89 protein-coding genes and 4 tRNA genes are annotated in these 107,484 nt (G+C 33.3%); 46 read left to right on the top strand and 47 right to left on the bottom strand.

Going from position 1 to position 107,484, the window contains the following annotated elements:
• Positions 1 to 17: 17 nt before the first annotated feature.
• The 5 genes from LBP67_08125 to LBP67_08145 form a co-directional block, all read right to left on the bottom strand.
• Positions 18 to 551, bottom strand: a complete 534-nt coding sequence (locus LBP67_08125; GenBank protein ID MDR2084945.1) for an antirestriction protein ArdA — start codon at positions 549 to 551, stop codon at positions 18 to 20.
• 439 nt (positions 552 to 990) lie between these two features.
• A complete protein-coding gene (locus LBP67_08130; protein MDR2084946.1) occupies positions 991 to 2,427 on the bottom strand; it encodes a site-specific integrase in 1,437 nt (478 codons plus the stop codon).
• Between the two features lie 274 nt (positions 2,428 to 2,701).
• Positions 2,702 to 2,783: transfer RNA gene (locus LBP67_08135), tRNA-Leu, on the bottom strand.
• A gap of 81 nt (positions 2,784 to 2,864) precedes the next feature.
• Positions 2,865 to 3,896, bottom strand: coding sequence for a chorismate synthase (gene aroC, locus LBP67_08140; GenBank protein ID MDR2084947.1), 1,032 nt, complete (start codon positions 3,894 to 3,896; stop codon positions 2,865 to 2,867).
• 2 nt (positions 3,897 to 3,898) lie between these two features.
• On the bottom strand, positions 3,899 to 7,906 hold the full coding sequence (locus tag LBP67_08145; protein MDR2084948.1) for a S8 family serine peptidase: 4,008 nt from the start codon (positions 7,904 to 7,906) through the stop codon (positions 3,899 to 3,901).
• Positions 7,907 to 8,088: 182 nt separating this feature from the next.
• Here LBP67_08145 and LBP67_08150 point away from each other — a divergent pair, with 182 nt between their 5' ends.
• Positions 8,089 to 10,776, top strand: a complete 2,688-nt coding sequence (locus LBP67_08150) for an insulinase family protein (GenBank protein MDR2084949.1) — start codon at positions 8,089 to 8,091, stop codon at positions 10,774 to 10,776.
• A gap of 120 nt (positions 10,777 to 10,896) precedes the next feature.
• Positions 10,897 to 12,708, top strand: a complete 1,812-nt coding sequence (gene typA / locus LBP67_08155) for a translational GTPase TypA (protein MDR2084950.1) — start codon at positions 10,897 to 10,899, stop codon at positions 12,706 to 12,708.
• Positions 12,709 to 12,764: 56 nt separating this feature from the next.
• On the opposite strand, the gene LBP67_08160 is transcribed toward typA, so the two are convergent.
• Positions 12,765 to 13,583, bottom strand: a complete 819-nt coding sequence (locus LBP67_08160) for a purine-nucleoside phosphorylase (GenBank protein MDR2084951.1) — start codon at positions 13,581 to 13,583, stop codon at positions 12,765 to 12,767.
• A gap of 5 nt (positions 13,584 to 13,588) precedes the next feature.
• Entirely contained in the window at positions 13,589 to 14,740 is a 1,152-nt protein-coding gene (locus LBP67_08165; protein MDR2084952.1) for an acyltransferase, read from the bottom strand.
• A gap of 79 nt (positions 14,741 to 14,819) precedes the next feature.
• Between LBP67_08165 and LBP67_08170 the strand changes: the two genes are divergently transcribed.
• Complete coding sequence (locus LBP67_08170; GenBank protein MDR2084953.1) at positions 14,820 to 15,821, top strand: NAD(P)-binding domain-containing protein; 1,002 nt, start codon at positions 14,820 to 14,822, stop codon at positions 15,819 to 15,821.
• Between the two features lie 5 nt (positions 15,822 to 15,826).
• On the opposite strand, the gene LBP67_08175 is transcribed toward LBP67_08170, so the two are convergent.
• The 7 genes from LBP67_08175 to LBP67_08205 form a co-directional block, all read right to left on the bottom strand.
• The gene (locus LBP67_08175) at positions 15,827 to 17,053 is read right to left on the bottom strand and encodes a hypothetical protein (GenBank protein ID MDR2084954.1); all 1,227 of its coding nucleotides are present in this window, start codon (positions 17,051 to 17,053) and stop codon (positions 15,827 to 15,829) included.
• 17 nt (positions 17,054 to 17,070) lie between these two features.
• Complete coding sequence (locus tag LBP67_08180) at positions 17,071 to 18,558, bottom strand: hypothetical protein (GenBank protein ID MDR2084955.1); 1,488 nt, start codon at positions 18,556 to 18,558, stop codon at positions 17,071 to 17,073.
• Between the two features lie 30 nt (positions 18,559 to 18,588).
• Entirely contained in the window at positions 18,589 to 19,758 is a 1,170-nt protein-coding gene (locus LBP67_08185; protein MDR2084956.1) for a hypothetical protein, read from the bottom strand.
• Entirely contained in the window at positions 19,755 to 21,311 is a 1,557-nt protein-coding gene (locus LBP67_08190; protein MDR2084957.1) for a hypothetical protein, read from the bottom strand. Before LBP67_08190 ends, LBP67_08185 begins: the two co-directional genes overlap by 4 nt.
• Positions 21,312 to 21,323: 12 nt before the next feature.
• A complete protein-coding gene (locus LBP67_08195) occupies positions 21,324 to 22,118 on the bottom strand; it encodes a thymidylate synthase (protein ID MDR2084958.1) in 795 nt (264 codons plus the stop codon).
• Between the two features lie 84 nt (positions 22,119 to 22,202).
• Positions 22,203 to 23,753 (bottom strand): Na+ dependent nucleoside transporter, encoded by a 1,551-nt coding sequence (locus LBP67_08200; protein ID MDR2084959.1) that lies wholly within the window; start codon positions 23,751 to 23,753, stop codon positions 22,203 to 22,205.
• Positions 23,750 to 24,373, bottom strand: coding sequence for a bifunctional nuclease family protein (locus LBP67_08205; GenBank protein ID MDR2084960.1), 624 nt, complete (start codon positions 24,371 to 24,373; stop codon positions 23,750 to 23,752). Before LBP67_08205 ends, LBP67_08200 begins: the two co-directional genes overlap by 4 nt.
• A 147-nt stretch (positions 24,374 to 24,520) precedes the next feature.
• On the opposite strand from LBP67_08205, the gene LBP67_08210 reads away from it, so the two are divergent.
• The gene (locus tag LBP67_08210; GenBank protein MDR2084961.1) at positions 24,521 to 26,371 is read left to right on the top strand and encodes a C10 family peptidase; all 1,851 of its coding nucleotides are present in this window, start codon (positions 24,521 to 24,523) and stop codon (positions 26,369 to 26,371) included.
• A gap of 86 nt (positions 26,372 to 26,457) precedes the next feature.
• Here LBP67_08210 and LBP67_08215 read toward each other — a convergent pair whose 3' ends face one another.
• The 6 genes from LBP67_08215 to LBP67_08240 all read right to left on the bottom strand — a co-directional run bounded on the left by LBP67_08215 (position 26,458) and on the right by LBP67_08240 (position 31,231).
• Positions 26,458 to 26,862 (bottom strand): hypothetical protein, encoded by a 405-nt coding sequence (locus tag LBP67_08215; GenBank protein MDR2084962.1) that lies wholly within the window; start codon positions 26,860 to 26,862, stop codon positions 26,458 to 26,460.
• 76 nt (positions 26,863 to 26,938) lie between these two features.
• The gene (locus LBP67_08220; GenBank protein ID MDR2084963.1) at positions 26,939 to 27,331 is read right to left on the bottom strand and encodes a hypothetical protein; all 393 of its coding nucleotides are present in this window, start codon (positions 27,329 to 27,331) and stop codon (positions 26,939 to 26,941) included.
• Between the two features lie 10 nt (positions 27,332 to 27,341).
• Positions 27,342 to 27,650 (bottom strand): hypothetical protein, encoded by a 309-nt coding sequence (locus LBP67_08225; protein MDR2084964.1) that lies wholly within the window; start codon positions 27,648 to 27,650, stop codon positions 27,342 to 27,344.
• An 804-nt stretch (positions 27,651 to 28,454) separates the two neighbouring features.
• The gene (locus LBP67_08230) at positions 28,455 to 28,778 is read right to left on the bottom strand and encodes a hypothetical protein (protein MDR2084965.1); all 324 of its coding nucleotides are present in this window, start codon (positions 28,776 to 28,778) and stop codon (positions 28,455 to 28,457) included.
• A 13-nt stretch (positions 28,779 to 28,791) separates the two neighbouring features.
• Complete coding sequence (locus LBP67_08235) at positions 28,792 to 29,895, bottom strand: hypothetical protein (GenBank protein ID MDR2084966.1); 1,104 nt, start codon at positions 29,893 to 29,895, stop codon at positions 28,792 to 28,794.
• A gap of 25 nt (positions 29,896 to 29,920) precedes the next feature.
• Complete coding sequence (locus LBP67_08240; GenBank protein MDR2084967.1) at positions 29,921 to 31,231, bottom strand: hypothetical protein; 1,311 nt, start codon at positions 31,229 to 31,231, stop codon at positions 29,921 to 29,923.
• Between the two features lie 193 nt (positions 31,232 to 31,424).
• Here LBP67_08240 and LBP67_08245 point away from each other — a divergent pair, with 193 nt between their 5' ends.
• Positions 31,425 to 32,306: a helix-turn-helix domain-containing protein gene (locus LBP67_08245; protein MDR2084968.1), complete on the top strand. Its 882-nt coding sequence runs from the start codon at positions 31,425 to 31,427 to the stop codon at positions 32,304 to 32,306.
• Positions 32,307 to 32,619: 313 nt separating this feature from the next.
• Here the strand turns inward: LBP67_08245 and mnmE are convergent, their stop codons facing one another.
• Together mnmE and LBP67_08255 are read right to left on the bottom strand one after the other, a co-directional pair.
• Positions 32,620 to 34,005: a tRNA uridine-5-carboxymethylaminomethyl(34) synthesis GTPase MnmE gene (mnmE, locus tag LBP67_08250; protein ID MDR2084969.1), complete on the bottom strand. Its 1,386-nt coding sequence runs from the start codon at positions 34,003 to 34,005 to the stop codon at positions 32,620 to 32,622.
• A gap of 10 nt (positions 34,006 to 34,015) precedes the next feature.
• The gene (locus LBP67_08255; GenBank protein MDR2084970.1) at positions 34,016 to 35,479 is read right to left on the bottom strand and encodes a hypothetical protein; all 1,464 of its coding nucleotides are present in this window, start codon (positions 35,477 to 35,479) and stop codon (positions 34,016 to 34,018) included.
• Positions 35,480 to 35,716: 237 nt separating this feature from the next.
• On the opposite strand from LBP67_08255, the gene LBP67_08260 reads away from it, so the two are divergent.
• The 3 genes from LBP67_08260 to LBP67_08270 all read left to right on the top strand — a co-directional run bounded on the left by LBP67_08260 (position 35,717) and on the right by LBP67_08270 (position 37,242).
• Positions 35,717 to 35,791, top strand: a tRNA-Arg gene (locus tag LBP67_08260).
• Positions 35,792 to 35,844: 53 nt separating this feature from the next.
• Positions 35,845 to 36,618: a TIGR02757 family protein gene (locus tag LBP67_08265; GenBank protein ID MDR2084971.1), complete on the top strand. Its 774-nt coding sequence runs from the start codon at positions 35,845 to 35,847 to the stop codon at positions 36,616 to 36,618.
• The gene (locus LBP67_08270; protein MDR2084972.1) at positions 36,619 to 37,242 is read left to right on the top strand and encodes a 4'-phosphopantetheinyl transferase superfamily protein; all 624 of its coding nucleotides are present in this window, start codon (positions 36,619 to 36,621) and stop codon (positions 37,240 to 37,242) included.
• A gap of 111 nt (positions 37,243 to 37,353) precedes the next feature.
• On the opposite strand, the gene LBP67_08275 is transcribed toward LBP67_08270, so the two are convergent.
• Positions 37,354 to 38,565 (bottom strand): PLP-dependent aminotransferase family protein, encoded by a 1,212-nt coding sequence (locus LBP67_08275; protein ID MDR2084973.1) that lies wholly within the window; start codon positions 38,563 to 38,565, stop codon positions 37,354 to 37,356.
• Positions 38,566 to 38,646: 81 nt separating this feature from the next.
• Between LBP67_08275 and LBP67_08280 the strand changes: the two genes are divergently transcribed.
• Both LBP67_08280 and LBP67_08285 read left to right on the top strand, forming a co-directional pair.
• Positions 38,647 to 39,663 (top strand): branched-chain amino acid aminotransferase, encoded by a 1,017-nt coding sequence (locus LBP67_08280; GenBank protein ID MDR2084974.1) that lies wholly within the window; start codon positions 38,647 to 38,649, stop codon positions 39,661 to 39,663.
• 21 nt (positions 39,664 to 39,684) lie between these two features.
• Positions 39,685 to 40,152 carry a hypothetical protein gene (locus LBP67_08285; protein MDR2084975.1) on the top strand — a complete coding sequence of 156 codons (468 nt, stop codon included), beginning with the start codon at positions 39,685 to 39,687 and terminating at the stop codon, positions 40,150 to 40,152.
• A gap of 3 nt (positions 40,153 to 40,155) precedes the next feature.
• On the opposite strand, the gene xerD is transcribed toward LBP67_08285, so the two are convergent.
• The 3 genes from xerD to LBP67_08300 form a co-directional block, all read right to left on the bottom strand.
• The gene (gene xerD / locus LBP67_08290) at positions 40,156 to 41,061 is read right to left on the bottom strand and encodes a site-specific tyrosine recombinase XerD (protein MDR2084976.1); all 906 of its coding nucleotides are present in this window, start codon (positions 41,059 to 41,061) and stop codon (positions 40,156 to 40,158) included.
• Between the two features lie 44 nt (positions 41,062 to 41,105).
• Positions 41,106 to 41,190: transfer RNA gene (locus tag LBP67_08295), tRNA-Leu, on the bottom strand.
• A 44-nt stretch (positions 41,191 to 41,234) separates the two neighbouring features.
• Positions 41,235 to 41,307, bottom strand: a tRNA-Gly gene (locus LBP67_08300).
• 433 nt (positions 41,308 to 41,740) lie between these two features.
• Here LBP67_08300 and gatE point away from each other — a divergent pair.
• From gatE to LBP67_08315, 3 genes are read left to right on the top strand one after another with little or no spacing between them, the layout of a single operon-like run.
• Positions 41,741 to 43,705 (top strand): Glu-tRNA(Gln) amidotransferase subunit GatE, encoded by a 1,965-nt coding sequence (gene gatE / locus LBP67_08305; GenBank protein ID MDR2084977.1) that lies wholly within the window; start codon positions 41,741 to 41,743, stop codon positions 43,703 to 43,705.
• Between the two features lies 1 nt (position 43,706).
• Positions 43,707 to 45,092, top strand: a complete 1,386-nt coding sequence (gene gatD / locus LBP67_08310) for a Glu-tRNA(Gln) amidotransferase subunit GatD (protein MDR2084978.1) — start codon at positions 43,707 to 43,709, stop codon at positions 45,090 to 45,092.
• Between the two features lie 23 nt (positions 45,093 to 45,115).
• Positions 45,116 to 45,868, top strand: coding sequence for a glycosyltransferase family 2 protein (locus tag LBP67_08315; GenBank protein MDR2084979.1), 753 nt, complete (start codon positions 45,116 to 45,118; stop codon positions 45,866 to 45,868).
• 252 nt (positions 45,869 to 46,120) lie between these two features.
• Here the strand turns inward: LBP67_08315 and gyrB are convergent, their stop codons facing one another.
• The 4 genes from gyrB to LBP67_08335 all read right to left on the bottom strand — a co-directional run bounded on the left by gyrB (position 46,121) and on the right by LBP67_08335 (position 54,149).
• On the bottom strand, positions 46,121 to 48,106 hold the full coding sequence (gene gyrB / locus LBP67_08320) for a DNA topoisomerase (ATP-hydrolyzing) subunit B (GenBank protein ID MDR2084980.1): 1,986 nt from the start codon (positions 48,104 to 48,106) through the stop codon (positions 46,121 to 46,123).
• A 92-nt stretch (positions 48,107 to 48,198) separates the two neighbouring features.
• Positions 48,199 to 49,983: a hypothetical protein gene (locus LBP67_08325; protein ID MDR2084981.1), complete on the bottom strand. Its 1,785-nt coding sequence runs from the start codon at positions 49,981 to 49,983 to the stop codon at positions 48,199 to 48,201.
• 23 nt (positions 49,984 to 50,006) lie between these two features.
• Positions 50,007 to 53,003, bottom strand: a complete 2,997-nt coding sequence (locus tag LBP67_08330; protein ID MDR2084982.1) for a tetratricopeptide repeat protein — start codon at positions 53,001 to 53,003, stop codon at positions 50,007 to 50,009.
• Positions 53,004 to 53,267: 264 nt separating this feature from the next.
• The gene (locus tag LBP67_08335) at positions 53,268 to 54,149 is read right to left on the bottom strand and encodes an AraC family transcriptional regulator (protein MDR2084983.1); all 882 of its coding nucleotides are present in this window, start codon (positions 54,147 to 54,149) and stop codon (positions 53,268 to 53,270) included.
• A 189-nt stretch (positions 54,150 to 54,338) separates the two neighbouring features.
• Here LBP67_08335 and LBP67_08340 point away from each other — a divergent pair, with 189 nt between their 5' ends.
• The 12 genes from LBP67_08340 (at position 54,339) to LBP67_08395 (ending at position 67,149) form a co-directional block, all read left to right on the top strand.
• Positions 54,339 to 56,921, top strand: coding sequence for a DUF5686 and carboxypeptidase regulatory-like domain-containing protein (locus tag LBP67_08340; protein ID MDR2084984.1), 2,583 nt, complete (start codon positions 54,339 to 54,341; stop codon positions 56,919 to 56,921).
• Positions 56,922 to 57,180: 259 nt separating this feature from the next.
• A complete protein-coding gene (locus LBP67_08345) occupies positions 57,181 to 57,807 on the top strand; it encodes a TetR/AcrR family transcriptional regulator (GenBank protein ID MDR2084985.1) in 627 nt (208 codons plus the stop codon).
• A 3-nt stretch (positions 57,808 to 57,810) separates the two neighbouring features.
• The gene (locus tag LBP67_08350) at positions 57,811 to 59,085 is read left to right on the top strand and encodes a TolC family protein (GenBank protein MDR2084986.1); all 1,275 of its coding nucleotides are present in this window, start codon (positions 57,811 to 57,813) and stop codon (positions 59,083 to 59,085) included.
• Positions 59,086 to 59,165: 80 nt separating this feature from the next.
• Positions 59,166 to 60,083, top strand: a complete 918-nt coding sequence (locus tag LBP67_08355; GenBank protein MDR2084987.1) for an HlyD family efflux transporter periplasmic adaptor subunit — start codon at positions 59,166 to 59,168, stop codon at positions 60,081 to 60,083.
• An 11-nt stretch (positions 60,084 to 60,094) separates the two neighbouring features.
• Positions 60,095 to 61,012, top strand: coding sequence for an ABC transporter ATP-binding protein (locus tag LBP67_08360; GenBank protein ID MDR2084988.1), 918 nt, complete (start codon positions 60,095 to 60,097; stop codon positions 61,010 to 61,012).
• A 111-nt stretch (positions 61,013 to 61,123) separates the two neighbouring features.
• Entirely contained in the window at positions 61,124 to 61,891 is a 768-nt protein-coding gene (locus LBP67_08365) for an ABC transporter ATP-binding protein (GenBank protein ID MDR2084989.1), read from the top strand.
• A 167-nt stretch (positions 61,892 to 62,058) separates the two neighbouring features.
• The gene (locus tag LBP67_08370) at positions 62,059 to 63,180 is read left to right on the top strand and encodes an ABC transporter permease (protein ID MDR2084990.1); all 1,122 of its coding nucleotides are present in this window, start codon (positions 62,059 to 62,061) and stop codon (positions 63,178 to 63,180) included.
• Between the two features lie 157 nt (positions 63,181 to 63,337).
• Complete coding sequence (locus LBP67_08375) at positions 63,338 to 64,450, top strand: ABC transporter permease (protein ID MDR2084991.1); 1,113 nt, start codon at positions 63,338 to 63,340, stop codon at positions 64,448 to 64,450.
• A gap of 108 nt (positions 64,451 to 64,558) precedes the next feature.
• Positions 64,559 to 65,419 carry an MBL fold metallo-hydrolase gene (locus tag LBP67_08380; GenBank protein ID MDR2084992.1) on the top strand — a complete coding sequence of 287 codons (861 nt, stop codon included), beginning with the start codon at positions 64,559 to 64,561 and terminating at the stop codon, positions 65,417 to 65,419.
• Between the two features lie 75 nt (positions 65,420 to 65,494).
• Positions 65,495 to 65,914, top strand: coding sequence for a DUF2141 domain-containing protein (locus LBP67_08385; GenBank protein MDR2084993.1), 420 nt, complete (start codon positions 65,495 to 65,497; stop codon positions 65,912 to 65,914).
• Between the two features lie 73 nt (positions 65,915 to 65,987).
• A complete protein-coding gene (locus tag LBP67_08390) occupies positions 65,988 to 66,704 on the top strand; it encodes a DUF169 domain-containing protein (GenBank protein MDR2084994.1) in 717 nt (238 codons plus the stop codon).
• On the top strand, positions 66,697 to 67,149 hold the full coding sequence (locus tag LBP67_08395; protein MDR2084995.1) for a MarR family transcriptional regulator: 453 nt from the start codon (positions 66,697 to 66,699) through the stop codon (positions 67,147 to 67,149). Before LBP67_08390 ends, LBP67_08395 begins: the two co-directional genes overlap by 8 nt.
• 102 nt (positions 67,150 to 67,251) lie before the next feature.
• On the opposite strand, the gene LBP67_08400 is transcribed toward LBP67_08395, so the two are convergent.
• Complete coding sequence (locus tag LBP67_08400; protein MDR2084996.1) at positions 67,252 to 68,130, bottom strand: AraC family transcriptional regulator; 879 nt, start codon at positions 68,128 to 68,130, stop codon at positions 67,252 to 67,254.
• Positions 68,131 to 68,404: 274 nt separating this feature from the next.
• On the opposite strand from LBP67_08400, the gene LBP67_08405 reads away from it, so the two are divergent.
• Both LBP67_08405 and LBP67_08410 read left to right on the top strand, forming a co-directional pair.
• Positions 68,405 to 69,523, top strand: coding sequence for a histidine kinase (locus LBP67_08405; protein MDR2084997.1), 1,119 nt, complete (start codon positions 68,405 to 68,407; stop codon positions 69,521 to 69,523).
• 2 nt (positions 69,524 to 69,525) lie between these two features.
• Positions 69,526 to 70,296 carry a LytTR family DNA-binding domain-containing protein gene (locus LBP67_08410; protein ID MDR2084998.1) on the top strand — a complete coding sequence of 257 codons (771 nt, stop codon included), beginning with the start codon at positions 69,526 to 69,528 and terminating at the stop codon, positions 70,294 to 70,296.
• Between the two features lie 6 nt (positions 70,297 to 70,302).
• Here LBP67_08410 and LBP67_08415 read toward each other — a convergent pair whose 3' ends face one another.
• Positions 70,303 to 71,205: a helix-turn-helix domain-containing protein gene (locus LBP67_08415; GenBank protein MDR2084999.1), complete on the bottom strand. Its 903-nt coding sequence runs from the start codon at positions 71,203 to 71,205 to the stop codon at positions 70,303 to 70,305.
• Between the two features lie 222 nt (positions 71,206 to 71,427).
• Between LBP67_08415 and LBP67_08420 the strand changes: the two genes are divergently transcribed.
• The gene (locus LBP67_08420; protein MDR2085000.1) at positions 71,428 to 72,540 is read left to right on the top strand and encodes an efflux RND transporter periplasmic adaptor subunit; all 1,113 of its coding nucleotides are present in this window, start codon (positions 71,428 to 71,430) and stop codon (positions 72,538 to 72,540) included.
• Positions 72,541 to 72,670: 130 nt separating this feature from the next.
• Here LBP67_08420 and LBP67_08425 read toward each other — a convergent pair whose 3' ends face one another.
• Positions 72,671 to 73,027, bottom strand: a complete 357-nt coding sequence (locus LBP67_08425) for a four helix bundle protein (protein MDR2085001.1) — start codon at positions 73,025 to 73,027, stop codon at positions 72,671 to 72,673.
• A gap of 81 nt (positions 73,028 to 73,108) precedes the next feature.
• Between LBP67_08425 and LBP67_08430 the strand changes: the two genes are divergently transcribed.
• From LBP67_08430 to LBP67_08440, 3 genes are all read left to right on the top strand, one after another.
• Entirely contained in the window at positions 73,109 to 76,228 is a 3,120-nt protein-coding gene (locus LBP67_08430; protein ID MDR2085002.1) for an efflux RND transporter permease subunit, read from the top strand.
• 150 nt (positions 76,229 to 76,378) lie between these two features.
• A complete protein-coding gene (locus LBP67_08435) occupies positions 76,379 to 77,734 on the top strand; it encodes an MATE family efflux transporter (GenBank protein ID MDR2085003.1) in 1,356 nt (451 codons plus the stop codon).
• A 104-nt stretch (positions 77,735 to 77,838) separates the two neighbouring features.
• Positions 77,839 to 79,209 carry a TolC family protein gene (locus tag LBP67_08440; protein ID MDR2085004.1) on the top strand — a complete coding sequence of 457 codons (1,371 nt, stop codon included), beginning with the start codon at positions 77,839 to 77,841 and terminating at the stop codon, positions 79,207 to 79,209.
• Positions 79,210 to 79,260: 51 nt separating this feature from the next.
• Here the strand turns inward: LBP67_08440 and LBP67_08445 are convergent, their stop codons facing one another.
• The 8 genes from LBP67_08445 to LBP67_08480 form a co-directional block, all read right to left on the bottom strand.
• Positions 79,261 to 80,286 (bottom strand): OprO/OprP family phosphate-selective porin, encoded by a 1,026-nt coding sequence (locus tag LBP67_08445; protein MDR2085005.1) that lies wholly within the window; start codon positions 80,284 to 80,286, stop codon positions 79,261 to 79,263.
• Between the two features lie 165 nt (positions 80,287 to 80,451).
• Complete coding sequence (locus tag LBP67_08450; protein ID MDR2085006.1) at positions 80,452 to 81,159, bottom strand: phosphoadenylyl-sulfate reductase; 708 nt, start codon at positions 81,157 to 81,159, stop codon at positions 80,452 to 80,454.
• Between the two features lie 2 nt (positions 81,160 to 81,161).
• Positions 81,162 to 82,439, bottom strand: coding sequence for a GTP-binding protein (locus LBP67_08455; GenBank protein MDR2085007.1), 1,278 nt, complete (start codon positions 82,437 to 82,439; stop codon positions 81,162 to 81,164).
• A 123-nt stretch (positions 82,440 to 82,562) separates the two neighbouring features.
• Positions 82,563 to 83,468, bottom strand: a complete 906-nt coding sequence (cysD, locus tag LBP67_08460) for a sulfate adenylyltransferase subunit CysD (GenBank protein ID MDR2085008.1) — start codon at positions 83,466 to 83,468, stop codon at positions 82,563 to 82,565.
• 27 nt (positions 83,469 to 83,495) lie between these two features.
• Positions 83,496 to 84,374: a phosphate ABC transporter ATP-binding protein gene (locus LBP67_08465; protein ID MDR2085009.1), complete on the bottom strand. Its 879-nt coding sequence runs from the start codon at positions 84,372 to 84,374 to the stop codon at positions 83,496 to 83,498.
• Entirely contained in the window at positions 84,371 to 85,213 is an 843-nt protein-coding gene (locus tag LBP67_08470) for an ABC transporter permease subunit (protein MDR2085010.1), read from the bottom strand. The genes LBP67_08465 and LBP67_08470 overlap by 4 nt, the downstream gene beginning before the upstream one ends.
• Positions 85,213 to 86,109, bottom strand: a complete 897-nt coding sequence (gene pstC, locus LBP67_08475; GenBank protein MDR2085011.1) for a phosphate ABC transporter permease subunit PstC — start codon at positions 86,107 to 86,109, stop codon at positions 85,213 to 85,215. Before pstC ends, LBP67_08470 begins: the two co-directional genes overlap by 1 nt.
• A gap of 9 nt (positions 86,110 to 86,118) precedes the next feature.
• Entirely contained in the window at positions 86,119 to 87,084 is a 966-nt protein-coding gene (locus LBP67_08480; GenBank protein MDR2085012.1) for a PstS family phosphate ABC transporter substrate-binding protein, read from the bottom strand.
• A gap of 294 nt (positions 87,085 to 87,378) precedes the next feature.
• Between LBP67_08480 and LBP67_08485 the strand changes: the two genes are divergently transcribed.
• The 8 genes from LBP67_08485 to LBP67_08520 all read left to right on the top strand — a co-directional run bounded on the left by LBP67_08485 (position 87,379) and on the right by LBP67_08520 (position 93,607).
• Complete coding sequence (locus tag LBP67_08485) at positions 87,379 to 88,218, top strand: AraC family transcriptional regulator (GenBank protein MDR2085013.1); 840 nt, start codon at positions 87,379 to 87,381, stop codon at positions 88,216 to 88,218.
• A gap of 141 nt (positions 88,219 to 88,359) precedes the next feature.
• Positions 88,360 to 88,692, top strand: a complete 333-nt coding sequence (locus tag LBP67_08490) for a diguanylate cyclase (protein MDR2085014.1) — start codon at positions 88,360 to 88,362, stop codon at positions 88,690 to 88,692.
• 148 nt (positions 88,693 to 88,840) lie between these two features.
• Positions 88,841 to 89,491, top strand: a complete 651-nt coding sequence (locus LBP67_08495; protein MDR2085015.1) for an NAD(P)-dependent oxidoreductase — start codon at positions 88,841 to 88,843, stop codon at positions 89,489 to 89,491.
• Positions 89,492 to 89,724: 233 nt separating this feature from the next.
• Positions 89,725 to 90,288 (top strand): hypothetical protein, encoded by a 564-nt coding sequence (locus tag LBP67_08500; protein MDR2085016.1) that lies wholly within the window; start codon positions 89,725 to 89,727, stop codon positions 90,286 to 90,288.
• A gap of 298 nt (positions 90,289 to 90,586) precedes the next feature.
• Positions 90,587 to 91,651 carry a winged helix DNA-binding domain-containing protein gene (locus LBP67_08505; GenBank protein ID MDR2085017.1) on the top strand — a complete coding sequence of 355 codons (1,065 nt, stop codon included), beginning with the start codon at positions 90,587 to 90,589 and terminating at the stop codon, positions 91,649 to 91,651.
• Between the two features lie 378 nt (positions 91,652 to 92,029).
• On the top strand, positions 92,030 to 92,656 hold the full coding sequence (locus LBP67_08510; GenBank protein MDR2085018.1) for a nitroreductase family protein: 627 nt from the start codon (positions 92,030 to 92,032) through the stop codon (positions 92,654 to 92,656).
• A gap of 42 nt (positions 92,657 to 92,698) precedes the next feature.
• Positions 92,699 to 93,187, top strand: coding sequence for a glutathione peroxidase (locus LBP67_08515; protein MDR2085019.1), 489 nt, complete (start codon positions 92,699 to 92,701; stop codon positions 93,185 to 93,187).
• Positions 93,188 to 93,298: 111 nt separating this feature from the next.
• The gene (locus tag LBP67_08520) at positions 93,299 to 93,607 is read left to right on the top strand and encodes a DUF4491 family protein (protein MDR2085020.1); all 309 of its coding nucleotides are present in this window, start codon (positions 93,299 to 93,301) and stop codon (positions 93,605 to 93,607) included.
• A 105-nt stretch (positions 93,608 to 93,712) separates the two neighbouring features.
• Here the strand turns inward: LBP67_08520 and LBP67_08525 are convergent, their stop codons facing one another.
• The gene (locus tag LBP67_08525) at positions 93,713 to 94,618 is read right to left on the bottom strand and encodes an SDR family NAD(P)-dependent oxidoreductase (protein MDR2085021.1); all 906 of its coding nucleotides are present in this window, start codon (positions 94,616 to 94,618) and stop codon (positions 93,713 to 93,715) included.
• 105 nt (positions 94,619 to 94,723) lie between these two features.
• Entirely contained in the window at positions 94,724 to 94,978 is a 255-nt protein-coding gene (locus LBP67_08530) for a CrcB family protein (protein ID MDR2085022.1), read from the bottom strand.
• Between the two features lie 231 nt (positions 94,979 to 95,209).
• On the opposite strand from LBP67_08530, the gene ppdK reads away from it, so the two are divergent.
• The 3 genes from ppdK to murD all read left to right on the top strand — a co-directional run bounded on the left by ppdK (position 95,210) and on the right by murD (position 100,765).
• The gene (ppdK, locus tag LBP67_08535; GenBank protein ID MDR2085023.1) at positions 95,210 to 97,936 is read left to right on the top strand and encodes a pyruvate, phosphate dikinase; all 2,727 of its coding nucleotides are present in this window, start codon (positions 95,210 to 95,212) and stop codon (positions 97,934 to 97,936) included.
• Between the two features lie 229 nt (positions 97,937 to 98,165).
• Positions 98,166 to 99,497 (top strand): hypothetical protein, encoded by a 1,332-nt coding sequence (locus LBP67_08540; GenBank protein ID MDR2085024.1) that lies wholly within the window; start codon positions 98,166 to 98,168, stop codon positions 99,495 to 99,497.
• The gene (gene murD / locus LBP67_08545) at positions 99,485 to 100,765 is read left to right on the top strand and encodes a UDP-N-acetylmuramoyl-L-alanine--D-glutamate ligase (GenBank protein MDR2085025.1); all 1,281 of its coding nucleotides are present in this window, start codon (positions 99,485 to 99,487) and stop codon (positions 100,763 to 100,765) included. Before LBP67_08540 ends, murD begins: the two co-directional genes overlap by 13 nt.
• A gap of 48 nt (positions 100,766 to 100,813) precedes the next feature.
• Here the strand turns inward: murD and LBP67_08550 are convergent, their stop codons facing one another.
• The 3 genes from LBP67_08550 to LBP67_08560 form a co-directional block, all read right to left on the bottom strand.
• Positions 100,814 to 100,927, bottom strand: a complete 114-nt coding sequence (locus tag LBP67_08550) for a 30S ribosomal protein THX (GenBank protein MDR2085026.1) — start codon at positions 100,925 to 100,927, stop codon at positions 100,814 to 100,816.
• 151 nt (positions 100,928 to 101,078) lie between these two features.
• The gene (locus LBP67_08555; GenBank protein ID MDR2085027.1) at positions 101,079 to 101,618 is read right to left on the bottom strand and encodes a TlpA family protein disulfide reductase; all 540 of its coding nucleotides are present in this window, start codon (positions 101,616 to 101,618) and stop codon (positions 101,079 to 101,081) included.
• Positions 101,619 to 101,705: 87 nt separating this feature from the next.
• Complete coding sequence (locus LBP67_08560) at positions 101,706 to 101,969, bottom strand: HU family DNA-binding protein (protein ID MDR2085028.1); 264 nt, start codon at positions 101,967 to 101,969, stop codon at positions 101,706 to 101,708.
• A 205-nt stretch (positions 101,970 to 102,174) separates the two neighbouring features.
• Here LBP67_08560 and LBP67_08565 point away from each other — a divergent pair, with 205 nt between their 5' ends.
• Both LBP67_08565 and fmt read left to right on the top strand, forming a co-directional pair.
• Positions 102,175 to 102,855 (top strand): tetratricopeptide repeat protein, encoded by a 681-nt coding sequence (locus tag LBP67_08565; GenBank protein MDR2085029.1) that lies wholly within the window; start codon positions 102,175 to 102,177, stop codon positions 102,853 to 102,855.
• 38 nt (positions 102,856 to 102,893) lie between these two features.
• The gene (gene fmt, locus LBP67_08570; GenBank protein MDR2085030.1) at positions 102,894 to 103,838 is read left to right on the top strand and encodes a methionyl-tRNA formyltransferase; all 945 of its coding nucleotides are present in this window, start codon (positions 102,894 to 102,896) and stop codon (positions 103,836 to 103,838) included.
• On the opposite strand, the gene LBP67_08575 is transcribed toward fmt, so the two are convergent.
• On the bottom strand, positions 103,835 to 105,751 hold the full coding sequence (locus LBP67_08575) for a RecQ family ATP-dependent DNA helicase (protein ID MDR2085031.1): 1,917 nt from the start codon (positions 105,749 to 105,751) through the stop codon (positions 103,835 to 103,837). The two genes, fmt and LBP67_08575, sit on opposite strands and share 4 nt — an antisense overlap.
• Before the next feature lie 180 nt (positions 105,752 to 105,931).
• On the opposite strand from LBP67_08575, the gene LBP67_08580 reads away from it, so the two are divergent.
• Positions 105,932 to 106,633, top strand: coding sequence for a 16S rRNA (uracil(1498)-N(3))-methyltransferase (locus tag LBP67_08580; GenBank protein ID MDR2085032.1), 702 nt, complete (start codon positions 105,932 to 105,934; stop codon positions 106,631 to 106,633).
• A 6-nt stretch (positions 106,634 to 106,639) separates the two neighbouring features.
• Positions 106,640 to 107,293 carry a DUF4159 domain-containing protein gene (locus LBP67_08585; GenBank protein ID MDR2085033.1) on the top strand — a complete coding sequence of 218 codons (654 nt, stop codon included), beginning with the start codon at positions 106,640 to 106,642 and terminating at the stop codon, positions 107,291 to 107,293.
• The last annotated feature ends 191 nt before the right edge of the window (positions 107,294 to 107,484 follow it).

The raw sequence follows: 107,484 nt of genomic DNA on the forward strand, positions 1-107,484 counted from the left end.
TCCGCCCTATTAAAAAATCAAGAGATATGAAATACAAAACCGTCTTCAAACCAATAATCACACATAAAAAGGTCTCTGCCAAATTTCTCGTAATCGAAATAATCCAAAGCGAATTTTGGGAGATTGTAGCATTCTTCTACAATGTGATAGGCGTAATCTTCTTCATCGTCAAATTTACCTTGATAATCATCTTGAAAAGAAGAAATCAACTCGTTAATATCTTTGCTTGAAAGGTTGTGCGAACAATGCGTACACCATATTAAAAAGGCTTCCTGTTCATCATTATTCAAGTTTTCAACTGCTTCTTTTACCTCAAAAAAGTTGTCGGATAACCAACTTTCGCCGATTAGCTCATCGGGTATATTTTCCCAATCTTGGAACATAAATTCGGGGTCTGTTTCGTCCTTGTGGAGTTCCGCACAGGCTGTCATAAAATCGTCTTTGTCCGAAAAATCGGAAAGGTCAAACCATTTGCCGAAAATTGAACCGTTGTTGTATTTTGCGTATGTACCTACGTAAATTCTTGCTTCGTTTAAATCTATTGTCTCCATATCTTGATTTTTTCTTGTTTAATGCGGATTCAGAGGAGAGGGAGTGAGTTTCATATCTTTTATTCCTGTTTCTCGTAAATCCGACTTTTTTTTAATGCGTCTTTCTGTCGGGTCGGTCGTTTCGTTTCATATATGCCGGAAAAGTGTAGGTTTTAGGATTGTCAAGTTTTTGGAGAAAAATACAACCCGAATGGTGTGGAGATTTTTTGAACAAACCGCAGGCTCGAACTTGAAAAGCCGTAGAAACCGGATACTACTTTTGCATATTGAAATGGAAACAAACCGACCTCTAAGACCGCTTATGGGGAGCGATTTACAAAAAGAGAAATGGGAAGAAAAGCGATAAGGAATAAGATAATCGGATAAAAATAAAGAGAGCCAGAATAATTCTAACTCTCTTAAATTTCAAGGTCGAAATTTTCGACTTTGAAAATTCCTCCTAACAAGCAAATTGAGATTCTCTTGTGTTTTTACTTTGATTGGGAACATCGAAAGTATTTGTCCACACGAAATATTTTTCCTCGTCAGTCAGACCGTACCACATTTTTGCTATTCGGTGCATTCTTTCCGGGTCATCAGATAATATTTGTGGGAGATTAAACAAAGACATTTTTTCCTTTAAGGATAGACATTCAAAAGATGTATCTAAGTTTGAGATTGGTTTCATGACTTTCTTGTCCAATTTTTCAGCAAGAATCGCCATATCACTTCCAACTTTTCCGTCTGTAATCCGGGCGTAAATTTGAGTGGTTTTGATATTGGTGTGTCCCAACATTTTTGAAACGGATTCAATAGGAACTCCTTTAGCCAATGTAACCGAAGTTGCGAACGTGTGCCGGGCGAGGTGGAATGTGAGATTCTTGTCTATACCGCATACATCTCCAATTTCTTTCAAATAAGCATTCATCTTTTGATTGGTAAGAATCGGCAATACCTTTCCATCGGGTAAAGTATCGGCATATTTGTCCAAAATCTGTTTTGCTACATCCAGTAAGGGAATATTAGATTGTATGTTCGTTTTCTGCCGTTTAGTCATAATCCAAAGTTTTCCGTCAAAAGAAGTACGGATATTTTTCTCTCTCAAATTACTTACATCAACGTAAGCAAGCCCGGTATAACAGCTGAAAATGAATATATCCCGCACTTGTTCAAGCCGTTTTGTCTTGAATTTTTTCTCCATGATGGTTTCGATTTCCTCCAAGGTTAAATAGCCTCTATCAACTCTATCGAAATGAACTTTGTATTTGGCAAAAGGGTCATCGTAAATGTATTCGTTGTTCCTTGCCAAAATCATAATCGTTTTAAGGCGTTGCATGTGTTTTGCCGTACTGTTTTGAGGATAACGGCAAACCGTCTTCAGATAAATGTCGAAGTCATGTATAAAAAGATAATTCACGTCTTTTAGGGCGATGTCGGATAATTTGTACTTATCTTTAAGAAACTGTTCAACTCGATTTTTTGTGCTTACATACTTTTGATAAGAACTCATGCTTTTTGAAATTCCAATCATACTTTTGAAATCTTCATTGTACTTTGTGAACAATTGCAACAATGTCATTTGATTTTCATCAGTACCGAAGAAAATGTTTTTGATTTTTTCAGGAGTAACATCGGTTTCACGTTCTCGCAAATCTCGATAAATTTTTGTCATTGTAACTCTAATACTATCTAAAATAGCATTAACTTCCTGAATTTCTTTTGTTCTGCCGATTGCTTTTCCTGCTTTTACATTCCATAAGTCAGGATTTACATCAACTTTTGCTGTAAATTGAACGGACTTTCCGTTCACTGTAATTCTGCCATAAATAGGCATGCCTCCGTCTTGTTTCAGACCGTTCCTTTTTAGGTAAAAAAGGATGTTAAATGTACTCTTCATTCGTAACCTGTTTTAGTGATACAAAATTAATATTAATAAGCTTATAATGAAGAATATAGAGATAGCCAAATTTGGACAAAAGTGCGCCAAAAACGGACAAATCGTAACCTATTTGAAATTCGTTCGCGTAGGTTACGATTTAGCGACAGAAATCTGTCTTTTTTTGTCCATTTTTTGTCTTTTTTTGCAGCCAACCGAGAATGAAAAAAGCCTACAAAGTATTGAACTTGTAGGCTTTGTCTTATTTTTGTCGGCTTTTGTCTTCCGACATCAGTGCGGATGAAGGGACTCGAACCCCCACGTCTCTCGACACTAGATCCTAAGTCTAGCGCGGCTACCAATTACGCCACATCCGCAGGTAGCTTTTTAAAGCGAGTGCAAAGATATAAAATAATTAATAATTAACAATTAATTATTAAATTTTTTGCAGATATTTATCAACTCTCTACTAATATATAATCTGCTAAGGTTATTGCCGCCATTGCTTCAACTATAACCGCACCACGAACAGCCGGACAAATATCATGATTTCCATTAATTTGTAATTCACATTCTTCGCCTCTTTTGTTTACTGTTTTTTGAACTTTTTTTATTGAAGAAATCGGTTTGAATGAAACGGTTATTGTAATATCCTCGCCTGAGGTAATTCCGCCCAAGATGCCGCCGGCATCGTTTTTAGCAGGTTTTATTTTATTCTCGGTTTTATCAAAATAGAAAGGGTCATTATGCTCAGAACCTTTCATTAATGAAGATTCCACTCCCCTGCCAATTTCAAAGGCTTTTACTGCCGGAATAGTCATCATTGAATATGCAAAGTGAGCTTGAATCTTATCAAAAGGAGGACATCCCAATCCTGCCGGAATTCCTTTAATTATACAACGAACTTTTCCTCCAATCGAATCACCTTCCTTTCTAATTTCATTCAAATAATAAATAAAATCATCAGACAATACTTCAGAATAATTTGCCTGAATCAAATTTCCAACGGAAAAGGTCCACGATTGAAATTTAATTACATCATTATAATATTTCTTCAAAAACATTTTAGCAAAAGCACCGGCAATAACCCTTAAAACCGTTTCACGCGCGGAAACAATTCCACCACCGGCAGGTAAAGGCTCTCCATATTTAATTTCCCAGGTAAAATCGGCATGAGAAGGACGAAAAACACCATCATAAAACTTATAAGCCGAACTATCACCCTGCTGGTTTTTAACTTTGATTACAATATTTTGTCCGTTAGTTATATTATTTTCAACACCTTGAATAATAATATAATCATCCTGCTCTTGTCGCGGAGTATCGAAATCAAATTTTGGTCGTCGCCTTAATAAATCTTCAGCAATTAAATCATAGTCAACAAGAATTCCTTCGGGCATTCCGTAAATTTCAAGTATTAATTCATTATCATGTGAATTACCAAAACTTTTGATCTTAAATTTTTTCCCAAAAGTATTTCCTAATACCATAATTATTGTTTCACAATTTTAATAGTTTCAGTATAAGAATTATCATACATCACTTTAACAAAGAAAATACCCTTATTTAATCCTCTAACATCTACACTAGCGTAAGAACTATTGACATTAACATTTTTAATTAATTTCCCCGCAAGATCATATAATTCTATTGATTTAATGGTAATACTTTTATTTTCCACATATATTCTATCATCAACCGGATTCGGATATATAATAAGTTTTGAACTATTATTATAATCGTCGATTGATTGGAAATCCAATATTTCCAGCACATTACCAAAATCAGGAATGCCATACCCATAAGCAATATCATGATTAGGATATCTATTCGCAGATTGTTCGACAGCAGCAAGAATTTCAGGCGGAGCAATATTCGAAGCAGCGCCTATAATACATGCCACCATTCCGCAAGTAATCGGGCTTGAAAAAGAAGTACCGGAAGCATAGCCGATATTACCGCCTGATGAAATTACAGACGCATACGACCCGCAGGCAACAACATTAGGTTTAAGATCGCCGGCACCATTAGGTCCGATAGAGCTAAATGAAGCGATTTGTCCGCTAGCATTAACCGCTCCAAGGGTAAGTACTTCAGGCACATCGGAAGGGGTTCCAACCCAAGGCCAGCTTGTTCCATTGGAGTTACCGGCACTGATAGTAACAAAAATACCACGTTCCACAGCCATTTTTGCAGCTATAGAACTAACAGCGGTTTTACCATCCATTTCGGAATACTGATGATCCATGGAAGGATCGTCATAAGTATTGTAACTCAATGAAGAATTAATAATATCTACACCCAGGCTATCTGCCATTTCGGCTCCAATCATCCAGAAATATTCTTCTATCAAATATTCTGTAGGAGCATCTTCAGTCCTGATTAACGCATAAGAAGCGTTTGGAGCAGTACCAACATAACTTCCATCAATATATCCGCCCATACATGATAAAACAGAGGTGCCATGATTATGAATTCCAGTTTCATAGACGTTTCTACCGGGTTCAACAACATCAATAGCTAATAATATTTTTTCAGAATCAAATAAATGAGTAAACCCATCTATAACATCCACATGTTCAAATCCAGAATCCAAAACAGCTATCAATACTCCTTCAGCAGTAAAGCCTTGTTCATGGACAGTAATACCATTTAATTGATTAATTTGAGCAAAAGCAGAACCATAATTATAATTCTCATCTATATTCAAAATAGATTCTATAGTTTTTACATTTTCCCATTTCGGATGAATATCATGCTTAATACATTTACCTTCCGCAGGCTTTACATAAACTATTTTTTCTACAAAATCCAAATTACCAATAGCTTCAATCATTTCATCCTCAGCATAAACAAGAACACTATTAGACCAACGACTGGAAGACCTAACATAAGCACCGGTAGTTTCAACTTCCGATATATAATTCGGATTAACCGGAAAATCATTTTCAGTTAGAGCAATTCCGAATTTATTACGTCTGTCGATTGCTCGTTGAGATAAATATTTTAAGGGTTCATTAATAGTATATGGAGAGTTATTTTTATCTTTAAAATGAACGGCATATTGAGGAGCATGTAAAGGAGGATCCGGCAACTCAATTCCACAATAATTTAGAAAAGTATAAAATTCTCCTGCAGATGGAGCAACGTCAGATTCATATATTATCGGGCCGTCTTCGTATTTAACCACAAACGAACATTCATCATCATGCCACAATCCCGCATGCCAAGAAAGAGCAATATTTGTATTAACAGGGGCCTCGACCGGAATTTCAGCAAAATATCCATCATCAAAAGTAATATACTCTACATAATCATTGTCAAAAAACATAATAATAGCAGCACCATTCCATCCGTCACCATATTCATCAGTAAGTTCAAAAATAATATTGCACTTATCACTATAAACAAAATTGCAATAGCTTATCTTTCCATCTGAATCAGTAAGAGTTAAGGTGAAAGGAATACTAATTGCTCCCGAAGGAGCCGAATTGCTAATACTAACATTAAATTCAGCTTGTTTTACCTGAGAAACAAGAACATCATCCATATTAAAAGTATTGGAATTTATTGTAACATAGGTTGAATTTGAAGACAATACGGCAACAATATTATTAGCTGCCTCATTACCATTATTAATAATATCAACCAAAATATCTGCAGTTTCACCCGGATCAAACATATTATTGGAATTTCCGGAATAGTCAAGTATTTCAAAAGATTGATATTGCAAATGATGTCCGTATGTATTAACAAAAAAGACACAATATATATCATTATCGTCAAATGAAGCTGTTATGCAAAATTTAATACTTGTATTGGCTATGGCATTTTCGCTTAATGTAAAAGTAAAGGCATTGGTAATAGTTTTAGTTTCATTAGGCAAAAAATTTCCAAATTCAACAAGATTATCAATAATATTAATGTCTTCATTATCTGTTGAAAGTGTTGCATTAACATTAGTTAATGCTTCCGATGTTTTATTTTTTGCAGTAATATTTAATGTTACAGTTTCACCAGCATTTAATTTACCGTCATTATTTCCCTGCAAATCGTTAATTTCGACATTTGTTATTTCAATTACATTCATTGAAATAACTGTTTCCAAAGCAGCCGCGAAATCAGGAATACCATATCCGTATGCAATATCATGGTTAGGATATCTATTACCGGTTTCATCAACAATATCACGTAAAACTGTCGGATGAATATAAGGATTAGCCTGGATTAGGCAGGCGTACATTCCACATGTTATCGGACTTGAGAATGAGGTACCCGAAGCACTGCTGATATTTCCGTTATTTGCATTATAAACAGTAGCATTATTACCTTCCGCCAGGGTATTTGGTTTAGGAACCCCTGCCCCATTAGGTCCTATCGAACTAAAATATGTGATTTCGCCTGAACTATTTACAGCACCAATAGTTGCCGCATATACAGCATCCGCCGGAGATGCAACCCAAGGCCAAGTAGTACCATTAGAATTCCCTGCACTTAATGTAACAAAAATACCTTTTTCAACAGCTAACTTTGCGGCGTAAGAAGCTACTGCAGTTTCTCCATCCATTGATGAATATGTATAATCCATTGAAGAATCATTAAAAGTAGAATAACTTAATGACGAATTTATAATATCAGCGCCAATACTATCCGCAGCTTCTGCACCAACTACCCAATTATAACATTCAATAAGATATTCCGTATTTGTATCTTCTGTTCTAATAAGAGCGTAAGAAGCTTTGGGAGCCGTTCCAACAAATTGATTGTCGGAACTTGCAGACATACATGATAAAACATTTGTTCCGTGAGCACTAATACTCGATGAATAAATATTTCCATTCGGAATAACTACGTCCAAATCAAAAACCAATCTATTTTCAGTAATAATATTACTAAATACATTTAAAGAATTAACATTTCTAAATCCACCATCCAAAACAGCAATCAATACTCCATCTCCCGTAAACCCATTCTCATGAACAGGAATACCGTTTATCTGATTAATCTGATTATATCCGGCGCCATAACTATACTCCTCATTAATACTTTTTGAATCAATCGGCTTTAGCACTTCCTCCATATCAAATTTGTTTGAAAAATTGAATTGCAGATCCCCTTCAAGAGATTTGCCACCATACGACTCCGGACTTACATAAATAATTTCACTAACAAAGGATAATTGTTCTATTTGATTAATAGCAGTTTCCGAACAAGAGATCAAAGCACAATTAAGCCATCTACTTGTAAACGGAACTTCAGCTCCAAGGTTCTTTAATTGTTGAACATATTGAGGATTTACAGGCAAATCTTGCTCATTAATAGTTACTTGGTGTCTATTTCGTCTATCAATAGACCTTTGTGATAAAAATTCCTCGGGATTATCAATATTATAGGGAGAATTGCTTTTATCAGCGAAATATACAGCATATTTTTGAGCTGATAAATCAAAAAAAATTGAAAATAAGAGGATGAACAAAGAAAAATTCAAAAATTTTTTCATATAAAAATCAAATTAAATACACATCTAAAGGATTATAATACAATTATTTAAGCATTATCATAAAATTATCTGATTGACAAATTTAATAAGATAATTAGCAAAATTAATGTATTTTTTCAAAATTGTTTATATTTGCACTATATTTTTACAATATTTATTCATTACATTAGAAATTAAACAAAATGAGGAAGAATTATTCTTTTAAAATTCAGTATGAAAAATATCGGTTAAAAAACGGTTTGCAAGTCATACTTCATCAAGATAGATCTACACACACAGTAGCTCTTGCCACATTATATCATGTAGGCTCTGCCAAAGAAAAAGTTGGGAAAACAGGGTTTGCCCATCTATTTGAACATCTGATGTTTCAAGGATCCGAGAATTTAAAACCTAATGAATTTTTTACTAAGATTAATGATTTAGGCGGAAGTTTTAACGGTGGAACATGGGAAGATGGTACTATTTATTACGAAATTGTTCCCAATGATTCTTTAGAGAAGGTTTTATGGATGGAAGCCGATAGAATGGGATATTTTATTAATACCGTAACACAGCGGGGTTTATACAGAGAACTGGATATTGTCATAAACGAAAAGCGACAAGTAATTGACAATAAACCATATGGATACACTAATTCTTTAATAAAGAAAACTTTATATCCCAAAGGACATCCTTATCACAGCACCGTTATAGGTGAAGTTGAAGATTTAAAGTCAATTACCTTAGATGACATTAAAGAATTCTACAAAAAATATTATTCACCTAATAATGCTACGTTGGCTATCTGCGGCAACATCGACATAGAAAAAACAAAAACGTTAGTTGAAAAATATTTCGGAGAAATAAGAAAGCCAAGAATAGCAAAAGATGTTGTCAAAGAAGATTTAACAGCAAAACTTGATAAAAGTTTAAGTTTATACTATGAAGATAAATTCATTAGCATGCCGGAACTCCGCGTTGTTTTTCCCGGTGCGAAACTTTATTCTAAAGATGCTTATGCCTTAGATATTCTATGCGATTTAATAGGTGACGGAAAAAGTTCACCTCTATACAAAGAGATAGTATTAAAAGAAAATTTTGCACCTAGCGTAACCATAAACAATCATTTAAGAGAACATGCCGGTGAAATAATTTTCAAAGTTCGTGCTTATAGTGATATTCCTCTACAAAAGATTTTTAATTCCATTAATAAAACCATTAATGATTTTGAAAATAATAAAATTAATGACGAAGATATTGCAACAGCTAAGAATTTAGCAGAAGCAAGATATTATGACGGATTATCTTCCAATCTATATAAAGCTATAAGTCTTGCGGAATCAACCACTTTCGGCGGTTCTCCAAAAATGATATATAAAGAATTACAAATGATAAAATCCGTAACAAAAGATGATATTATTAATGTTTATAATAAATACTTTAAAAATAAAAATTATATTGCTACTTGTTTTGTTCCATTAGGAAAACAGAATCTTGTTCTTGATAATTCTGTTAAGGCAGATATAACTGATTCCCCTATTGAAGAACCGATATCGAAAAAAACAAGCCATAAAAACCCTGAACATATTATAAAAAAAACACCTTCAAGAATTGATCGTTCCGCTGAACCGAGATTATCTACACTTCATACATTAAAATTACCAAAAGTATGGAGCGTTTATACACGAAATGGTATAAATGTTATGGGAATCGAAGATCAACGTTTACCTATTGTTTATTTCTCAATTGTTATTAAGGCCGGCACTCTCGATGATGATATTAACAAACCCGGTATCGCAAATTTAACGACAAGATTGCTTAGAGAAAGTACATCAAAAATGAATTCTGAAGAATTAGAGAGAGCAATACGAGGAATCGGAGCTAATTTAGTATTTATTGCCAGAAAGGAATGGTGTGTTTTATCAGGGAAATGTGTTAGCAGACATTTTAACAAATTGTTATCAATAGCAGAAGATATAATCACCAAACCATCATGGAATGAAGATGATTTTAAAAGAATTAAAAGAGACATTATATCAAACTTAAGGCAAGACCAATATAATCCTAATAAAATCGCATATAATAAATTTTATGAAACAATCTACGGCAACAATCCTATTGCTCTCCCAAACGAAGGTACAATTGAGTCTATTGAGAAAATAGAATTAAAAGATCTGCAAGAATACTATTCCAAATATTTCTCCCCTACTATAAGTGATTTTATAATAAGCGGTAATATTAAACGGGATACGGTACTTGATTTTATACATGGATTGGAAAATAATTGGAAACCAATTCAAGTAGATAAAATTTCAAAAGCCATTTATAGCCCTAAAAAACATGATAAAACAATTTATATTAACAATCCGAATGCCGAACAGGCAGTACTTTATTTCGGTGAAAAATCTCTTACACGTTTAGATGAAGACTATATTCCTGCAACATTAATAAATTATAAATTAGGTGAAGGCACATCAAGCGAATTATTCAAAATATTAAGACTGGAACACGGCTACACTTACGGAATCTACTCCGAATTTGCAGGAAATAAAACTTTCGGAACTTTCATCGGATGTTCAAATATTAATAACGCCGTAATAGACGAAGCAGTTTCAATTGTCAAGAGAATAATATCCAATTATTCAAAAAATTATACTGCCAAAGATTTAAAAGACAGCAAAAATGCAATTATCAGAAAATTGAATAGCAGTTATGATACATTAGTTGCTTACCATTCCTTACTAACTGAAATTTCAACATACGAACTGCCTTTTAACTTTGTTGAGAAAGACATTGCAACTATTAAAAGTGTTACACATAAACAAGCCATAACCCTAATAAAAAAATATTTGAATATAGAAGACATGTTATTCTTAATACTAAAAAAATAAGTTAGTAATTTCAATTTTGATTATCCATAGAATTATTTTTATATAATTTTATGGATATTTTTTTGTGCATTATAACATATTTTATATCTTTGCAAACCGAAATTTAAGAAATAAATTTTTATGCAAAATATTGTAAATGTTGCTATTATCGCACACGTTGATCATGGGAAAACAACTTTAGTTGACAGGATGCTACATCAAGCAAAACTTTTTAGAGTAAATCAAGAGGTGAAAGACCTAATTCTTGATAATAATGATTTGGAACGTGAACGAGGAATTACGATATTGTCGAAAAATGTTTCGGTAAGATATAATGATATAAAAATAAACATCATAGATACTCCCGGTCATAGTGACTTCGGTGGTGAAGTTGAAAGAATTTTAAATATGGCAGATGGCGTTCTATTAGTAGTAGATGCTTTTGAAGGTCCGATGCCGCAAACACGGTTCGTTTTGCAAAAAGCTATCGAACTTAATCTAAAACCAATATTAGTAATTAATAAGGTTGATAAACCTAATTGTAAGCCCGATGAAGTTCAGGAAGCTGTATTTGACTTAATGTTTAATCTTGGTGCCTCGGAAGAACAATTGGATTTTGATACTGTTTACGGCTCGGCAAAACATGGCTGGATGGGACCGGATTATAAAAACCCGACTTCCGATATTGCATATTTAATGGATTCAATCATTAAAAACATTCAACCCAAACCCATACAAGAAGGAAATCTTCAGCTTATGATATCATCACTTGATTATTCTTCATACTTGGGACGAATTGCTGTAGGAAGATTGAACCGCGGTACAATATGTATGGGACAAGATGTTTCTCTGGTAAAAAGAGACGGCAGTATTGTGAAATCAAAAATAAAAGAACTTTATGTTTTTGAAGGTTTGGCTAAAGAAAAGATAAAAACGCCTATTGAAGGTGGTGAAATATGTGCATTACTAGGTCCCGAAGGTTTTGACATAGGAGATACTATTGCGGATATTGATAACCCGGAACCTTTGAAACCGATCAAGGTGGATGAACCGACTATGAGCATGCTCTTTACAATAAATAATTCACCGTTTTACGGAAGAGACGGCAAGTATGTAACCTCTCGTAATTTAAGAGAACGTTTGTATAAAGAAGCTGAAAAAAATCTTGCTTTAAGAATTGAAGAGACAAATTCACCCGATTCATATATTGTATATGGAAGAGGTGTTTTACACTTATCAATTCTTATTGAAACTATGAGACGTGAGGGTTTTGAATTACAAGTCGGTCAGCCTAAGGTTGTTACCAAGGAAATAGACGGGTCACTATGTGAACCTATTGAGGAGTTGACGATTTTAGTTCCTGAAGATTTTTCCGGAAAAGTTATTGAGCAGGTCACACAACGAAAAGGCGAGATTGTTGGCATTGAAACTAAAAACGATAGAATACAATTGGATTTTCATATTCCTTCGAGAGGAATTATAGGATTAAGGAACAATGTTTTAACCGTTTCCGAAGGAGAAGCAATAATGTCACATCGTTTTAATAGTTTTGAACCTTGGAAAGGTGATATAGGAATAAAACATACAGGTGCAATAATTGCCAAAGATACCGGCACCGCAATCGCTTATTCCATAAACAAACTTCAAGACAGAGGCAGCTTCTTTATTGAACCGAATGATGATGTTTACGAAGGACAGGTAATAGGAGTTCATAGTCATTCTACCGACATTGTTTGTAATGTAACAGTTACAAAAAAGTTGACCAATATGCGGGCTTCCGGTTCCGATGAAAAAACGCACATTGCACCGGCAATAAAGATGTCGCTCGAAGAATATATGGAATACATTGGTAATGACGAATATTTGGAGATTACGCCAAAACATTTACGTATAAGAAAGATTATTCTTGATCCTAATGAAAGAAAACGGGATGCAATAAAGAATAATAATTAAACCGGAATCTCTGTGATAAGCTATTGAAAAGTATAAAATAAAAAAGAATTTAGGTCTTAACTTTTAATTCTTTTAATCATTTCACGAACAATTTTTTCCATTCTGTTTGCTTCCTTATCGGCTTGGTAAAGAACATCGGCACCGTCGTTTAAAACGGATGCATCTTCCATTGCAGCTGCATTTGTAATCATAGACATGCCAAAAACTTTCATGCCGCAATGGCGAGCCACAATGACTTCAGGAACTGTTGACATTCCGACAGCATCAGCACCGACAGTACGGAAGAAGTTAACTTCGGCAATTGTTTCAAACGAAGGACCGGTAACTCCTATATAAACTCCTTGTTTCAAATCAATACTCTCTCCTCTTGCAACTTCCAATGCTATATTACGCAATTCCTTATCATAGGGAACAGTCATGTCAGGAAATCTCTCACCAAATTCATCAAGGTTTTTACCTATAAGCGGATTTTGCGTCATACAAATATGATCATTTATAAGCATTATATCTCCTACTCCGAAATTTTTATTAATTCCGCCGGCTGCATTTGTAACAAACAGATATTTAACTCCAAGAAGTGAAAAAACTCGGACAGGATAAGTAACAACAGTCATCGGATAGCCTTCATAAAAATGAAATCTTCCTTGCATAATAACAACATTTACGCCATGAATTTGTCCGAAAATCAAATTCCCTTTGTGCCCAGGAGCTGTTGAAACAGGAAATTCCGGTATATCAGCATAAGGAATAACAACCGGATTATCAATATTTTCGCCCAAGCTGTGCAAGCCACTACCAAGAATAATGGCAATATGAGGTTGATAATTTATTTTTGATTTAATGTAGTCAACAGATTTTTGATATTTGTTATTCATAACAATTATTTTTTGTTTTTAATCGGGTTAGCATAAATATTTAGAAAAATTTCTTTCAGTTCATCAAGAGCAAAATCTTTTCGGCCATAAAATCCCTTTTCCAAAATGTCATTAAATCCTTTATTCATATAATTAATAAAATCTTCCTTTTCACTTAATGAATAATATTCGAAATAAGTATCCGAATTATTTATTATATCGTGAGCAATATAATTATTCTTCCATAATTTAAAATTAGCATGTATTCTTTCATCAATAAGGTTTGCTATAAACCTGTATTTGTCATTCTTCGTATAACTGTCGGCTTCAACTATTTCGGTTTCGGTAAGTGGTTTAGCAAAAGCAAAATGGATTTTTCCTTTATTCTGTGTTAGACCTGCAAGAATACTGTTTAAATCTTCATCTTCATGTTTTTCGTACGGACCGCGCCTCGTCAAATATAATTCGAAAGTTTTTAAAAAATCACAAGGTTCATATTCATAAGAAACAGCGCAGGGAGTAATATTCAGTTCGAGAAGGTCTTTAACAAAATCTCCGGAACTACTCATATTGAACATTTTAATTACGCCTTGATCGGTTTTATCATCTCCATCCTTTGTTCTGCCGTTTCGTTGCGCAATCCATACCGATTGATTCATCTTGGTAATCTGATATCTAATATAACGAGACATTTTGGAAGAACGATTCCAAAACTCTTTCATATCTTTACCTCTATATGCAATAAAAAGTTTATTGGATTTTGCAATAATCCGAATCATTTCAGACATTAATAAATTATCTCCGAAAGTTATGCCGGTTGTATTAAATTTATTTTGAACTAAAATAATCTGCAAAATTCCCGTATCTAAAACTATATCTCTGTGATTACTAATAAATAAATTAGCTTTTGAATGATCCAAATATTTTATACCGTCGCTGCTTAAACCGGTAGAAGTTTTGCTCATCAGTTGCATAACAACAGGAAACATCACTCGTCGCTGCATTTGATCGATAGTTTTTATCTGAAGAACTATGTTTTTAATTTTTTCTGCGGGATGATGCGGAAAAACGTATTTAAAAACCTCATAAAGATTTTTATCCTCAGCTAATTTTTGCATCGCTTCAGGTATTTCTTCATCGAAATACGGTCTAATATCATCAAAATTAATATCTTCCATACAATCAAATATCAATTGCAAATATAGTTGAAATTTACTAATTTTGCAATTTATATTTATCCCGTTTATAATCTAAATTATGGAAGAAAATAATGGCAAACCACTAATAGTGATAATTGGCGCCGGAACTTTCGGTACGGCATTAGCTAATGCTTTCAGTAAAAATCCGGATATTGTTGTACGACTTTTATCTATCGAAACGGAAGTGGTAGAAAGTATTAACCAAAAAGGCGTTAATACTGTATACTTTCCAAACATTCAATTATATCCGCAATTAAAAGCTACTACAAATAATAATATACTAAAAAAAGCGTCGGCAATATTGTTGGCAATTCCCTCATCTGCAATCATTTCATATTTAGACAGTTTAAAAGAATTTATTCCTGACGACGCAATAATTGTTAATTTAGCAAAGGGTTTCGGCGAAGGAGAAGTTATTATTTCTCAATACATTGCAGAAAATTATATAAATCCGATAGCTGCCATGAAAGGCCCATCATTTGCTATAGAAGTGATGAACAACATGCCGACAGGTTATACTTTCGGCACTGAAAATATTCAGAATTACGAAATATTCAAACTTTATGCTCAGCATACCAATATTCGTTTCGATTATACCAATGATATTCTCGGAGTTGAATTACTGAGTATTATGAAGAATATTTATTCAATTATTATCGGTGTTGTTGATGCGCACTATGATTCTGCAAACGTACGCTTTTTAGTTTCAACAAAAGTTTTTAACGAATTACGTAAAGCTCTCGTCACATTCGGAGGCTCCGAAGAAACAATTTTTAAATATTGCGGCTATGGTGATTTTCTTCTTACGTCTTTAAACGACCTTAGCAGAAACAGAACAATGGGATTGTTTATCGGTAAAGGATTTATCAAGGATCTTGTTTCCGACAACATAGTGCTTGAAGGAAAGCGTTCTTTAAATATTTTCTATAATGTATTGAAGAAAGACAAAATTGTTGATTTTCCTGAAAACGACTTCCCTATTCTTTTCGAGTTATATAAATTGATGAATAAAGAATACGATCAAAGAAAATTTATCTATAATATTGTAAATGTTTATTGATTATTTTATTCTATATATTTAATTTTCAAATCAATTTGGTTGGCTAAATTATGATATTTATCATGTAACTTAATAAATTCACTCGAACCGTAAGATTTCCGTCCATCATATTGAGCAAGTTCTTCAGCAGCAAATTCTTTTGAAGCAACAATATGTTCATCAAAAACATTTACTAACATTTGGTATATAGTCTTATATACCACTAAAGCTTGATAATAATCATCCCAAAGCTTAAAGGTATATTCCAAACTGTTATAAAGTTTATTCATAAAATTAAACTCAATTTTATTCTTTATCAAAAAGGGACAAACTACACCACCGTAAACCACTTTGAGTAATCCAAATAATTGATCCCCATATTCTGCTACTAAATTACCAGGCAATTCCATTGATCTTGTTAATGTTAAACCTACATAATAATCAATATCCGAATAATCATTATCTATTAAAAAAGCAGCATACCTTGCTGTTATATTTAAAGCACACAAATACAAAATAAGATGATTACCGCTTGAATCCTTTAGATATTCTTTTTCTATAGCTAAAGCCGAATTATACAAAATTTTATTAACACTTTCTTTATCATTATTTTTCATAAAATAATTAACAGCATAATCTAAGTATTGATCAAACATCTCATCATATACAGAAATATTCTCAATATCGTGTAAAAATTCTTTCAATTTCCAATCGACAGCAATCTCCAAACACTCTTTTGCTTCATCAAGTAACTTTAAATCAACTGAATACATATGTATTAGATATGCCGCAATATTAATTTTTCTACAATAATAACTATCAATAGTTGTTTCATTATCAGGCATATTTATTTCAATAGACAAAAACTTCTTAAAATATTTAATAGAATCGGCTGTTTCTGTAATTACATTAAAAATTCTACCAAGAATGTATGTCAATCTTGATTCACTTTTTTTGAAAAATATTTCATCAGGGAAAAGAAGGGATGCATCTTCACATAAACACACCGCTTTTTCTCCTAATTCGATCATATCTTTATGCAGATTTCTCTCTTCATATAAACAAATAATACATTCATAACAATATACAAGACATATATAAGCAAGTACACCATCCGACTCAAAGGCAATTTCGTTAATTAAATTCTTAACTATTACTTCAAGGGACTCTATTTTGTTTATAAATTCAATATCCTTATTTTCGTATATATAATTTATGTTATCTGTGAAATATTTGTATTTATTTATATCCATGAGTATTCAGATTTTAATTATTCGCTGTAATTTTCAAATTCTATCATATATTTTTGACCTAGTTTATCCTTTCCTATTAAATCACAGAATTCGCTTGCATCATAATAAGCATTCGCCAAATTATCTTTTGCATCTTCATCATCAGGATTCTCATCATATAAATCTAATCTAAGCTGAATCATTTTATCTAAATACTTCAGAGCATGTTTCTCTTGGTCAATATTTTGATAAAAATCTCTATAATTTTCATAAACATCATACAGATTATCATAATAATCCTGATCTTCTGTATCATCAATCAGTTTTTTGTATAAATCTTCACTTATTCCCAAAAACTTTTCTGTATTTTTTCTGTCTTCTTCGTACTTATAATATGTACCGATTAAATAATTACTATAAGCATATGCCGAATTTACCTCCTCTTCTTCATATTCGTCAAAAACATTTTTTGCTTTAGTTTGCATTTCTTTTAAAAGGACTTCATCTACAATGTTTTGAATTGTTATTTCTTTCGATGATAACATTTTATCTTCTACAAGCATTTCTTTTGCATTATCTAAATCAAAAACAATAAAGAAAATAATTGCATTAATAGAATCCATATATTTTTCAATTGCGTCGATATCAGAATCATTTTCTTTAAAATATTTTTCACTCAACTCACAATGTTTTTGCAAATAAAAATATTTTTCGGAATAATTATCTTTTTCATCGTAATATTCAATGATTTTTTCATACGCATCGAGAAGATCTTCAGGACCGGAATTCTCCAATTCTCTTTGAATTGCTTCCGAATAGTAATGAATCGATTTTAACAGATATTGTTCTCGGTTATCCTCCGAACAAACATCGCTTATTTTTAAATAAATATCAGCTAATTTTTCTATATCAATATCATTTGATGTTTGGCACATTAAAAGATAAATCGAATAATGTTCTAAAGACTTGATTTTATTATCGTCATTAGAATATACTAATCCAAGATAATAATGTAAGAGAAATAACATTATCATAGCATAATCATCTGAATTAAAAGGATATGAATTATATTTGATTTTTACAAATTTAATACCCGACTCAAATATTTTAATAGATTCTTTATAATCGTCAAAATAATATCGTATTAATCCGTATTTAAGAAACCAATCATTCATATTATTATAATACAAAGAGTTATCAGCATTAATAAACACTGCTAATTCTTTCTCCAACTTTCGAAATAAAATTATAATCAGATCTTTAATATTATTTTCATCTTCATCCTCGTCATATAAATCGTATAAGGCATCCGAAACATTATTAATAATATAATCGAAAACTTTGTTATTATCAGTATCAATAACAGCAAGTTTTATCATTTTATCAATCAAAGAATTGTCTTTGACTATTTCTTCGGCTAATATTTCTGAAATCTCATCACTTTCATCTTCTTCTAAGGATAAAAAATAATTAATAGCTTCTAAATAATTATTATTGTTTAATAAAGAAATTAAATGCTCAGTCATAATTCGATTAAAGTTTTGTTGTGTTAGAAATTAAAGTTTGCATTCAACAAAGAAAGCAATACTATTAAAGTAGTTAACCAATTTAATATAATAACAATCGTTATCTTTGATTCTTCCGGCAGCGAAATCAATTTTTTCCTTTTTATACACCTCACTACCTTTAATATCTTCGGCATAAATCTTAGGAATTTCTATATACAAATCTACAATTTTTTTTCGCGGATGCTTTTTTAAATCTAAAAATGCTAATGTATCATTTATACTTTTTTGAAATGATCTTAAAAATTCATAATCAAGTCCGAAAGCTTCATTCATAGCAAAAGCAATAATAGCATACAGCTCTCCGAATATTGTCAAGCAATCTTCTTGATAATCACGAACTCCGGGAGTTAATTGTCCTGAAAGTTTAAAACATTTTATACTTGTATTATAAAACTCATTACGATAAGCATCATTATGGGATAAGAAATAGGCATACATAATATTACTACGCAACTGAATCAGTAATGATAAAGGATTATTGTTTCTCGCAGTAATATCTATCCTTTCGAGTCCTTTTGTCATAATTAATTTGCCTCTTGCGAATAAATTTTCAGAAGGGTAGACTTTATATATCGTTGTCACTATTTCATCTATTTCTTTTGCAGTTTCTTTATCATCAACATCAAAAGAATATTCATAATATTTCCACTCCAATAAAGAATCTAAAAAATTATACGCGCTGGGATAATCTCTTAAACCATAATATGCTAAGTATTTGTTTTTCATAAGCAAGCATATATCATTTACATTTTGCTTATTGTACTTTATATCGGTTCCGAAAATATAATTATTGTAAACATCCAAATATTTTAATGCATCATTATATTTATTTTCGACACAAAATAAAACACCTAATTCTTTTGCACAATCGGCACGATTTTTCAACAATTCAGGCTCATCTTTATAAATTGTAAGATAATCATTACATAAGGCATAGGCTTTTTCATAATATTCCTTGTATATTTTATTATCTTCCGGATCTGCTTTCTGTGCCGTTTGTTGATACATATAAATTAAGTCCAGTGCCGACTTCAAATCATTATTTTTTGCGAGGATATCAACAGTTATACCTGCCAAACCATTAAAAAAATCCATATCGTAAGAAAAGATTTCCTTTTCAAAGTTTTTAATATTATCTGAATTTATGTCTTCGTTCATTGCATATCATTTTTAAATTCTTCATATTCTTCACTGAGCATTTCCGTCATGGCCATAAGATTATATTTCTTGCAAAAATCTATTGCATCAATATATGCAGAGGCAAGGTCTTCAATCAAAAATTCGTCGGTATAATCTTCTTCCAACATAGATGTCTTAATTTCTATCATTTCAGTAACCGCTTCATAAATAGCCTCAAAATTATCATTCACATTACCGTTTTCGGCATAGATGTTTCTCTTGCATGCTAATAAGATATACAGTTTATCGAGATAGTCAACATCATTAGCTTCATCTTTTAAATATTCTCTAATTATATCCTCACATTGAGAAAGATAAATCAGTGCTTTTTGAAAATCTTTATGAGAATAATTATATTTTCCCAAGAGTAAGTTAGTATCAATGAATCCTAATGAAATATCATTATCATCATATTTAACATATAGAGACTTTACATTATTATAATATTCCAACAAATAATCATAAATTTTGTTTTCGTCCAATGGAACTTTAATCTTTTCACTATACGTCTTACTTTCTTCATGGTACATTTCGATTCTTCTTTCCTCAAACAAATCCTGATTCAAAATTAAAAAGTTACAGAAATCGTAACCTGCAGACATATAATGAACCATTGTATAGATATTGGTAGAATCTATCTGAAGATCTTTAGTTGAAAAATCGAATTTTAATTTTAGAATAACATATTGGTGCGTATAGTCACTGTTCGAACCGTAATAACTTGCCAGCTCATCAAGAACTTCTTGAATATTATCAACAACAGGCTGAACGCCTTTATTATTAGCGTTTTTATTATAAAAATTATAATAAGCTGTTAATGCGTTAAATAAATAATAATCTTTATTTTCTTCTGCACAAACAACGGCAATACTTTTATATACAAAAGCTAAATCCAAATCTAATTCATCATTATCGGAATAATTTTTACTGTTTTCCAAATTATGCAGATAGGGTAAAAAATTATAGAGAGATTTTTCTTTATCATTCGTTTCTTTATATGCTAAACCGAGATTGAAATATATAAGATATAATGACGATAAAAGCGTTTCATTGTCTTCAATATTCAAATATTTCACACAAAGCTTCTTCGCGGTTTCCCATTGTTTTATTGCCTCGATATTATCATTGAAGATAAAACTATATCTGCCGAATTCTATATGCCAATTAACAATATCGTCTCTATAATAATTTTCATCGGATTTATATAATTTATACAGAGGTTCATCCAATCCTTTGTACAAATTTAGGATAGAAGTTTTTATAATATATGTTTCTTCGTCATCAATATAAGCATTAATTAATGCTGCGCAGAAGTCGAAAAGTACTTTGAGTATGACATTTATTTCATCAGCAGTATCAACTTCCGTCATCTTTATTACATTATCAATAATATCGTCATTTTTTGTTTCGATAAGATATTGGGTAATATTTTGTAATTCATTAGTGAGGTCGTCATTACTTAAGCTCATAAATAATTCTGCTGCCGATTGAATATCATTATTAATCAACAGTGAAAGAAGTTTGTTTTCCATAATGTTATCTGATTATTTTGAAACGGCGGCTTTAATATGCGGATGTGCTTGATAATCTTGCAAGGTGAAATCTTCGTATGTGAAATCGAAGATTGATTTTACATCTTTGTTAAGTATCATTTTCGGAAGTATGTAAGGTTCGCGTACAAGTTGTAATTCTGCTTGTTCTATATGGTTGTTATAAATATGAGCATCTCCAAGTGTGTGAATAAATTCTCCGGGTTCATAACCGGTAACTTGCGCCATCATCAAAAGGAGCAGAGCATAAGAAGCGATATTGAAAGGTATTCCTAAAAACACGTCACAACTACGTTGGTAGAGCATACACGACAGTTTGTTGTTTGCAACATAAAATTGGAAGAGTATATGGCAAGGCGGAAGCGCCATTTTATCAAGATCACCGACATTCCAGGCAGAAACTATGTGCCTTCTTGAATTAGGATTATTTTTCAATGAATTAACTACTTCTGTAATCTGGTCAATAATCCTTCCGTCGGAAGATTGCCAAGATCGCCATTGTGCACCGTATATTCTACCTAAATTCCCGTTTTCATCTGCCCATTCGTCCCAGATTGAAACTCCATGATCTTTTAAGTATTTGGTATTTGTGTCACCATTAAGAAACCAAAGGAGTTCATATATAATAGATTTCAGGTGAAGTTTTTTTGTTGTCAGAAGAGGAAATCCTTCGGAAAGATCAAAACGCATTTGATGGCCGAACACGCTAATAGTTCCGGTACCGGTTCTATCATCTTTCACAACACCATCGGAAAGAATTCTACTTAATAAATCTAAATACTGTTTCATATAAAAATATGTTTAATCGTTTATTTGGCGCCAATATGAATATTTTGTATATCATATCGGGCTTAATATTTTATTTTAAATAAATTACCCTAATAACATTCCCATGATTATTGATGATAGCAAAGCTGTTACAGCAGCAGTAAACAAAGCCAACATGCCGAACTTAGCAAGTACGTAACGTTTATTTGGAGCTAAAGAACCGATACCACCTATTTGAATTCCAATGGAGCTGAAGTTAGCGAATCCGCAAAGTAAATAAATTGCCATTACAGTTCCTTTAACTGATAATGAGCCAGACGCAATCATTCCTTGCAAAGCGCCATAACCAACAAACTCATTAACAATAGTTTTTATTCCTAATAATTGTGCCAATTCAAGTACATCTCCCGATGGAACGCCAATGAGCCACATCAAAGGAGAAAGTGCATATCCTAATAAAAATTCCAGAGAAAATTTTTGATAAGGAGTATTGGCACCAATCCAAGTATTAAGAGTTGTCCAGTCGCCAATTTTTCCGAAAGTAAAATTAATAAATGCTATCAATGCTATGAATACCAGAAGCATTGTAGCAACGTTTACAGCGAGTTTCATTCCTTCTATAGCGCCGCCTGCAATAACATCAAGGGTATTGGTTTTCTTCTCTTCTTTTTCAATTTTAACAACTTCCGAAGGATCGGTATTGGCAGGGAAAATAATTCTACCGATTACAACGGCCGCCGGCGCAGCCATCACTGATGCAGCAAGAAGATGTTTGGCAAAAGCAACTTGTAAAACCGGATCATTTCCTCCAAGCAGCGCAATATAGGAAGCCAAAATACCTCCGGACATTGTTGCCATACCTCCTACCATTACCATAAATATTTCAGCATCTTTGGCATTAGGAAGATAATGCTTGACAATCAAGGGCGCTTCGGTTTGTCCGAGAAAAATATTTCCTGCCAAAGACAAGCTTTCAACTCCGGTTAATCCCATTATTTTTGAAAAGAACCATCCCAGCCATTTTACAACAACTTGTATAATTCCCCAATGAAATAACAAACTGGTTATTGCGGAGAAAAATACAATAGTAGGCAAAACATTAAATGCAAAGACATAACCAATAGATTCACCCATCAATCCTCCCATCAAAAACTTCATACCTTCGGCTGCGGAGCGATTTACATAAACGAATATTTTTCCGAAGAATTCAAAGATTGTAGCAACAAAAGGAACATACAGAATACAAATTGCTATTATTATCTGGAATGCGAGAGCACTAAAAATATATTTCCATTTTATAGCTTTCCTGTCTCTGCTCAACAACCAACAAATAAATAGAATGACTACAATACCGAGTATAGCTCTTAACACACCTTTGAAAGTTATATTAGGTTTTAAGGAACTAATAGTATCATATAATTTATTGTTAGAATCAACCTGAATAGAATCATCAGCAGGCTTTACGACCATTACCTTAGTGGTATCGGCTTCATCCGAAATTTCGGCAGAAACGCCAAGCACTCCATGAGATTGTTGTGCAAAAATATTAGCATTTTCACTATTTGTAAACATTCCTATAAACACTGCAAGTACGCAAATGGCAGCTATAACATAAGAAAGTTTTTTTAAGAAAGGTTTTTTTAGTATTTTCATCATAATTTTTTATTTCTAGCATCTCTTAATTTTGCAGCATATTTATAATTTTCATTTTTCAAAGCCAAGTCAAGGCGAATATTTATCTCTTCTAAAGATAATTTCGATAATTTTTCAGCATTACCAAATTCATCAACAATAATATCATCTGTTCTATCATTTGTAGATAAACCTGCAGTATCATCAGAAAAAAGAATCTTATTAATAAAACCCTTGGGTAATTCCGAAGCAACTTCCTCCAATACAATATCTTCACAAAAAATATCGGCATGATATTTAAATGCAATAATTAACGCATCTGAAGGACGAGCCTGTTCAATTATTAATTGGTTTCCATCCTTATCAAAAAAATACATATAGCAGTAAAATAATCCGTATTCATACTTATGAATATAGACATAGTCTAATTTACAGAAAGATTTTTGAACAAATTCGCAGAAAGAATCATATATATCCGGACGGATATTTCTATTTCCATTAATTACCAAATTGATATTTTCAGCCGCTTGTATAGTAATTGTAATAGGAAGTTCTCTTTCGCCCGAAAACTCTTTTAATATTAAAATAGCAGCATCATCGGATTTATCACTTGAAATTATCTCTTTAAATACTAAACGAATCATTAAAATTTTATAAAAAATATTAGCAAACGCAAATTTAAAAAAAATCTTCAATATTTCTTTAGTTAGATATTTTTATTTATTTTTGCCAATTATTGTAATTTATAATCAAATTATAATCATTATTAATTTATTAAATTAAAAAGTATTATGAAAAAATTTCTACTTATTACACTTATTCTTTTTCTCGGTACAACTGCTTTTTCACAAGCAATTGACATCAATTCTGCTAAATACTATGCACAACAATGGTTAAATATTGCAAATAATGAATCTGCAGAAGATTTAATTTGCGTTTACACTCATTCTAATGGTGAAAAATCACAAGATTATTTTTATATTTTCAACAGTAATGCAAACAAAACATTTATAATTGTTTCCGCTGATGAAAGAGTTTTACCAATTTTAGGATATTCTGACGAAGGATGTTTTGATACAAATAATTTTCCTCCCAATATGAAAGCATGGTTAGATGGTTATGCCGCTGAAATGGATTATATCTTTTCTTTAGATAATATTGAAAAACATCCTGAATGGCAAAGCATTTCGGAAGGCAATATAAATAAAGGAACAGATGCTGTTGAACCATTAATAAATTTACATTGGGATCAATCGCCACATTACAATGCACTTTGCCCCGGCAATAGTGTTACTGGATGTGTTGCTACCGCTATGGCAATGATAATGAAATACTGGAACCATCCTGTAAAAGGATATGGCCAATCTTCATATTATCATTCAACTTATGGTATTTTATCTGCTAATTACGATACAACATTTTATCAATGGGATCAAATGCCAATTCAGGTTACTTCTCCGAATATTGCCGTTGCAACTCTTATGTATCATTGTGGAGTTAGTGTCCGTATGCAATATGATCCGAGCGCAAGCGGTGCATATACTACAGATGTAGTTTATGCTTTAAAAACATATTTTGGTTATCAAAGTCAGTGTACTCATAAAAATAAAGAAGACTATTCAATCACTGATTGGGAAAATATGATGAGAGCAGAACTGGATCTGGGAAGACCAATGCAATATCACGGCAGCGATGTATCATATGGTGGGCATTCATTTAATTTAGACGGATATAATGATAATAACCAATTTCATTTCAATTGGGGTTGGAGTGGTAGCGGAAACGGATATTTCACAATATCTAATCTCAATGTAGGTTGGTATCAATTTAACTCCAATCAGGGCGTTGTAATGAATATTGAACCTAATTGGGATATAATTTGTAATGAGGCTCAAAATTTAGTTGGAAATATTAACGGTTCCACCGTAACACTTACATGGGATGCTCCTGAAGAAAGCGATCTTACTTTAGAAGAATATGAAATTTATAAAGACGGTATAAAAATTGGAACAACAACAGAAACTTCTTTCACAGAGGAAAATATTAGTTTCGGAGAATATGAATATTGTATTAATGCCGTTTACGATAATGGATGTGTATCACCATATAAAGTTTGTACAACTATCAACAGTACGGCTTGTTTACCTCCTGCTGATTTGCAAGCTATTGCGGATAATTCAACAGTAAATTTATCTTGGACTGCCCCCGCGAATTCTCCAAACTTAGACGTTTATAAAATTTATCGTTTAGATGAATTTATCGGAGAAACAATTGAAACCGAATATACCGACGAAGATCTTGATAATGGTAATTATGAATATTGCGTAATTGCTATTTATAATGAAATATATGAATCCGATGAGATTTGCGATGATGTTACTGTATTTACAGTAGGTATTATTAACAATAATAATGAAATAAAAATCTATCCGAATCCCGCAAGTGATTATATAAATATTGAAGCTGAAAATATTACAGAAATTTCAATAATTGACATAAGTGGAAAAACTGTAAAAAACATACAAACAAAAAGTAATCAAATCACAATTACCACAAGTGAACTCTTAGATGGTATTTATTTCCTTAAAATTACCTTTGAAGATAATAAATCTGTTTACAATAAATTTATTATAAATAATTAGTGTTAATATCTTTTTGTTCCTAAATTAATCCCTTAAAGGAGAAAATAATCAATTTCTTCTTTAAGGGATTATAATTTATATGGAGTTTAATTTGCGAAATTAAAATTTAACTCTGAAGGAAAAAACGGTGGACTATAAGTTTGACTATTATACCCTCCTTGATTTGTTCTCACTTCCAATAAAAACTCTTTATCTGCAGGTACTTGAACTGTAACTTCACCACAAAATGGACCTCCTACAAAGCCATACAAATTAACTGTGTAAACTTGATCTGCAACTGCAGATATCCATGGATCATCACCACTTGATAGTTCTGTCGGCCATTTAAAAGTAAGTGTTGCTTGACTTGACGACGAAGAACACACCGAAATTTTTATAGTGTGTGACCTTACCACTGTTTTAGTTTCTTCTGTCCCACTCAATCCGGCAGCAAAAACAGAAGTTGAAATTAATAGCATTGTTAAAAATGCATACAAATTGTTTTTTTTCATAATCTAATTTTAAGTTAATAAATTTATTGTTTGTATTAAAAATATAATTAAATTTTTAATCTAATTATCCAACTGTTTATGGGATCCGACCATCTAATTGCCTGTTGGGCATACCATAATAACTAACTGTGTGTATCTCTTCCGAATATTCAACATAAATATTAGTTTGTACTGGCAACCACCATATTGGATTAATTGTTTGTCGTTGATATATAGTTACACCATCCTTTATACCATCAACAGTAGTTATAATATAACTAGAAATATTTTCCGTTGCCCCTACCCATTCTACTTTTACTGACACCACAGAATTGGGCTCATGTGTAATATCCGGAAAATCTTCAACATAAGTATAAAAAGAAGACGAAGATGTAGGTAGTGTTATTTGCCCAAATATTGTTATTGAGGTAAATAGCATAAATGAAAATATTCCCCAAACTTTAAATTTTTTCATAAATAATCGTTTCATAAAAAATACTTTACCTAAAATCAAATGTTACATTTTGTACGGCACTGGTAAAACTCTGTTGAGCATATCTTCCTGAATCTGTCATTACAATAACTGTGACAATTACAGAATTAGCATCTACCCAAAAATAGTCGCTTCCTACATGTGCTCCGTAATTGAGATCACCATACTTAACTTCGATTTCTTTTATTTGAAGGAGTTCTTTACCTATAGGGTTAAGCGCATACTTTACATTAACAGTTGCTGTAGTTATCTCCGGACATATTATTGTTACATTTGTTGCAACGTAATTTTGTCCGTAAACTACACTTGAAATCATAAATAATATTAGAAACACTAATAAAGTCTTAAATCTTTTTATAATTTTATTTTTTAATGAATAATTAATTGTCGTAACAAAATTACAAAACTATAAACGACTTTGGAGTGTTTTTTATAAAGCATAGTCTTAATTACAGGCAAATGTTTTTAAAAGGTAGGCTAACATTATCAAATACTTATGTGATATTTTTCATAAAACACAAAAATACTATCATTTCTTTTGTTAAAAATTAATCCTCAAACCTTAATGAATCTTAAAGAATAAAATTTAAATGAAATATTTAATACTAATTTATGAAACAATAAAAACTTACCGCTTACATATAAAAATTTTATTAAAAATAATTGTTTATTATTTCCAAGTAACAATTAAGTTAGATCGGCAATTTTAGTAGAATAATATCATCCCTATCTTTTTTCAATCATAAAGTTCATTTAAATACCTAAAAACCAAAATTGCACACTGAAAAAATTGTTTTTAAATGTTCATTTTGATTCTTAATCGTAGGTAATTGCTTAATTGTCGTTTGATTGGTGAGAGTATTTTCCGCAAATAAACGTTTCTAAAAGCCTCGACTTCAATGAATATTTTTCGATACCTAATTTAACGTAGTTAATGTAAGGCATTAGTTAGTTAGTTAGTTAGTTAGTTAGTTAGTTAGTTAGTTAGTTAGTTAGTTAGTTAGTTAGTTAGTTAGTTACTTACTTACTTACTTAGTTAGTTACTTAGTTACTTACTTTCATTTTTCAGCGTTTTAATTTAAACCGGGCAGGTTGCAAGAACCTGTCCGGTTTTTTGGTATTAAAATTTTTTCAGCCTGGTTTTTGTCTCCTCAATTGTTTCATCATCTTTTTTGAAAAGAATATCCACACATTTATCTTCAACTTTTTTATAGCCAGAGACTACTCCATTTTCTATTTTTTTATAACCCGAAACGGCTCCGTTTTCAATCAGTTTATAGCCTGCAACGATTCCATTTTCTATGAGTTTGTTTGCTCTTATTATACGTTTAGTCATTTCAATCTCCTTTTTATTATTGTTATTATTATTGGATTGTGCTCTGATTTCACCCATTACCGTCAATCCTGCGGCAATGGCTAATGCCAAAATTAATTTTACTTTCATTTTGACCTCTTTTTTATAATGTTTTAAAATCGCTTGGGTCTTTGAATATATTTCCTTTTGCCAATACCGTTCCGAAAACATCCGGATATGCTTTGAATTGACGTACCGAAGTGCCGCCAAAACCATTTGTTAGTGCCTTTTTACGACCATCTTTGTAAGTAAAGGTACCTTGCGGTTTGTCCCAATTTAGTGTGCAAACCGGTGTGCTTGGAACCTCTCCTGTAACTCCCCAAACAGTTGCTCCGATGGCATTGGCGGTAAATTCGAGAATACCTGCTTCTACTTCCATCGTAATTTTGTAATGCATTGGCATAAAAGCACCCAACGCAGGTAAAAACGCCCATTCACTATGTTCAATATTAAAATTGCCGACCGGAAAAGATTGTTTTTCTTCAGTCAGATTAAGAACCATATCTTTAATTCCCATCTTCATTTCGTACATACTGCCAAAAACCTCATCAAAGTGAAACCACATCCAATCTTCCCAACCACCAATTTCAGCAGCTGAAGAATCGACTGCAATATACCGTTCACGAACTCCGGCTCCTTTAATGTTGATTTTTTTACCGTCGATTGTTAAAGTGCCTTCCACCACTCCCGACCAGTTATAGCCATAGGCAATACTGTGCGGAGTGAGATATGAGGGTTCTTCTTTACCGTACCAAAGCGGGCAACCTTTTCCATAATGAACAAATTCGGCTTTGATTCCCTTTGCTTTGTCCTCAACGTTGTAATGCCAACTGTTGTCATCTTTACAGATTAAGTTAAAATCACCAAGTTGCACCAATACCTCTTTGTCTGTTTTGCTCACTTTATGTGAACCGCCAGGTAATACAGTTCTGCCAGTGACACCAACTTCCGGAAAATCTGCAAGTTTGTAAATGGAACCCGGGACTTGAATAACTTTTCCGGTTTTCCAGCTACATTCAATATTCCACATATCCACACCTTCGTGTGCAAGAATAAGTAGCGCTGTCCCAAACCAATAGGTATTGCCGTCGTCTCCGTATGCCACAAACGAACACAACCAGTCTAAGAATCCTCTTTCCTCGCCACCTTGCGGTATTCCGCGTGCTTCTGTTTCCAAAGTAACCTCAGGGCTACTTACTACTTTCACTTTTTTAATCATTTTAATCTCCTTTCTAATTATAATTTTTTGATAAATAATTTTTTTGATATCGTTCTGCGTGCCAGCGCCCTGTTTTTTGTGTCACATCTTTCTTTGTGAAAAATGGTTTTATTCCTTCAGTTTTATAGATAATTTTCAATTCATCCAAAAAAGAAAGAAATGTTTTAATATATTTCTCGCCATCAATATTTTGAATGATTGAAACGCAAAATTTCCCACCCGCACAAATCATATCCAAACTAATTCCAGTTTCGCCGCCGAGGAGAAACACTGCATCAACAAAATCGTTGCATTCCCCAAAATCAAACCTGCCTAAATAACTCACAACATAAGTATTGATAGTCATTGTGTCGAAAAACGACATGAACACTTTTTTTTCGTCAAAACTGTTCATAGTGTCCAATTTGTCGCTCAAATCAATAAACGAATTGGCGACGGCTCTTACATAATTCGACTCTCGCTGCTCCGTTAATGCCCGCCGCATGTCAAAGCAAACCTTCCTGATTTCAGCTGTTTTATCAGTGGCACAAAATGGCAAATAGATACTTCTGACACAATTTTTATGTGTGTTGGGTAGTTCGAGTTCCTGCCGCATATCGGCTGCAACACTCGTTACAATAGGCTTGTCTATATCCTCATTATTTAATACAATGGACTTCGAAAATAAGTACGACAGCAACACAACCGGTGTAGCTTCGACACTTTTTGCAAAATCAATAAACGCCTTTTCGTCAATTTCAATGTCTTGGCGACTGCGGTCAGGTCTTTGGTGTGCGCACTCGGGCAAAGCAAATCCATCGCGAATAACTGTAGGTGGCACAAAATCATCAACGGTATATTTTTGCTCAAACGGTTCGAATGTTTCGCCGTCTAACATTGTGGAGTCAGACTTCCGAATATGTTCTGCCTTAAATTTCTTATTTTTGGCAATGCAGAAATAATAATAAATTAATGTTTCGATAAAAGGTTGAATCCCACGTCCATCGCAAATGGCGTGGTGAAACGATACATAAATGTGTGTGCCGTCGTACGAAACCTCAATCAAATGATAACCTGCCGCCATACTTCCAAGCCGGTTAAACCTTTTTTTGCGAACAATCATCGAAATATCCGTGTTGTCTGCAAGATAAAAATCACCGTTTTTTTCAACCAGTTTTCCGGCAAAGTACGGATACCTTTTAATTGTTTGGGTTAATGCACGAGTAAGGTAGCAACCCCAGACTTCTTCTTTGATTATCACATCAATAATGGTACTATTCATCCCATTTGCACGATAACAAAACGGTTGTCCTGACCTTATTTTTTGCGCTTTAATTTTTTTCATTATGAAAATATTTTTTACACTGCAAAATTATATCGGCTTTTGGATTTTCAAAAGGGCAAAAATTCGACAAAATTGGGATATTAGCAGAATATATAGAAATATATTGGTAAATAATACCTTTAAAATAGCCCATAAGTCTAATCACAATATTTTTTAATTGAAAAATATGTACCTTTGTCGAAAATATTTTGATATGATAAAAGAAATTACGCCGCTTACGTGGCAAACAAATTTTAAAAGCAATATAGATTTTGACATTCAGTCTATTGAAGAAGATTTTATGTTGTTCGACAATGTGAAAGTGTTTCCTGCATTTGCTTACCCGTTCAAGGTTGACGTCACAACATTTATCATTTGCACCAAAGGTACGGCACGCGGAAAAATCGGATTAAAATCGTATGAAACTACTGCACCTTGTATGATTACATTACTTGCTGACGAAATTCTACAACACGAATATATCAGCGATGATTTTGAAGGCCATTTTATTGTCATGTCGAAACGAATGACGGACAACCTGTTGCCGGATATTCAGGAACGCTTGCCTGTTGCGCTTTCGGTACGTCAAAATCCGTCTATACTTCTCAATGAAGACGATTTGAATTTGTTGAAAGGCTATTACTATATGCTGAAAAGAGTAGTTGAAATGATTGAAAATCCTCACCGTAAAAACATTGTGCAGCATTTAATGATCGCTTTTTATTATCATTCGAATTCGGGATTGCGTAAAACTCAGCAACAAGAGAGCCTGCCTACAAAACAAAATGAATATGTAGAGCGTTTTCTGACGCTTGCTGAAAAGTACTACAAGTTAGAACGACAAGTGGGATTTTATGCCGAAAAATTACATATCACGCCCAAATATCTGTCGCAAATAATCAAGACAAATACTGGCAAATCGGCAAATGATTGGATTGACGATTATGTTATGCTCGAGGCAAAAGCGCTTTTGAAATCGTCAAAGCTGACTATCCAACAAATCAGTGACGAATTCAACTTTGCCGACCAATCTATTTTTGGTAAGTATTTTAAACGGATTGAAGGCGTATCACCAAAAGAATACAGAGGAATGTAAATATCAAATGAGCAAACTCCAAATAACATTTTTTTATTTGTGTTAAGTCATGTACAGAGTGATTGATTAAATCTCACTTTGCATTTATAGTTGAAGTGTTTTGCGGTTTTCCTTCATAACAATTGTTGATATTATTTCTACTGTTCGCGTTTCTTCTCAACAATTAAATCGGTGCAGACTTGGTTTGTTGAAGCATTTTTTAGGGTGATTTCGCAAAACCAATGAATACCACGCCAATAGCTTATTCCCAGCAAAGCCTGCAGGCTTTTTTACTGATTTTGTTTAGTGCTTCAGCTTTGGTTTGTTTTGGGGTTTATTTGCCGATACAGAATCTGCCAAATATCTCACCAAGAATATCTTCGGAAGATATTTCTCCTGTTATACTTCCTAAATGATATAGGGCATTTCTTAAATCAATAGCTATTAAATCTGTCGGAACCTTGTTGCTGAATGATTCTTTTACGGAAAGTATAGAGTCTAATGCTTTCAGCATGGCCTCGTAATGCCTTGTATTAGTTACTATTGTAGTTCCAGAAATCTTTTTTTGTTCTACGTAATCGCAAATTTGTTCGGTTATCAAATTAATATTCTCACGTCTTTTAGCGGAAATAAATATTGTATCTAAATCGACTAAAGTTTTAAACCATTTTGGCAACTCATTCACTTCATCAACTTTGTTTCCAACTAATATCCACTTCTTTGATTTATCTTCAAGATGTTCTGAAAATTCTTTAAGTTCATTTAAAACTTCCAATTCATCTGTATTACTTAAATCTATTATATGCAAAATTATTTCAGCATTGTTGATTTTTTCAAATGTCCTTTCAATTCCGATCGATTCAATTGTATCGGTAGTTTTATGCAAACCCGCCGTATCAATAAACCTGAACAAATAACCGTTAATGTTAACAACATCTTCAATAGCATCGCGTGTAGTTCCGGGAATATCGGAAACAATTGCTTTTTCTTCGTTTAATAAGATATTTAAAAGTGTTGATTTTCCGGCATTAGGCTTTCCGATAATTGCAACGGGGATACCATTCTTCAAGACATTTCCCAATTCGAAAGATTTTATCAAGGAATCTAATTCATATTCTATTGTATTTATCAACAGAAACATATCTTCACGATTAGCAAATTCAACATCTTCTTCACTAAAATCCAATTCAAGTTCAAGTAATGACGATAAAGTAATCATTTTATCTCTTAATTCTTTTATTGAAGATGAATAACCGCCGCGTAAATGTTTTATTGCAATATCATGAGCTTGTTTATTTTCTGAAAGTATGAGGTCTGCAACCGCTTCAGATTGGGCAAGATCCAGTTTATTGTTTTTATATGCTCTAAATGTAAACTCACCAGGCAGAGCTACTCTCGCACCGTTTGATACCAAACTTTCTAATATCTTTTGCTGAATGTAGATTGAACCATGACAATATATCTCTATCATATCTTCACCCGTATAACTTTTTGGTGCCCGGAACATACAAATCATCACTTCATCAAGTATTTCTTCATTGTAGAATATTGTTCCGAACTGCATTGTTGCATGTTTCAAAACTTTATCATTCGCCGGATGAAATATTTTAGAAACGATATTCAACGATTCTTCACCGCTAAGTCTTAACACGGCAATTGCACCGTTTCCCTGAGGAGAAGAAATGGCACAAATCGTATCGGAATTTAAATAATCAAACATAGTTATATATTTATTTATCAACAAATTCAAAAGCACCAATATCCGGGGCATCATCACTTATTCGCGAATTACCGTCAAAATCGCTGGTAATATTCAATGCAGGAGATTCATTAACAACAGACAACGAACCATTATTAACAGCAGGAGATATAATAGAATCTAATCTATAGTTGAGCAAATACTTATCTTTAAATATCGGATCTTCATTTCTAATACAATCAGTAAAATAATCTGAAAATTTATCATATTCAGCATTTGAAATTTTCACAAGTGAGTTTTCTATCTTAATCTGATTATTAGTCGGAGCGCTTTCCAATATTCCTATATTAAATTCATTATCACGACTTCCATAAATAATACAATTTCCGAAATAACCATCCAATTCACCATAATAATACGTATTTCCACTTAGATAAAAATTACTTAAGTAAACAGAAGACACGTCGCTCCTTCCTTTATAGTAATTTGCAAAAGTACAATTACGAAAATCATACTGTCCGCCCATAGACAGATACGCGAGCTGACCCTTACAGGAACTGAAAACACAATTAGCGGCATAAATCGCATAATTCATTGAAAAAATTCCTGCACTCGACATATTATGTATTTCTACATTATTCAATATCAAAGCATTATTCATCGGTTCATCAAGTGTTTGTACATGAATACCAACCAATCCGTTTTTTATTACTGCATGATGAAATTCATTATTTTCACTTCCTTCATTAATCCATATCTTTTCCCATTGTCCGGGAATAGAATCATACCAAGATTCCAATCTATCTCCTTCAAAAACGACTTTATCATCGGCCGTACCTAAGACTTTAATTGTTCCGCCTTTATAAACCCAAATACCGCCGTTTGAGTGGAAATGCACGTGAGTTCCGGCTTCTATAATTAGCGTTCCCGTTGAATCGACAACAGCATAACCGTAAACTACGTAAGGCTTTTGGGAATTCCAGACAACAACATTATTAGAATCGGCAACAATTTTATAAGAGGGCAATCCTTCGCGGAAAGTATCGGCAATAATATAGTTTGCATCTTGTCCCCAAGCAAGTAATTTAACATATTGTCGCGATTTTTCCAAACTGAAACAAATCGAATCTTCGACAATCAAAGGTGAATTGACATTATTAGGGTCAATTCTAACTTGAGCAAATATATAAATACTATCATTCGGTTCTATTTGAACATCTTCAAAAGCATATCCGGAAACGCCATTAACATTAATATTATATTGCGATTGCTGTCCGCCGGCTACATGAATATTAGAAATTATAATATAATCATCCGTGTTATTATACACTTTTAAAGTGCGCATAGAAGAACCTTGCGTTGTAAAAACAGTATCAAACATTAAAGTATCGGCAGAAAACTTTAATTCGGCATCGCGAATATAACCGGCATTATCACATGAAAATAATGCAAATAAAGAAATTGAAAAAAGTAAGGGAATAAGTCTTTTATACATCGTTTTTAATTATAAAATGCAAATTTAATTATTTCTTTTTGATAACGTTGTTATGGCGGTAATAATTGTCCGGTAAGTCTGTTCATAATAAGTTTGAAGTTACATTGAATACTTGTATGTTTTACAGTCACAATATTTCCATACATCATGTTACTTATCAGTATTTATCACAAATAATTATTTTTGTTAAAACCATTGTCATATCCGAAAAATTTGTATCTTTGCACTCCGAAAATCGGTTCCGTAGCTCAGTCGGATTAGAGCAACAGCCTTCTAAGCTGTGGGTCGCGCGTTCGAGTCGCGCCGGAATCACAAACCAAAAGGCTGTCATACAAAGACAGCTTTTTGCATTTTATGCCGTAACTATGAATCCTGAAACCGCTACAATCTTAGAAAAATATCAAAAATATTTTGAGAATCCTGAATTTATTGAAAACGACCCGATTTCAATTCCTCATAAATTTTCAAAAAAAGAAGATATAGAAATCGCCGGATTCTTATCTGCAACAATTGCATGGGGTAATCGAAAAGCAATAATCAATAGTTGCAACAATATGATTGAAAGAATGGACTATGCTCCTTACGATTTTATCATCAATGCAAATAATAGGGATATTTCTGTTCTGAACGGATTTTATTACAGGACTTTTCAAGAATGTGACATTTTTTACTTTATTCAATCGTTGAGTAATATATACAGGAACCGCGCAGGAATGGAAGAAATTTTCCTAAAAGGATATAATTCTTCTGATACTGATAAGATTAAGCACGCTATATCCTATTTCCGTGAAGTTTTTTTTGAGACTGAATTTCCTCAAAGAGTTACAAAACATGTTGCAAATCCGATGAAAGGTGCTGCGGCAAAACGTATCAATATGTTTTTACGCTGGATGGTAAGAAGTAATGATAAAGGCATCGATTTTGGAATCTGGAAAAATATTTCCCCTGCCGATTTGATTATTCCTTTGGATGTGCATGTAGGAAATACGGCAAGAGAACTCGGACTATTTAACAGTAATGCCAATAATTGGAATGCTGCCGAAATAGTTACAAACGAACTAAAAACTCTTGATAATAATGATCCCGTAAAATATGATTTCGCACTTTTCGGTATCAGCAATTCAAAAATCATTTTGTAGATGAGTGAAAAAGAATATAAAATCTTTTTTTCAAAAATCATTGACATCAATGATCTTTCGATGTTTCTTGCAGAAGAAGATTGGGAGTATTTAAGTAAATTCAATAATAAGATTGTTAAATCGCGATCCGCAACTGCAAGATATTTAATAAGAAAATATCTTCAGGAAAATTTCCCTGATAACTATGCAGAATTTCGTATAGACTTAGAAAGCGGAAATAAACCTTTTTTTGAGAATACTGATACGTTACATTTCAGCATAAGTCATTCCGCCGAGATAGTTACAGTTTTATTTTCCAAGTCCAAGTGCGGAGTAGATATTGAAATAATAAAAAGCTATCGTAAAGATATTGCCGAAAAATTCTTTCATAAAAAAGAATTTGAATATTTGGAATCAATTACGGACACAAAGAATCAGTCCGAAGAGTTTTATCGGATATGGACAGTAAAAGAAGCTTTCCAAAAACTTAACGGCGAAGGAATTTTCGGCGGATTATCAAGTTTTTACGTAGACGAAAAGTGGCAAATAATAAATAAATATGATATAATAGAGGATGTTACGATTATATCCGAAAAGAAATTATTTGATAATAATTTGTATTATTGTACATCAATAATTACTTAAAATTCGAGATTTGTAAATCCACATCAAAGTATATTTATTCATTATTTTAAATAACCGATAAGATTACAAATTATCAAGATTTACATAATTAATTTAAATAAGCAAATTTCCTTATTTATTATGCATCATCTCTTTAATCGCTTCCGCCAATCTTTTTATTCCTTCTTCAGCAGTTGATTTATCAGAATAAGAAAAATTAATTCTCATAGTATTTCTTCCACTGCCATCGCAGAAGAATGTATAACCTTGAACAAAAGCTACCTTCTTTTCTATAGCTTTAAAAAACAATTCGTCGGAATCAATATATTCCGGCAGCGTTACCAAAAGGAATAATCCGCCTTCAGGATGAGTCCAGCTAACTCCTTTAGGAAAATATTTTTCAAAACAACGTATGATATTATTCCTTTTATCTCTGTATTCATCTACAATTTTACCGATATTTTTATTGAATAAACCTTTGTGCAAATACAATCCGGCAATTTTTTGAAGAAAGGCCGAAGTACATAAATCGGCAGTTTGTTTAGCCTGAACGAATTTCTCCAAAACATCTGCATTAGCAATAATCCAACCGAGGCGAAATCCGGGGCAGAATGATTTTGAAAATGTTCCCAATGTAATAACCAAACCTTGGTCATCTAAAGCATACAGCATTGTTTGCGGCTCTCCGTCGAAACGAATTTCTCTGTACGGACTATCTTCAACAACTAATATTTGATATTTTTGAGCAATAGCAATAATTTCCTTTCTGCGAGAAACCGGCATTGTTATTCCTGCAGGATTCTGAAAATCAGGAATCAAATAAATAAACTTCGGAGCTTTACCTTTATTTTTAAGTTCTATGATTTGTCTTTCCAATTCTTCGGCATTCATTCCATATTTATCAGGTTTTATTCCGATAAATTGTGCACCGTAAACCTTAAACGCATTTAAACCGCCAAGATATGAAGGAAGTTCGCAAATAATAATATCACCCGGATTAATAAAAATTTTCCCAAGTAAATCCAAAGACTGTTGCGAGGCAGTAGTAATTACAAAATTATCACGAGTAACCTTACAACCTTCCTCTGTATATCTTTTCACTAGTTCATCTCTTAAAAGGTTATCACCTTCGGTGGTTCCGTATTGCAAAGCAGCGGCGCCGTCATTCATAATTACCTCATCGGATATCTTTTTAATATCATCATAAGGAAAAGAAGTAGGAGAAGGTAATCCGCCCGCAAAAGAAATAATATCCGGTTGCTGAGTAAGTTTCAAACACTCGCGGATTGCAGAGCGTTCCATGCGTTTTGCTTCATTCGAAAATAAATTATCAATATTTATCATAATTTTAGAAATTTTCTACAAAGTTACAATTTTTTATTTGAAATAATAATTATCTTTGCTTTTTAAACCTTAAAATTAGATATAATGAATATTGAATGGGGAAACCTGCCTTTTGGTTATTACAAAACCGACTATAACATCAGATGTTACTATAGAAATGGTAAATGGGGAGAGTTAGAAGTCTCATCATCAGAGTATATTCCTATGCATATGGCAGCAACTGCCTTACATTACGGCCAAGAAGCATTTGAAGGATTAAAAGCTTTCAAAGGCAAAGACGGTCGCATCAGAATTTTTCGCTGGGATGAAAATTGGAAACGCTTAAACAATTCTGCCGAAGGTATAATGATGCCAAAAATTTCTAAAGAACTTTTCGGCGAAGCTATTAAAAAAGTCATAAAATTAAACGAAGAATATGTACCGCCTTACGGAACGGGAGCTTCTTTATATTTACGTCCTTTATTAATAGGTACCGGTGCACAAGTAGGTGTTAAACCGGCAGTAGAATATTGTTTGATAATTTTTGTAACTCCGGTCGGACCATATTTTAAGCAAGGTTTCAAACCTGTAAAGGTTCAGTTGGTCAGAGATTACGACAGAGCCGCTCCTTTGGGCACAGGTCACATTAAAGTTGGCGGAAACTATGCCGCAAGCTTACGCGCTTCTGAAAGAGCACATGCTGAAGGCTATTCAACAGTACTATTCTTAGATGCTAAAGAGAAAAAATATATTGACGAAGCCGGTCCTGCAAACTTTTTCGGAATTAAAAACAATACCTATATAACTCCAGATTCGGTTTCGATTTTACCTTCAATTACCAATATGAGTTTGAGAATTATTGCCGAGGATCTCGGGTTAAAAGTTGAACGCAGACATGTTGCTGTTGATGAGTTAGGTACATTTGACGAAGCCGGTGCTTGTGGAACCGCTGCAGTTATCTCACCTATCGGTGAAATTTTCGATAGAAGCAATAACGTTACTTTTGTTCTCAGCAAAGACGGCAACCCCGGTCCGATAAGCACAAAATTATATGAAAGATTATTAGCTATACAAAACGGTGATTACGAAGATACCCATGGCTGGATAGACTTTGTTTAATACTAATTTTATTAATATACTATGGAAAAATTTGATTATACATTAATCCCTAAAGTCGGCATCGGCAAAATTAAATTCGGTACAACTCTCGAAGAAATAATCAAGATTCTTGGCGAAGCCGATGAGATGGAAGAGTTCAATGATGAAGACTTTTTCAATACAACTTTATTAACTTATTCCGATTTAGAAATCGATTTATTTTTTGAAGGACAGGATAACCTCGTTTTCTCTGCAATAGGAGTTGATAATAACGAAGCTACGCTTTTCGACAAAAAGATCTTCGAAATGAGTGAAGATGAATTAATTAAACTCATGAAGAAGAATGGTTTCAATGAAGTTGATATCAATATTGATGAGGAATATGACGAAAAATGTGTTTCTTTTGAAGATGCAAGTTTCGATTTTTATTTTGATAACGAAGGAAAGTTAATTTCCGTAAATTTTGGGGTCTTAGTTTCCGAAGACGGCGAAATTATTGATATTGAGTAAATTTTATAAATCGTTAAACGGGTGATATTTATCGACAGCATCGCGAAGATGCTGTTTATCTATGTGTGTATATATTTCCGTAGTAAGAATAGATTCGTGTCCCAACATATCTTGTACAATTCTTATATCCGCTCCTCTTTGTATCATGTGAGTTGCAAATGAATGTCTAAATGTATGAGGACTAACATTTTTCTTTATCCCCGCTTTATCTGTGAGTTCTTTGACAATGATAAAAATCATTTCGCGAGACAATTTTCCACCTCCCCTATTCAGGAATAAAATGTCTTCGGCATTTTTTACAGGTGAAATATGAATTCTATAATTATCAAAATAAAGATTGATTTGTTTTAGTGCCGTTTTGCCAAGCGGCACTAATCTTTCTTTATTACCTTTTCCCTTAACTTTGATAAACATCGAATCTTTATCGATATCCGAAATTCTAAGATTTATCAATTCTGAAACTCTAAGCCCGCAACTGTATAACATTTCAATAATCGCTTTATTTCTTTGTCCGTTCGGATTACTCAAATCAATACTATCAATAATTTTATTTATATCTTCCAAATTCAAAACATCAGGAAGTTTTCTATCCTGTTGCGGCAACTCTATCATATCCATAGGGCTTTCTTGAACTAATTTTTCAAGTCGCAAATACTTAAAAAAAGACCTGAGAGAAGAAATAATTCGCGATTGCGTTCTTTTACTCTTCTTTTCTTCATTAACAATAATCAGGTATTCCGAAATAATGTTCGAATCAATATCGCGTATATTTATTTCACTGTATTTCTCATTAATGAATTGCAGGAAAAATCTGATATCTCTCAAATAGCTTTCGATAGTATTATCGGAAAAAGATCTTTCGATTTTAAGATAAGAAGAATAGCTGTTGAAGTATTGTTGAGTATTCATAAGGATAAAAAATTAAAGGCTACCTAAGTAGCCTTTAGTGTTAGTACCCGGGGTGGGACTTGAACCCACACGCCTGCAATAGGCAAGGGATTTTAAGTCCCTCGTGTCTACCAATTCCACCACCTGGGCGCCCTTGGTTAAAAAAAGAGTCTCCGAATGAGACTTTCTTTTTGAGCGGAAGACGAGACTCGAACTCGCGACCCTAACCTTGGCAAGGTTATGCTCTACCAACTGAGCTACTTCCGCAAAGCATGCAAAACTTTCCATTTTTGCGTTGCAAAGATACTACTTTTTTTGAAAAAATGATTTTTTTGAAATATTTTTTTTCTGAAATATTTTTATTTAATTACTTATAATAATTTGTTGTTGATTTTCATGTTTTTCTCTAATTGAAAAAACGAAAAAGTATTATGCAAGTGAAATTAGAATAAATTAAATCCATAATATTTTTGATATAATATCCTTTGGAAAACAAAAATTTTTAATAACACAATTACTTTAGACTTAGAAAATTCAACTCAACTTAGAAAGTAATCCTTAAATAATTTATCGGTTCTTATGCAATATCTATTTTATTTCAAAATTAAGTTGATAATTTATTAAATATTCTATTTTAATTTTTCTCAATTTTTACTACATTTGCAATCTTCAAATTAAAAACAACAAAAGTTTACATTTAATGAAAAAAAACTTTGATCCCCTAAAAAACTATGAAGCAACAAAAGAAAAAGTAGGTTATGTTCCTCGTAAAGAAGCAACTCAAGCCACATACGACAGAATCGGCTTCATGTCTGGACTGGAAGTTCACCAGCAATTAAAAACAAAGAAAAAACTATTTTGTAATTGTCCGGCAGGTATTTATAACGATAATTCACATTTTGATGCCGAAGTTGTCCGCCACATGCGTCCTACATTAAGCGAACTCGGCGAATACGACGGAACAGCTCTAATGGAATTTAAAACTAAGAAAACCATCATATACAAGTTGAAAAACGAAACAACTTGTACTTACGAAGTTGACGACACTCCCCCATTTCCTATAAATCGTGAAGCTTTGGATATTGCTATCGAAATATCATTACTTTCTAAGTTGAATATTGTTGGTGAAGTACATATTACTCGTAAACAATATCTTGACGGAAGTATCCCGACAGGATTTCAAAGAACTGCAATAATCGGTGTTGAAGGTGAAATTCCTATCAAAAATAAAATGATAAGATTAATTCAACTTAGTATTGAGGAAGATTCTTGTCGTGAGATTTCTGATATTGGTCATGTTCGCGAATACAAAACAGACAGATTGGGAATGCCGTTGATTGAAACTGTTACTTATCCCGATATGGTAAATCCGGATGAAGTTAAAGAAGCTTGCGACTACATCAGGTTTTTAAACAGGTCAACCAACAAAGTTAGAACAGGAATAGGCGCCGGCCGTGAAGATGTTAATGTTAGTTGCAAAGGTGGAACAAGAGTTGAAATAAAAGGTGTTGCCCATACTAAATTAATTCCGGAACTTACTCATAATGAATGTTTCCGTCAATGGTCGCTATTACAAATAAGAGAAATTCTCAATAAAAGAATTAAAATTGGCGACTGGAAAATGTCTTCAAAAAAACTGAATTTCTTTGATTATGATTTTGTAAATCCGGCTATAATTGAAGCAAACAACAGAAAAAACAAATTTATCGCAGTAAATCTTCCTGAATTTAAAGGTGTTTTATCACACTTCACTCAACCGGATAAATGTTTTGTAAATGAATTGTCCGACAGGTTGAAAGTTATTGCCTGCATTGAAAAACCGAATATCATAACTTCGGAAGACATTCACAATCCTGAAGATAAAAAGATTTTTACTCAAATATCCGAATTATTAAATTCCGGAGAAAACGATGCACAGGTTATTTTCTGGGCGCCTGAAGAAGACATAGCCACTGCTCTGGATGTTATCGACGAAAGATGTAAAATGGCTTTTAAAGGAGTTCCGAATGAAACTCGGAAATATTTATTAGACGGAACAACAATCTTCGAAAGAGTTCTTCCCGGTGCCGACAGAATGTATCCGGATACCGACTCCGCTCCTATTCCATTGGATAACCAACATTTGGAGAAACTACAAGCAAATTTACCAAACGACATATATGAGCGTACAGGTCAATTGGTTAAATGGAATGCTCCTGAAGATACATTCACTTTCATACATGTTAAAAATTTATTTCCGGTTATTGAAAAAATTACAAATAAATTGAATTTCGATCCGAAATTTATTTCGTGTTTTATGGGGCATCGTTTAAAATTTATTGAAGGACATTATTCTACAAAGGATTTTGATTACAACAGAATTTTCGATATGTTCGAATACATCAATAAAAACAAGCTTGAAAAGGAAATAGCATATAAGATATTACCCGTTTTATATCAGCATCCGCAAATGGACTTCGATTCGATACTTACAACTATCAATTTCAAAAAATTGAAATCAGAAAATATTGTATCGAATATTTCTATGTTGAAAAAGAAATATGATGAAATCGGAAGAATTAAAACGAATGATGCCAAAAATAATTGGATTATGGGTCAATTAAATAATTTAGCCGTAGGTAATATTTCAATGAATGAATTAAATAATATTGTAAATGGAAATTAATATGGATAACGAATTTTTTCAAGGGTATAAAGGACAAGCATTAGAAATTTTAAAAAAATATAATACACGAGTATGGGGGCAGGCTGAAATTGCAACCACAAGAGGAAATTTTAAAGGTACGGTTTTACCGAGAGCGAGCAATTACGATGATAAACATATTGTGATTAAAATTAGTACCGGCTACAATATTGGGATTGATGTAGATACTATTACCGACATGAAGGAAACAGGTTATAATAAAGCCAATTATAAGATTCCTGAAAAAGAATTTCCTGTAACTCCCGGTTTACCAAATGTTAAATTAATCGGTACCGGCGGAACTATTGCTTCACGTCTTGATTATCGTACGGGAGCTGTAATTCCTGCATTCTCCCCCGGTGAATTATACGGTGCGGTTCCCGAATTAGCCGAAATTTGTAATCTTGAAACCGAAAAAGTTTTCGCTGTTTTCAGTGAAAACATGGGACCTACACAATATATTGCACTTGCAAAAGCAATAGGCAAAGAAATTGAACGCGGAGTTGACGGAATTGTCATTGGTCACGGCACAGATACAATGCATCATACCGGCGCAGCGCTTACCTTTATGGTACAAAATCCACCGGTTCCTATAGTACTTGTAGGCTCGCAACGTTCCAGCGACAGACCAAGCTCCGATGCGGCTCTGAATTTGATGCACGCTATGACTGCTGCCGGACACGGCAATATTGCGGAAGTTATGGTTTGTATGTTCGGACCTACTTCCGATGAATACGGCTTACTTCATAAAGGCACAAGAGTAAGAAAAATGCATTCTTCTTACCGTTCTACTTTCAGAACTATCGGCGATACTCCTCTTGCAACCGTTACCAGAAAAGGCGTTACTCCAATAAAAAAAGATTATAAGCCACGTAAAAAAGATAAAGATGTAACAATTCTGCCGTATTTCTCAGATAAAGTAACTATGCTTTATTATTACACCGGCATGAAACCAGATACCATTGATTTACTTGTAGATGCAGGTTACAAAGGAATTGTTTTTGTCGGAACGGGATTGGGGCATGTTAATAAAGAACTTTATCCTGCAATTGAGCGCGCACAAGCTAAAGGCGTTCATATGTATATGACTTTGCAAACTATTTGGGGATACGTTCAAATGTTTGTTTATGATACCGGTAGAGATATGATGGCTAAAGGAATCATCCCTTGCGGAAATATGCTTCCTGAAGTTGCATATATCAAACTCGGTTGGGCGCTAGGACAAACTGATGATCCCGAAGAAGTAAAAAGATTGATGCTCACTCCTATCAACGACGAAATCACTGAAAGAGAGCCCTATAACGGATATATTGTGCTTCAAGGCGGTGTTCCGGAAGTTGACGAGTTTTTAGCTCAAACACATAAATAGAGATTATTTAAACAATTGTTTTTATGCTTATTTCTGCTGTTATCATCACAAAGAACGAAGAAAGAAACATTGAAAGATGTATAAAATCTTTATTGAAGGTTGCTGATGAAATAGTTATTGTTGATTCGTTTTCTGATGACAAAACAAAAGAAATTTGCTTAAAATACGATGTAAAGTTTGAATGCAACTGCTGGATTGGTTATGCCGAACAAAAGAATTATGCTAATTTATTGGCTTCAAATGATATGATTTTATCTATTGATGCCGATGAAGAACTTTCTGAAGAACTGCAGAAATCAATTCTTCAAATTAAATCTTCGGAAAACTATAATTATGTTTTCAAATTCAAAAGATTAAACAATTATTGTGGAAAATGGATAAAACACGGCGCTTGGTATCCGGATATGAAAGTTAGAATTTTTAACAGGAAAACAACTTTTTGGGAAGACACCAAAGTTCATGAAATATTAAATTATGGTGATACAAAAGTTGTTTTCCTAAAAGGAGATTTACTTCATTATCCTTTTTTATCCATCGAAGAACATATTAAAAGTACAAACAATTATTCCACACTACATGCACAATATGCATTTGAACGAAACAAAAAGAAAACATATTTTTCTTATTTGTTGAGTGCCATTTGGAAATTCTTCTCTGATTATCTTTTCAAATGCGGATTCTTAGACGGATTTTACGGTTTTACAATATATAAAATTACTGTTTTGGACAGATATTTAAGATATGCAAAACTAAAAAGATTAAGAATAAGAAAATAGATAAAGTAAATAAAACTAATGAATTTAATTTGTGAATCATTCACCAATTTAAGTTTATACTTTATCAAAAATATTACAGATAAAATTTTTCTAATTGATTTATTTCCGAATTGATTTATTCTCTAATTGGCAAAAAATGGATAGCAATGTTATAATATTTTTTTCAATACTTCCATTCCGAACTCAAATTCATTGTCTTTCTGCAAAATATATAGTTTGGTATAGACACAAAACAGTATCTATACCAAATACTTATGCATCAATATTTGCATAAGTAGCATTTTGTTCTATAAACTCTCTTCTTGGCGGTACTTCATCACCCATGAGCATTGAGAAAACACGATCTGCCTCGAGAGCATTTTCAATATTAACTCGTCGCAAAGTACGTGTTTCGGGATCCATGGTAGTAGTCCAAAGTTGTACATCATTCATCTCTCCGAGACCCTTATATCTTTGAACATTAATACCTTTCTCTCCCGATGCACTCGCTTCAGAAAGTTCGCGGATAATCAAATCACGACCATCGTCAGACCAAGCATACTTTTCCGTATTACCTTTCTTAACAAGATATAACGGCGGCGTAGCAATATAAACATAACCGCTTTCAATCAATTCTTTCATATATCTGAAAAAGAAGGTAAGAATAAGAGTTGTAATATGGCTGCCGTCGACATCAGCATCAGTCATAATAACTATTTTATGATATCTGAGTTTTGATAAATTTAGGGCTTTGCTATCCTCTTCTGTTCCGATAGTAACCCCCAGTGCAGAATACATATTTCTAATTTCTTCGCTTTCGAAAGCTTTATGTTGCATTGCTTTTTCAACATTCAGAATTTTACCCCTGAGCGGTAGAATTGCTTGAAATAATCTATTTCTTCCTGTTTTTGCAGTTCCGCCTGCCGAGTCACCCTCAACAAGGAAAAGTTCACAACGAGCAGGATCTTTTTCGGAACAATCTGCAAGTTTTCCCGGTAATCCGAATCCGGATAAAGCTCCTTTACGTTGAACCATTTCGCGAGCTTTGCGTGCGGCATGACGAGCGGTAGCAGCAAGAATAACTTTATCCACAATATTTTTTGCTTCTTTCGGATGTTCTTCAAGATAATATCCGAGATGTTCGTTTACCATTTGTTCAACCGCCCATCTAACTTCCGAATTGCCGAGTTTGGTTTTGGTTTGACCTTCAAATTGCGGTTCCGCAACTTTTGCTGAAATAATAGCCGTTAAACCCTCTCTAAAATCATCGCTACTGACTTCGAATTTCAACTTAGATAAAAACCCTGCTTTTTCCGCATAGTTTTTCAAAGTTTTAGTTAGAGCTGCGCGAAAACCTGTAAGATGTGTACCACCCTCTATAGTATTAATATTATTAACAAAAGAATGAATATTTTCTGAAAAAGAGGTATTATACTGCATAGCAATTTCAAGAGGAACGCCGTTTTTTTCACCCTCAATATAAATCGGTTCAACAGTAATCTTTTCACGAGTAGCATCAAGATAATTGATAAAATCTATCAGCCCTTTTTCGGAATAATAAGTTGTTGTTTTATCTTTATTTTCACCCTCACGATGATCCGTCAAAGTAATTGTAATTCCTTTATTCAGAAAAGCTAATTCCCTTAAACGTGTTGCAAGAATATGAAAATCATATTCGGTAACAATAAATATACTATCGTCTGGAGTAAATTTCACATAAGTTCCCGTAATACTTGTTTTATCTACTTCTTTTACACTATATAAAGGTTTACCGAACTGATATTCTTGTTGATAAACATTCCCATTTCTAAAAACCTTAACCAGAAGGTCTTTTGAAAGAGCGTTAACACAAGAAACACCAACTCCGTGCAAACCGCCGGAAACTTTATAAGTACCTTTATCGAATTTACCGCCGGCATGAAGAACTGTGAGAACAACTTCCAGAGCCGATCTCTGTTCCTTTTCGTGGAAATCAACCGGAATACCGCGACCATTATCTAAAACGGAAACCGAATTATCTTCGTGAATTTCAACATCAATGTGGGTACAAAAACCGGCAAGAGCTTCATCTATTGAATTATCTACTACTTCATAAACAAGATGATGAAGACCTTTCTCACTTATATCACCTATATACATTGCCGGACGTTTACGAACGGCTTCCAAACCTTCTAAAACTTGAATGTTATCGGCGGTGTATTGTTTTTGGTCTTGATTTTGTTTGTTCAATTTATCGTTTTCTTTATTTAAATCACTCATAATCAATGTATAAAATTATAATAATTAAGTAGCAAAATTACAAAAAATTTTGCAATTATACAAGTTTTTTTTCGATAAACTTTTCAACAATTTTATAGTGAAAACGTCACTCCCAACATCACATTTGCAGGATATTCCGGATATAGCTGGTATATATAAAGTTTATTCTTGTAATGTAATAAGTTATTGAGATTTAACCAAAGGTCTATACCTGTTTTTATTTTATAGTTACAGGTTAATCCTAAGTCATAAATAAGAGGAATATCAATTAATTCTTTTGAATCAGACATCACATTAACATCTTTAATGCCACCAAGCAAGGCAAATTGAGCGGAAAAAGATAATTTCTTATTCGGCAGGACATATTTTGCAAGTGCGTAAACTTCAAAAGCAGGCATATTATAAGCATATTGTATTTGTTCCGTATCATTCAATTCAATAATATTATATTTCCCTTGAAAGTTAATAAAAAGACTTCGCCAATAATCTAAGGTAAGATCAGCGGATATCGAGACTTTCCTTAAGTTTGCAAAATTCACATCAAAATCTGTTAAGTAAAAAGGTATATTTCCTTCGTAACTATCAAGAGCGTTACGACTCGCTGAAAAAATCGGCAAATTATCATATTGAATAATTTGAACACCGGCAGAGAAATTTATATACTTTCCGAATCTCGTATCAAAAACCCCATATAAGTTATACTTCTCATTCGTAATGTATTGAAAATCCGCATTGGAATTATTCTGATAAAGAGCTGTTGCCGGTGCTATATATTTACAAAGATCGTATAATAACATCATATTATTTCTGTATGACTCTCCCTTAATTCCTATTCGCAATGAAAATGCTTCCGGGACTATTGTTGTTTTTATTTCGGCAACAGGATGAATATTTGCCTTAAACTTATTATCCGCAGTAGTATTGTCATTAAAGAAATTAGCATTCAAACCTAATTTTAATGCAAAAGCTCCAATGTGTAATGAATATGAAGGTTCAATAGAAAAAATATAGTTATTAAATTTTTCCAAATGATATCCAAAATCAACAGTACTAAAATTATAATTGGCAAGAAATTTAATACTCCAATCTTCCTTTTTACTTTTTCTAAAAAGTTTTGAATAATAATTGAAATTTACCGGCAAGTTAATTGAATGGCTTTTAAACTCATTACCTGCCTGAAAACCTGTATAGTTCAATAAAACACTATAATCTGTTTTTGTTGTTTTAATATTTGATAAACTTATTTCACCGCCATAAGTATGAAGTTTTTCTTTAGTTAAATTATCTTCCTTATTATACATCTCTTCTACATCAGAAAAATCAGATTTAGAAACGCCATAATAATTAAACATATTATGAGAATAAAATCCTCTTGCCTGCAATTCATTATTATTGAATTTTATTTTACCGTAAATATCAAAGTCAGTGTCGCTAAAGCTGTTATCATAAACATCCTGCATTTGTCGCCACGCCGAATTATGTTTTACATGAAAACCGCCTCCGAGTTTTTTGTTATCAGACGAATTAACATAAACATCCGCATAAGGTTCTATATTTGAACCGAAACCGAATTTTCCGTAAAAAATATGCTTTTTCACATTCAAACTCTCCCTTCTCGGATCAAGCGGATCCAATCCGAAAGTTTTATGTCTCGGCAAATTTGTCAACTGAGACGAAATATTGTAATTGATTTTTTCTTTTTCTAATTCGATATTAACGTACTCGGGATTAATATTAATTTTGTTAGCATCCGAAACCGAAGGCTCGTAAGGTGCAACAACATTAATTTGCTCATCATACTGCGGAGTCTGAGCTTTTATATTAAATGAAATTGCCATAACAATAAAAACGGCAATAAATATATTTACTTTCTTCATTTCTAATTATTAACTGTTAATTATTAATTGTCTATTGCTTCGAGTTTTGCACGCGCTTCTTCCTTCAGATCTTCACCTGCATAATTATCAATAATACTTTGATAAGTTTGTTTAGCTTGGAAAATATTATCGGTTTTTACATAAATATCGCCCAAAAGAATGAAACCGCGGGCAACCCAATAATCATAATTACCGAAATTATTTATCAAATCAAAAGCCTCTTTTTCAGCTTTTTGATAATTTGAATTCATATAAGTTATAAAAGCACAAAAATATTTAGCTTCGGCGCCGGTTTCATTTTTATATTTATCTGCAAGAGCGCTAAACGAAATATACGCATCACTGAATAATCCTAATCCGTATTGTGCAATTGCAATATTGAGCTCAGCTTCCTCCAAAATATTTTCGTCCGAATCGGGAATTGCCCTAACAAGTTTAGCAGTTGGAAGTAATTTGTTGTATTCCGCCAACTCGTTGTAAGAACGCATTAGTCCGATATTTGCCTCATTTGCAACATAATCATATTCCGTATTTTTAGCTATCTCCTCATAAGTTGCGGCAGCACTACGAAAATCTTCATTATGAAAATAAATTTTCGCCGACTGCATTTTTGCGTTTTCGCTATATAGGGAATTGGGGAAGTCGGCAGCGGTTTGATAGTATCTCAATGCGTTATCATAATCATTTTCCATAAAGAAACATTCGCCCATATAATAATAAACAATTGGAACAAATGCGCCATCCGGAAAATTAACAAGATAGTTATTAAGCAATCTTTTCGCATCCGTATATTTTGCGGCGGCAAACATATTTTGAGCACTGGCAAAATTCATAGAATCGGCTTCTGTAACCGTAACTTTAATTCTTGCTGAATTAGTAACAAAATCCATGTACTCATCTACTTTGTTAAGCTCAACATAAATATTCCTCAAACTTGCCAAACTTTCGTTAGCTTCTAAGGTTCCAGAGTATGAAACAACAATATCTTTGAGATAAGAAATTGCTTCATCATACTCCTTTTCAGCATAATAAAGCAATCCTATTTTTTGTTTCGATTTAATAGCATAAGGACTTCTCGGGTATTCACTAACTACTTGTTTATAAGTATTTATCGCACTTGCATTTTCATCTAAAAGAGTGTATGTATTAGCTAATTCGAAAATAGCGCTGCTGCGGTAAGTAGTATTAACGGGCATTTTAAATATTTCCTTCAAAGCGCTTTCTTTTCCTCTAAGATTTCCTGTAGCACCAAGGGCTAATGCTTTGTAATAATAAGCATAATCTATATTTCCGGCATTAGTCTTAATAGCTTGGTCATACGATTGAATAGCTTGAGAATATTTATTTTGAATGAAATAACAATCTCCTATTCGGTTCCACGCATCACTTAAAATATTTTTATCGGAATGAGTACGGGAATTAATAAACTTTCTAAAATAAGTTTCTGCGGATGCATAATCTTTCAATTTGAAATAAGAATATCCGAGTGCATAATTAGAATAATTATATTCGGCATAATCATAAGCTTCCGGACTGGCAAGAAATTCTTTATATAAAGGAATTGCATTGTTAAACTGCAACAATCTGAAATAACTTTCAGCTATCCAGAAAGTTGAAAACGCCTTCAAACTTTTGTCGAGAGCATATTTTTGAGATTCCTTTAAAAGTTTTGCAGCTTCGGCATAATTACGGGCATTAAATAAATCAATTCCGTTAGAAAAAGTTATTTTTTGATGAGCCAATTTTAACTCTGGAGTCATCACTTCAATATTTTCTATTGTTGACAACGCATTTTTGTAATTCTTTGTAGAAAGAAATAATTTTGCAAGAAAAGAATTTGCCTCATCAATTTTTGGCGATTTCGGATTTTCTTCTATATAATTTTGAAGAATACTGATGCCGTCATTATACGGATCAAAACCGGTTTCATAGATAATACCTACATAATTAAATAAAGCTTTTTCCTTAACATCCTTATTGAAATCCATTTTTGCAGCTTCCCTGAAAGAAGTTGCCGCAAAATTTTTATTATTTAATTTTAAATTACAAATTCCGACATGATATAGCGCATTTTGTTTCAGCACATCATTTGAGCTAGCGGCTTTTTCAAAGTATGGAAGCGCCTTATCAAATTCATCAAGCATAAAATACGAATACGCAATTTTATAATTATCCTCTCTTTCAAATCTTTGATTATTTTTCAGGAAATATTCCAAAGCATTTTCATATTCATTCAGTTGGAAATATGAATTTGCAAGTATCAAATTATTTTCGGCAATATCCTTTTTATTTCCTTTCTCCAGATTCATTTTTTTTGAATAAGAAATTACCTCATCATATTTTCCTTGTTCATATAATATTCTTAAAATAAATTGTTTTGAACTTTCTCCGAACTCACTATCGGTTTCCAGACTTCTAAACGCTTGCAAAGCAGATTCATAATTAGCTTGTTCAAAAGAAATTTGAGCATAATAATAAGTTGCCGCCTTGCTGTATTTTCCGTTGGTATCCTTTATTTCATAAAATGCAGTAGCTGCCTTATCAACTTTATTCGTTTTCAAATAAGAATAACCCGTTTGATAAAAATATTCTTGCTTTTCATCCTCATTTAATCGAAACAACTCAACTTTCTCATAAGAATCGAGAGCCGCTTTATAAGATTTCTTATCAAAATAAAGTTTTGCCAGTTCAAATCGGGCATTAGGCAGGTAATAACTCTCCGAATAAGTATTGATAAACTCCAATAAGTATTTTTCTGCAAAATCATATTCGCCCAAAATTTTATTGGATATTGCTAATCCATAAACTACGAGAGCCTTCTCTTGAAAATATTCGAGTTCATTTTCAATATAAAGTTCATTGAAAATCTTATTTGCAGCAACATAATTCTCCGCATTAAACATTTCCTGAGCTTGCGAAAGTTTTGGATTTTTTTGGATTGTTCCGGAATATTTTTGTGCAAATGATTGATTAAAAATAAACATCATGCACATTGACAAAATAATATATTTTAGTTTCATACGAATATTATTACATATGTATTAACTGCAAAAATAAAAAATTATTGTTGAAGATCACACCAGATAATCAATGAGTAATTAACAAGTTATGAATATACAGAGAATAAACACAAGCGTGACTATCAACAACTTATCCTTTTGCGTGGAATATTGTTTTAAAGAATTTATCTTTTGAAAAAAATTTATACATATAAAATCATCTGGTTTTAATAAAATGCATATTGCTTTTTTAAGTTCAAAGATATTTAAGAAAAATACTTTTAATTAAATCTTTTGATATTCTTTCGGAGTAAATCCCGTATGTTGTTTGAAATAAAAACTAAAATGCGACTGAGATGAAAAATTCAAGTCGTAACTTATTTGCTGTATACTTAGTTTACCGGACATCAACATTTCTTTTGCTTTTGCAATAGTATAATTTTTAATCCAATCCGACGGATGTTGCCCAGTTTGCTTATAAATCAGAGATGAAAAATATTTTGGAGTTAAACAAGCTTTATCTGCATAAAATTTTATATTTCGTTCTCTTCGATAATTCGTTTCTAAATCGCTGATAAACTTTTTAAATACAACTTCTTTATGAGGAGCATCTTTGTTTTGGTGTTCTTTGTTCAATAGATGACTGCACAAACCGTAAAACATTATATTAAGATATGCACGAACGATTTGAGGAGTAAAAACATTACTTTTGTCGCGAATAACCCTTCTTATCGTTTTAAATATAGAAACAATTTCTTTCATTTGTTTAGGCGGTAATTCTACAATCTGCGACTTACTTAGAATGGTGCGCATACCAATGACTTTAGAATTATCGCCAAGATCAAAAACACCATCTTTTATAAACATTATTTCGATTTTGATATCATCGCTAACTTCTAATACTTGAAACATCCTATCTGCGTATAATATCATAAAAGTATTCTCGGTAATTGAATAAATTTTATTTCCCAATTGAATTTTTATTAATCCCTTGACGCAACACAAAGATAATAAAGCATTTATCTTTACATAAATATTTTTATGAATATTAAATTTATTTATTGGTTCAGAATAATTGTTAAATACGAGAAATTTTCCAGGTAACACATCAAATCCGGGTAAATCGTAAAGACTTGCAATATCGATATTTATAATTTCATTCTCCATAATTTATTTAATAAAAATTTCACAAAAGTAATACTTTTTTATAAAAAACGACTTTTATGACATTTTATCCAACTTTTATAAAAAAAACGAAAATTTCTTCCTCATATCTTTGCAAAAGTATATATTATGCTATTTAATCTAAGATTAGATATTAATATAATTCGAATTAAAACATTCATAATAAAACAAATGGGAAACCTAAGGTGTGAAAATATAAAAGAAAAAACTTCTATACGAAAGTCTTTTTATCTCATTTCAATCATTTCATTTTTAATAAACATTGTTGCATACTCGCAAACTATTGATGTTTCGGGAATTATCAAAGACTCAGCTACTTTGGAACCGATTAGCTTTGCAAACATCGTTTTTACCGGAACAAATATCGGTACTTGCTCAAATCTCGATGGAAGTTTCAACCTTAAAAATACGGCCGAAGCAACATCATTAACCGTTTCATTATTAGGATATCAGCAAACAGTGATTAATCTTACAGAAAATTATACGACAAATTTGGAAATTAAGCTCCCGATAGAAAGTGTTCAACTCGACGAATTCGTTATTACTGATAAAAAGAAGGTTTCATATTCAAAAAAGGATAATCCTGCGATAGATTTTATGAGAGAAGTAATTGAAAGAAGAAAAGACAATAATATAGAATCTAAACCGTATTATCAAGTTGAACGTTATGAGAAATTTACTACATCCTTAAGTAATTTCGACAGCATCGGAAAGGTATTTCAAAGATTTAATTTTTTAAAAAGCAATATCGACACTTCGGCAATTGACGGCAAACCTATATTAACTTTAGCAATTAAAGAAACTGCTACGGATATTTATTACAGAAAAATGCCAAATACAAAGAAGGAAATCGACAAGGCGCAACGCTCCGAAGGAATCGGTAAAGATTTGGATGAAAGCATTAATTATAATATACAAGAATTATTCCGCGGGATCAATCTCTACGATAACAACATAAAACTCCTGCAATATTATTTCATCAGTCCACTATCCTCTTCAATGGCTTTATCGTTTTACAAATATTATATTGTTGATACTCTTACTATTGATGGCATCGAATGTATGGAAATGGCATTCTTTCCGTATAATCATCAAAGTATGGGATTTATCGGTACACTATATATAACTCTCGATGGAAATTATTCTTTGAAAAAAGCAGATTTAGTTGTTCCGGAGAAAATCAATTTGAATTTTGCCAAAAACTTACACATCTCACAGACTTTCGAGCAGTTAAATGACAATATTTCGGTTTTAATAGAAGAGAATTTATACGTGAATATGTATCTGTTTAGGAATATTCCAGAAGTTCAGATAAATCAATTCCGGACGTATAAAAATTATAATTTCGAAAGTTTTGATAATACTATTTTTAATATTTCACAACAAAATTCATTTACATCAGATAATAAGTTAATTATGTCTGATGAATTTTGGACAAATATACGACCGGTTCCATTAAAACAAAAAGAACTCGGAGTTAAAAAACTTTTTACGCAAATTCAAGAAATTCCTCTTTACAAAACAGTTGTAAGAATCAGCGATTTTATTTCTTCAGGATACTTTTTGACAGGAGGAAGCAGGGATAAAAGCATGTTTGATATTGGTCCGCTGCCGAGTATTTTCTCAATAAACGACATTGAAGGATGCAGGTTTAAGCTTGGCATAATGACAACGGCAAATTTAAACAGCAATGTTTTTGTAAGCGGTTATGCGGCTTATGGTATCAGGGATAATAAATTCAAGTACGGCGGAACTTTATCTTATTCTTTTGATAAAAAGAACTACCATCCTCTGGAATTCCCGCGTAATAATTTAACCCTAACATATAACTATGATCTGTTTACATTAGGTTCGGTTTTCAGTGATTTTCAAAAAGATGATTTTTTAATTTCTTGGAAAGTCGGCGATCCTATTACAAAAGCATCTTATATCCGCACGATTTCAATAGGATATGAAAAAGATTTCAGTAGAGATTTCAATTTCAGGGTTACTTTGAAAAATCAAGTTGATACGCCTACAGGTAGTTTGATTTACAGACTAAATTCGGAGGATCCTATATCAAACATTAATCTTTTGAGAACAACCGAACTCGGTTTACACCTTAAATATACAATTGGCGCTACGCCGTATAACGGATTAAATTCCGCCATGAATTTATCGAAAGATGTTGTTGAGTTTACACTCTCCCATTATATAGGAATCCAAGGACTTTTCGGCGGACAATATCATTATGAACATACGGAAATAGCTTTTAAGAAAAGTATCAATTTGGCTGCATTCGGATATCTTAATGCTCACATAAAAGCCGGAATGGTCTGGACACCGGTTCCGTTTCCACTATTAATTTTCCCAAACGCCACACAATCGGTTATCATGCAGTCTGATGCTTTCAACACAATGAATGCTCTTGAGTTTGTTATGGATAAACATTTAAGCGTTAATTTAACCTATCATCTAAACGGCCTTATTTTTAACCGCATTCCGTATTTTAATTTTTTAAAACTCAGAGAAGTTGTTTCTTTCAACGGTGTTTGGGGTGCATTATCAGACAAGAACAATCCCGACATTTCTTCCGGTTTATTTATATTACCCGAAGGAACAAGTGCAATAGGAAAAGTTCCATTTATGGAAATGAGTTTCGGTATAGAAAACATCTTCAAGGTATTTAGAATCGATTACGTTCATCGTCTAACATACAATAACGGTACAAAACACAGAGGCGGAGTAAGGTTCACTTTCGGAATAAACTTTTGATTAGTTGGCTATTGACAATCGGCAACCGCAATTCGTAATTAGCAATCAATAATCCTAAAATAAAATTTTTCGGATATTTAAATTTCACAATATAGAATCCAAAATACATAAGGGCTGATTCAACTTTTCAGTCAAATCTTTATTGTAATCCGTTAAATTTTCCTAATAACAATATTTCATATTAAAATAATATTATTTTTGCGTTTTAAATTTAGTTTTTAAATCTGAATTTAAAATTTTAATTTAAATTTAAGTTAAAATGGAAAAACAAAAACAAACAACGGAAGAGCAAATTCTTGAAGCTGCTGAAAAAGTTTTTTTGGAAAAAGGTTTTAACAACACTAAAATCAGCGATATTGCAAAATCAGCAGGAGCAAATAATGCACTTATCAATTATTATTTCCGTTCGAAAGAAAATCTTTTCAACAAAGTGCTTACCAACAAAATCGAATTTTTAGCGAATGCTATGGAATATGTTTTGGATCAGGATTTATCTTTTGAAGATATGATTAAGCACTTTAGCGAAGCGCAATTCGATTTTTTCAAAGAAAATGAAGCATTATTGAGGTTTATATTTAATGAGATATTACCTAATGAGTCGAGAATAAATATGTTCAGACAAAACATTATTCCTGTTGTATTACAAGCCAGTGCGCAATTAGACAAACGTTTGCAAGAAGAAATTACGGCAGGTCGTGTGCGGAATATCAAAATGTTCGATTTATTATATACAATGATTTCATTAAATATACTTTGTTTTGTAATAAGACCGATAATTATGGGAACCGGAGAAGATGAAAACTCCATTACCGAACACTTCTCTCAAGTTATGGAAAATAGAAAAGAAAAGAACGTTGAAATAATAATGAGTTATTTAAAGATTTAGTTTATGATGAAGAAAATATTTTTTTCAATATTAATTTGTGGTTTTGCAGTCTCATTGCAAGGACAATTAACTTTGGAATATTGTCATGAAAGAGCAAAAGCAAATTATCCGTTAATTAAACAATATGATTTAATTGAACAATCAAAAAAGTATAATATTGCTCAAATAAACAAGTCTTATATACCACAACTATCTTTGAACGGTAAAGTTACATGGCAATCGGATGTTACGGAATTTCCCGAAGAATTTTCGGATATGTTGGAACAAATGAATGTGTCAATAGACTTTCCCGGGCAGGATCAATATAATTTTGCTTTGGAATTGAGGCAAACAATCTGGGACGGTGGCGCAACCGGCACACAGAAAAAGATTATCAATTCTCAAAATGAAATTGAAAAATATAATCTGGAAGTAAATATGTATGCACTAACGGATCAAATTAATCAGCTTTATTTTTCTATTTTGTTAATTGACGAACAAATGCGTCAGAATACGCTTTTAAAACAAGAATTGGAACGAAACTACAACTTAGTAAGTACTTATATTAAAAATGGTGTTGCCCAACAATCGGATTTGGATGAGATAAAAGTTGAAATGCTTTCGGCCGAACAACGTGATACCGAAATGAAAACGTCTAAAAAAACTTTCAAGAAAATGCTTAGCGCTTTTATCGCAGAAGAAATTACTGATAATATTGTTTTAGAAAAACCTAAGGCGGAACTCAGCATAAGCGAAACAATAAATCGTCCGGAATTGAAACTTTACGATTCGCAAATCCAATTATATGAAACCCGAAGTAAACAATTGTGGAGCAACGGAATGCCGCGTATCGCACTTTTTGCACAAGGAGCTTACGGAAATCCCGGACTTAACATGTTTGAAAGCGGATTTACTCCATATTTTATAGGCGGTGTACAACTTTCTTGGAATTTCGGCGGACTATATACTAATAATGATGAAAAGAAAACTTTCAATCTGCAAAAGCAACAAACTGAAGTTCAAAGAGAAGTATTTCTTTTCAATTTAAAACAAAAATTAGTTCAACAAGATAGTGAAATAGAAAAACTTCAAAACTTACTTGAAAATGATGACGAAATTATTCGTTTACGTGAAGATATTCAGAAAACTGCGGAAGTAAAAGTTGAAAACGGCACAATGAATGTAAATGATTTACTTCAATATATAAATACTACCAGTATTGCACGACAAAATAAAGCTTACCATGAAATACAGTTATTAATGGCTATTTGGCAAAGACAATCAATAGTTAATAATTAACTGTATGGAATATAAGAGATTCCGAAACCAAAATTCATAAAGTATTTTCAATTTTTCTAATAATAATTTAACAAAAAAATATGATAAAAGAATTTAATTTAACAATTGCAAAATTTGTAATGGTATGTTTTATAATAATGCCGTTATATTCATGCCAGCGTAATGGAGTACATTATGATGCCTCAGGAACTTTTGAAACAACGGAGATTATTGTTTCTTCGGAAGCAACGGGAAAGATTCTGTATTTGGATATTAACGAAGGAGATGAAGTAACTGAAAATCAATTACTAGGAGTTATAGACACAACCCAATTATATCTTTCTAAGTTGCAATTGCAAAGCAATATTAAAGCAGCTAAGACCCGCAAAACAAATGTAAATACGCAAATTGCAGTTTTTGAAGAACAATTGTCAACAGCAAAAAAGGAAAAACAACGTATTGAAAAACTTCTTGAAGCAAACGCTGCTAACAGTAAAGATTTAGACGACATAAACGCACAAATCGCTTTGCTTGACAAACAAATTGCGGCTCAACGTTCATCAATGGTAAGAGGAAATATGAGTATTAATGAGGAGAGCAGTGCATTGGAAATTCAAATTGCGCAATTGGACGACCATCTGGAAAAATCTTATATTATCAGTCCTATAAACGGAATTGTTTTAGTAAAATACTCTGAAAAAGGTGAAATGGCAACACAAGGAAAAGCACTTTTTAAAGTTGCAAACACAAATGAAATGATCCTCAGGGCTTATGTAAGTGCCGGTCAGTTCACAGAATTGAAATTAGGACAGGAAGTCAAGGTATTCGCCGATTTCGGAGATAAAGGTACAAAAGAATATAACGGCGTCCTGACTTGGATTTCCGAAAAAGCCGAATTTACTCCGAAAACAGTACAAACCCGCGATGAAAGATCGAATCTGGTTTACGCGGTAAAAATAGCAGTAAAGAACGACGGGTACCTGAAAATTGGAATGTACGCAGGCGTGAATTTTAATTAATTGTTAATTTCATGATTGAAACTATCAACATTTCAAAAAGATATAAAAAAGTTCAAGCTTTAAAAGGCATTACTTTCGAAGTTAACGAAGGAGAAATTTTCGGGATAATCGGTCCCGATGGTGCGGGTAAAACCACTCTGTTTCGTATTCTCACGACTTTGCTTCTCGCTGATGAAGGTACTGCAATCGTCGATGGCTTGGATGTTGTAAAAGATTACGAGGAAATTCGCTTACGTGTTGGATATATGCCGGGTAGATTTTCTTTATATCAGGATTTGACGGTAGAAGAGAATTTGAATTTTTACGCAAGGATTTTCAATACAACTATTCAAGAAAATTACGAATTGGTTAAAGACATTTATCAACATCTCGAACCTTTTAAAGGAAGGCGTGCCGGCGCTTTATCAGGCGGTATGAAACAAAAACTTGCATTATGCTGTGCCCTGATTCATCGTCCGACAATTTTGTTTTTAGACGAGCCTACAACCGGAATAGATCCTGTTTCAAGAAAAGAATTATGGCAAATGCTACGAAGATTGAAAGATCAAAGAATTACAATTATCGTATCAACACCTTACATGGACGAAGCGAGTTTATGTGATAGAATCGCACTAATTCAACAAGGAGTTTTTCTGAAAATAAATACGCCCGCAAATATTGTAAAAGATTTCGAAGGCACGCTTTGGAGTGTCTCCGCCGATAATATGTCAAAACTATTACAAGACCTGCGACAACACAATGGAATAATAACCGTGTATGCTTTCGGCGATACCCATCACATTACCGTTGATAGTAAGAAAATCACAATTGACGGAATAAAAGCAGATTTAGAAAGTTTAGGATATAACGAAATAGAGGTGAAAGAGATTGAAGCCGGAATTGAAGATTGCTTTATGGCACTTGTTCCGAGAGAGACAAATGAAAATTAATCGTTAATAACGAATGAAATATGTTAGTTTAAAACTATTTAATATTAAGACTGTTAATCAACTCAGTAAAGACTTCAAAAGATTAATCAAATATGTATTTTAATTATTAAAATGAAAGTTTCAAAAAACAATTATCAATTGTCAATCCATGCAAGCGAATTGACAAAGATCTTCGGTAGTTTTACTGCTGTTGATAAAATTTCTTTTGAGGTTGAAAAAGGCGAGATTTTCGGTTTTCTGGGAGCAAACGGCGCCGGAAAAACTACTGCTATGCGCATGCTTTGCGGACTTAGTAAACCGACATCGGGAGAAGCTTCTGTAGCCGGATTTAATATTAGAACACAATCCGAAGATATTAAGAAAAATATAGGATATATGAGCCAAAAATTTGCATTGTATGAAAACTTAAAAGTATGGGAGAATATTCGTCTTTATGCCGGAATATACGGATTGAAAGGAAAAGAAATCAGTAAAAGTACTGATGAAATGTTGGCTCGGTTAGGTTTTGAAAGCGAAAAAAACACACTCGTAAAAGAACTTCCGCTCGGATGGAAACAGAAGCTGGCTTTCTCTGTATCAATCATACATAGTCCGCAAATTGTTTTTCTGGATGAACCCACCGGCGGCGTTGATCCTGTAACACGCCGGCAATTCTGGGAATTGATATACCAGGCTGCCGACAAAGGAATTACTGTTTTTGTAACCACTCATTATATGGACGAAGCGGAATATTGCAAAAGAATATCTATTATGGTTGACGGTCGTATCGAAGCTCTTGACACACCGAAAAGATTAAAACAAAACTTTAATGCAAACAGCATGGACGAGGTTTTTCAAGAACTGGCAAGAAAATCTAAATATATTGACAGTTTAAGTTAATAACAGTAATAATGTAAATTGCAAAATTTGAAATAAACTAACATGTAAATTTTGAAGATTATGTAATTATGTAATTCCGTATATATGAATATTTCTATCGAAAAATATAATTCTCTGATGTTGAAATTACATAAAACCGGAGTGATACCAAAGACCAATTGAAATTTATGAAAAACAGAAAAATAGCGGCGTTTGGAACCTTTGTACGAAAAGAATTTCTGCATATTTTCAGAGATATGTGGACTACGCTTATTTTGTTGTTACTACCAATTTTGATGACAATTCTTATCGGTTTCGGAATTTCAACTGAGATAAAAAATGCGTCGGTAGCAATAATGGATACTTCGCAGGATGTAGCAACTCAAGGCATAATCAACAAATTATCCACCAGCGAATATTTCAATATTACTCATTATGTTAATACGGAAGAAGAAATCGAAGATTTATTTAAGAGAAATAAAATAGGAATGGCTGTTATTTTCAGTGAAAGATTCTACGAAAATATGCTTCATACGGGAGAAGCGCAGGTTTTAATTCTTGCAGACGCAACCGACCCTAATACCGCCAGCACCCTAAGCACATACGCATCTATGTTAATCGCATCATATCAAACAGATATAAATAAAAACCTGGGAAATATGCCGTATCAAATTACTCCGGAAATACAATTGCTCTACAATCCGAGTATGAAAGGTTCCTACAGTACAACTCCGGGCGTATTGGGATTAGTATTAATTCTAATTTGTGCCATGATGACATCCGTTTCTATTGTAAAGGAAAAACAGGTAGGAACAATGGAAATACTATTGGTTTCGCCACTAAAACCAATGACCATTATTGTTGCAAAAACAATCCCCTACTTCACAATTTCATTCATCAATTTAGCAACAATTCTATTGCTGTCGTACTTTGCATTAGGAGTACCTATTGTCGGCAACTTTGCTTTATTAATCGGCGTTTGTGTATTATATATTATTGTGTCATTAGCTTTCGGATTGCTGATTTCTACCGTTGTTTCCTCACAATTAGTCGCCATGCTTATCTCAGGTTTAGTTTTGATGATGCCCGTTATGATGCTTTCCGGATTGATTTTTCCCGTTGATAATATGCCTTTGGTTTTACAATGGGTTTCGCATATTGTCCCCGCAAAATGGTTTATCATGGCAGTAAAAAGTGTAATGATTAAAGGCGCCGGATTCAAAGCAATTTACGTTGAGTTTTCAATCTTGCTTGGAATGGCGATTTTATTACTGACGATCAGTATTAAAAAATTTAAGAATCGATTATAAACAAATAGTAAAATATTATAAATCCTAATTTTGATAATTAAAAATAAAAAATAAAATCATATTATATTTCCGGTTATAAAAACAGATAAAAATCTATGAAATTTATTAATAAATATTATATCAAAACCACCTAATAGCACGAATTTAATTATTATCTATGTTAAAATATCTTTTAGAAAAGGAATTTAAGCTGTTTTTTCGAAACAAATTCTTGCCGAATCTTGTGATTTTCCTACCATTTATTGCATTGGCGGTTTTTCCATTAGTGGCAAACTTAGATATTAGAAATCTTTCGGTTGCGGTTGTTGATCATGATAAAAGTCCGTACTCAAGACAATTAACAGATAAAATTTTATCATCAACATATTTCAAATTCTCCGGAAGTTTTGACAACTATAATAATGCTTTGGAAAGTGTTGAAAACGACAAGGCCGATTTAATTCTCGAAATTCCATTAAATTTTGAAAAAAATCTTGTCAAAGACGGGAATACACAAGTTTTCATTGCAATAAACGCCGTTGACGGAGTAAAAGGTGGAATGGGAAGTTCATATCTTACAGGCATAATATCCGATTTCAATCAAAACATTCAAACAGAATGGATTCAACCATCATCACGATTATCAATACCGCAAATAGATATCCGTCCTGTATATCTTTATAATCCGACATTACAATACATCTATTTTATGATTCCGGCGATTATTGTCATGATTATGGCTATGTTATGCGGTTTTCTCCCCGCTCTTAATATCGTTGAAGAAAAGGAAAACGGCACAATTGAGCAAATAAACGTTACTCCTGTAAGAAAATCTACATTCATATTATCAAAATTAATCCCATATTGGATAATCGGATTTGTTGTAATAAATATATGCATCGGTGTATCATGGCTTTTCTACGGATTTCTACCTAAAGGTTCAATTCTTACAATTTACTTGTTTTCAATAATATTTATCTTTACATTCTGCGGAATGGGTCTGGTTGTATCTAATTATGCCAATACAATTCAGCAGGCAATGTTTATCATGTTTTTCTTTATCACAACATTTATTTTCTTGAGTGGACTTTTCACTCCGTTTACAAACATGCCGCAATGGACACAAACACTCGGAGTAATCAGTCCGCTGAAATATATAATCGAAGTAACACGAATGGTTTATCTCAAAGGTGCAGTATTTATGGAGATGATTCCACAATTTGTCTCGCTTTTAGTATTAGCTATTCTCTTTAACGGCTGGGCAATATTGAGTTATAAAAAGAGAGCATAACCGACTTAATAATTGAAGAAAGATAATTAGCTCGTAATTTTTGATTTTTTATAATCCGGTCAACAAAACATTTTTTTATTTTTGTATTTAATTTTAAACTGAATAATAATGAAAATGCGTACTTTTTTAATTACAATAATTAATTTATTGATTATAAACAATTTATTCTCACAAGAAAATCTAAATGTTTATACCTACAAATTCGGTGACATGCAGGTTAGTTTGCTTCAAGAAATTTCCAAGTATGATAAACCTACTGTTTTAATCGGTTTGACAGATGAAATCTTAAATGAATGCGCTCCTGACGATACAATTCCGGGTGCGGTGAATGCATTTTTTTTGCAAGCAAATGGAAAGAATATTCTCATAGATTCCGGTTACGGTACAAAACTTTTTGATAATCTGAAGTTTTTAGGAATCGGAGCCGAAGATATTGATATAGTATTATTGACACATCTTCACGGCGACCATATTTCCGGAATGATGAAAAACGGTCGTAAATCTTTTCCGAATGCGGATGTTTATCTTTCACAGCGCGAACACGACTACTGGTTAAAAGAAACGGAGGATGAACGCTCTCACGCAATGTTATCAGAATATAAAGACCGTCTGCACACTCTTCATCCTAATAAATTAGGAGAAAAGGCCAAAGACTTTCTTCCGGGAATTCAGGCTTATGAAGCTTACGGACATACTCCCGGGCATACGGTTTATCTCTTTACATCTTCCGAGAAACAATTTCTGATTATTGGTGATGTGATTAATGTTGCTGCCATACAATTTCCATATCCGAATATTCCCGCAATTTACGACAAAAATGCCGAAGAGGCTTCAGCTACTAAAGTTATTGTGCTTGATTTTGCGTCAAAACACAATATTCCAATTGCCGGAATGCACATTTCTTACCCGGGCATGGGAAATGTTACAAAAAATAATAAAGGCGGTTTCATCTTCAAACCAATGAAATAATCTTAATAAATGAATTTCGTATCAAACTTACATTTGATTTACATTTCCTGATTTTTAACTGTAAACTATTCTGTTATGAAAAAAATTACATTAACATTAGTAATAACATTATTCGCCTTATCTTCCTTAGCGCAGAAGAACATTGACATTAATATTACAGGAATTGATGAGATAAAAGGTCAGATTGTTGTTCTTGTTTTTGATAATCCCGATAATTTCCCAAAGGATCAGAAACTTGCCAAATTTTTTAATTTTCCGGTAACAAGTAAAGAAATGACTGTTTGCGTAAAAGATCTTCAAGTACAGAATTATGCTATTTTTATTTATCACGACAAAGACAACAACGGTAAATGTAATCAAAATTTCATAGGTATGCCTACGGAAAAGATTGGATTTTCAAACAACATTCGTCCTAAACTCAAGGCTCCGAAATTCAATGAAGCAAAAGTTGACACAGAAACAAATGAAATTAGTGTCGAATTGTATAAAATGTGATAAAGATAATAAATTTATTTGTCATGACAAATAAATTTATTATCTTTGCGATGTTAATCAAAAAAGATAAAGTATGAACCAAAAACAATTTGTTGAATATTATCGTAAAGGATTCGGCGATAAGGCAGAATTGCCATTAGCATTTTGGTATTCCGATAAAGCAATTGCAGAGCCGATTGAACATAAAGGTTGCTATATAGGCGCAATGCAAGCAGCACGATATGGCGAAATTTTAAGTAGTAAAGCCGAAAACATTTCCTGCCCCGGCGGAAGATTATGGTCTGGTTTCGTTCCGCAACGTCCTAATTTGCCACATTTTATCTCTGTAATTGAACGTTACAAAAAAGATGAAGAGTTAGCTGCAGAATTTCTTAATAGTTTTCCGCGAGAAGAGCAAGCCGGAAAATGTATCAATTTTGCAAGAATTGATAAAATTGATTCTTTCGACAACTTAGAAGGTATTATTTTCTTCGCAACACCCGACATTCTTTCGGGTTTGGTTTCATGGTGTATGTTCGATACAAACGACGCAAATGCCGTGAGTGCTCCTTTCGGTTCCGGATGCAGCTCCATAATTACTCAAGTTCTTCAAGAAAATAGAAATGGCGGAAAACAAACATTTATAGGAATGTTTGACCCATCGGCACGACTGAGTGTTGAGGAAAATATTTTAACTTACTCTATTCCAATTGAACGATTTAAAGAAATGTGCGGAACAATGACGGAAACATTTCTGATTATGGAAACCAAAGATTGGAAAAAAGTTAAAGAACGTATTAATCATGAATGATCTTGATAAAATTGTTAACCATCGTTTAGCAACTGTTTCTCTTCTTTCGCGAAGATTGGTTTTCAGGATAATTGCAGAATCTGGAGTTGATATTACTCCCGAGCAATGGACATTATTGTATTATTTATGGAAAGAAAACGGACAATCAATCGGTGAGCTGTCAAAAGCTACTCAAAAAGATTTTGCCAATGTAACCCGAATTGTTGAAAAACTCATTGAGCATGGCTATGTAAAAAAGGAAAGAGATGTAAATGATAACCGGAGTTTTCGCATTTTTATCCTTCCGAAAGCTAATGAGATAAAAAATGATATAAAGAAAGTACAGGAAAAAATGCAGGATATTTCATTAAATGGAATAAATGATGACGAACAAATATTTATAATGCAGATTCTTGATAAGATGGAGAAAAATATTTTGAAACAATTAACAAGCGATAATAAATAAATGAATTAATATTCAATGTAATAAACTTTATCAATTCATTCAGTTTTATTGGTTTGCACCAAAACAATTTCAATATTTCAAAACATATCGCCTCAAAAAATATTATTTCCTTCGAAACTCCAATGGTGTCATTCCAACATGTTCTTTAAAAAACTTTCCGAAGAAAGATTGATTTGGAAAGTTTAATTCATCCGAAATCTGTAATACCGTTAAATCCGTAGATTTCAAGAGCATTTTAACTTCAATAATAATTGCCTGGTGTATCCAAAACAAAACCGTTTTTCCCGTAACTTCTTTTATTATTGATGATAAATATTTTGGAGTTATACAAAGTTTATCCGCATAAAAAGCAACAGTTCTATCTTGTTTATAATTAACTCTCAACAATTTAAAGAAATCAGTGGTAATTTCTTCCGCACGTGAAGAAGGAGAAGGCAATGCTCCTACCCTCATATTATAAAGTCCGATCATTTCTAAAAGCATTGTATAAAGAATTCCTTTAACAATTTCCACGCGGTAAGGTTGTTCGAACTGGTTGTGTTGCTTTACGATCAAAGCATAATATTCAATCAAATCCTCCATCGCATCCTTCGGCACTTCCATACATGGCAAATGTCCGAAATTCATCATAGTATAAAAATCTCGCGGCAAAGGGAGTCCGGCAATAAAATCAACAGAAACAAACAACTTTTCAATAAAAAAGTCGTCGGATTTATCTATAATTGTAATAACCTGATTCGGCATAATGGCAATAATAGTATTGGGTTTCAGATCATATTCCCGAAAATTTATCCTAAGTTTCGCACTTCCTCTTAAACATAATCCCAAGACAATTCCGGAAAACATAAATGGGTCGTTGAACAAAATTTTTTGAGAAATCAAATTATTATTATCCGGCAGAATGAAATTTTTTATACCATAATTATTATCAACGTTTTCTAAATCAGCAATTAAAATCCTATTTGATTTAATATTAGTCATATTTTTATACGTTAAAACTTTACAAAGATAAAAATATTATAGTAATACGGATTTTACGTATTAATAAACCTCAGATTGCGGAATTTAAAGATTTTAAAATTTTATAATATTATCAGATTCTATAAATTATATTATTAAATCATTACCAAGTAACTATTAACCTCATAGTTCCAATTTCGTCTCTCAATCTAATTTTTCAACCATTTAGACAGATTTTTAACATTTTCATAACTTAATTTCTTAATTTTGCATTCGCAAATCCAAAAATCATTTAATGAGAAATATCAATAACATAATATCATTTAGCAACTTTAAGATTAGAAAAGAATTTATCACATATCGTATTGCAATTCTTCTATCGCTCGGACTAAGCATTACTCTATTTCTGTTTTTTTCTCTGAATCTTTATTTTAATGAATTAATTGCACCGCACGACGATTTTGCGCAACCTCCGCATCGCATGACAACCATAACAATGTTGTATAATTGGATATCAACCTTGTTATTGATACTTTGTTTGTTTCTACTTAATTTTCGTTTATTCAAAACTAAAATATCTCCACCAAAGAGAAATCTAATTATAGTCGTAGGAAGTTTGCTAATTATCCTAATTCTTCGCATAGCAACAACATGGATTTTAACCGAAATAGATTCGCCTTTACTTGACTCCCCTATTTTTCCTATAAAATGGAGAGGGATTTTCAGAGATCTTTTTTTAATGGTGATTATCATTTTTATTTCACAAATTTTACTTCTTTCTCAAAAAAGACGATATGCCGAACTGAATTATGAAGCAATGAAAGCCGAAAATGCTAATTCAAGGTTTGAAGCGCTTAAAAATCAATTGGATCCGCATTTTTTATTTAACACTTTCAATACTTTGGATTCACTGATACAAGAAGATCCCGAAGGTGCCCGAAATTATTTGCAGCAATTATCGGCAGTATTTAGATATGTTATGCCTAACAAGGAACTTACAACCCTCGGAGATGAACTGGAATTTACACGCAATTACAACGATCTTATGCAATTACGATATGAAGATTGTTTGATTTTTGAATTTGACATAGATGAAAATTTCTTGCACTATCAAATCGTTCCGTTAAGCATTCAAACACTTGTAGAAAATGCCATAAAGCATAATGTGATATCTGCAGACACACCTTTTACGATAAAGATTTCTGTAGGACCGGAACCTATTGTAACTGTAATAAATCAAATCAGACCTAAAAAAACATCACAAAGCGGAAGCGGAATAGGATTATCAAATCTTTCCGAGCGTTTTAAACTAAAACTTCAAAAGGAAATAATAATAACAAATGTAAACGGTGTATTTAAAGTAACGCTTCCTCTATTAACACCGGAAAGCAACAAACAAAACAGCAAATTGTAATTATGAAAGCTATAATAATTGAAGATGAAAAAAGAGCAATCGACAATCTGAAACGACTGCTCGGAAAGCTCGATCCTGAAATAGAGGTTATTGCGGAAATAGCTACAATAGACAATAGTATAAAATGGTTTAATAATAACCCAATGCCGGATATTGTATTTCTTGATATACATTTAGCCGATGGTTCATCTTTTGAGATTTTCAAAGAAATTGATATTGAATCTCCTATTATATTTACAACCGCTTATGACGAATATGCGTTAAAAGCTTTTGAGGTAAACAGTATTGATTACCTTTTAAAACCGATAAATAAGGAAAAACTTCAAAGGGCCTTATCTAAAATAAAAATGTTTACTCACACCAAAGATGTTATTTCATTAAACAATTCTAATTTGATAAAAGCTTTGACACAGACTCTTCGTAATGAACCTAATTACAAAACTTCTATTCTTGTAATTCATAAAGATAAATTGATTCCTGTTCATGTTGAAAACATCGCATATATCTATACGGAACATAAAATTGTAAAAGTTGTAACTCTTAATAATACCGATTATGTTATTGATCAATCTTTGGAAAAACTTTCTCAACAATTAGATCCCGGCAATTTCTTCCGAGTAAACAGACAGTATTTTGTTTCGCGCAATGCGATAAAAGACGCATCTATATGGTTTTCCGGACAATTATCATTAAACCTGAAAATTCAAACGCAAGAAAGAATAGTAGTAAGTCGCTCCAATGTGAAAAGTTTTAAAATATGGCTGACAACCTAAAAAATATCACAGACATTTCCGATATTCTATAGGTGATTTCCCAGTATTTTTCTTAAAAAACTTACTAAACGATGCCTGGTCGGAAAAGTTTAGTTTATCTGCAATTTGTTGGATAGTAATCTTTTTGTTCCGAAGTAATATTTTTGCATCCATCAAAATAACATCGCTAATCACTTTTATAGATGTCTTTCCAATAACTTGTTTGACAACTCTTGACAGATAAATGGGAGTAATATTTAATTTTTTTGCATAAAAAGCAACTTCATGCTCCTGTGTACTGTGTTTAAAAAGTAAATCGAAGAAATGAACAACTATTAACTCGTAAGCATTCTGCGGTTTATAAACTTCTGTTTCAAACTTTTGTATCAATAAATTCCATATTTCAAACATCAAATTAGCAAAATCATTTTTTATAATTTTTGCCCGATAAAAATATTCTTCCCGTAAAATATCCTTCTTCAATTTTTCTACATTCTCAACGATTCTGCTAAAATCCATATCTTGTAGTCCAATAATCGGATTAGGTTTTCCCGCATTTAGCACATCCAAAGGCGGCTTTTCATCATCCGTAGAATTTTTGAAAAAATCATGTTCCACAACAATATGAAATCCCCGAAAATCTTCCGATGAAAAAACATTATTAATGATGTGTTTTTCAATCAGTGTAAACATCATATTTTTCTTTATCGTATATGGCTTATAATCAATTGTAATATGAAGTTCTCCTGCAGTAACCAAGAAAATAGTAAACGCGTTCAATCGTATCGGTATAGCTAAATGATCCTCTTCCTCAGCCGGTAAATGATTGAGATCTATAAGAATAATTTTATTCTCGTAATTGATTACTCTATCGAATTGTATATCATCAATAAAATCAGTTAATTCTTTTAACTGTGAACTTGTTTCCATATTTGATTCTGAGTATTTTTCCTGCAAAGGTAGTAAAAGAATAATGACAAAGTAAAAAAATGACAAATATCACGTGATTTTCGTCGAAAGAATTTGAGTGTTCGTAGAAAAAGTAAAAAATGGACAAATATTGGTTAAATTAAGACATCTAGAGTTGCTAGCATTTGTAAGACTTTTGCATTCAAAAATAAACAGTTGATAACTTAAAAAAATAATTATAAAATGAGAAAAAAAATAATCATTCATTCGGTATGGATAATATTATTAGGAGCATGTTTAACTTCGTGCGGCAGTAAAGCTACAATGCAACCGGCACAGGCAGAATACAAATTAATGGAAATCAGTTTAAGCGATAAAAAGCTGACAACAAGTTACTCCGCATCCATCAAAGGCAGGCAAGACATAGAAATCCGTCCGCAGGTTTCCGGTCTTATTACGGATATATTGGTAACGGAAGGTGAGATTGTTAGTAAAGGACAGACATTGTTTATTATCGACCAAGTAGCATACAAAGCATCTTTGGAAACGGCAAGAGCCAATGTAGAAGCAGCCAAGGCTACTGTAGAAACCGAACAACTGACTGTTTCCAGTAAAGAAGAATTATACGCACAGGATGTGATTTCTCTTCACGATTTGCAGACTTCCCGAAATTCTCTCAAGACAGCCGAAGCACAACTCGCACAGGCGAAAGCACAGGAAATAAGTGCAAATAACGATCTGTCTTATACCGTAATAAAAAGTCCGGCGGACGGTATTGTCGGCACATTACCTTACCGCGTGGGAGCCTTAGTAAATTCTTCTATTACAACTCCGCTCACAACAGTTTCCGACAATTCTGAAATGCACGTCTATTTCTCCATGACGGAAAATAATGTTCTTTCGCTTACGCGTCAATACGGTTCGTTGGCAAAAGCGGTTGCATCTATGCCGGAAGTAGAACTCAAACTCAGCGACGGAAGCATATATGAAACTAAAGGTCGTATAGAAACCATCAGCGGCGTTATCGACAAAACAACCGGAGCAATCAGCGTAAAGTCGTCTTTCCCCAATGAAAACGGTATTTTGTTGAGTGGCGGCGCCGGCAGTGTGATTTATCCTTACGAAATGAAAGATGTTATCGTAATCCCACAAGCTGCCACCTACGAATTGCAGGATAAAATATTTGTTTATAAAGTTATTGACAGCATTGCCGAATCAACAGAAATCAAGACTTTCCAGATAAACGACGGAACAACTTACATTGTGGAATCCGGTCTTTCAGTAGGAGATATTATTGTTGCCGAAGGAGCGGGACTTCTGCGAAACGGCGCTACCGTTTCGCAAATTAAGAATTAAGAGTTAAGAATTAAAAATGAAAGGCTGAGTGATGTATAACATTGATAATAAACATATTTCATTAATTTATTATATAATTTATTATAGATTTATGGTAATATCTAAATTTAATGAGATAAATAAATCATTCTTAACTATTTCGTTTTGAAGTTTTAACGATGGAAGCGAGTATGCAAATAATTTCTTCAATATCAACAAAAAGAGAATCGTACATGGATTTTGTAATAAATTTAGTATCATGTAAAAGGTTAATCCAATATTTTGTTTCGTTGGCTTCTTTCAGTGTAACATACATTTCATTGATAAAATCAGCCTTACTTTGTGCAAAGCGACCTTCACTAACAAGTGCACCAATTGCAGTTCCGCTTCGTAACAATTGCTTTGACAAAACATATTCCTGTTTTTTCTTGCTTAAGAACGTATATGCATTTACTATACGTATAGCAAATTTATATGATTTATCAGAAATGATACTATCTTTTTCCATTTCTAAATATTTTAATTCCAATAATATAATTGCAAAATTAAATAAAAAATTCTTAACTCTTAATTTTTAATTCTTAATTTCATGAGTATAAAAACCTTTATAGATCGCCCCATTCTTTCCGCAGTTATTTCCATTGCGATTGTTATATTGGGTATAATAGGACTTCAATCGTTGCCCATAGAGCAATATCCTACCATTGCAACTCCAACCGTGATGGTTTCGGCTTCTTATACCGGAGCTGATGCCCAAACGGTACAAAACAGTGTTATTATTCCGTTGGAAGAGGCAATTAACGGAGTTGAAAATATGATTTATATGACTTCGGATGCCAGCAATAACGGTTCGGCTTCCATTTCAGTATATTTCGAGCAGGGAACCGATCCCGATATGGCAGCAATCAATGTGCAAAACCGCGTTTCGCAAGCCAGCGGACAACTTCCGGCAGACGTTACAAAAGGTGGGGTAACGGTTAGCAAAATGCAGAGCAGTCAGGTAATAATTTTCAATCTCTACAGTAGCGACGACCGTTTCGATGAATTATTCCTCACCAATTATGTAAATATCAATATCATTCCTAAAATACTTCGGATTGAAGGTGTTGGCGGTGTGGATGTATTGGGCTCGGATTATGCAATTCGTATCTGGTTGAATCCGGGATTGATGGCACAATATGGACTTGTTCCACAGGATATTGCTAATGTTTTGGGCGAACAAAATTTAGAATCCCCAACCGGAAATTTCGGTGAAAATTCAGATAATATGTTCCAATATTCTATGAAATATAGAGGACGGTTCGAAACACCGGAAGAATTTGGCGAATTGGTTATCCGTTCGCTTCCCGATGGTGAAGTGTTGCGCTTAAAAGATGTTGCCGATATAGAACTCGGAGCAGAAAGCTATACCATGACCGGAACAGCAAACGGGCATCCCGGAACTGTCTGCATGGTTTCTCAAACCGCCAATTCCAATGCCCGCGATATCGCCATTCAGATTGAAAATTTGTTGGAAGAAATAGAAAGTGATTTACCCCCAGGCGTAAAAATCGGCACAGTGCAGAATGTACGTGATTTCTTGGATGCATCCATAAAAAATGTACTTACAACACTGCTCGAGGCCCTCATTCTGGTTATCCTTGTAGTATATATTTTCCTGCAAAACGCTCGGTTAACGCTTATTCCAATGATCAGTATATTTGTTTCCCTTATAGGTACATTCGGCGCTTTATCATTGTTTGGCTACAGCATTAACCTGCTAACACTCTTTGCATTAGTACTTGCAATTGGTACTGTGGTGGACGATGCCATCATTGTAGTCGAAGCGATACAGGCAAAACTAGACCAGGGCTATAAATCCGCCTACAAGGCAACTGTAGACGGGATGAATGGTATTACTTCGCCTATTATTGTCAGTACAATGGTTTTTATGGCGGTATTCATTCCTGTGACTTTTATCGGCGGCACGTCCGGTATTTTCTTCACACAATTCGGTGTTACAATGGCAGTTGCGGTAGGAATCTCCGCTTTGAATGCGCTTACCCTAAGTCCGGCCCTCTGCGCCTTATTGATTCGTCCGGAAAAAGATTCGGGAGAAGGCGGAAAGTCGTTCCAACAACGTTTTCGCAAAGGATTCAATACCGCATTCAACACAATCACAAATCGTTATGCCGGCGGTGTGAAATTTTTTCTGAAACGTAAATGGGTGGCAGGCGGAATTTTGGCAACAGCTTTTGCACTGTTGATTTTTACAATGGTAAATACCAAAACAGGCCTTGTTCCCGATGAAGACCAGGGAATGCTTTTTGTGAACGTGAATACTGCTCCGGGAACAACGCTTAGTCAAACGCAAGAAGTAATGGCAAGAGTGGAAGAAGCGATTAAAGATATTCCCCAGATTGCCGAATATTCCAACAATGCCGGTTTCGGAATGCTTTCGGGACAAACACCGACTGCCGGAATGATTATGTTACGTCTCAAACCGTGGGACGAACGCAAGGGTAAAGGAGATGATATTGACGCTGTAATAAACGAAATTTATGCCCGTACGACAAATATCAAAAATGCAAATCTTTTCATTTTTTCACCACCTATGATTATCGGTTACGGTTCGGGCGACGGTTTCGAGATGTATATGCAGGATAGAGCGGGAGGAACTGTAGAAGACCTTTATTATGCAACGCAGGATTTTATTGCCAAGCTTAATGAGCGTCCCGAAATCGGCATGGCATATTTTACATTCGATATTAAATATCCGCAATATTCTGTAGACGTGGATTTCGCTAAATGTAAACGGGCAGGTGTTTCGCCAAGCGAAGTCTTATCTGTAATTTCGAGTTATTACGGAGGAGTTTATTCCTCCAACATAAATCGTTTCTCGAAAGTATATCGCGTTATGATGCAAGCTTCTACAGAATATCGTCTTGATACGGAATCGCTCAACAATATTTTTGTCCGCACTGATGAAGGAATGGCTCCAGTGGCTCAATTTGTTACATTGACTAAAACTTATGGCTCTGAGACTATAAGCCGTTTCAATATGTTTAATTCAATAGCCGTAAACGGTTCCCCGGCAGATGGATACAGTTCCGGTGATGCAATTCAAGCGGTTAAGGAAACTGCCGCACAATATCTTCCCACAGGATACGGATACGAGTTTAGCGGTATGAGCCGGGAAGAATCCGACAGCAGCAATAATACCGTCATTATCATCGGATTATGTATATTGTTTATCTTTTTGATTCTTTCTGCATTATATGAAAGTTTCTTAATTCCGCTTGCCGTAATTTTATCTGTCCCTATCGGATTGATGGGTAGTTTTTTATTCACTTGGATGCTCGGATTGGAAAATAACATTTACTTGCAAACAGGAATAATTATGCTTATCGGACTTTTATCCAAAACAGCGATTTTGATTACCGAATTGGCACAACGTTACCGCAAAGAGGGATTGAGCATTTACGAATCAGCATTGAGAGCCGCCAAAGAACGTCTTCGTCCTATTTTGATGACCGCTTTGACCATGATAGTCGGATTACTTCCTTTGGTATTTTCATCCGGAGCAGGGGCTAACGGTAATATCTCGCTCGGTGTAGGAACTGTATTCGGCATGACGATCGGAACTTTAGCCTTGTTGTTCATAACCCCGTCATTGTTTGCTGTGATGCAGAAATTGCAGGAAAAGTTAAAAGTTAAGAATGAAGAATGAAGAGTTAAGAATTAGTAATATTTAAATAAGATAAAATGAAGATGCCGACAATAATTAACTCACTTAGTGTGCTAAATATAAAATATTTAGCTATAGTTTCAATCGCTTTTACACTCAACCCCGAACTTTTCAATCTTAATTCTTAATTCCATGAACTCCGTTGACATATTAGGCACTGAGAAAGTTGGAAAGCTATTGTACAAATACGCTGTACCGTCGATTATTGCTATGGTTGCTCAATCCTTATACAATCTTGTTGATAGTATTTTCATCGGTCATGGAGTTGGAGTTTTGGCAATTGCGGCTTTGGCTATCGCTTTACCGCTGATGAATTTGAGTTCCGTTTTAGGTTCGATGGTTGGCAGCGGAGCTTCAACATTTATTGCTCTCAAGCTAGGAGAAAAAGACAAAAAGTCGGCATCTCTTTGTTCCGGAAATGTTGTTTTACTCAATCTGATCATCGGCATAAGCTATACAATAATTGTCTTAATCTTTTTAGACCCGATTTTGTTATTCTTCGGTGCGAGTGAGGACACGCTTCCATTAGCAAGAGATTATATGCAGATAATAATTATCGGAAATATTATAACGCAATTATTTTTAGGACTCAATGAAGTAATCCGTTCGTCTGGATATCCGCAAAAAGCAATGAAAATGATGCTGTTGGCAGTTATATTAAATTGTTTTTTAGACGCTCTTTTCATTTTCGGTTTCGGCTGGGGAATAAAAGGAGCCGCATACGCGACAGTTCTGGCACAGATTATTGCCCTACTTTTTGAAATCAAACATCTTTCAAACAAGAATCATATCATTCATTTCGAACGCAATATCTTTCATCTGAGAAAAAATATTGCTTCAAAAATCATCACAATCGGACTTTCACCCTTTTTAGTCAATGTTTGCAGCAGTTTGGTGGTAATCATTTTCAATAATATATTTAAAAAATACGGCGGCGATTTATATATTGCGGCTTACGGAATCGTTAACAGGCTGCTTACTATTGTTGTTATGATTTTAATGGGATTATCAATAGGAATGCAACCGGTATTTGGATATAATTTCGGAGCAAAATTGTACCCACGCGTAAAAAGGACGCTCGGAATAACTTTGTTGTGTGGAATCTCTATTGCAAGCTTTGCTTTTATATTGTTCCAAAGTTTTCCGGAACTATTATGCAAATTATTCTCACATGATTCGGGATTGATAGAAATATCTTCGCAAGGATTGCGGATTATGAGCGCCATGTTACCTTTTGTTGGATTTCAAATTGTGGCTTCTAATTTCTTTCTATCAATCGGTTATGCAAAAAAATCAATATTTCTTTCGCTTACACGTCAATTTTTATTTCTCATTCCCTGCATTTTGATATTGCCGAAATTTTTGGGTATAACCGGAGTTTGGGCGAGCGCTCCATTAGCCGATTTAATTTCGGCTATTGTTACCGGAATCATGTTATTACATCAGATTAAGTTACTAAAAAGAATACAAAACCATGCTATACAATAAATTAAGAAAGATAGAATATTCCTTATACCAGAAAAATTAAAAATAAAGCTTAATTACATAATCATCTAAACCAAAATAATATGACTAAAAATAATAATCAAAATATGAAATCGAAAATCCAATTTTTAATTTTTACTTTTTCATTTGTAATCCTATTCTCCGGTTGCGGTATTTACACCAAATATTCTCGTCCCGAAATGCGTACCGATAATGTTTTCGGAGAAAATATAGAAACTGTTGATACAACAACCATCGGGGATTTACAATGGACGGAAATGTATTCAGATGCATATTTGCAGAAATTGATTCAAAAAGGGTTGGATAATAATACTGACCTTCAGATTGCCCGCTTACGGATCTCACAGTCTCAGGCATCTCTGAAATCCGCCAAACTCGCTTACACTCCTTCGGTTTCTTTCAATCCGTCGGGAACCGTCAGTAGTTTTGACGGACAGTCGGCAAGTAAAACCTACGAATTACCTGTGAGTGCCAGTTGGGAAGTGGATATCTTCGGGAAATTAACCAATCAAAAACGACAATCACAGGCATCGCTTGAAGAAAGCGAAACATACCAACAAGCGGTGCAATCTCAATTGATTGCCAATATTGCTAATTATTATTATACTTTGTTGATGCTGGATGAACAGTTACGAGTAACTCAACAAACAGCTGTAAGTTGGGAAGATAATGTAAGAACGTTGCGTGCTTTAAAGAAAGCGGGCGAAACCAATGAGGCGGCGGTTTCACAGGCTGAAGCCAACAAATGTTCTGTGGACGCTACCGTATATGATTTGAAGTTGCAAATTACGGAAATTCAAAATTCATTATGTGCTTTGCTTGGCGAAATTCCTCAAACAATAGAACGTGGAAACCTGAACAATCAAACTTTTCCACAAGAATTATCCGTTGGTATTCCGGTTCAATTACTATCCAACCGTCCGGATGTACGAAATGCAGAAGCATCGTTAAAAAGGGCTTTTTATACTACCAATGAAGCACGTTCCTATTTTTATCCTTCTTTGAATTTGAGCGGAATTTTGGGTTGGACAAACAGCAGTGGCGGAGTCGTTACCAATCCGGGAGCTTTGATTTGGCAAGTTGTGGGATCTATAGCTCAGCCGATTTTTAATCAAGGAAAAAACAAGGCCCGACTCGAAATAGCTAAATCTCAACAAGAAGAGGCAAAACTGACGTTCCAGCAAACCATTTTGGATGCAGGTGCGGAAGTGAACACAAATCTTGCCAAATATCAAACCGCGAAACAGAAAGTAGCTCTTTATGAAACACAAATATACTTACTCGAATCCGCAGTTAAATCTACCAAACTGTTGATGGAATACGGAACAATTAATTATCTGGAAGTTCTCACAGCGCAACAAACCTTATTGGATGCCGAGCTTTTACAAATCTCCAATCGATTTGATGAGATACAGAGCATTATTAATCTGTATAGTGCTTTGGGCGGAGGAAGATGATTTAGAACCAAAAATAAAATGAATAATATTATCATTTTGAAGAAATATTCATTAGAATGATAATGTTATCATCGCACTAACTAAATTACTGTTAGAATCCGCATTATGACTATGTGTTTTATATATATAATTTACTTGGCAACGAAGGAATTTTGTAGCCCAATAATTTAATCCTACTGTGTAATCCGTTTGATAAGTTTCGGGGGAATTTATATCATTACGGAAAAAGTCATAACGGATAGCAGGCATTAATCTTCCGAAGAAAGTGTAACCGGCCAGCACATAAAATCCATCACTTTTCACTCCTCCGGTATTTCCTCCTACATACTCTGCACGAGCCACAACTTTTTTATCATCATAACGTATTCCCAAACTCCAGCGATCGCGACGCGATAAGACATTCTCCGCATCATCAGTATCAACTTCGAATTTACCTAAATATCCGGAAGCGGAAATCGTCAAATGTTTAATCGGATTAAAACTAATTCTACCGACAACATCTTTGGCTTTATCTTTATCCCGTATATTTATGCCGGAACCATTGAAAACACCCAAATCATATTGCAACATGTAAAATCCGTCTGCTTTAAAAAGAGAACCGCTGACCATTATACCAACGTCTCTTCCGTTAGATTTCATTCCTGATATATCTTGATAAGAGCAAAGTTTTATAGTTGACATTGAGTTATCTATAAACTCCAAATTTTGCGGCGAATACGGATTCTCCATAGTAAAAGGAATCTTAAATTCTCCTACCTGAATATGCAACCACGGTTTGATTTTCGCTCGAACATAGGCATCCAACAAAAAAGCATCGGAAGCAAATTCGAACTGTAATCTATAATCGAAAACCGGAGATAAATCGCCCCGAAAATCAATTCTGGCGCGGCGGACATCAAAAGAATTTATATCATCTCCGTATTGATAACGAAAATTGATTAATCCTGAAATCTTAGGAAGCATCGATTGGATCTTCTCTAATTTTTTTAATCTTTCATTGGTAGTACTATCCGGTTCCTGTGCAAAGATTGTTATTGGCAATAATATAATTAGTATTAAAAGTGTATTTTTTTTCATAAACAAAATTTATTTAAATTAATTAAGAGTTATGGATGGTTTGATTTGTTATTATAATTTTCACAAATTTATCTTTAACGGAGAATACTAATTTGTTATTAATTTTACACATAACAATATCCCTTCAATTTTTAACTATTAATTCTTAACTCTCTTAACTCATCACTACTTACGATGCAATCCGCATTCTTTATGATTCGGATCTTCCCACCACCAGCGGCCGGCACGTATATCTTCGCCCTGTTCAACGGCTCGAGTGCAAGGTTCGCAACCAATACTCGGAAATCCTTTATCATGAAGTTTATTATATGGAACAGAATTTTCCTTAATATATTTCCAAACTTGCTCTTCCGTCCAATTTATAAGCGGATTTATCTTTACAAGTCCGTTACTTTCATCCCACTCGACTAATTGAACATCATTGCGCGTAACAGATTGCTCGTGGCGAAGTCCGCATATCCAGGCATCCAAGCCGGCAAAAGCACGACGCAAAGGTTCGATCTTCCTGATTTCACAACATTTTTTTCTTTTTTCAATACTCTCATAAAAAAGATTAATTCCTTCAGCATTTACCATTTGTTCAACTCTTTTATAATCAGGAAAATAAATTTCTATATTAATTCCGTACTTCATACAAGTTTTATCAATCAATTGATAAGTTTCCGGAAATAATCGACCGGTATCAAGGGTAAAAATTCTGATTGATTTATCAATTTTGACAATCATATCGGTGAGTGCCTGGTCTTCGATGCTTAAACTTGAAGATAAAGCTATTTTTTTATCAAATTTTTCTAAAAAGAAACTAATAACTACCTGCGGATCCGCATCAATAAGTTCTTTATTCCACTTTTCGATTTCAACTTTTGAATACATAATTAAATATTTTCTATTATCATACCTGCGCCAACAGTTTCAAATGTATGTTGATCAATAATAATTAAACTTCCTGTTATGCGATTATGTTTGTAATAATCATAAACTAAGGGATTGGCGGTTTGAATTGTAATTGCAGCAATGTCATTCATATTAAGCTGTTTTACATCTGATTCAAGTTCTAATGTATTGATATTATGTTTGTAATGAATCTCTTTGACAATACCCAATGTTTCATTTGTTGCTTGTTTGATTAAGTACCTGCCGTTTAATGGCATTGGACTTTCATTAAACCAACAAACAGTCAGAGTTATTTTTTGTGAAACTTGAGGCTCAATACCTTTCGTCCCTACTAACATATCTCCTCTGCTTATATCAATATCATCGGCAAGTTGAATCGTAACCCAATCGGGAGTAAAAACTTCATCAATTACTTTCTCTGCCTGCGATAAAGCCGTAACCTTCGATTTCAGTCCGGAAGGCAAAACTCGCAATTCGTCCCCAATATTAAGTATTCCGCCCGACATTCTTCCGGCGTAACCCCTGAAATCGGGGAATTTATCGGAAATCGGCCGAATAACATATTGTACGGGCATTCTAACTTCGGAAGAATTTATTTTATGTTCTATAGGCGTACTCTCCAATAACTCCATCAAAGTTTCGCCGGTATACCAAGAGATTCGTTCCGATCTTTCAACAACATTATCTCCGTATTTTGCAGAAATCGGAATAAATTTCACAGCATCGATTTTCAAAGTCTTCAATATACTATTATAACTTTCACAAATCTCATCATAAACTTCCTGCGAGAAATTTATAAGATCCATTTTATTGATACAAACCACAATATGGGGAATTCCGAGCAATGAGGCAATAAAAGAATGCCGTACCGTTTGTTCCAGAATACCATGTCGCGCATCAACTAATATAATTGCAAGATCTGCGGTAGATGCACCTGTAACCATATTCCGGGTATATTGAATGTGTCCGGGAGTATCAGCAATAATAAATTTGCGTTTAGGAGTAGCAAAATACCTGTAAGCCACATCAATAGTAATACCTTGCTCTCTTTCGGCGCGAAGGCCATCGGTAAGTAAAGCCAAATTAACTTCCTCATTTCCACTACGTTTAGAAGCAGTTTCAACAGCTTCAAGTTGATCCTCAAAAATCGATTTGCTATCGTACAACAGTCGCCCGATTAAAGTACTTTTCCCGTCATCAACACTTCCGGCTGTAGTAAAGCGTAAAAGCTCCATATCTAAATATCCGTTTTTTGACATAATTTTTTAATTAAAATATTCATTTATACAGAATTACAAAATTTTTAAAATTAACATATATGTAAACTATATGTCAGCAAATTTTTCATTATTAATCAATTATTTAAATTCATTTAATAATAATCAAAAGTAACCTGATTTCTTCCGGTCTTCCATAGCCGTTTCGGATCTTTTATCATCGGCACGGCTACCGCGTTCAGTAACGCGTGTTGCGGCAATTTCCTCTATGATATCTTCCAATGTATGTGCTTGGGAAAGTGTTAGTCCGGTACAACTGATATCACCGATAGTTCTGCATCTGACATTACGGATTTCCACTGTTTCGGTAGGACGAAGTTTCATACAAGGTTCAACCGCCAACCATTGTCCGTTACGCTTAAACACAGGTCTTTCGTGAGTGAAATATATACTCGGCATTACAATATTTTCCTGCAAAATATATTGCCATACATCCATTTCAGTCCAATTACTTATAGGAAAAATACGAAAATGCTCGCCCATATTCTTATGGCCATTAAAAATATTCCACAACTCCGGACGTTGATTCTTCGGATTCCACTGTCCAAATTCATCACGATGCGAGAAAATACGCTCCTTAGCGCGGGCTTTTTCCTCATCTCTACGGGCACCGCCGATTGCAGCATCAAATTTGTATTCTTCAATAGTATCAAGCAATGTTGTAGTCTGCAATTTATTACGACTTGCATCATAGCCTGTTTCTTCCTTTACCCTACCCTTGTCAATCGATTCTTGCACAGAACCTATAATCAAAGTCGCACCTAATCTTTCAACAAGAGCATCACGATATTCAATTGTTTCAGAGAAATTATGACCGGTATCTATATGCAAAAGAGGAAAAGGCAATTTTGCAGGATAAAAAGCCTTGTAAGCCAGATGAGTAAGAACAATTGAATCTTTTCCGCCGGAAAACAGAAGTGCAGGTTTTTCAAACTGTGCCGCCACCTCCCGCAAAATGTAAATTGACTCGGCCTCCAACTCTTTAAGATGTGTTAATTTATATTCAGACATATTATTATTTCCTTTAATTTCAATATTTTAACTAAAAACTCCAGATAAATACTTTTTTGTCAGTTCATGTTGCGGATTATTGAAAACCGTTTTTGCATCTCCTGCTTCAATAACTTCGCCAAGATACATAAAAACAACATAATCAGCTATTCGCAAAGCTTGATGCAAAGTATGAGTAACCATTATAATCGAATAGTTTTCCTTTAACTTCACAAAAAGATCTTCAATAATTTTGCTGGAAATGGGATCGAGTGCACTGGTTGCCTCATCGGCAAGAATAAACTGCGGTTCAACGGCTAAGCTACGAGCCAAGCACAGTCTTTGTTGCTGTCCGATCGACAAACGGATTGCGGGCGAACGAAGCCGATCCTTTACTTCTTCCCACAAACCCGCACTTTCCAAATAGTGTTTAACAATCATATTTAATTTTTTTCGATTTTTGATTCCGTGAATACGGCAGCCGTAAGCAATATTTTCAAAAATTGACATCGGCAAAGGACAAGGCTTTTGAGAGATTAAACCCATTTTGCGTCGCAATTCCGTAATTTCAGTACCACTATTAATAATGTCTTCACCGTCAATTAAAACCTTACCATCCAGCTTAACTCCGTCTTCCACAGCATCAATCAATCTGTTAAGAGTTTTCAACAAAGTCGATTTACCGCATCCCGACGGACCGATGATACAAGTAATTTTATTATCCGGAATAGAAAGGTTAACATCTTTCAGGATATGATTATTTTTGATATAAACATTCAAATTCTGCACAACTAATTCGCTCTCCGCATTTTTTCTGATAAACTTATGATCGGGGCGAAAGAGTTTAACTTCTTTGCGAAGTGTTGATGATTCTTGCCATTGATTATACTGGTTATAAGCAAGATTTATAGAAGCTTTAAGACTCATTTCAATTTATTTTTAGAAAAACGATTTGTAAAATAACGACCTAATAAACTCAATATCAAGACAATTATAGTTAACACCAATGCGGCAGCATATGCCCTATCTTGAACTTCGGGAATCGGGCTGCTAAGTTGAAAGAAAACCGCTAAAGGTAATGTAGCTGCGGGTTGCGACAAAGAAGTCGGAATGCTATCGGTATAGCCGGCCGTAAACATCACGGCGGCGGCATCTCCGATTGCCCTTCCGACAGATAGTAAAGTTGCCGTAGCAATTCCGGGAGCAATTTGTCGCAAAACGACCTTGATAGTTTCAAATCTCGTTGCACCCAAAGAATAAGTTGCGTCCAGTATCTCACGCGGAAATTGCTTTGCCACCTCATCCATAGACCGAACAAAAATCGGAATAATCAATAAAGTTATCACAATAATTCCTCCCAACAAAGATGCCTTTATACCCAACATAACCATAATCGTAAATGCAAAAGCGCCATAAACTATGGAAGGAATCCCAAACAGAACATCATAAGATAATCGTGTAATATAAGCAAGTTTGGAGTTTTTTTTCAAGTAAATATTAAGATAGAAAACGATAGGAATACTGACTAGAAGTCCTAAAACAGTTGATGCACCGACAATATAAAGCGAGCCAACAATTGCATTGAGAAAGCCTCCTTCCTTTCCGATATAAAAACCTCCGCCGGGTAATTTGGTAATCATATCCCAGCTCATAGCACTCCATCCTTTAGAAAAAATAGTAAAGATGATACTGAACACCACACCGAAAACAAGCAGGAGAGCAAGAATCATCAAAACACGCATTAATTTTTCAACAAAAAATTTCATCAGCTATTTAACTTTTCAATTCTATATAAAACCATTCGGGATGCAACATTGAACAATAATACCACTACAAAAAGTATGAGTGCGGCAAACATTAAAGCCGCTTCATAAAGGGGCAGAGACAACATTTCTCCGTAATTATTGGCAATTAATGCCGGAATCGGATAAACCGCATCAAACATAGAGTTAGGTATTTGCGCTAAATTTCCGCAGACCATAAGTACTGCTATTGTTTCTCCGAAAGCACGGGAAATTGCAAGTACTACGGCAGCAATCATTCCCGGAATTGTTTTTCTAAGCACAACACGACGTGTTGTTTGCCATTTTGTTGCGCCCAATACCAAAGAAGATTCCCTCAAGTCGTTAGGAACTGTAGAAAACAATTCAACAAAAAGGCTAACTAAAAGCGGTAATATCATTACGCCCAGCACAATGCCTCCTGCCAACGCACTATATCCAGTAGAATATTCGACAAATTTCGGTGCAATCTTTTCCGATATCCACGGAACTATTATCAGAGTTCCCCAAACGCCATACACAACTGACGGTATAGCGGCTAAAATATCTAATGCAGGGAAAACATACTTTTTAACTTTAGGTCTCGCATATTCCGTAAGGAAGATTGCAGATAGCAATGATACGGGAAGCGCCATAATTATTGCAATTCCTGTAACCCATAAGGTTCCCACTATAAATGGAAAAAATCCGAATTCGCCTTTTAAAGGTTTCCAATTGGTAGAAAAAAGTAATTCTTTGAGAGTTCTGTCTTCCAAGACGGGAGAGGCCTTCAGATAAAGACCGACAAACATAGCAATTAGTAATGCTATAGACAAGATAAGTAGGACAAACATAAATCCGCCAGCGCCTTTATCGCGTAATATCCTGAAATTAACTCTCATTAATATTTCTTAATCCTTTAGCAACTCCAATCCGTTATCCAAAATTTCTTCAGGTAAATTAATATATCCAACCGGAATATTAAACTTCTGACCTTCAGTAAGAACATATTCTAAAAAAGCTTTCACTTCTGTTTTCTTAGGGATATTATTGGTAACAAGAAAAAGTTCGCGTGCAGGCGGCGACGGATAGCGACCGTCTGCAATGGCAGCAATAATTTCATCTTTAGTATCATAAAAAAACTCGTTAGTATCAATCATGCCGTTAGAATTAACATCAATAGGAATAATTGCAATACCTGGATTTAACTTCCTGCTTTTTTCATCATAGGCATAACTAAGATTATTATATCCGATACCGAGTTTATCCTTTTGGATGGCTTGAGCCAATCCCGGATCACCAAAAACAGCAACACCTTCCAGGTCTTCCTGTTTCGCTCCAAACCATGCGCCCCAGGTTTCGGCAGCGCCGCAAGCATCCGAACGGGTATAAAGATGCATGGCAGTATTTCCCTTTGTACCAAGCAGTTCTTCCCAAGTCTTAACATTATTTTTCAACCAAAGATTTATCGCACCGTCACGCGAAAGTCCGATTTTCATTATATCTTCCATCAATGGATTTTCAGCATTTATGGTAGGCACAACGGCATCTTTAGCAACAGCAAAAGCCAGCGCACCTTTTTCAACTTCCGACGGATAAATATCACGCGATACCATTCCAATATCCGCCATATTACAGAGTACATCGGTCATTCCTTTACCGGCGCCACCTGCTGATATATCTATTTTTACATGAGGATGGATTTTATTGAACTCTTCCGCCCATTTAACAACCAGCGGATACAATGCAAAAGCACCGGATATGGTAATTTCACCGTTCAAACCGTCTTTGGTTCTTTTAGGTTTAGATCCGCAACCGACCGATGTTAACAAAATAGAAATGAGAGTGATTGAAAGTACGATCTTTTTCTTAATCATAATGTTTAATTTTAATTATTTGATATTAATAAAGTGCATTTCAAAACATAATTAGTAATGCAAAATTATTTTGACTAAAAATTATTTCGACTAAAATATTTCCGATCAGTAAAAATTCAGGATTGAACGGAGGGAGGAAAGATTGAACGGTAAAATTTTAATATTGGAATTTTGGTATCAAGAGCAATTTTAAGAGTAAATGAACGAAATAATTTTAGAGATGTTGGGGTTTAGAAATTGAAGAACAGCAAAATATTATATATTTGCAATGTAATTGATAAAATATTTAGCAATTTGAAAGAAAACATCCGAACTTTCGACTTCAAACCATTACCAATTGATATTGAACTTAAAGATTTGAGTTTTGTTAAGGAATTACCAAAACTACTGGGTAAAGCTCATAAAGCAAATTTTTATCAATTAATTTGGATTACCGAGGGAAAAGCGGATTTTTATATTGATTTCCGGAAAATTACCATCAGAACAAATGACTTTCTTATTATCTCGGCCGGACAAGTTTGCGAGTTTGATACTAAATCTGATTATTCCGGTAAAATGATATTGTTTACAAGTTCATTTTTTACTGTTAACGAACTTGATTCAAATTTTTTGTTTACTTCGGAAATTCTTAATCCTATTAATCTTAATAAAACGGTTTCAATCAATTCCGATTTTATGAGAAATATTATTTTGTTATTAAATAATGAGTTAAGAGAAATAACAGATAATTTTCAGATAGGAATCGCTCAAAGTTATCTCCGCATTATTCTTCTTGAAGCAGAACGGCAACTTTCTAAGTCTTATCCTCCGATAACAAACAATCTTGCCAGAAGATTTTTTAATTCTGTCGAACAAAATTTCAAAGAAGAACATAATGCCGAATTTTACATCAAATTATTAAATGTAAATGAAAAGCAACTTTCAAAAGAAGTAAAATTTTTCACGGGAAAAACTCCAAAGCTATATATTGATTCTCGTATTATCCTGGAAGCAATGCGATTACTTTCTTACAGTAATTTGTCCGTAAAGGAAATCGGCTTTGAACTCGGTTTTGATGAAGCAACCAATTTCAACAAATATTTTCGTAAACACACAGGAATTTCACCGGGAAAACTAAGAGTTAAGGACTTATAGATTTCATAAAAACATATCAGATTGAAAAATATGTTATTCCGGTTTAAAAGAAAAATTATCTTCGAATTAGTTAGGCAAATAAAGATAGTTTGTACATTTGCAAATAAACAATAATGTTAAAATCATTTTTATACAATTATTATGAGTAATTTTTTTGATGAATTGAATATTGCCATAACCGTATGCAATACAGATGGTAAAGTACTTTGGATGAATGACAAATCCAAATCGGTCAATAAAGGTGATTTTGTCGGGCAAAGTCTTTTGGATTGTCATCCCGAACCGGCAAAAACCAAATTACTGGAACTGTTGGATAATCATAATACTAATGCCTATACAATAGAAAAAGGAGATGTAAAAAAATTAATCTATCAGACACCATGGTTTGAAAATGGCGAATTTGCAGGTTATGTTGAACTCTCCATAGAAATTCCGTTTGAGATGCCGCATTTCGTTCGAAAACCAAAAATTTAAGTTATACTTAAATTACATAACTTTCGAATTGTATTTATGGTATGACGGGGATTTACCATTTTTAGCCGAATTTATATCATCTCTGCTCTATATATTGCTTCTACTTTTGCATAATCAAAAATAAATTAATAACAAATAAAATTGAAAAATGAAAAAAGTAGTAATTATCGGAGCAAGCGGATTTATTGGTTCCGCAATCCTAAATGAAGCATTAAACAGAGGTATTCAAGTAACTGCTGTTGTTCGTGATCCTGAAAAAATCAAAATCACAAATCCTAATCTGACAATCGTAAAAGCAGACGTTTCGTCACCGGAAAAAGTTACGCAAATAACAAAGGGTTTTGATGCGGTAATCAGCGCTTTCAATCCCGGATGGACAAATCCTAACATTTACGAAGAAACACTAAAAACTTACCCTGCTATTTTAGAGGGAGTTAAAAAAGCCGGAGTAAAGCGTTTATTAATTGTCGGCGGCGCAGGTACATTATTCGTATCACCCGGGCTTCGTGTGATTGATTCGGGAGCAATTCCGCAGGAAATTATTGGAGGAGTAAAATCGCTCGGAGAGTTTTATCTTAATATCTTAATGAAAGAGAGAAACATTGATTGGGTATTTTTCTCTCCAGCAGGGAGCATTGAACCGGGTGAGCGTACCGGTAAGTATCGTTTGGGTAAAAATGATTTAATTCTGAATGATAAGGGCGAAAGCAGGATTTCCGTTCAGGATTATGCAAAAGCAATGATTGATGAATTGGACGTTCCGAAACATTATCAAGAGCGATTTACTATTGGTTATTAAAATATCTCGGGTATTGAATTTTTCATGCCAAATATTTTAGCTCCGTCATTGTGGAGATCATTACATTAATTCATTTTACAATTCAATTTCTTTTCGAATTGATTTTGATATAATAATTTCCACAATGATATTATTTTCGTAATTCTTTCATAATTTTTAATCCTTTCTCTGGCATTTCTATAATACAAAATTTTTCTACCTTTGTCATTATAAGAAACCAATTCAAATCATAAATGAAAAGTCAATTAAAACATTACAAGGAATTCGATAAAAAATTGAGACAGGAAGTCAACAATTCAAATGATGATGAAAATAATTTTATTATTGAATTGTATCTTGAGAATTACGAAATAATTTATAATAAATTTAGTAGTATTCAGAAATCAAGGATAAATAATGAGCTTATAACCTATTTGGAAAATGAAATTAAATACAAACCTGTTGACGAACCAATTACAGTTGAAATCGACATAAAGACGCATGATGAAAAATTTATCGAAAGTTTGGAAAAACTTATAAAAAAAAGTACTATTAATAATATTGAAGACATAACTCACGATCTTAAGCGGAATTTAAGGATTTCTATTTTGCTGCTTATTTTCGGACTGATAACTCTCGGTTGCATCAGTTTATTTTCTTATTTCACTGACCATTACGTCTTCAATGAATTCTTTGTAATTGTAAGCTGGGTGCTTATCTGGCAGTTCGTAGAAATGTATTTTTTCGATCGCCCGAAATTAAAATATGATAAAATGAAATTATTGCAATTATACTTCGCTGAATTTAGGTATAAGTAAATTTTAGCAAGTCTTTATTCGAAACATAATCAATTATATAAAACAATAAATACAACTTATTATTTAAAATATATAATCTGCTTAAAACTGATTTTAAAACAATAAAGGTCAAAGACGGAGCTAAAACTATGGTTTGCGATGAATTTACGTAATAACAAGATTATATTCCATAACTGCTCGTAATCTATTGTAAACTTGTTGATAAGCGTTGGGAAGTTTTAAATGTATTGCAAAGATGGAATGATGATTAAAATAATATTAGTGTAAATCCGTTTTATTTATTTAATTCTATGTTGTAATGAATGATTCTGATATATTAAAAATACGTTTACATAATCAACTACTTGACGGATATTCTTTAAAAGAGCCGGAAGAAATTGTTTCCTGGATGGGTGCTATGCAGGCGCAAGCTCTTGACATTGCAAAATGGGCTTTAGGAGCACGACTTGAAAACTCTTCCGTAAAAACTATTGAAGATGCTTTAACCGACGGGAAGATTATAAGAACTCATATTCTACGCCCAACATGGCATTTTGTTGCTGCAGAAGATATTCATTGGATGAGAAAGCTTTCGGTTGAAAAGCTAAGGGCAGTTTATATTTCTTACGGAAAATCATGGGGCGCAGATGAGGATTTAATTTTGAAAACCAGGTTGGCTGTTACTAATATCTTGGAAAAACACGATTATCTTTACAAACAGGAAATAGACGAACATTTAAAAGCTATAGGACACGATGTAGACCCTCATACTCTTTCACATGCACTATCGCACTCAGAGTTGGAAGGCATTATTTGCAACGGTAAAATCAGCGGACAAAATCATTCGTATGCACTCTTAGAAAAACGTGTTCTTAATGCTAAAGTTTTTATTAAAGAAGAAGCTTTGAAACAATTGGCTTTCAAATATTTTTCGAGTCACGGACCTGCAACATTGCAGGATTTTATCTGGTGGTCCGGATTAACCGCAACGGAAGCAAAAGCCGGATTAGAATCGGTAAAAAATCATTTCATTTCGGAAAAAATAAACGAAAAAATATTTTGGATGAAGCCCGATATCCAGATTCCGGAAAATAAAAAACCTTCCGCGTTACTTCTTCCTCCTTTTGATGAGTTTGTTGTCAGTTACAAAGATCGTTCGGAAATAATTGAAAAAGAACATCACAGCAAAGTCATGACAAAAAATGGAATTTTTTCTCCGACAATTATGCTTAACGGAGAAATAATCGGTTCATGGAAAAAAATCAAAAAGAAAAACAAAGTACAGGTTGAACTAAAGTTTTTTGAAAAGACAAATAAGAAAACTGTAGATTTATATAAGAATGAAATAAAGCGAGTTGAAGAGTTTTACGCGATTCAGGAATAATCAATCTCAGCAAATATTTCTCTATTCACGAAATTCGCGTTGGTTACTCCAATGCCAACAATCGGCTATTCCCACACATCAAAAATACCAACATTTTGGGATTATTTTTTATTTAAATTTTATGTTATTTTGCACATCGGATTAGTATCGTAACATAGATTCGAGGATAAATAAATAGATAAAATGATTTTTTAAAAAACTCAAAATCTTAAAAAACAATTTTTTTATTACATTTGCAAAAGATACAATCTTCAACACGAAACGAATTCTTATAACCTTATTATTAGCGGTTTCTGTTATTGATATTTGTGCAGACTATAGAAATTAATGGAAGTGAGATAATGATAATTAAGATGTTATTTTATAAAAATTAATATTATGAATAGAATGAGATTTATTAACGTAAACATCGTTATTGTTTTAGCTGCAATAATGATTTCTTGTTGCACAAAAGAAGAAAAAAATGAAGTTGTTCAAAATAATTCTTCTAAATCAACAATCGATGTAATACACGAACGCACAAGCATTCGCAGTTATACTAATCAAGAAGTTAGCAGAGAACAACTTGAAATTTTAGTTCGTGCAGGTATGGCCGCACCTTCCGCAATGAATAAACAACCTTGGCAATTTGTTGTAATTGACGACAAAGAACTTCTTTCCGCAATAGGTGAAATTTCCACTTCGAAAATGGCAAAACAAGCACCTGCCGCTATTTTAGTTTGCGGCGACTTGGAAAAAGCCGGTGAGGGTTGGCTACAGGAATACTGGATTCAAGATTGTTCGGCAGCAGCGGAAAATATTCTTTTGGCAATAACGGATTTGGGTCTTGGCGGAGTGTGGACGAGTATCTATCCTGCAGAAAACAGAATGGAAATAATAACGAATCTGTTTCAACTGCCGGAGACTATTATACCGTTCTGCGTAATTCCTTTAGGATACCCTACTCAAAATCATGAACCTAAAAACAAATGGAACCCCGAAAACGTTCACTGGAACAAATGGTAACCGTTTTATATAAAATTATGAACCTACTTTAATTCAATAAATATGCAACAAACTATCTATGATTTTGTCGTAAAAGACAATCAAAACAAGGATTTTTCTTTTGAACAACTACGTGATAAAGTTTTACTTATTGTTAATACTGCCAGCAAATGCGGATTTACTCCTCAATACAAAGATTTGGAAGCTTTATATAAAAAATATAAAGATAAAGGATTAGTGGTAATCGGCTTTCCTTGTGATCAGTTCGGACATCAGGAACCCGGCACGGATACAGATATATTAACTTTCTGCGAAGTTAATTTCGGAGTAACTTTTCCTTTGATGAAAAAAATAAAAGTAAACGGAAAAGAAGCCATTCCTCTTTACAAGTTTCTAAAAAAGAAAACCGGTAACTTTCTCTTTTCGGGAATTAAGTGGAATTTCACTAAGTTTTTAGTTTCTCGCGACGGTAAAACAATTAAGCGTTATGCTCCAACTGCAAAACCCGATTCGTTTGAGAACGAAATTATAAAACTACTGAAAACCAGATAAAAAACATTTTACCCCAACTTTATCGATTTTATATTCAAAATATCCCAATAAATTGGGATAAGTTTTCTTTTGTTATTTTTTTACCTTTGCCGCAAACTTTTGAAAAAATTAATGGAAGCATTTCTAATTGAATACAAACTGTACGGATTTGTTGTCGGAGCGTTCACTTTTCTGATTATCGGACTTTTTCATCCTTTAGTCATAAAGGCAGAATATTACATAGGAGTTAAATCGATTTGGTTATTTTTACTTGCGGGCATAACTTGTGTAATATTATCATTTCTTATTAATAATACATTTATTTCCATAGCATTAGGAGTAACCGCATTCTCTTCTTTTTGGAGTATTTTTGAAATTTACGAACAGAAAAAAAGAGTAGAAAAAGGATGGTTTCCTGCTAATTTGAAGAAAAAAAAGTAGCTATTAAACTATCTGAAGAAAGATCAACATAAAACATATCCAAATAAAATAAAAATATCATCTCCTATTTTAAATATCTTTTACAAAAAACTCAGGGATTTTTATTTAAAATTCATATTTAACTCCGGTCAGTTTCTCACTAATATCCCATAATTTTTCAGTAAGATTCCGGTTTAAAGCTTTCGAAACAATTTTTGCTTTTGACGGCGCGCCCTTCATTCCGAATACTCCTGATGGTCCCCAATAAGACCCGTTCTCAACATCAGAATCACAGGCCGCACGAAGCACGGACAATGCACCTGCCTCCGGCGATTGTGAAATAATTGAAAGAATATTTTTCCTACCGAAAAATCCCGCTGTTTTAAATAAATTTGTAGATGATATGCCCGGATGAGCGGCAACAGAAATTGTTTTGCAACCGCTTTCTTTCAACTTATCAGCCAGCTCACGCATAAACATCAAATTTGCAAGTTTGCTCTGACTGTATGCTTTCCATTTCCTATACTTTTTATGCTCATAATTCAAATCGTTAAAATCAATATAATTCATTGTTGCGGCAATGCTGGAAACAGAAACTATTCTGGAATTTTCAACATTCTTAATTAAAGGAAAAAGTTGAGCTGTTAACGCAAAGTGTGCCAGATGATTGGTTCCGAATTGAAGTTCGAAACCTTGCTTAGTACGAGAAAATGGCGGAACCATAACACCGGCATTATTTATTATCAAATCCAAATGACTATACTTTGCATTGATTTTCTCCGCACATTCGACAACGGAATTCAAATCCGATAAATCTAGTTTTAAGGTAAACAATTTTGCATTGGGACATACATTTCGGATATCATCGGCAGCCGTTAAGGCTTTATTATGATTTCTACAAGCCATTATAATTTCTGCTCCCTTTTTTGCGAGCATAAGAGAGGTCTGAAATCCGAGACCTGAATTAGCACCTGTGATAAAAACAATACGATTATTTTGATCGGGAATACTATCATAAGACCATTTTTCCATAATTATAGAATTATTTTAATACGCAAAGATATAACAATTTAATTATTAGGATAAAAAATCATAAAATTTCACATTATACATTATGATTATATTTTCACAATAAAACTAAGAGCTAAATATCCAATAAAAATACCTGAAAGAATATATCTCAATATATATCGAAAGAATAAAATAATTTTTAGTTTTAAACGATTTTAAATTTTCAACCGAAAACATAGAAAATGTAGTAAAGCCATAGCAAAATCCGGTAATAAATAATAATTTCAATTCATTATTAAACAAAAAATATTTTTCTGATAGAAATAATAAAACACTTGCTAAAAAGCATCCCCAAATATTAAGAAAAATTGTCGCATTTATTTAGCAAAAATTCAATTCACAATTAAATTACTATATATCTATTACAAAAGTTCTTGTTTGAATATTATTAATTTTTACAAATAATTCGACAATTTAAGATATTCATTACGATATCTTAAATTATTATTGTTTATAATATTATTTATTAATTATTTCGTATATTTGCAACTTGTAATTTCTTGAAATTTACTTTTGATAAAGTATTAATAATCAATTAAAAATATTATTTAGATGACAAAAATCAAGTATGTTTACACTTTCGGAGGAAAAACTGCCGAAGGTAAAGCCGAAATGAAGAACTTATTAGGTGGAAAAGGTGCTAACCTCGCAGAAATGTGTCTTCTCGGGCTACCGGTGCCAGCCGGATTAACAATTACAACAGAATGTTGTACTGCCTACTATGAGAACAATCAACAACTTCCAGCAACTTTAATGGATGAAGTGTGGGAAGGAATGAAAAAAGTTGAAGTTGTAATGGGACTTAAATATGATGATCCTGAAAACCCTTTATTGCTTTCTTGCCGCTCAGGAGCAAGAGCTTCAATGCCCGGCATGATGGACACTGTTTTAAATATCGGTCTTAGTTCAAATACTATTCCCGGACTTATTAAAAAAACCAATAATCCTCGTTTTGTATATGACTCTTACCGTCGCTTAATTATGATGTACGCTGATGTTGTCATGGAAAAAGCTGAAGACCTTGAACCGGCTCAAGGCAAAGGTATTCGCAAAATATTAGATGAAATTCTCGATGAGTTTAAACATTCAAAAGGATATAAATCGGATACTGAAATTACTGCGGAAGAACTACTTCAACTTGCTAATATTTTCAAAGCAAAAATTAAAGAAGTTTTAGGTAAAGATTTCCCAGATAATGCAAAAGAACAATTATTCGGCGGAATTAAAGCTGTTTTCAAAAGCTGGAACGGCAATAAAGCTAAATCATACCGCAGAATCGAAGGTATTCCTGATGATTGGGGAACAGCTGTAAACGTACAAGCTATGGTTTTCGGTAATATGGGAGACAACTCAGCTACAGGAGTAGCATTCACTCGTAATCCGGCTACCGGCGAAGATCAATTCTACGGCGAATGGTTAGTTAATGCTCAGGGTGAAGACGTTGTTGCAGGTATCCGCACTCCGAATCCGCTTAACGACGAAACTAAAAACGATCAGAATGCACATTTGCATTCAATGCAAGAATTGATGCCGAAAACATACAAAGAACTTGTTGACATCCGTAATATTTTGGAAAATCATTATCATGATATGCTTGATATTGAGTTTACAATTCAAGAAGGCAAGCTTTACATGTTGCAATGCCGTGTTGGAAAACGTACCGGTTTGGCCGCTATGAATATTGCTCTCGACATGTTGGGACAAAAACTTATTGATAGACAAGAAGCTGTTATGAGAATTTCTCCTACCCAATTGGATGAATTGCTTCACCCGATTCTGGATAGTAATGATGAGAAAAAACATGATGTTATTGCAAAAGGTTTACCTGCAGGCCCCGGCGGTGCTGTTGGTGTAATAGCTCTAACAAGTGAAAAAGCTTTGGAATATCGTTCAAAAAATATTTCTAATATTTTGGTTCGTGAAGAAACAAATCCAGAAGATGTTGAAGGTATGCGTGCTGCAGAAGGTATTTTAACTGCTCGCGGCGGTATGACTTCACATGCGGCTCTTGTTGCCCGCGGTTGGGGAAAATGTTGTATCGTAGGTTGCGAAGCTGTTCATATCGATCTGAAAAACAATAAAGTAAAAATCAACGGTGTTGAGTACAAAGAAGGCGATACATTAAGTTTGAACGGTTCAAAAGGATGGGTTTACGGCGGAGCAATTAAAATGGTTGATGCAAGTGAAAATCCGCGCTTCCAAGAATTCATGAAAATTGTTGATGAATTCCGTACTATCAATATCCGTACAAATGCCGATACTCCTGAAGATGCACAAAATGCTATAGATTTCGGCGCCGAAGGCATTGGTTTATTCAGAATTGAACATATGTTCTACGGAAAGAATAGCGAAAAACCTTTATCTAAACTTCGTGACATGATTTTGGCCGGAAATAAGGAAGAACGCGTAAAAGCTCTCAATGAGCTCGAACCTTTTGTTTATGATACCGCTAAAGGTACTTTGGCTGTTATGGACGGCAAACCATTGACATTCCGTTTAATGGATCCGCCATTACACGAATTCGTTCCTCAAACCGAAGATAAACAAAGAGAACTTGCAGCTAAAAAAGGTATGGATTATGAAACAATCAAAAAACGCATTGACTCGTTGCATGAAGTTAACCCTATGATGGGTTTACGCGGTGTTCGTTTAGGTATTGTCAATCCTGAAATCACGGAAATGCAATTCAGAGCTTTATTTGAAGCAACGGCAGATCTTATGAAAGAAGGTAAAAATCCGATTCTGGAAATAATGATTCCTTTAACTATCAATGTTAAGGAACTTAAACACCAAAAAAATATTGCAGACAGAGTTCAAAAAGAAGTTGAAAGTGCAAAAGGCGTTAAAATAAATTACTTGTATGGTACTATGATTGAAATTCCGCGTGCAACTTTAGTAGCTGATCAAATTGCCGAAGTAGCCGAATTTTTCTCATTCGGAACAAACGACTTAACTCAAATGACATTCGGTTTCTCACGTGATGATGTTAATACTATAGTTAGTACTTATGTAGATGAAAAGATTATACCGAGTGATCCTTTCAACACTTTGGATCAAGAAGGTGTTGGTGAACTTGTTAAAATTGGCACCGAGAGAGGCCGTAAAACCAAGAAAAATTTAAAAATAGGTGTTTGTGGTGAACACGGAGGAGATCCTGCTTCTATAGAATTTTTCTTTAACACAGGTTTCAACTATGTTTCCTGTTCTCCATTCAGAGTGCCTGTAGCTCGCTTAGCTGCCGCGCAATCTGCAATAAAACAAAACAGAAGCAAAAAGTAAAAGTATAATCAACATACTTTAAAACTAAAAAGCACGTTAAACTGATAATCAACAATTGATGATTGACATTTTTAACGTGCTTTTTTATAGTTAAATAGAATTTTTGATTCTCCGAAAGTAAGAGTTCATTAAAAAATAAATTCGTCTTTTGAGATTCATCGTTTCGCACAAAACAATAATTAGGTTCTTCAAATTCAATTGTCAATCACAAATTAAGTTTTAATTAAAAATGTACGGTTCATCTTTCAATTATAGAGATTACAACTACAACTTCGACAATAACACGCTGTATGTCAGATATTTTTTTGATTTACTCGATGAATCCGGAATATTACATAAATTTACCCCACTCATAACATTTACTTTTCCGAAAAAATATTTCAATAATAATTTTAATAGAGAATTATTGGAAATTCTAATCTTTAATTTGGGAATTGTTGAAAGTATCAGTTATTGGAAAGCACTTTGTTGTAAGAAATATTTTATAGAATGTAATTATCTCAACGAAGAACAAATAGAATGGTGGAAAGACTTATTTTATTATGGTCTCGGCGAATTCAGATATTGTAATAATATCAATACTTCCAAAGATGAATTTATTGATATTAAAATAATAAATAAAAAAGGAAATAAAAACAATTGTGATGTGCTTGAATTTGACAGAAGAGCAATTATTCCGGTAGGCGGCGGCAAAGATTCTATTGTTACTTTAGAATCATTGAAATCAAAATTAGATGTTATACCCTATTTAATAAATCCGAACAAAGCAATGCTTGACACAATAAGAATTGCCGGATTTACTCAGGAGGATTCTATTATTATAAAGCGAGAAATTGATCCGCATCTTTTGGAATTAAATTTAAAAGGATATTTAAACGGTCACACTCCTTTTTCGGCTATGGTTGCATTTTCAACACTAATCGCAAGTTTGCTTACCTCTTCAAAATACATTGCCTTATCAAACGAAGCAAGTGCCAATGAATCTACTGTAATAACAGATTACGATATAATCAATCATCAATATTCAAAAACAATACACTTCGAATCGGCTTTCAGAAATTATTATTCAAAATATATTTCGGATAAATTCAATTATTTCAGCTTTTTAAGAAATTTATCGGAATTGCAAATAGCAGAGAAATTTGCCGAATTAAAAGAATATCACAAATATTTCAGAAGCTGCAATGCCGGAAGCAAAGAGAATCGCTGGTGCGGTAACTGTCCGAAATGTTTATTTGTATACATAATGCTATTGCCTTTTATCTCCAAAAAGGAATTAATTGATATTTTCGGCAAAGATTTATTATTAAATGAAAATTTACTGGAAACTTTATATCAGCTAACCGGATTTTCCGAAACAAAACCTTTCGAATGTGTAGGCACGATTTCAGAAACCCGAGCTGCTTTGGCAAAATATCTATTCGAAAACGAAACGGAAGGGATACTAATTCCTTACTCAAAAAAAATAGACTTAGAAAGTGATTTAAAAACTTTTGAAGAAATAATCAATTCAAACAATGATATTAATTTTATTCCCACAGAACTATTATGCAAAAACTAATAGCAAGACTTTTTGACGGGAAACAAATTTTGATTCTCGGTTTCGGTAAAGAAGGTAAATCAACTTACGATTACATTTCAAAGTTTATTGATAATGATAAGATAAGTATAGCAGATGCTTCGGAAAGTGCTATTCCCGAAGAAATTAAAGTCAAACACAAAACATTTACCGGAGAAAAATACAATGAAAATCTCAATGATTTTGACATTATTATAAAATCGCCCGGTATTCCGGAAAAACATATTGAGAATGTTGACATTGAAAAAATCACGTCACAAACAGATCTGTTTCTTCGTAAATATTACACCCAAACAATCGGAATTACAGGCACAAAAGGAAAAAGTACAACTTCGAGTTTAATTCATCATGTACTAAAGCAAGGTAATCATAATTCGATTTTAGCCGGAAATATAGGAATTCCTATATTTTCACAGTTAAATAAAATTGACGACAATACAATTATCATTCTTGAATTATCTGCTCATCAACTAAATCACATTCATATTGCGCCAAAAATCTCAATCTTGTTAAACATTTATGAAGAACATTTAGATCATTTCGGAAGTTTTGAAAAATATATTGATGCGAAATGTAAGATATTCGAAAAGCAGAAAAATAATTCAATATTAATTATCGACAAAAATATTGAAATTATCAAAAATAGCTTATCTAAATATCAAGGCGAAATAATATATTTTGATGAGAATAAAATTGATATTCAAGGTAATTTATCCGGAGATCACAATAAGAAGAATATAGCAGCTGTAAAGGAAGTTGCTCAATTATTTAATATTGATGAAGATATTATTGATAACAGCGTAGTAAGTTTTCAAACCTTAGAGCATCGATTGGAGTTTGTTGGTGAATTTAACGGTATCAAGTTTTATAATGATTCTATTTCGACAATCCCCGAAGCCGCAATTGCGGCATTTGAAGCTATAAAAGATGTTGATACTGCAATTCTTGGCGGTTACGACAGGGGAATAAATTACAATAAATTATGTAAATACATAGCAAACTCCGATATTAGAAATATTATTTTAATGGGAGATGCGGGAAATCGTATCGGAAACATTCTTGAAAGCAAATGGAATATTGATACAATTTATGTGGAAGGTCTTGAAAAAGCTGTAGAAATTGCTTTTAAGGAAACAAAAATCGGAAAATCATGTGTATTATCGCCGGCAGCTTCAAGTTATGATTCATTCAAAAACTTTGAAGAGCGCGGTAATCTGTACAAAGTATTTATACAAAAACATAAAGGTTAAGTTGCAAATGCGTCTTAACCTTTATTAAATAAGAACTAGTACTATGAACTACTCTGTTATTTCTTTTTTATTTGCGGATTTATTATCATTACGGGAACGTTTGTTACCATAAGAACCTAAGATCAATTTTCCGCGTTTTGTTTTTTTATCACCTTTACCCATTATAATAATTTTTTTATTAAAAGATTTGCAAAGATAGAAAAAATTTAAGGATTAAGAGTTAAGAATTAAGTTTTTTTAATTCGAAATCTAAAATATTATTTATTTCCGACTTTACTATTCTTTATGTAAATGCAATATATAAAATCTGCTTCTACAGATTATTTAATTTTTCCTCAATAAATTTTACCATCGTATTAAATTCATTCATATCGAATAATCTTGTAAGCATAATTATTTTTCCATTTTCATCGATGATAATATTGCGAGTTACACCGGCTCCTTTTTCAGTAAAAAGATCGAACTTTGAGCCGTCGGTATCAAGAGTTATCGGATAGGTTACATTTGTTTTCTTTATAAACTGTTTTACGGTTTCCTTATCTTCCTTAAGATCTATACCTAACAACACAAAATTCTGGTTATCTTTATGTTTCTGCCAGATTTCTTTTTCGATATAAGGCATTTCTTTTCGGCAAACGCCACACCAGCTGGCAGTAAATTGTATCATAACAATTTTCCCTTGCAATGAAGCAAGATTGATTTTTGTACCATCTAAGTATTCAATTTCAAAATCGGGAGCTTTGTCACCGACCTTTACTTTATATCCATAATTATCATTCACTTGAGTTTGTTGATAATAAGGGGTACAAAAAATTGAAGATAAAACAACGAGAACAAGACTAATAATTTTCATATAATATATAATAATTAAACCTTTGAGATAAAAAAATAGCCCTAACAAATTCAGTTAAGGCTAATTTTTTGCATTTTTCAACAAAAATTATTTTTTTAATTCTGCGCCTGGTTTAAATTTAACCACTTTTTTAGCAGGAATACTAATTTTTTGTTGAGTTTTTGGGTTTCTGCCGGTACGAGCTGCTTTATCAACAACACACCATGTTCCGAAACCAACTAAGGTAACTTTATCATCCTTAGCCATAGCGTTTTTAACACCTTTCATAAACGCATTCAATGCTTTAGTAGCATCATTCTTTGTGATTTTAGCTTCTCCAGCGATAAAATCAATGAGTTCAGATTTGTTCATATACAATAATTTTTTTATTCAACCCTCAAAAGTATCTGTATTTTTTTAACTGTGCAAGTTTTTTGTAATATTTTTTTCCACTTTTTTCACGCTACTTAATTTCCTGACCTTACTTCAATAAAGATCCAGAGATATTTTTATATTTTTTTCGGAAAAACCTATTATATACGGAAAAATTTTTCTACTTTTGCCAAAATTTTTTGAAATGGCAAAAAACAAAAAACAATCGGAAGACAAATTCGGCGCAGTTAACTCTGCATTAAGCAAATCAGAAGCTTTTATTGAAAGAAATTCAAAACCTCTAATTATTGCATTAGTGGTAGTTGTTGTTATAGTATTAGGAATTTTCGCATTACAGAGATACTATTTTCAACCGAGAAAGATAGCAGCGCAAGAAGAAATGTTCAAAGCTCAATCATTTTTCTCAATTGACGATTATGAAACTGCTCTCACAGGTGATGGCAATTATTTGGGTTTTCTAGACATTCAGTCTCAATACAAAGGTACACAAGCAGCTAAACTCGCTAACTATTATATAGGTATATCTTATCTCAGATTGGGTGAATATGATAATTCTATTAAATACTTAAGCAAATTCAAATCAAAAGATTTTTACGTTTATGCAATGTCTAAAGCTGCTATTGGAGATGCTTATATGGAATTAAACAACTTGAATAGCGCTATTAAATTCTATAAAGAAGCTGCTGCAATTCATAAAAACGAAAATACTACGCCGGAACATTTAAAAAAGCTTGCTATTGCTTATGAATTGAACGGAAATAATAAAGAGGCTTTAAATACTTATAAAAAAATATTAGCAGATTATCCTAATACAACTCTTAAAAACGAAGTTAAAAGAGGTATTGGTAAGCTGGAAAATATATAATTAATTGTATTAATAAATCGGTTTTAAATCCGAAATTAATGATAAATATAGTTTTTATGGGTACGCCGCAATTTGCGGTTGAATCGTTGAAACAAATCATTAATTCCGGATTTTTTGTTTCTACTATTGTAACAACTCCGGATAAACCTGCCGGTCGCGGACTTAAACTCCAGCCATCCGCAGTTAAGTCTTTTGCTCTCGAACATGATATTCCGGTTTTACAACCCGAAAAATTATCCGATGAGAATTTTATCAACAAAATAAAAGAACTTAATCCAGACATTATTGTTGTTGTAGCCTTTAGAAAATTACCACAGTCGGTTTGGTCGATTCCAAAATTAGGCACATTCAATGTTCACACTTCGCTCCTGCCGCAATACAGAGGCGCTGCGCCTATCAACCATGCAATTATAAACGGCGAAACTAAAACGGGCATTACAACTTTTTTACTTGATGAACAAATTGATACTGGGAAGATTTTATTACAAAGAGAAATTGAAATTAAAAATACTGATACGTTTCTTGAAGTTCATGATAAGTTGATGGCTCTTGGTGCCGAATGTGCCGTAGAAACAATTAATATGCTTATAAAAGGAAATTATCAAGTTATTGATCAATCTAAATTAATACCAAAAGACGCCATACTTCATTCCGCACCGAAAATCAATAAGGAAGATTGTAGAATTGATTGGAATGATGATGCTGTGAAAATATACAATAAAATTCGCGGTTTATCTCCTATTCCCGCCGCATACACAGAAATAACAAACTCAAAAGGCGAAATATTACCAATAAAAATATTTCATTCGGAATATAAGATTTTACAAAACGAAAATAATAATCCGACAGGAAGTATAATCAGCGACGGGAAAAAGTATTTAGGAATCCAAGCTGCTAACGGAATTATTTATATAACCGATTTGCAATTAGCCGGAAAGAAAAGAATGAAAGTAGAAGAATTTCTACGTGGAGTTAAAATTTAACCGTTCCACGTATATTTATCGTCCCCAACCTTTTTAATTTTATCATTATCAATCAGCCAACTGATCTGTCTTATTAATTTTTCCTGATCAATATTGGGAATAAAGGAATATATTTCTTCCATACTTAAGATATTTCCCTTTAATTTTGGTTTGATAGTTTCAAGAATTACATCAAAATCATAATTGCTTAAGTAAAGTTTATTTCTTTTTCTACAATAATCACAAATGCCGCAACGATTGTTATTTTCTTCATCAAAATAATGCAAAAGCATAATACTTCTACATTTGGTTGTATTAGTAACATAAGCAGTTGCGTAATTCAATTTCTTTTCGGCAATATCTTTACGTAAAATATAACTATTCAAATCGGAGAAAATACTGCCATCCGGAACTCTATCATTATAAAAAACAATCTGCGGCATTGTCGGCACAGGAATATAATCAATCACATTCATTTTATTAAGATAGAACAAGGTTTTTACAATATTTTCCTTATCAGTGTTTAACTTTTTTGCGATTTTCTCTTCATCAATATTCACATAATTTGAAAAAGTTCCTTCATAAGTTCGTAAAATAGTTTGAATTACCGGATTCAGATTAGAATACCTTAATTGAAAATCATACAATTCGTCTCTATCGACTTTAAAGATTAATTTAGCTTGAACATTAAAATCGTCCGAAACAGATAATAAACCTTGATTGTCTAAAATCTTTAAAGTATTGAACACAACAACCGGAGATAAATTATATGAATTTGCAAATTTTGAAACATCGAAATCAAAATGATGACCGGCACCGGTGCCTACAACTATTTTAAAATAGTTACATAAATTATTATAAATCTGTTTAATAGTTTTAATGTCAGGATAGGTATTAACAAACTTTTCTTTAAGAGTTTCTATATCATTTTCATCATAAAGGAGAACAGCATATGCCGATTTTTCATCTCTTCCTCCCCTGCCTGCCTCCTGAAAATAACTTTCCAGATTATCAGGAATATCAAGATGAACAACAAACCTTACATCAGGTTTATCAATTCCCATCCCAAAAGCGTTTGTTGCTACAATAACTTTAGTCTTATTATTTTTCCAATCGTTTTGTTTGATTTCACGCGTTCGCGTATCCAATCCGGCATGATAATAATCTGCGGAAACACCATTATCAATAAGAAATTTGGCGATATCATAAGTTCCGCGGCGATTTCTCATGTAAACAATTCCAGAACCGGAAGTATTTTTACAAATCCGCAACAATCTTCCAAGCTTATTATCTTCTTTATAAACTAAATACGAAATATTTTTTCTTTCAAAAGATTTTTTGAAAACATTTTTTTCTTTAAATAATAGTTTATCTTGAATATCATCGACAACGTCTTTAGTTGCAGTAGCAGTCAAAGCCAGAATAGGAATACCGGGCAGAAGAGACCTGATATCGGCGATATTTAGATATTGCGGACGAAAATCGTAACCCCATTGTGAAATACAGTGCGCTTCATCAACAGCTATTAAAGAAATATTCAGCTTGTCAATATTAAGTAATATTAAATCGGTCTTTAATCGCTCCGGCGAAATATATAAAAATTTAGTACTATTATAAACCGCATTATTAATAACAATATCCTGCTGCAAGGAAGTCATGCCGGAATAAATAGTATCTGCCTTTATACCTCTTTTCTTCAGATTCTCAACTTGATCTTTCATAAGAGAAATCAAGGGTGAAACTACAAGGCATAAACCTTCCGAAGCCATTGCAGGCACTTGAAAACAGATAGACTTTCCACCTCCGGTAGGAAGTAAAGCCAATGTATCTTTACCTTCCAATATTGAGTTTATAATATCTTCCTGCATGGGCCGGAAGTTCGAATATCCCCAATATTTAAGTAAGGTTTTATGTATGTCATCTGTTTGTTTCATGAATACAAAAATAAGAAAATATTTGAGAATCGATAGTGATATATGACAATAAGATCATAAATTAATCAAGGAATAATTGGTCTCAGGATTTGATTTTTTAGTGTCATCTTTAAAAAAGTTTTATTGATTTTATTCATATTACTAATTTTATCCGTTACTTTGCAGACTTGTAAGAAAACGATGGAAATTTTTTATCAACCGGAAATAAAATCGGGTTATTATTCACTAACCGAAGATGAGTCGAGACATATTATCAAAGTCTTACGCAAGAATTTGGGTGATAACATTAAGATTACCAACGGCAAAGGAGAATTATTTGATGCCGAGATAATTGAAATAGGTAAAAAGAAGGTTTCGGTTAATGTTTTGTCTTCCGAAACCAAACCTGTTAATCGAGATTATTATTTACATTTAGCAGTTGCTCCAACTAAAATGATGGACAGATTTGAATGGATTGTAGAGAAATGTGTCGAAATCGGGATTGATGAAATTTCTCCTATTATATGTGAACATTCGGAAAGAAAGATAATTAAAAATGAACGGCTTGTAAGTATTGCTGTTTCGGCAATGAAACAATCGGGAAATATTAATCTTCCTAAGATTAATCAACAACAAACTTATAATGAGTTTATTGAAAATAAGTTCGAGGGGAGTTTATGTATTGCACATTGTTCCAATGGCGGTAAAGTTTATTATTATGATGAAGTAAAAAAAGGATATAATCTTATTCTAATTGGTCCTGAAGGCGATTTTTCAAAAACCGAAATTGAAGAGGCAATAAAAAGAGGATACAAAGCCGTTAGTTTAGGGAACAGCATTTTAAGAGTTGAAACCGCAGCAATAGTTGCATGCACCTCTGCTTCAATCAAAAATCATAAATAAAAGAAAATGAAAAAAATTCAAATATTAACTGTATTTATTTTATTATCCGCAAATATTTTTTGTCAAGGAAACATTAAAATAGCATTAGTGAAATATTCAGGGGGCGGCGATTGGTACGCAAATCCAACATCATTACCAAATCTTATCAAATTTTGTAATGAGAATATAGGAACGAATATTCATCCAGAACCTGCTACTGTAGATATAGGAAGCCCTGATATTTTAAACTATCCATTTACTCATATAACCGGTCATGGAAATATTGTTTTCTCTGAGAATGATGTAAAAAATCTACGCACCTATTTACTTGCCGGCGGTTTTTTGCACATTGACGACAATTACGGTATTGATCAATATATTCAGCGCGAAATGAAAAAGGTTTTTCCTGAATTGGATTTCGTTGAATTACCATTTTCTCACCCTATCTATCATCAAACGTTTAGTTTTCCTAACGGACTGCCCAAAATCCACGAACATGATGATAATCCACCTCAAGGATTCGGATTAATCTGGGAAGGAAGATTAATTTGTTATTACACTTTTGAAACCGACTTAGGTGACGGATGGGAACATCCTGCCGTTCATAATGATACGGAGGAAGCTCATAGAGAAGCGTTAAAAATGGGAGCAAACTTAATTGAATATGTGTTTGATAATTAAAATTTGAGAATATTTATTATCAAATTGCTCCTAATTTACGATTATTCAATATTTTATATTTTATCATTAACCAATTGATAATAAAATTAAATCTATTAATTCTATCTTCTATAATGATTTTTTTTACGATTTTTGTACCGCATATTATTTTTTAGATTAGTTTATATTCCAAAATAACACATTTATATTTA

The organism is Bacteroidales bacterium, assembly GCA_031276035.1.
In the GTDB taxonomy this organism is placed as follows: Bacteria; Bacteroidota; Bacteroidia; order Bacteroidales; family BM520; genus RGIG7150.

What these genes read in the sequence shown, in the direction of transcription:
- LBP67_08210 (MDR2084961.1), top strand. Translation starts at nt 24,521, where the DNA reads ATGAAAAAATTTCTACTTATTACACTTATTCTTTTTCTCGGTACAACT.
- LBP67_08200 (MDR2084959.1), bottom strand. Translation starts at nt 23,753, where the DNA reads ATGATGAAAATACTAAAAAAACCTTTCTTAAAAAAACTTTCTTATGTT.
- LBP67_08175 (MDR2084954.1), bottom strand. Translation starts at nt 17,053, where the DNA reads ATGGATATAAATAAATACAAATATTTCACAGATAACATAAATTATATA.
- pstC (MDR2085011.1), bottom strand. Translation starts at nt 86,109, where the DNA reads ATGAGAGTTAATTTCAGGATATTACGCGATAAAGGCGCTGGCGGATTT.
- LBP67_08335 (MDR2084983.1), bottom strand. Translation starts at nt 54,149, where the DNA reads ATGGAGAATGAAATTATAAATATCGATATTGCAAGTCTTTACGATTTA.
- LBP67_08220 (MDR2084963.1), bottom strand. Translation starts at nt 27,331, where the DNA reads ATGAAACGATTATTTATGAAAAAATTTAAAGTTTGGGGAATATTTTCA.
- LBP67_08555 (MDR2085027.1), bottom strand. Translation starts at nt 101,618, where the DNA reads ATGAAAATTATTAGTCTTGTTCTCGTTGTTTTATCTTCAATTTTTTGT.
- LBP67_08340 (MDR2084984.1), top strand. Translation starts at nt 54,339, where the DNA reads ATGGGAAACCTAAGGTGTGAAAATATAAAAGAAAAAACTTCTATACGA.
- cysD (MDR2085008.1), bottom strand. Translation starts at nt 83,468, where the DNA reads ATGTCTGAATATAAATTAACACATCTTAAAGAGTTGGAGGCCGAGTCA.
- LBP67_08160 (MDR2084951.1), bottom strand. Translation starts at nt 13,583, where the DNA reads ATGAATAACAAATATCAAAAATCTGTTGACTACATTAAATCAAAAATA.
- gatD (MDR2084978.1), top strand. Translation starts at nt 43,707, where the DNA reads ATGGATAACGAATTTTTTCAAGGGTATAAAGGACAAGCATTAGAAATT.
- LBP67_08415 (MDR2084999.1), bottom strand. Translation starts at nt 71,205, where the DNA reads ATGGAAACAAGTTCACAGTTAAAAGAATTAACTGATTTTATTGATGAT.
- LBP67_08445 (MDR2085005.1), bottom strand. Translation starts at nt 80,286, where the DNA reads ATGAAAAAAAATACACTTTTAATACTAATTATATTATTGCCAATAACA.
- LBP67_08245 (MDR2084968.1), top strand. Translation starts at nt 31,425, where the DNA reads ATGATAAAAGAAATTACGCCGCTTACGTGGCAAACAAATTTTAAAAGC.
- LBP67_08350 (MDR2084986.1), top strand. Translation starts at nt 57,811, where the DNA reads ATGATGAAGAAAATATTTTTTTCAATATTAATTTGTGGTTTTGCAGTC.
- LBP67_08580 (MDR2085032.1), top strand. Translation starts at nt 105,932, where the DNA reads ATGGAAATTTTTTATCAACCGGAAATAAAATCGGGTTATTATTCACTA.
- LBP67_08505 (MDR2085017.1), top strand. Translation starts at nt 90,587, where the DNA reads ATGAATGATTCTGATATATTAAAAATACGTTTACATAATCAACTACTT.
- LBP67_08450 (MDR2085006.1), bottom strand. Translation starts at nt 81,159, where the DNA reads ATGTATTCAAAAGTTGAAATCGAAAAGTGGAATAAAGAACTTATTGAT.
- LBP67_08510 (MDR2085018.1), top strand. Translation starts at nt 92,030, where the DNA reads ATGAATAGAATGAGATTTATTAACGTAAACATCGTTATTGTTTTAGCT.
- LBP67_08560 (MDR2085028.1), bottom strand. Translation starts at nt 101,969, where the DNA reads ATGAACAAATCTGAACTCATTGATTTTATCGCTGGAGAAGCTAAAATC.
- fmt (MDR2085030.1), top strand. Translation starts at nt 102,894, where the DNA reads ATGATAAATATAGTTTTTATGGGTACGCCGCAATTTGCGGTTGAATCG.
- LBP67_08565 (MDR2085029.1), top strand. Translation starts at nt 102,175, where the DNA reads ATGGCAAAAAACAAAAAACAATCGGAAGACAAATTCGGCGCAGTTAAC.
- LBP67_08315 (MDR2084979.1), top strand. Translation starts at nt 45,116, where the DNA reads ATGCTTATTTCTGCTGTTATCATCACAAAGAACGAAGAAAGAAACATT.
- LBP67_08455 (MDR2085007.1), bottom strand. Translation starts at nt 82,439, where the DNA reads ATGTCAAAAAACGGATATTTAGATATGGAGCTTTTACGCTTTACTACA.
- LBP67_08345 (MDR2084985.1), top strand. Translation starts at nt 57,181, where the DNA reads ATGGAAAAACAAAAACAAACAACGGAAGAGCAAATTCTTGAAGCTGCT.
- LBP67_08435 (MDR2085003.1), top strand. Translation starts at nt 76,379, where the DNA reads ATGAACTCCGTTGACATATTAGGCACTGAGAAAGTTGGAAAGCTATTG.
- LBP67_08360 (MDR2084988.1), top strand. Translation starts at nt 60,095, where the DNA reads ATGATTGAAACTATCAACATTTCAAAAAGATATAAAAAAGTTCAAGCT.
- LBP67_08465 (MDR2085009.1), bottom strand. Translation starts at nt 84,374, where the DNA reads ATGAGTCTTAAAGCTTCTATAAATCTTGCTTATAACCAGTATAATCAA.
- gatE (MDR2084977.1), top strand. Translation starts at nt 41,741, where the DNA reads ATGAAAAAAAACTTTGATCCCCTAAAAAACTATGAAGCAACAAAAGAA.
- LBP67_08185 (MDR2084956.1), bottom strand. Translation starts at nt 19,758, where the DNA reads ATGAACGAAGACATAAATTCAGATAATATTAAAAACTTTGAAAAGGAA.
- typA (MDR2084950.1), top strand. Translation starts at nt 10,897, where the DNA reads ATGCAAAATATTGTAAATGTTGCTATTATCGCACACGTTGATCATGGG.
- LBP67_08430 (MDR2085002.1), top strand. Translation starts at nt 73,109, where the DNA reads ATGAGTATAAAAACCTTTATAGATCGCCCCATTCTTTCCGCAGTTATT.
- LBP67_08270 (MDR2084972.1), top strand. Translation starts at nt 36,619, where the DNA reads ATGAGTGAAAAAGAATATAAAATCTTTTTTTCAAAAATCATTGACATC.
- LBP67_08230 (MDR2084965.1), bottom strand. Translation starts at nt 28,778, where the DNA reads ATGAAAGTAAAATTAATTTTGGCATTAGCCATTGCCGCAGGATTGACG.
- LBP67_08540 (MDR2085024.1), top strand. Translation starts at nt 98,166, where the DNA reads ATGTACGGTTCATCTTTCAATTATAGAGATTACAACTACAACTTCGAC.
- LBP67_08470 (MDR2085010.1), bottom strand. Translation starts at nt 85,213, where the DNA reads ATGAAATTTTTTGTTGAAAAATTAATGCGTGTTTTGATGATTCTTGCT.
- LBP67_08180 (MDR2084955.1), bottom strand. Translation starts at nt 18,558, where the DNA reads ATGACTGAGCATTTAATTTCTTTATTAAACAATAATAATTATTTAGAA.
- LBP67_08130 (MDR2084946.1), bottom strand. Translation starts at nt 2,427, where the DNA reads ATGAAGAGTACATTTAACATCCTTTTTTACCTAAAAAGGAACGGTCTG.
- LBP67_08550 (MDR2085026.1), bottom strand. Translation starts at nt 100,927, where the DNA reads ATGGGTAAAGGTGATAAAAAAACAAAACGCGGAAAATTGATCTTAGGT.
- LBP67_08480 (MDR2085012.1), bottom strand. Translation starts at nt 87,084, where the DNA reads ATGATTAAGAAAAAGATCGTACTTTCAATCACTCTCATTTCTATTTTG.
- LBP67_08380 (MDR2084992.1), top strand. Translation starts at nt 64,559, where the DNA reads ATGAAAATGCGTACTTTTTTAATTACAATAATTAATTTATTGATTATA.
- LBP67_08150 (MDR2084949.1), top strand. Translation starts at nt 8,089, where the DNA reads ATGAGGAAGAATTATTCTTTTAAAATTCAGTATGAAAAATATCGGTTA.
- LBP67_08285 (MDR2084975.1), top strand. Translation starts at nt 39,685, where the DNA reads ATGGAAAAATTTGATTATACATTAATCCCTAAAGTCGGCATCGGCAAA.
- LBP67_08410 (MDR2084998.1), top strand. Translation starts at nt 69,526, where the DNA reads ATGAAAGCTATAATAATTGAAGATGAAAAAAGAGCAATCGACAATCTG.
- LBP67_08275 (MDR2084973.1), bottom strand. Translation starts at nt 38,565, where the DNA reads ATGATAAATATTGATAATTTATTTTCGAATGAAGCAAAACGCATGGAA.
- LBP67_08390 (MDR2084994.1), top strand. Translation starts at nt 65,988, where the DNA reads ATGAACCAAAAACAATTTGTTGAATATTATCGTAAAGGATTCGGCGAT.
- aroC (MDR2084947.1), bottom strand. Translation starts at nt 3,896, where the DNA reads ATGGTATTAGGAAATACTTTTGGGAAAAAATTTAAGATCAAAAGTTTT.
- LBP67_08190 (MDR2084957.1), bottom strand. Translation starts at nt 21,311, where the DNA reads ATGGAAAACAAACTTCTTTCACTGTTGATTAATAATGATATTCAATCG.
- LBP67_08495 (MDR2085015.1), top strand. Translation starts at nt 88,841, where the DNA reads ATGAAAAAAGTAGTAATTATCGGAGCAAGCGGATTTATTGGTTCCGCA.
- xerD (MDR2084976.1), bottom strand. Translation starts at nt 41,061, where the DNA reads ATGAATACTCAACAATACTTCAACAGCTATTCTTCTTATCTTAAAATC.
- LBP67_08325 (MDR2084981.1), bottom strand. Translation starts at nt 49,983, where the DNA reads ATGAAGAAAGTAAATATATTTATTGCCGTTTTTATTGTTATGGCAATT.
- LBP67_08145 (MDR2084948.1), bottom strand. Translation starts at nt 7,906, where the DNA reads ATGAAAAAATTTTTGAATTTTTCTTTGTTCATCCTCTTATTTTCAATT.
- LBP67_08255 (MDR2084970.1), bottom strand. Translation starts at nt 35,479, where the DNA reads ATGTATAAAAGACTTATTCCCTTACTTTTTTCAATTTCTTTATTTGCA.
- LBP67_08370 (MDR2084990.1), top strand. Translation starts at nt 62,059, where the DNA reads ATGAAAAACAGAAAAATAGCGGCGTTTGGAACCTTTGTACGAAAAGAA.
- LBP67_08365 (MDR2084989.1), top strand. Translation starts at nt 61,124, where the DNA reads ATGAAAGTTTCAAAAAACAATTATCAATTGTCAATCCATGCAAGCGAA.
- LBP67_08355 (MDR2084987.1), top strand. Translation starts at nt 59,166, where the DNA reads ATGATAAAAGAATTTAATTTAACAATTGCAAAATTTGTAATGGTATGT.
- LBP67_08125 (MDR2084945.1), bottom strand. Translation starts at nt 551, where the DNA reads ATGGAGACAATAGATTTAAACGAAGCAAGAATTTACGTAGGTACATAC.
- LBP67_08375 (MDR2084991.1), top strand. Translation starts at nt 63,338, where the DNA reads ATGTTAAAATATCTTTTAGAAAAGGAATTTAAGCTGTTTTTTCGAAAC.
- LBP67_08385 (MDR2084993.1), top strand. Translation starts at nt 65,495, where the DNA reads ATGAAAAAAATTACATTAACATTAGTAATAACATTATTCGCCTTATCT.
- gyrB (MDR2084980.1), bottom strand. Translation starts at nt 48,106, where the DNA reads ATGAGTGATTTAAATAAAGAAAACGATAAATTGAACAAACAAAATCAA.
- LBP67_08400 (MDR2084996.1), bottom strand. Translation starts at nt 68,130, where the DNA reads ATGACTAATATTAAATCAAATAGGATTTTAATTGCTGATTTAGAAAAC.
- LBP67_08490 (MDR2085014.1), top strand. Translation starts at nt 88,360, where the DNA reads ATGAGTAATTTTTTTGATGAATTGAATATTGCCATAACCGTATGCAAT.
- LBP67_08225 (MDR2084964.1), bottom strand. Translation starts at nt 27,650, where the DNA reads ATGATTTCAAGTGTAGTTTACGGACAAAATTACGTTGCAACAAATGTA.
- LBP67_08515 (MDR2085019.1), top strand. Translation starts at nt 92,699, where the DNA reads ATGCAACAAACTATCTATGATTTTGTCGTAAAAGACAATCAAAACAAG.
- LBP67_08525 (MDR2085021.1), bottom strand. Translation starts at nt 94,618, where the DNA reads ATGGAAAAATGGTCTTATGATAGTATTCCCGATCAAAATAATCGTATT.
- LBP67_08265 (MDR2084971.1), top strand. Translation starts at nt 35,845, where the DNA reads ATGAATCCTGAAACCGCTACAATCTTAGAAAAATATCAAAAATATTTT.
- LBP67_08215 (MDR2084962.1), bottom strand. Translation starts at nt 26,862, where the DNA reads ATGAAAAAAAACAATTTGTATGCATTTTTAACAATGCTATTAATTTCA.
- mnmE (MDR2084969.1), bottom strand. Translation starts at nt 34,005, where the DNA reads ATGTTTGATTATTTAAATTCCGATACGATTTGTGCCATTTCTTCTCCT.
- ppdK (MDR2085023.1), top strand. Translation starts at nt 95,210, where the DNA reads ATGACAAAAATCAAGTATGTTTACACTTTCGGAGGAAAAACTGCCGAA.
- LBP67_08330 (MDR2084982.1), bottom strand. Translation starts at nt 53,003, where the DNA reads ATGAAACTAAAATATATTATTTTGTCAATGTGCATGATGTTTATTTTT.
- LBP67_08520 (MDR2085020.1), top strand. Translation starts at nt 93,299, where the DNA reads ATGGAAGCATTTCTAATTGAATACAAACTGTACGGATTTGTTGTCGGA.
- LBP67_08195 (MDR2084958.1), bottom strand. Translation starts at nt 22,118, where the DNA reads ATGAAACAGTATTTAGATTTATTAAGTAGAATTCTTTCCGATGGTGTT.
- LBP67_08585 (MDR2085033.1), top strand. Translation starts at nt 106,640, where the DNA reads ATGAAAAAAATTCAAATATTAACTGTATTTATTTTATTATCCGCAAAT.
- LBP67_08440 (MDR2085004.1), top strand. Translation starts at nt 77,839, where the DNA reads ATGAAATCGAAAATCCAATTTTTAATTTTTACTTTTTCATTTGTAATC.
- LBP67_08170 (MDR2084953.1), top strand. Translation starts at nt 14,820, where the DNA reads ATGGAAGAAAATAATGGCAAACCACTAATAGTGATAATTGGCGCCGGA.
- LBP67_08165 (MDR2084952.1), bottom strand. Translation starts at nt 14,740, where the DNA reads ATGGAAGATATTAATTTTGATGATATTAGACCGTATTTCGATGAAGAA.
- LBP67_08575 (MDR2085031.1), bottom strand. Translation starts at nt 105,751, where the DNA reads ATGAAACAAACAGATGACATACATAAAACCTTACTTAAATATTGGGGA.
- LBP67_08205 (MDR2084960.1), bottom strand. Translation starts at nt 24,373, where the DNA reads ATGATTCGTTTAGTATTTAAAGAGATAATTTCAAGTGATAAATCCGAT.
- LBP67_08425 (MDR2085001.1), bottom strand. Translation starts at nt 73,027, where the DNA reads ATGGAAAAAGATAGTATCATTTCTGATAAATCATATAAATTTGCTATA.
- LBP67_08240 (MDR2084967.1), bottom strand. Translation starts at nt 31,231, where the DNA reads ATGAAAAAAATTAAAGCGCAAAAAATAAGGTCAGGACAACCGTTTTGT.
- LBP67_08420 (MDR2085000.1), top strand. Translation starts at nt 71,428, where the DNA reads ATGAGAAAAAAAATAATCATTCATTCGGTATGGATAATATTATTAGGA.
- LBP67_08395 (MDR2084995.1), top strand. Translation starts at nt 66,697, where the DNA reads ATGAATGATCTTGATAAAATTGTTAACCATCGTTTAGCAACTGTTTCT.
- murD (MDR2085025.1), top strand. Translation starts at nt 99,485, where the DNA reads ATGCAAAAACTAATAGCAAGACTTTTTGACGGGAAACAAATTTTGATT.
- LBP67_08500 (MDR2085016.1), top strand. Translation starts at nt 89,725, where the DNA reads ATGAAAAGTCAATTAAAACATTACAAGGAATTCGATAAAAAATTGAGA.
- LBP67_08405 (MDR2084997.1), top strand. Translation starts at nt 68,405, where the DNA reads ATGAGAAATATCAATAACATAATATCATTTAGCAACTTTAAGATTAGA.